A 115,343-nucleotide genomic window follows, 5' to 3' on the forward strand; every position below is an offset into this window, starting at 1 on the left:
ACGAGCCAGTACACCGTCACAGTGCCTGTCTACGCCGCGCCCGGCATGTCCGAGAACACCGTCGCTAGCCTCACGGCCGCGAAGATCAACCACGACCTGGGGAAGATCGCATGATTTTCGACGAAGTCCCCACGACGGTGCGTGCCGGCGCGATGGTGTTCTCAGGCGGCGCGGGGGACGACGGCTTCTTCATCGAGAAGTGGAAGGGCTGGGGTCCGGTAGCGACGAAGCGCTCCATCACGAAGCGCTCCAACGCTGCCGGATCCTTCCCGACCCAGGGTTACCCCGACGACCGCACGCTGATCTTCTCTGGCCGGTGCCACGCGAACGGTGCGGAACGCATGGGCTGGTTCGAGAACCAGTTCTCCGGCCTGTTCATGGACGGCCTTGGGGGAAGAGTTCTCGTCGAGCACGGCGGATACGTCACGTGGGCGTACGGCTTCCGCGCCGACCAGCCCGATTTCGAGTCCGAGATTCCCGGCTCAACGTCGACCTATCAGCTGGGGCTCTGGTTCCCGGATCCTCGGAAGTTCGGTCTCATCACGCCGGACCAGATCTTCTCCGGCCCTCACGGCGTGAACATCATCACGCAGAACGACGGCAACTACGAAGCACGCCCGGTCATGACAGTGTCCGGCAACATGCCCGGCGGGTACCTGGTCAACGGGCCGAACGCGCTCGGCTACGGCGTCACGCACGCTGTAGTGCCTGGCCACCCGCACGTCATCGACATGAACGACGGCTCGCTGACGATCGACGGAGTCCGCATCTACGGTGCGACGCCGATCAACGCCGATACGTGGGGTGTGCCACCGGCCGGGCAGGCCGTGCAGATCCTCCACCCCGCATCGGGAACCGGCAACCTCTCGATCGCCGTACCCCCGACATACATCTGAAGGCGGTTCGCTCGTGGCGTGGACGTACTGGATCTGCGACGCCATCACCGGTCTCAAGCTCGCTCAGGTCAGCCCGTCCGGTTTCCGGGCGCAGCGCCGGCTTGGGGACCAAGGCCAGGGCACGCTCGAGTTCACGCTGACGGCCTTCGGGCCGCAGCTGGACTGGAACGACCTCACGACCCCGTGGGCGCGCATGATCGTGCCCTGCTGGAACAACGTCCCTCAATACGCCGGCATCATGACCGACTCCGACTGGGACGACGACAGCGGGACCTACACGATCGAGCACGGGGACTTCTGGACTCTCCTGGATTACAGGTCGACGCTCGGTGCCGACGGCTACTCAACGGTGAACTACCGCGACGAGATCCAGAACTACACTCTCGCGACCATCCTCCGCATCGTTTTCCGGCTCACCTTCGAGGGGCCAACAGCCGGGTACGGCATGAATGTGTCGTACGGCCGGATCATCCCCGACACCGTGCCACCGACCGGCGTCGGCGCCCCCCACGACGGCACGGACAAGCGTCAGTACAACGACTACAACCTCCCGAAGATGCTCGACACCCTGCACGAGCTCATGACCGCGGCCGGCGGCCCCGAGGTCACGTTCAACCCCCAGTGGGACGCCTTCGGGAACCTGCAGCTGGTGCTCCGCATGGGCACCGCGGCCACCCCGAAGCTGACCGGGCCGAGGATCGAGTGGCACCTCAACGTGCCACAGCCGAAGCTCACGAAGGTCCGGCGCCGCATCAAGGGTTCAGGGACGGCTACGAACGTCGTCGCGACGGGCGCCGGGTCTGAGCTTGACCGTAAGTACGCGAAGGCCTCGACGACACCGGTCGGCCTCGCGCGTGAACGGTTCACCTCATACCCTCAGCTCACCGATCAGGTGGCGCTTCAGGCGCATGCAGACCAGGACCTCGCGGCCTCGAAAGACCCGACTGTCCAGTACTCCGCTTCGATGACGGCTGGCGACTCTCCCGGCATCCTCGACCTCGTCGAGGGGCAGCCGGCCGGGATCTACTCCAGCGGCAGCCCGGTCATCCCGAATGGGTGGAACGAGCTGCGCGTCGTGGGTTGGACGATCGACATGACCGACATCATCCCGTTGGAATTCCAGCCGATCGGCGGTGCCTGATGGTCGATTTCGTCGACGGGAACAGGCTGGCCGAGATGGTCCGCGCGAACAAGCGCCAGGACAACGCAGCACCGGTCGGATATACGTCCGTGTCGGACGGCTCGCTGCGTATCCTTTCGCCGGAGGGCTTCTACGTCGGCGGCGAAGCATCAGCGGTCGTGCACGGGCTGCTCGAGGTGCTCGGCACCCTGAACCTGTCCGGTTCGTTCCTCCTCACCGGCAACACGACCGCATCAGGCGCATGGGCTCAGTCCGGATCGCTGACACTGACAGGGCCGTTCACCGTCGAGGGCAACACCTCGATGACGGGCAACTTCACCTCCACCGGCGAATTCACCCTGACTGGGCCGTTCCACGTGAACGGTCCGACAGACGTCAACGGGACGCTCACGATCAACGGCGTCTCGACGTTCATCGGTGACGAGTCGCACACCGGGAACATCTCGCTCACCGGCAACCTCAGTGTAGACACCGGGGGCAGCATCACCGCCGGCGTCGTGAAAATCGACAACGGCGGCTCGTACGGTGGCCGCATCTACTCCCCAGCGACGCTCGAGCTTGACGCGCTCGAGGTCATCGTCAGCGAGCTCACGTCGAACGATCACATCTACGCCAGCGCCAACATCGAATCAGACACCGACGTCATCGCGTACGGCAGCCTGAAGAGCCCGAACATCGGTACGACAACGACGACCTCGAACGTGGTTGTCGACTCGTCTGGGAAGCTCCTGCGGTCGACGTCGGCGCGCCGGTTCAAGCGCCATGTGCACCTGACTAAGCTCTCGCCCGAGCTGCTCGCGGTGCGGTTCCGGGACTGGCAGGACCGGTTCGACCTCGAGGGCCCGCGCGTGCCCGGCGTGATTGCTGAGGAGGTCGCGGCGGCCGAGGGTGGTGAGTTGTTCATCGGCCGCGACGCGAAGGGGAAGGTCGAGTCCGTCGCGTACGACCGGCTCGCCCTGGCGCGCACCCAGATCCTCGCGGAGCAGCTCGAGCAGGCCCGCGCCGAAATCGCCGAGCTCCGAGAGCTCATCAACTCGAAACTCTAGGAGACGACATGCCCGCATGGGGTGGCTACACGAACGGCGAGATCCCAATCCCCGCCCTGGTCTACGTCGACGGCGTGTACCTCGAGCCCGAGTTCGGCGCGCGCGTCTCGTGCGCGAACGAAGACCTCCGCAACGAGGGGTACTGGATCGTCGAGAACGAAGGTGACCGACCTTACGGAGTCGAGGCGGACGAGGCCATCGGCCGCAACGGCGGCGACCCGTCGACGACATCGACCGGCGGCTCGAACCAGTGGTACCAGTGGGGCCGCTACAAGCTCTGGCTTGCGACCGGAGGCGCTCAGGGAACGCCCTCGGCCGCAGACCCGACCGGCGGTGGCGGGACTAGCGAGCACGGCTGGGCAATGGCCGATGACTCGAACAGCAACTCGATCGCTCGCCGAAAGGCGATCAGTGCCACCTACGGCTGCAACTTCCCGATCTCGTCCGAGACCTGGCACCGCCAGCCCTCCGCACCCCTCAGCGGCGCCACCGCCGCGCGGGTCGAGACGCGTAAGCGTCAGCTTCTCCAGAACCTCCAGCCATCACCAGCACAGGAAGAAGACATCGTGGCATCACTCGCAGACCTCCAGAAGGCAATCCACGACGAGGTCGACCCGATCCTCAAGCAGACGACGCAGCTCGTGCAGCTGCCCGACTCGCAGAAGGGTTTCGCGGATCAGATCGACGGCCAGTACGTCGACGTCCTCGGTCGACACGCTGACCCGGGCGGCCTCGGCATGTTCATCGGGCTGATGACCAACAGCTCGTGGACCATCGCACAGGTGCGCCAGTCGCTGCTCGACTCCGATGAGTATGCGGCTCGCTGGATTGGGGTGCAGTACTCGCAGCTGCTAGGTCGCTCGGCCGGCGCCTCGGAAGTCTCCGGCTGGGTGCAGTTCAAGCACGCGGGCCACACCCTCGACGACGTCGCCACACAGATCAAGGCGAGCGACGAGTTCAAGACCAAGCACCCGCAGTAGCCCTCTTCCACCCTCGGAAGGGGAAGTCATGACAAAACGCCGATTCGACCTGCGCACACCGATCGTCACTTCCCGATGGGTGTACCTCGGCAAGTACCTGTTTTTCGCGATCTTTGGCACGGTCGCAGCAGTGCGCGGCGCTCCAGCCCTGGACCTCGCCACCCCAGATGGCTACCGGCCGGTCTGGGCGGTCTTCATCGTCGCAGCGGCGCTCGCTTGCCTGTGGGGCTGCCTGCGAGACAGAGAACGGCTCGAGTGGTTCGGGTTGCTCGTAATGATCCCGTTCCTCGGCGCATACGTTTTCGCTATCGCCAACGCCGCAGCGTACGGCGCTCGGGAAAAGCAGGCCCTCGCGTTCATCGTCATCCTGATCCTCTTCCTTCCTCTGGGGCGATGGTTCGACATAATGCCCCGGCTGAAGGTGCGCAGATGAACGACGCGATCACTCCCTACCTCCCTGTCATCGGAATCGTCGCCGGCGGAATCGTCGCCGGAATCTTCATGCTGGTCCGTGGTCGCAGCGGCGACAGCTCCACGAAGATGCCGACCGTCGCGGAGATCTGGCACCGCATGGACGAACTCAGCACAAAGGTCGACGACCTCAGCCTCGAGCTGAACAAGGAACGCAGCGCCCGCGTGACGCTCCGCAGCGTGTTCCTGGCATACATCGACCGGGTCCGTGCAGGCGGCACGCACATCCTCACCGAGGCCGAGAAACGCGCTCTCGACCTCACCGAAAACGAAAGAGAAGAGAGCAACTCATGAACACTACTCTCGTGCAGGTTGACCAGAAGCCCGCGGCAGCCGGCACTCCGACGCAGGTCGCGAATCCGTCTCGCGCCGGGTGGCGCACTTTCGTCCAGTCCGCGATCGGCTTCCTCGTTGCCGCGAATGCCGCCCTCGGCGTACTCGCCGGGTTCCTCGCCGCCAACCCCGGCCTGAATGCCTACCTGCCCCCGGAAGTGTTCGCGTTCGTCAACGTGGCGGTGGTCATCGCTGCTGGGGTGTCGAAGTTCGTCGCGCAGCTCATGGCCAACCCCACCGTGAACGAGTGGATCAAGGCGCACCTGTCGTTCTTGTCTGCGATTCCGGTCATCGATGCGGGCACGGCGATGCCCGACGCGCCTGCAGTCATCACATCGGTCACGGATACGACGACGAGCTTCGCCTCGCCCGCCGAAGTCGACCCGACACCGTCAGACGCCGAGCCGAAGCACGTCGCACTGGGGGACTGACCAACAGCCACTCGTCCGATCTGACACCGCCCGGAAGGGGCCCCGCATGTCGCTCGAAACCGTGAACGGCTCCCTCGGAGACTTCGAGGGAGTCGTGCCAGGCCTCGACCCGAGGATCATCTTCACCCCGTCCTCGTCGGCCGTCGACGGATCGAAGCTGCTGTTCAACCGCCGCATCATCGTCAGCACCTTCGACGGTGCCGGGGGATGGTCGCAAGAGTTCAACTCCACCGACGGCACGAACCCGCCGATGTTCTTTAGCGTCTCGCTGCGCTGGCACGAGGCCGGTGTGGGAGACGAAGGGCCATGGGTCGGCGCTGACTTTCCCGACATCAAGTTGTTCATCCCCTCCGACGGCCCGTGGGATTTCGCGCAGATCATCCAGGCGCCGTCGAACCCGGCGCAGATCTGGCTGGGCCCGGAACCCCCCACGATCCCGACGAACTGGACGGGCTGGATCGACACGGACGGCACCCCGCCCGCCTACTACGAATACGAGGGATGACCCATGGGTACGTGGATCAAGAAGGCTGACCTCGCCATCGCAGGCGACAAGTCCACGTCGATGCTGTTCATCGACCCAGAGTCGGACACCTACGCTGCACTCGTCGAGGCAGTCGGCCCGATCATCGCCGCACAATACGCGTCGGACCCGACGATCTCGGCTGCGCTTCTGGCCGGCGCGAACGCGGCCGTCGCCGCGGCCGTCGCGACAGGTGGCATCGCTCACGGCGTCGTGCAGACGGGCGGCCGCGCCATCAGCGGCGGCGTGGACGCGGACGGCCGCATGTTCGACGATGTCATCTTCACCGATGGCCACTTCGGGCAGCACACCTACGACTACATCGCGAAGAAGCTCGGCCGCGTCTCGCTGAACTCGCCCACGATCGTCAGCGGCGGCATGGACGTCGACGGGCGCCTCTTCGACGACGTCATCGGTCTCGACGGTCACTTCCTCCCGCACACCTACGCCGAGATCGCCAAGCGCCTCGGCAGCGGCTCGCAGTTCCCCGAGTACGCGCAGCCCGCGGTCGTCGCCTTCGGGGACTCGCTCACGGAGTCGATCGGCACCGACTGGCCGACTGCCCTCGGCGTCACCCTTGGCACGTCATCGATCAACCAGGGCGTCTCCGGACAGCGCGCCGAGCACATCGCGGCCCGCATGGGCGGGCTCCGACTGTTCTTCACCGTGCAGTCGAACACCATCCCCTCGACACCGGCCGAGCGCACCCTCACCCTCGTAGGCGCGTACAACGGCCGGTCGTTCGGCATCGGGTCGAACGACTACTACTTCTGGGGCTACATGCTCGGCATCCAGGGCGAAATCGTCTACGGCCGGGTCACCCAGCACACCGCAGACGGCTCGTGGACGTTCCTCCGCACCGACACCGGCGCAGCAGTATCGACCTTCCCGCACGGCGCCGCGTTCGTCGTGAACCAGTCAGAGGCGTACCGCGACAGCATCCTCATCATCCACGCAGGCCGCAACAACATGTACGAGCTCCCGACGTCGTTCCAGAACGTCTTCGAAGACGTGCGGCGCTGCGTCGGCCGGATCGGCCACGACCGGTTCCTCGTCCCCACGATCACCTACCGCATCGAGGAGTACAACGGCGGCAGCGGACAGGCGCGGCACGACATCATCAAGTCGCACAACGCCAAGCTGCTCGCCACCTACGGGAACGTCGAGACAGACGCGAAGGGTCACGGCATCGACCTCTGCGGTTGGTTGCAGAACCGGGCCCTCGCCGCGCTGGGATGGACGCCGACCGCCGACGACCTGACCGACATCGCGAACGACACGATCCCGCGGCAGCTGCACTTCGACGAGACCCACTTCAAACCGGCCGTCTACCTGGCGTGGGCCAACTGGTACGCGTCCATCATCACCGCGAAAGGGTGGCTGACCTATGCCTCTTAACTCCTCAGTGCAGCAGTTCGACGGAGTCCGGGTATCCGACGCAGGCAACACCACATCACCGGTGATCGACTTCCCGATCCTCGACAGCCTCACTAGCCTCGCGTGGGCGTTCTCCACGAGGGCGCTGCGCTCGGCGTACACCGGTCACGTGATCCAGCTGCGCCGCAGCTCGGACAACGCCACCCGTGACTTCGACGCGTCGGCTTCGCTGGCGTCGCAGATCGCCGCCTGGGCCGGCTCAGGCGACGCGTTCGTGACCATCTGGTACGACCAGTCGGGGAACGGCCTGCACGCCTCCCAGGCGGACACGACGATGCAGCCGCCGATCTGCACCGCCGGCGTGGTCAACCTCGTCGGGGGAGTGCCCGCGCCGAACTTCATCGGCGGTACCGGCCTTCGCCGGGTGCTGGTCGGCGCGGCCGCGAACCTCTACGCCTCGGGAGCTGGCTCGTCGGTCGCGGTCGTCACCGGCAACCACCAGGGCTCCACGGCCGTCTTCGGCAAGGAAGGCGACTCGGGCACCTCGCAGTACGTCTACGGCCAGCAGATCACCGGCTACACGCTCACCACCGCGATTCGCAACGCGGCCGGCACGTTCGAGCAGGGGGCAGGCACCGTCGCGGAGATCCCTTCAGCGTTCCCGGTCACGCAGGCCTCGAGGTTCACGATCCTCGATAACGGGGCTGTGATGAAGAAGCGCGTCCGCGGCACGGCCCTTGCCGACGTCGCGTACACGCGCAGCGGGAGCCACACTTTCACGCAGAACTTCATCGGCGCCCCGTCGACGACCGGAACCGGCTGGTCCGGGTCCATCGCGGAGCTCATCGCGGTGAAGACGGTCTGGGATGCTCCGACGCTTCTGAAGGTCGAGAACTCGCAGACGAACTACTTCAAGATCCCTGCCTAAGATCCGCGAACCCAAGTACCCCCCTGCCTACCTTCGAGTGGGCAGGGGGGTACTTTCGTGCGTCTGGGTGTTAATCTTCGATCATGAGCCAGAACATAGAGCAGCTGGTCGAGGCGCTCAGGGAGCGCTTCGACAGTGATCAGTCTGGCTATGTCGGAAAATCTGAGTATGGAGACTATTGGACGGTCGAAGGCGATCTGCAGTCCATTATCGACGTCGTGACTGCCGCAACCCGCTAGTGTTCGTGTGTGCTTAGCCCAGGGGAGATAACCGCCGAATTCCGCCGAACTGTTGAACGCGAGAACCTGCTGTTCTCGTCGCTCGTTGCGTCGGTTGCCTACGGGCGAACATTTCGCGAGAGGTTTGTCGGGAATCCAAAGTATCGAGAGCCGTTCACGACTGTGACAACAGTCGGGGATGTGCTTTTCCCGATCTCAACTTGGACAGCGAAGGACATGGACGACCTTTTCGAGCCCTACCCTGCCCCCCTTGATCTGTGGGTGGGGCAGTCATGGGTAATGAGAGTCTTCTCTCAGTGGGAAGAGGTGACGCGTCCCAAGCTGGCGAGAACTCGTGGCGTGCAGTTGCATCAGATCGCCTCTGATGTGATGGGGGATTTGCGGAATATCCGGAACGACATAGTTCACCACAGGGCCGTGGCTTCGAAGGACAACTGCGGGAGGCTCAAAGTGCTCAATGATTGGGTCGCTGTCGGCTACCCAATAGAAGTGGTGCACAGTCACGTTGCGGATTTTCTGATCAAGTTTGAGTGGGAACAAATCGCGCGGACCTGACCTTCCCGATGGTACGCTCCTGGCCATGTCTATCGACCTATACGATTCGCGAGTAGTCCGCATCTCCGAACTCTTCGTTGACAAGCTTGTGCTCTCGAATACCCGTTTCCGGAATTGCACTATCGTTGGGCCAGCCGTACTGGTGACGATGAACGGGACGACCTTGACCAACTGCGATCTCGGAGGCTCGAGAGACGACCTGTTCTGGGAATTGCCCCGGACACGGGGGAACGTAGTTGGAGGCCTTGGCTTTGATAACTGCGCATTCGAGAATTGCGAGTTCGACCGCTGCGGTTTTGCCGGCCCACCGGCCATGTATCAAAGCCTTCCCGCTTGATCATTCACCGTCGCCTGGTGCGCCCGTATCTCCGCATCGACCTCGGCGGGATCGGCTTCTCCGGGTACGTACCATCCCAGCCCTCAGGAATCTTCCCGTGGTTCCCGGGCCAGATCTCGACACCGTCCTCGTAGATGCGTCGCGGCGACGGGATCAGGCCCATCCGCAGCTCGATCGCATCCCAGTCCGTCTCGCCCGGCTGTGACGGCCGCGCCGACGCTGCCTTCTCGCCGCTCATTCCCAGTTCCATGTTCGCTCCCTCGTTCGGAGCGCACCGGCCTGCGCAATGTCGAGTGTAGGCACACCCGACGACATGGCCGCAAGATGGACTCATGAAACTCATCACGACCGTCCGCGCCGGCGACCAGGTCCGGCAGATCATCGTGGAAGGAGCGACCTACGACTCCCTGAAGCAACAGACCGACTCGCAGGTGCGAGACGGCGAGATGCTGCTCAGCTACCGGGCGGAACGTGACGACGCCATTCGTTGAATGCTTGGTCGACCGATGTGAACGCGACCCTGCCGAGCGCATCGTCGTCGACGAAGGCGGCCTTAGTCTCGTGTACGCAGTGTGCGCCGACCATGCTCGCCAGATCTCCCATGGTGACGTCGTGAAGCAGTCGCCCGATCCACAACGCGGGGTCATCGGGTTGGCTGGCTAACGCCGCTGGGTACGCTCCCACTCAAGTGCATTGACCATGAGCCAGGCGATCAAAGCGACGCCTCCGATGATCAGCAGACATGGGCCCAACAGCCCGCCGCCGGACACAAGACTTGTGGCGAGCGTGACAATCAGGCCGATCACGATGCCGAACGTGGCAATGATCAGCAGTACCAGCATGGATGAGTTCGAACTCTTCATTGTTCCCCCAGGTAGCTCCTGGCCAGTGTAACGGTGAGGGAGTAGGCCCCCCAGTTGGGGACTGCCCGCTCGGCGTTCGCTTCAGCAACTATCGAAGCATGGTATCTGGGGATGAACACACCTTGCTCGCTTTTGAGGACGCTCATCCGTCACCATATCCAGCAAAGGAAAGCGACGTGCGCGCGGCGTTCGGAATGAGCCTGCCGCGGTACTACCAGAAGCTCCTCCAGCTGGTTCAACAGCCCGACGTCGTGGCTGAGTTCCCGCAGCTGGCGAAGCGGATGCTCGAGCGTCAGGAACGGGCGCGTAGAGCGCGAGAGGCACGCCTCCTCCGCCGTGGTGCGGACTAGTTTGCCCCAGATCTGCCCCAGATGACCACAAAGACGAAACCCCCGGTTCGGCTGCTTTCCGCAGCTGACCGGGGGTTTTCTGTGTGGGCGATACCGGACTCGAACCGATGACCTCTTCGGTGTGAACGAAGCGCGCTACCAACTGCGCCAATCGCCCGAGGGTTCGTGCCGGCCGGGGGCCGGTGGGAATCTCTGGCTCGTCGATACTAGCCGACGACGGGCGTGCGGCGCACATCGGGGCAGTGTTACGACACGCGATCCGCCCGGTTTGGTTTTGTCGACTGCGTTCGGGTAGAGTCTTCCGAGCACGCAGTAATGAGTGCTGGCAGCAAGAAGTTTCACACAAACAATGCGGATGTGGCGCAGTGGTAGCGCATCACCTTGCCAAGGTGAGGGTCGCGAGTTCGAATCTCGTCATCCGCTCGAGTGTAGATGTACCTTTGGGGCAACCCTCCATATGGTGGCGTGGCCGAGAGGCGAGGCAGCGGCCTGCAAAGCCGTCCACACGGGTTCAAATCCCGTCGCCACCTCCACTCCGCAACCAGATTCAGGCGCCCCGGCGCCGGAATCGAAACAATTGGGCGGTTGGCGCAGCGGTAGCGCGCTTCCCTGACACGGAAGAGGTCGCTGGTTCGATCCCAGTACCGCCCACCCGAGAGAAGGCCCCGACACGCGTCGGGGCCTTCTTGCGTCTCCGGCCGGGTTCCGCCGCCGCGGGGTGGCGCCTCAGCGGCCTGGGGCCCTACGGTGTAGTCCACATCACTCGAAAGGACCACACCATGGCCACTCGCCCGGGAGCCGTCACGTTTGTGGCTGTCTTGGTTTACATCAACGGCATTCTCGATGTCGTGTTCGGGGCCATCGGGCTCATCGCGGTGCTGTCTCCGGGAGCAGGGTCGACCGGATTCTCCGGAATCAATGCCGTCGTACTGATCGTTCTCGGCATCATCACGATTGTGGTGGCCCGCGGGCTGCTGAGGGGCAGCAACACCTCGCGAACGATTGTGCTGGTGATCGAGGTGATCTCGATCATCTCGGGTATCTTCACGCTCTTCGGCGGCCAGCTGGGCTCCGGGCTGGTGACGATCATCTGGGCACTCGTGGTCATCGCGATCCTGTCGACGCGCCGCGCGGTCGAGTTCTTCCGCGCCGCCTGAGGCAGACAGGTGCAGCCGCACATCAGGGCCTAGGTCTATGGTGCCGCAGGGTGTCCGCCCGGCAGGGTGGTGCCAGAGACAGCGCTGCGGTTCTGCCTGAGGCAGTGCACACGGAAAAGGGGTCGCTTCGTGCGGTACAGCACCACCACGTCGGCGACGGCATCGTGAGCACGCCACTGGGGGTCGTCGCCCCGACGGCCCCGCTGCGCCTGCGCACCGGCCGCCCGGGGTCGCTGCGGCTCGCGCTCGGGGTGCTCTGCCTCTGCGCCCTGCTGCTCGGCGTCGTACAACTCACCGTCGCGGCGAGCCTCGATGACGCCGACAGCCTGCCGGCGATCGCTCTGTTCACGGCGGTGTTCTTCATCTGGGTCGGGGCGGGCGTCGTGGCGTGGTGGCGTCGACCGAACAATGCCACGGGGGCGCTGATCGTGTTCGGCGGCCTCGCGGTGTTCGTCGGCGGGCTGGTCAATCTGGGCATCCCGGTTCTCGACGTGATCAGCGTCGTGTTCGCCACGAGTGTGCTCGCCGTGGCGGTGCACCTGCTGCACGCCTTCCCCTCCGGGCGTCTGCACGGTCGCCTGTCGACCGCGACGGTGATCGTCGGCTACGTGGTCTCGATCGTTCTCCAGGCGCCGCTGTACTTCGTTCGAGACGACAACGCCGGGTTGTTCAGGGCGATCGTCATGGGCCAGCAGATTCTCGGTCTGGCCGTGATGGTCGTCACCGCGGGCATCCTCGTCGGCCGGCTGCGGGCCGCCGATCGGGCGCATCGGCGTGTTCTGCTGCCGCTGTTCCTCTACGGCAGCCTGGCTGTGCTGCTCATCCCTCTCGCGCCGATCATCCTGCCGCCCCTCGGCGTGCCGTCGCCGATGGTCGGCGTCGTGCAGCTCACGCTGTCAGCCGGGCTGCCGATCGCTTTTCTGCTGGGTGTGCTGACCGGAGGCTTCGCCCGCACCGGCGAGCTCGACGCGCTCAGCGCCTGGCTGGGACTGGCCGGCGCCACGAGGTCGGCCGTCGCCCGGGCGCTGGCGAGCACGCTCGGCGACGACTCACTGCGCGTCGTGTACTGGGCCGCCGACCGCTCGGTCTTCGTCGACGAACGGGGCGTCGCCGTCGACACCGCGCAGGGCGACCGCAACCGCAGTTGGCTCGACGTCAGAGTCGACTCGCGCCTGGTCGGGGCCATCGTCTACGACCGCCGGATGATCGCCGACGAGCAGCTCGTTCGCCGTGCCGGCGAGGTGCTGGCGATCGCCGTCGACCGTGAGCGGCTCACCGCCGAACTGCTGGCGAGCAACGGCGAGCTGCTGCAGTCGCGGCTGCGTCTCGTCGAGACGGCCGACCGCGAGCGCACCCGCATCGCCCAAGACCTGCACGACGGGCTGCAGGTGCAGCTGGTGCTGCTGGCCCTCGAGGCCCAGCAGATCGGCACGGCACCGGATGCCTCGCCCGGCACCAGCATCGCCTCGACCGAGTTGCGCCAACGCATCGACGAGGCCGCGGCCGACCTGCGCCGGCTCGTGCACAACGTGCTGCCCGCCGCCCTGGTGGAACGGGGGCTGTCGGCCGCGGCCGAAGACCTCGTCGACCGGCTGGCGATTCCGGCGACCCTCGACCTGCAGGTCGACGACGAGTCGCTCGAGCCTGCGACGACGAACACGGCGTACTTCATTCTCGCCGAGGCCCTCACGAACGCCGTGCGGCATTCCGGCGCCTCGGCCGTGGAGGTGCGCCTCAGCCAGTCGCACGACAGGCTGAGCATCCAGGTCGCCGACAACGGGGTCGGCGGTGCGAGCGTGGAGTCGGGAACCGGCCTGAAGGGTCTGATCGACCGCGTCGACGTGCTGGGCGGCAGTTTCTGGATCGAATCGCCCCGCCATCAGGGAACACGAGTGAAAGTGGAGCTGCCATGCGCGTCGTGATCGGCGAAGACGAAGTTCTGTTGCGGGAGGGCCTGCGGCACGTGCTCGAGACCGACGGGTTCGAGGTGCTGGCCGCGGTGGGCACCGCGGTCGAGCTCGAGAACGAGGTCGCCCGGCACAGGCCCGACCTGGTGATCACCGACATCAGGATGCCGCCGACACACACCGACGAGGGGCTGCTGGCGGCCATCCGCATCAGGCAGAACCACGTGGAGATCGCGGTCGTCGTGCTCTCGCAGTACGTGCAGCGCCGCTACGCCACCGAGCTGCTCGACAACAATACGGGCCGGGTGGGCTACCTGCTGAAACAGCGCATCGCCGACGTGACGACGTTCACCGCCGACCTCCGGCGCGTCGCCGCCGGCGGCACCGCACTCGACCCCGATGTCGTCTCGGTGATGGTGGCGCGCGCAAGCATGGTCAGCGGGGCCGTCGGATCGCTCACACCGCGCCAGCGCGAAGTGTTGGGGCTGATGGCCGAAGGGCGAAGCAATGCCCGCATCGCCAGCCAGCTGAATCTCAGCGAGAAGGCCGTCGTGCAGCACACGTCGAACATCTACGACGCATTCGGTCTGCCGGTCGACGCCGACGACCACCGGCGCGTGCTGGCGGTCATCCGTTTTCTCTCTGCGGCGAGCGCCACCGCCCGCCACACCTGACCTCGCCCCCAGGGCTAGACCCAGGGCTAGACCCAGGTCCATGGCCCGTCGGCAGCCCATGCTGAATCGTGGAGGGTGGGTACCCCTGCCCTTCTCGAGAGGTTCATCATGGTCACACTCGCACGCACACTCGCCCGACCGGCGGCCGTCGTCGCCGCGGTCGTGCTGCTCGCCGGCTGCGCCGGGCAGCCCTCGACCCCGTCGGCTTCACCCACCAGCAGCGCCGGGGCGGCACTGTCGACCTGCGTGACCGACCCGGCCGCCGTTGTGGCGCGCAGTCAGGCGCTACCCACCACCCCGATGACCGACTCGCAGGCGGCCGTCATCGATGCCGCCGCCGGAGAGGGGTTCGCTGCCGCGGCGGCTCCGGGCGCCATCGTGGCCGTGCAGTCGAAAGACGGACTCTTTCTGAAGGCGTACGGCGTCGCCGACCCGGCAACCGGCGTGCCGATGACCACCGACATGTTCCAGCGGGTCGGGTCGATCACGAAGCCGTTCACCGCCACTCTGCTGCTGCAGCTGGTGGCCGACGGTGATGTCAGCCTCGACGACCCGATCTCGACCTACGTCGACGGCGTGCCGAACGGCGATCACGTCACCCTGCGCATGCTCGCCGACATGACCAGCGGGCTTGCGAGCTACACGCTCGACCCGGCCTGGCAGGCGACGTTCTTCGCTCAGCCCGAGAAGGTGTGGTCACCCGACGAGCTGCTCGCGATCGGGCTGGCTCTTCCGCCGCTGTTCGAACCCGGCACCAGCTTCAACTACTCGAACACGAACACCGTGCTGCTCGGCAAAGTCATCGAGAAGGTCACGGGCCAGCCCTACCAGGATGTGCTGCAGCAGAAGATCCTGACCCCGCTGAAGCTGACCGACACCACCTTTCCGGCCGGCTCACCCGTGTACCCCGAACCGCATCCGCAGGGCTTCACGCTGCAGGGCACGAACGCGACCGTCGAATCGCCCGCCAACGCGACTGACTGGAACCCGTCGTGGGGCTGGACGGCAGGCGAGCTCATCTCCACTGCGACCGACCTGCTCGCCTTCGCCCGAGCCGAGGGCACCGGCCACGGCCTGCTGCCCGCCGACCTGCAGATGCAGCGCCTGACGTCATCGCCGGGCAGCGCGGGGTACGGTCTCGGCTGGGGTTGCTCGGCCGGCTGGGTGGGCCACGCGGGGGAGCTGCCCGGCTTCAACTCGTCGATGTTCTACGACACCGCGAGCGACACGACGATCATCACGCTGACGAACAGCGACATTCCGTCGGGCGGATGCTCCGATTCGACCACGCTGCTCGACAACCCGGCCGACCTGCCCTGCAGCTCGCCGGCGACACGTCTCTTCGTCTCGGTGTCGACCGCGCTCGGGCACGCGTTCGTGCCGCCCGCCAAGCGCTGACGGGCGAACCGGCGTCAGCGGGCGGGCGGCGGCGTGTACGGGTGTCCGAGGGCGGTCGACAGAGCCGCGAACATCCGTACTGCCGGAGCAGCGCACACCTGCTCGCTGGGGTTGTCGCTCAGGGTCGGCGAGACCGAGCAGTCGCCCGAGGCGATGTCGCTGTTGGTCTGCACGACGACGGTCGTGTCGCTCGTGGTGTCGTAGAACAGCGTGGTGTTGTAACCCGAGAGCTCACCCGAGTGACCCACCCAGCCGTCTCTACAGCCCATGGCGATGCCGTAGCCGGTGTCGGGCGAGAACGAGGTGAGGCGTTCGGTCTGTGCGGCCGGGTCGAGCAGGCCCTGGCCGGTGCCGAGCGCGCGGCCCATCGTGAGCAGGTCGGTGACGTTCGAGATGATCTCGCCCGAGGTGTAGGCCCACGACGGGTTCCAGTTCGTCGAGTCGGTCGGGGCCGACGGCGTCGCGGCGGGGCCGTTCAGCGTGAAGCCGTGTGCGTACGGCTCAGGAATGGCGTTCGAGTCGCCGGGCCAGGTGGTGCTGGTGAGCTTCAGCGGCGTCAGGATGTTCTCCTGCAGCACCTCGCCGAACGGCTTGCCCGTGACCTTCTCGATCACCTGGCCGAGCAGCACGGTGTTCGTGTTCGAGTAGGCGAAGCTCTCGCCGGGTGCGAACAGCGGTGACAGCGAGACGCCGACGGCGACCACCTGGTCGGGCGTGTAGACGGCCTCGGGGTTCGCGAAGTACCCGTCGGTGAAGGGCTCGCTCGCGGTGTAGCTGGCGATGCCGCTGGTCATGTCGGCCAGCTGGCGAAGTGTGATCTGGTCGCCGTTCGGGATGCCCGTGATGTACTTTCCGATGGTGTCGTCGAGTGAGAGCGAGCCCTGCTCGGCCAGCTGCAGCAGAATCGAGCCGGCGTACATCTTGGTGAGCGACGCGATGCGGGTGTTCATGCCCACCGCCATCGGGGTGTTCGTGGCCGGATCGGCCGAGCCATAGGCGGCTGTCCACGTGCCCTGCGGGGTGCGCACGCCCACGATGGCGCCGGGGGCCGCGGCGAGAGCGAACGACGATGCGGCGGCGGCGTCGAGGGTGCTGGCGAGGTCGGCCGGCAGGGCCGCGGTGGTGCTCTCCGGGGTCGCCGGGGCGGCGATCACGGCCGCGGGGTCGGTGACGCACGTCGAAGCGGCGGTCGTTGGGGTCGCGGGGGTCGCGGCCGGTGAGCTGCCAGAGGTCGCGTTCGGCGCGGCCTGGACCGAGCATCCGGCCAGCAGCAGCACCCCGGCGACGATCGCGATCGGCTTGAACAGGGTCGAGGTGGGCATGGTGAACCTTCCTGAGGGTCGTTCGCGCCGGGAGTGGGGTCGCCGGCGTCGCGGGCACTAGGGGTCGTGGGTGCCGGGAGTGAATCGCCGGCGCCGCGCGGCTACTCGGTGTCGTCGGAGCCGGAGCCCGAGCCGGGAGTGGGGGTCGCGGTCGCGGTGCCGTACAGCTCGCCGATGAGGTCGGCGGCCAGGGTCGCCGCCGGGGGTCGGCCGTCTGCAGAGGGGGCGAGGTTGGTCCAGACCACCATGGTCACCTTGTTGACCGGGTCGTACCCCATGTAGGAGTTGTAGCCCGGCAGTTCGCCGGTGTGCCCGTAGAAGATGGGGCCCATCCGGGCGATGCCCCAGCCGTAGCCCGCCCCACCGGCCGAGTTCGGAACGCCGATGACGCTCTGCATGCGCTGCTGCTGCATGTCGGCGTTCAGCAGGTCACCGGTGCCCCCGCCGAGCGCCTCGACCCACGTGGCCAGGTCGCCGATGGTCGAGATTCCCGCCCCGGCCGACCAGGCCCACGACGGGTTCGTCGCGGTGAAGTCGTTCGGCAGCAGTGTTCCCGCCTGCGCCTGGGCCAGCAGGTCTGCCGGCAGCGTCGCCGTCGCGAGAGTCTGCACGTTGTCGGTGTACATGTACCCGTTCGAGTACGGGGCCGGGATGCTCGCGTCATCGCTCGCGGGAAACGACGTGTTGGTCAGCCCCAGGGGCGTGAACAGCCGGTCTTGGAAGATCTGCTGCAGTGGCTTGCCGTCGAGCTGCTGGGCGATCAGGCCGAGCAGCACGGTGTTCGTGTTGGAGTAGTGGAACCCTGTTCCCGGCGCGAAATACGGCGGCAGGGCCAGCCCCATGGCCACAAGCTCCTCGGGGTTCCACACCTTGCCCGGGTCGACGTCGAGATCGTGGTTCAACTGATACGTCTCGGTGTAGTTGAACAGACCACTGCGCATGTTCAGCAGCTCTTCGATGGTGATGTTGTCACCGTTCGGCACGTCGGGGCGGTACTTCGACACCGGGTCGGTGAGCGCGAGCCTGCCCTCCTGCGCGAGCTGCAGAATGACGGTGCCCGTCCAGGTCTTCGTGTTCGAGCCGACGCGAATGTGGTCGTCGAGCGAGACCGGGGTGGTTCCGCCGAGCTCGGTGGTTCCGTAGGTCGCGGTGATGTCGCCGTCGGGGGTTCTGATGAGCATGGCCGCGCCGGGCACCATCAGGCTCTTGGCGGCGTTCTGGAACGTGGCGGTCAGCGCGGCGGCGTCGGCCGGCAGGGCTGGGGTCGCTGCTGCGGTCGACGTCGGGCCGGGCGTGCTGCTCGGTGCGGGCTGGGCCGAGCTCGTGCATCCGGTGGCCACGGCGGCCAACGCCAGAACGGCGCCCGCCGAAGCGATACGCAGGGCTCGGAGCCGCGGGCGGCCGTGCTCGATGAGAGGGTTGGGCATGGTGTGGGCAGCCTTCCGCGCGTGTCGCCGACGTGGTCGAGGTGAACTGTCTTTTCAGTCTCGACGGTCGATGGCGCGGCGACCATAGACGTAGGTCGCGTGTGCGGCGCCCGGTGGGGCGGCGCCCGGAGGTTGGTGCCGATGGGGGGCGGATGCCCGGCGGAGCGGGCCCGGGACGCTACTGGTGGCGCTCAGAGGGGTGGTGCTCAGGCGGGTGGTGCGCAGGCGGGCGGCGCACAGGCGGCGCCGCTCAGCGGGCGCGCTCAGCGGGCGGCGCTCAGCGCCTTCAGGGCGCCGGTCGACCAGAGGGCCCAGAGCACGAGCAGCGGCTGGAAGATGAGACGAAGGGCACGGGCGCGGTCGGAGTTCAGCCGGAACGCGTCGGTGTGCGTCACGAGCTGCGAGATGTTGCCGGGAAAGATCGCGATGAAGAAGGCCGCCGCCACCAGCCCGACAGAGACGCGCTGCTTCGGCAGCGCGAGCAGCGCTGTGCCCAGCCCCACTTCGACGACGCCCGACGCCACGACCACCGTGTCGGCCGGAAGCGGCACCCAGGTGGGCACCTGCGCCTGGAACTCCTGGCGGGCGCGCGTGAGGTGGCTGATTCCGGCGAAGGCGAGCACCCCGCCGAGCAGCAGGCGGGCGACGGTCTGCGAGGTCGAGACGGGCGGGCGGGCGACGAGGGCGGCGAGTTTGCTCATGGCTCATTCTCTCGCACGCCTGGGGTGCCGACGCTCGGTCAGAACCCGAAGTCGCCACCGAAATCGCCGCCGAAGTCGCCGCCCATGTCACCGCCGAAGTCTCCGCCGGTGTCGCCACCGGTGTCGCCACCGAAGTCGCCCGAGCCGTCGCCATGCGAGTAGTCGGCACCGGTGGCGGAGTAGTCTGCGCCGGCGTTCGAGACATCGGCCGTGGTGCCGTCGGCGCTGGTGTCGCTGCTGCCCGCGTCGGCCGTCTGGGCCGTGCCGTCGGCGTCGGAGCCGCCAGCGTCGGCAGGCTGATCAGTGCCGTCTGCGTTCGTACCGTCTCCGTTCGTGCCGTCGGCGTTGGCGTCGCTGCCGACAGAGTCGGGGATGAATGCCTGTGCGATCGCCGAACCGATGACGTAGCCCGCCACCGAGCCGAGCAGCGAGCTCGCGAACATGCCACCGAAGCCCATGCCGCCGCCGGCACCTCCCATCGAGCCACGGCCGCCGAACGACCGCTCGAGCACGCCGGGTTGGCGCAGTTCTGAGCGCGTCGCCGAGCGCGCGAGCGATTCGGTCGACGCGTCTGCCGGGGCATCGCCGGCCGGAGCGTTCGCGGTCAGTTCGGTGAAGATCAGGTCGCGCTGCTTCGGCGTCAGCTTGGCGAACGCCTCACGGTGAACCTCTTCGATCGTCTCCGGGGGAGCGGTACGCAGCAGGTAGCGGTACCGTTCGACTGCGATCTCGTCGTCGGTCTTCTTCGCGGCAGAGCCGGCGGTCGCCCTAGGCCCGGTAGACCCAGTCGGCGCGGTAGACCCTGTCGGCCCAGCAGACCCAGTGGAGCCGGCCGACGGCACCGACCCGGCCGGCGCCTCGTCGCGCCCGAACAGTCGATCGAAGAATCCCATGAGCCGCTCCTCAGGTCAGGTGTGGCCACCAACCTAGTCGCGCGGCCATCGCGTCTGCTGAGAGAACTCTCAGACTCGCCGGCCCGGGGATGCAACCGGCTGCGGCCCGCCGCCTGCCCGCTTTGCCGCCGGCTAGCGCGATGCCGCCGCCCTTACCGCCGCCCCCACCGCCCCCACGCGGCCAGGTTCAGCCCCAGCAGGTCGGAGAGGCCGGCAGCTCGCCGGTCGAGACGACAGGGTCGTGGTGGCGTTCGTCGTTGCTGAGGTCGGCATAACGGGCGCCAGCCTAGCCCCGGCGGCGCCTCGAGTACTTGGTCAGCAGCATGCTGCCCGCGAGAAGCACATGGTCGAGCCCCATCGGGCGCAGAGCGATCGCCTTCCCGCCCGCCGTCACGATGCGAGGCCCGGCCCCACCTTCGAGCGCAGGGCTGACGGTGAGGCAGAGCTCGTCGAGCAGGTCGGCGGCCACCAGCGAGCCGAGCAGCGACGGGCCGCCCTCGCAGTGCACCCGCAGCAGTCCGCGCGCGGTGAGGGCGGCGATGAGTGCTTCGGCGTCGACCCGGGTCTCGCCGCAGTCGACCACATCGGCGACCCGCTCGAGTTCTTTACGTTTTGCGGCGCCGGCCGAGCGGGCGGTCAGCACGACCGGACGAACCGGGGCTTTGGCGAACACGTCACTGGCCGGGTCGAGGTCGAGGCGGCCCGAGACGATGGCGAACGTCGGATGCTCGGGCAGCCCGTTCGCGACGCGCCAGCTCCGGGCATCCGGCCCCAGCAGCATCGCGCCGTACCCCTCTGACCGAACGGTGCCCGCGCCCACCAGCACCACGTCGCAGAGCTGGCGCTGCAGGTCGAAGACGCGCTTGTCGGCCGGCGCACCGAGGCCGCTCGAGAGCCCGCCGCCCGAGAGCCCGCCGGCGGTGGCCGAACCGTCGATCGACGAGATGAAGTTGGCTCGCACCGACGGCACCGAGCGCTCGGCGGGGGCGTACAGCGCGAGCAGGTCGGTGTCGGTGAGGGCGCCCGGGGTTCGTGCGGCACCTACGCCGGCCGCACTCCAGCCGGCAGCACCCCCGCCGGCCGCACCCATGTCGGCCGCACCCACGCCGGCCGCACCCGCACCGGCCGCACCCATGCCGGCCGCACCCATGCTGGCCGCACCCACGCCGGCCGCACCCGCGGGCGTGGCAGTCGGGTACAGCTGCACGATGGGGTCGTCGCTCACGTCATTCCCTATAGGTTGTGGGTCTCGAAGACGGGCTCACGCCAGCCCAGAACAGCCTCCACCATGCGCATGGCATCGACCGCCTCGCGCACGTTGTGCATTCGCACGATGCGGGCGCCGAGCAGGGCGCTCACCGTCGCGGCGGCCAGCGACCCGGCGAGCCGCTCGCCCTTCGGTCGCCCCAGTGCCTCGCCGACGAAGTCTTTGTTCGACACGGCGGCCAGCGTCGGGTAGCCGAGCGCGGTGATCTCACCGAACCGCCTGGTCAGCTCGAGCGTCTGGCGGGTGTTCTTGTTGAGGTCGTGGCCCGGGTCGAGCACGATGCGCTCGTCGGGCACACCGTTCGCCCGGGCGACGTCGATGCGGTCACGCAGAAAGCCGGCCACCTGCGAACCCACGTCGTGGTAATGCGGACGGGGGTACGGCCGGCGCGGTCGGGCCAGGCTGTGCGTGATGACGAGCGTCGCCTCGCTGTCACCGACGACCCGGGCCAGCCGGGGGTCGTGGATGCCCGTGGTGTCGTTGATCACCGAGGCCCCCGCCGCGATGGCCGCCGCCGCGACCTCGGGCCGAAACGTATCGACCGACACGACCACGTCGCTCTCGACGGCGAGCGCCTCGATCACCGGAATCACCCGTGCGAGCTCCTCGTCGACCGGCACCTCCGGGCCCGGGGCGAACGGAACGCCGCCGATGTCGACCCAGTCGGCGCCGTCGTTCGCAGCCTGCACCGCTGCCTCGACGGCCCGATCCAGTTCGTACGTGGCGCAATCGTCGTAGAAGGAGTCGGGGGTTCGGTTCACGATCGCCATCACAGCGATCTGTCGCGAGAAGTCGAAGGTGCGCCGCCCGATGGTGCGAACGGGGATCGCCAGCGGCGGCAGCGCGATACTCGCCGGGTCGTTCTGCAACACACAACTCCATTTCGCGCGGTCGGGGCCGAGTTTACGCGGCGCTAAAGTTGACTGAACGACGAGAACCAATCGCTAGGAGCACACGGTACGTGAGTGACATCATCCAGGTCGAGGCCGAATTCACCGGATTCGAACTGTTCACCGACCGAACGGTCGTGGCCATGAAGGTCAACGGCGAACTCCGCGACCTGGCGACGACGGTCACTCCGGGTGACTTCGTCGAGCCTGTTCCGATCTCGTCGCCCGACGGCCTGAACATCCTGCGCCACTCCGCCACTCATGTGATGGCGCAGGCGGTGCAGTCGATCAACCCGGAGGCGAAGCTCGGCATCGGCCCGCCCGTCACTGACGGCTTCTACTACGACTTCGGGGTGGCCGAGCCGTTCACCCCCGACGACCTGAAGACCCTCGAGAAGGCGATGGAACGCATCATCCGCCAGGGCCAGCGCTTCGTGCGCCGGGTGGTCACCGACGACGAGGCGCGCGCCGAGCTGGCGAACGAGCCGTACAAGCTCGAGCTCATCGGCATCAAGGGCGGTTCGACGGCAGAAGACGAGTCGGTCGAGGTCGGCGGCGCCGAACTCACCATCTACGACAACGTCGACCCGAAGACCGGCGAGACGGTCTGGAAAGACCTCTGCCGCGGCCCGCACCTGCCGAACACACGCATGATCGGCAACGGTTTCGCGCTCACCCGCCTGGCGGCGGCCTACTGGCGGGGATCTGAGAAGAACCCGCAGCTGCAGCGCATCTACGGCACCGCGTGGCCCACCAAAGACGAGTTGCGCGCCTACCAGGCCCGGCAGGAGGAGGCCGCGAAGCGCGACCACCGCCGCCTCGGCGCCGAGCTCGATCTGTTCTCGTTCCCCGACAAGATCGGGTCGGGGCTGGCGGTGTTCCACCCGAAGGGCGGCATCATCCGCCGCGAGATGGAGGACTACTCGCGAAAGCGCCATGAGGTCGAGGGCTACGACTTCGTCTACTCGCCGCACATCACCAAGTCGAACCTGTTCGAGACCTCGGGCCACCTCGGCTTCTACAAAGACTCGATGTTCCCGCCGATGCAGCTCGACGAGGCGCGCAACGAAGAGGGCGAGATCACCCGGCAGGGCGCCGACTACTACCTGAAGCCCATGAACTGCCCGTTCCACTGCCTCATCTTCGAATCCTCCGGGCGGTCGTACCGCGACCTGCCGCTTCGCATGTTCGAGTTCGGCACGGTCTACCGCTACGAGAAGTCGGGCGTCGTGCACGGGCTCACCCGCGTGCGCGGCATGACGCAGGACGACGCGCACATCTTCACCACCCAGGAAGACATGAAGACCGAGCTCACCAGCCTGCTCACCTTCGTGCTCGGGCTGCTGAAGGACTACGGTCTCGACGACTTCTACCTCGAGCTGTCGACCCGCAACGACGAGAAGTACGTGGGCAGCGACGAGGTGTGGAAGGAGGCGACCGACACGCTCGCCGAAGTCGCCGCCGCCTCCGGGCTCGAGCTGGTGCCAGACCCCGCGGGAGCGGCGTTCTACGGCCCGAAGATCTCGGTTCAGGCGCGCGACGCCATCGGCCGCACCTGGCAGATGTCGACCATCCAACTCGACTTCAACATGCCTGAGCGCTTCGAGCTGGAGTACACCGCGAGCGACGGTACGAAGAAGCGCCCGGTGATGATCCATCGCGCACTGTTCGGTTCGGTCGAGCGGTTCTTCGGGCTGCTCACCGAGCACTACGCCGGTGCGTTCCCGGTGTGGCTCTCGCCCGTGCAGGTCGTCGGCATCCCGGTGGCCGAGCAGTACGAGGAGTACCTGGGCGACGTGATCAGGCAGCTGAAGGCGCGGGGTGTGCGGGCCGAGATGGATGCCTCTGCCGACCGCATGCAGAAGAAGATCCGCACGCACACCAAGAACAAGGTGCCGTTCCAGCTCATCGTCGGCGAGGAAGACCGCGCCGCCGGGTCGGTCAGCTTCCGTTTTCGCGACGGCACGCAGCAGAACAACGTGCCGGTGGCCGAGGCGGTCGACAGAATCGTGGCGTCGATCGAGAACAGGCTGCAGGTCACCAGCCAGGGCCAGATCTGACGGTGGATGACATCGAGAAGGTCGAGATCATCGGCTCGGAGCACCTGGCGGGCGTGCCCGACGAGTTCCAGCGGCTCTGGACCCCGCATCGCATGGTGTACATCCAGAACGGCACGCAGCCTCACGAAGACGCCTGCCCGTTCTGCGTGGCGCCGACCATGAGCGACGAAGACGCCCTCATCGTGGCCAGGGGAACCTACGCCTATGTGCTGCTCAACCTGTTTCCATACAACAGCGGCCACCTGCTGGTCTGCCCGTACCGCCATGTGTCGCTCTATGACCAGGCCACGCCGGAGGAGACCGACGAGATCGCTACGCTGACCCAGACGGCCATGCGGGTGGTGCGTGAGGTGTCGAAGAGCGACGGCTTCAACATCGGCATGAACCAGGGCCGCATCGCAGGTGCCGGCATCGCCGACCACCTGCACCAGCACGTCGTTCCGCGCTGGGCCACCGACGCCAACTTCTTCCCGATCATCGCCAAGACCAAGGCGCTGCCGCAGCTACTCGGCGAGGTTCGCGCGTCCATCGCCGCCGCCTGGCCCACGTCGCCGGTTGAGTAGCGCGGGGCGCGTATCGAAACCGGAACGTCTCGACCGGGTTTCGATACGCTCCTGCGGAGCTACTCAACCAGCGGCCCGAATAGAATAGAAAGCACTATGACTGACTCCACCCCCACTTCCTCCGTCGGCTCGAGCCGCGTCAAACGCGGCCTCGCAGAAATGCTGAAGGGCGGTGTCATCATGGACGTCGTGAACGCCGACCAGGCGCGTATCGCCGAAGACGCCGGAGCGGTCGCGGTGATGGCGCTCGAGCGGGTGCCGGCCGACATCCGTTCGCAGGGTGGCGTCGCCCGCATGAGCGACCCCGACCTCATCGACGGCATCGTCTCGGCCGTGTCGATCCCGGTCATGGCGAAGGCCCGCATCGGCCACTTCGTCGAGGCGCAGATCCTGCAGGCACTCGACGTCGACTACATCGACGAGTCGGAGGTGCTGAGCCCGGCCGACTATGTGAACCACATCGACAAGTGGAACTTCACCGTGCCGTTCGTCTGCGGCGCGACCAACCTCGGCGAGGCCCTGCGCCGCATCAACGAGGGCGCCGCGATGATCCGCTCGAAAGGCGAGGCCGGTACCGGCGACGTCTCTGAGGCGACCAAGCACATCCGCAAGATCCTCGGCGAGATCCGCGCGCTCCGCTCCATGGCACCCGACGAGCTCTACGTCGCCTCGAAGGAGCTGCAGGCGCCCTACGAGCTCGTCGTCGAGATCGCCGAGACGGGCAAGCTGCCCGTCGTGCTGTTCACCGCGGGCGGCGTCGCGACGCCGGCCGACGCGGCCATGATGATGCAGCTCGGCGCCGACGGCGTGTTCGTCGGTTCGGGCGTGTTCAAGTCTGGCGATCCCGCCAAGCGCGCCGCCGCCATCGTCAAGGCCACCACCTTCTACGACGACCCGCAGGTCATCGCCGAGGCCTCGCGCGGGCTGGGTGAGGCCATGGTCGGCATCAACGTCGCCGACCTCGCAGCTCCCCACCGCCTCTCCGAGCGTGGCTGGTAGCGCGACGGCGCCTCCGATCGCTGAGCGGCCCCGGCAGCACGCAGCCACCGTCGGCGTGCTGGCCCTGCAGGGCGACTTCCGTGAGCACGCCAACGTCTTGCGCTCCTTCGGCGCCGACGTCATCACTGTTCGCCGACCCGAAGAGCTGGAACGCGTGTCGGGCCTCGTCATACCCGGTGGCGAGTCGAGCGTCATCGACAAGCTCTCGCGCATGTTCGGCCTGGCCGAGCCGCTGAAGAAGGCCATCGCCGACGGGCTGCCGGTCTACGGCACCTGTGCGGGCCTCATCATGCTCGCCGACACCGTGCTCGACGGAATCCAGGGCCAGCAGAGCGTCGGCGGCCTCGACATCGAGGTGCGCCGCAACGCCTTCGGCAGCCAGAAGGAGTCGTTCGAGGTCGACATCGACATCGCCGAGCTCGGTGAGCCGCCGGTGCACGCCGTGTTCATCAGGGCGCCGGTGGTCGAGAAGGTGGGGGAGCGGGCATCCGTTCTCGGCCAGCTCGACGACGGCCGGGTGATCGCCGTGGAGCAGGGCAACCTGCTCGGCACGTCGTTCCACCCCGAGATGACCGACGACCACCGCTTCCACCGCCGGTTCTACGACCGCGTGCTCGAGTTCATTTAGACTGAAGCGCAGGATTTTCAAGGAGAACACCATGTCAGGTCATTCCAAGTGGGCAACCACCAAGCACCAGAAGGCGGTCACCGACGCCCGCCGTGCGAAGTCGTTCGCCAAGCTGATCAAGAACATCGAGGTGGCCGCGAAGCTGGGCGGCGCCGATCTCTCGGGCAACCCCACCCTCGTCGACGCCGTTCAGAAGGCGAAGAAGACCTCGGTTCCGAAAGACCTCATCGACCGGGCCGTCAAGCGCGGCGCGGGTGTCGGTTCCGACGCCGTCGACTACCAGACCATCATCTACGAGGGGTACGCGGCGAACGGTGTCGCGATGCTCATCGAGTGCCTCACCGACAACAAGAACCGGGCGGCAGCCGATGTTCGGGCGATCGTCTCGCGCAACGGCGGCACCATGGGCGACCCGGGCAGCGTGGCCTACAACTTCCATCGCAAGGGTGTCATCAAGGTCGAGCACACCCCGACGCTCAGCGAAGACGACGTGATGCTCGCGGTGCTCGACTCGGGCGCCGAAGAGGTCATCGACCACGGGCCCGAGTTCGAGGTGCTCACCGAGCCGAGCGACCTGGTGGCCAACCGCACCGCGCTGCAAGACGCCGGCATCGACTACGAGTCGGCCGACATCGAGTTCGTGCCGAGCCTCAAGGTCGAGGTCGACGCCGAGACCGCGCGCAAGGTGTTCCGCCTCATCGATGCCCTCGAAGACAACGACGACGTGCAGAACGTCTACTCGAACTTCGACCTCACCCCCGAGGTGCAGGCCGAGCTCGAGAACGACTGACCTGCCCTACCGCGGCTCACTGAGATAGGCGAGCACCGCCCGCACGCGGCGGTTGGTGTCGGTGTCGTCGCTGAGGCCGAGCTTCTCGAACGTCGAGGTCGTGTACTTGCCGATGGCGCCCTCGCTGAGGTGGAGCCGCCTCGCGATCGCCTGGTTCGAGAGCCCCTCGGCCATTAGCGCGAGCACGGCGCGCTCCCGGTCGGTGAGCATCGCGGTCGGTCTCGCCGCGGGCCGGGCGGCGAGCAACTTCTGCACCACGACAGGGTCGAGCGCGGTGCCTCCGCCGGCCACACGTTCGAGCGCCGCCATGAACTGCTCGGCGTTGAACACACTCTCCTTGAGCAGGTAGCCGACGCCGCCGGCCCGGTCGGCCAGCAGTTCGCGAGCGTAGAGCTGCTCGACGTGCTGCGAGAGAATCAGCACGGGCAGCCCGGGCACGGTTCGCCGGGCATCCAGAGCCGCCTGCAGCCCCTCGTCGGTGTTCGTGGGGGGCATGCGCACGTCGACGATGGCCACGTCGGGGCGCCAGGCGACGAGTGCGTGCAGGGTCTCGGGCCCGGTCGCCGCCGTGGCGACCACCTCGTGGCCGTAGGCCTCCACCAGCCGCACGATTCCGTCGCGCAGCAGGTAGAGGTCTTCTGCTACGACGACGCGCACGGCACCTCCAGTGTCACCGTGGTCGGGCCGCCGGCCGGGCTCGCCACCGTCACCGTGCCGTCGAACACCGCGAGGCGCCGGCCGAGACCGTCGAGCCCGCCGCCCGGCGAGACGTTCGCGCCGCCGTGACCGTCGTCACCGACCTCGATGGCGATCGCGGTCGCATCGCGCCGGATGACGACGCTGGCGCGTCGCGCACCCGAGTGCCGAGCGACGTTCGCCAGCAGTTCGGCGACGGCGAAGTACAGCGCCGACTCGATCGGAGCGTCGAGCCGCGCCGTCAGGTCGCTGGCCACGACCACCTCGACCGGGCTGTCGAGCGCGAGCGCCCGAACCGCGTCGACGAGCCCGCGCTCGGTCAGCACGGGCGGGTTGATGCCGCGCACCAGCTCCCGCAGCTCGGCCAGCGACGTGGATGCCCCCGCCCGCGCCTCGCGGATCAGCTCCGCCGCCCCCGCGGGGTCGGTGTCGATCAGTCTCTCGGCGGTGGCCAGCGAGAGCCCGAGGGCGACCAGGCGGGCCTGAGCGCCGTCGTGCAGGTCGCGTTCGATGCGGCGGATCTCTGCCGCCTGAGCCACGGTCGCATCCGCCCGCTGTTCGGTGAGATCACGCACCCGTTCGGCCAGCTCGGCGGTGGGCGAGGGCTGCAGCCAGCGCACGGCCAGCGGCACGAGCGGCCGCCAGGCGAAGGGTGCCGTGACGACGGCGATGGCGAGCAGCAGCACGCCGAACATCCACACGCCGACGGCGGGCTGCAGAACGACCACGATCGCTGCGGCCACCGCCGCTGCCGGCACCGCGGCCACCACGCCGGCTGCGGGTGCGAGCACGACCCAGCGCAGGTCGCGCCAGCTGGCGGGGTCGGCGAACCGGCGCCGAACATCCTGCTCCTGCTGCGACTGGCGGCGGGTCTTGGCGTAGGTGTAGCCGTTCCACCAATAGCCGGTGGCCAGCTGGATGATCGGCTCTGGCCGGCGGTACCCGCCGTCGATCGCGATGCCGGTGTACCGGCGCACGAGGCCGCGGGTGAACCGGGCGACCGTTCGCGCCAGGGTGTACGCCCACACGGCGCCGAGTACGATCAGCGCGAACCACGACCACGGGGCACCCCGGAACAGCACGCCGACCACGACCAGCGCCGCCCACATCGCCGGCACGAGGAGGCAGACGACGGCGACCACCAGCGAACGCACGAAGCCGCGCCCGACCGCGGCCGGCCACGTGGCCACCGCTCGCCGCTGCTTCGGCATTGCCGCCCCCTCCCTGTCGTCGGTGCTCGTGTGCTGGTCGGTGCCCCTGTGCGGGTCGGTGACCGTGTGCGGGTCGGTGACCGTGTGCGGGTCGGTACCCGTATGGCGGTCGGTGCCGGCGTGCGGGTCGGTGCCCGCCTGGTTCACGTCGATTCTCATCGATTCTTCTCCTCATCTTCGCTGGTCGCTCGGTCGAGCGGGCCTCGTTCTGCGGCAACTCTGCCGATCGGGGCGCCTGGTGCGCGACCGTTCCGGGCCAGGTGTGGGGCTGGCCCCACCGCAGGCTCGCTTCAACACGCCCGCCGGCCCCCCCGGCCGCACCGGGGGCCCCACCGCGGGCTCGCTCCAACACGCCCGCCGGCCCCCGGCCGCACCGGCGGGCCTGGGGTAGGTTGGCGGCGTGCGTGTATTAGGCATTGACCCCGGACTCACCCGCTGCGGCGTCGGCATCGTCGACGTGTCGCAGAACCGGCGTGCCACGCTCGTGCACGTCACGGTCATCCGTACCCCCGCCGGCGAGCGGCACGAAGACCGCCTGCTCACCATCAGCGACGGCATCGAACGGATGCTCGACGAGTACCGGCCCGCGCGCGTCGCCCTCGAGCGGGTCTTCGCCGACACGAACGTCAGCACCGTGATGGGCACGGCACAGGTCAGCGGAATCGCCATGCTCGCCGCGGTCAGACGCTCGCTGCCGATCGGCATGCACACGCCCACTGAGGTCAAGGCGGCCGTCACTGGGTACGGCCAGGCCGACAAGAAGCAGGTCGGCACGATGGTCGCGAAGATCCTGCGGCTCGAGGCGATTCCGAAGCCGGCAGACGCGGCCGACGCTCTCGCGCTGGCGATCTGCCACGCGTGGCGATCGCCGCTGGGCGCTCTCGCCGCGACGGCGACGGGCTCGAGCGGCGACCTGCACGGCGGCGCGCTGTCACGCGAACGCCCCGCGGCCGCCCTCACCAGCGCCCAGGCGGTGTGGTTCGCCGCCGAGCAGGCCGCCCGCCAGCCCCAGCCGAACCAGCGCCGCGCCGCGCGCTGACCCGCTGCCCTTTTCGCCCTCCGCGGCGCCCGTCCCACCTCGGTGCGGCCGCCCTCCCTGCGCTTGCCCTCCCTGCGCCTGCCTCCCTGCGCCGCCCTCCCTACCGCAGCCACCCTCACTACCCGTCGAACTCGCGCAAAGGCACGTTCTGGGGCCCTTTTGCGTGCTCGTGCGCAGATCGGATGGCCGAACGGGCGAACCGGAGGGCTGGGCCGAAGACCAGGGAGGGGTGATCTGCGGCACGCCGGGCGAACAGGTGTTCGAAAGTCGGCCCGGAGTCGTAGGGTGGGGGAGTGATCTCAAGTCTGCGTGGAACCGTGCTCGACCTGTACGGCACGGGTGCCGTCATCGAGGTCGGCGGGGTCGGGTTCCAGGTGCAGCTGACGCCCGAGCATTCGCTCTCGCTGCGCATCGGCGAAGAGGCCCGCGTGCTGACCAGCATGATCGTTCGCGAAGACTCGCTCTCGCTGTTCGGCTTCGCCGATGCCGAGTCGCTCGAGATCTTCTCGCTGCTGGTCGGCGTCACTGGTGTGGGGCCGAAGTCGGCCATGGGCGTGCTCGCCGTGCTCTCGCCGGCCGACATCTCCCGCGCGGTCGCGGCCGACGACGACGCCGTCTTCCGCCGGGTCAGCGGAATCGGGCCCAAGACCGCCAAACTCATCGTCGTGTCGCTCACGGGCAAGGTCGCCGGGTACGCCCGGGCACAGCCGGGTCGGCCCTCGTTCGCCCCGGCGGCGACGGTGCGCGACGACGTGCTGGTGGCGCTGGTCGGCCTCGGCTGGAACGATCGCAGTGCATCCGACGCCCTCGACACCGTGCTCGCCGCCGCCAGCGATGAGGAGAAAGACAGTGTGCAGGTGCTGCTGCGCCGCTCGCTCACCGAGCTGGGGCCGCGCCAGAGCACGGCGGGGCCGCGATGAACGGGTCGGCAGAACAGCGATCGCCGGCAGAACAGCGACCGGCCCCAGAACGGCGCCCGGCCGACGATCGGCTGCGGCCCGACGAGCTGCTTCAGCCCGAGATGATGGGCTCTGAGGCAGAGCTGGCCTTCGAGGGAGCCCTGCGCCCGAAGAGCCTCGCCGAGTTCGTGGGCCAGCAGCGCGTGCGCGGGCAGCTGCAGCTGTTGCTCGACGCGGCGACCATCCAGAACCGCACGCCCGACCACATTCTGCTCGCCGGGCCGCCCGGCCTCGGCAAGACGACGCTGGCCATGATCGTGGCGCACGAGAGCGGGCGACCGCTGCGCATGTCGAGCGGGCCGGCCATCCAGCACGCGGGCGACCTCGCCGCTGTGCTGTCGAGCCTGGTGCCCGGCGAGGTGCTGTTCGTCGACGAGATCCACCGCATGGCGCGCTCGGCAGAAGAACTGCTCTACCTCGCGATGGAAGACTTCCGCATCGACATCATGGTCGGCAAGGGCGCCGGTGCGACCTCGATTCCGCTCGACCTCGCCCCGTTCACGCTCGTCGGGGCGACCACCCGCAGTGGTCTGCTGCCCAACCCGCTGCGCGACCGGTTCGGCTTCACCGCCCACCTCGAGTTCTACGACGCCGACGAGCTCGTGCACGTGCTGCGCCGAGCCGCCGCCATGCTCGAGCTCTCGGTAGAGGATGCCGCACTGATCGAGATCGCGAACCGCTCCCGCGGCACCCCCCGCATCGCGAACCGTCTGCTCAGGCGCGTGCGCGACTATGCCCTCGTGCACGGGGGAGAGGCGAACCGTGCCGTCGTGCGCGCCGCCCTCGAGCTCTACGACGTCGACGAGCTCGGCCTCGACCGGCTCGACCGGGCCGTCATGATGATTCTGCTCACCCGGTTCAACGGCGGCCCTGTGGGGCTCAACACCCTGGCCGTCTCGGTGGGCGAGGAGTCGGAGACGATCGAGTCGGTCGTCGAGCCGTTTCTGGTGCGCATCGGCCTCATCATCAGAACGCCCCGAGGGCGCATGGCTACCAGAGAGGGATGGCAGCACTTCGGCATGCAGCCGCGCGACGACATCACCGCGCGAACGGCCCAGAAGAGCGGCTCTCAGCCGCTTTTCGAGGATGAACTATAATTTCATCTGACGCTCAGCCCCGCTCTGTATGCTGAGGGCCGTCTGCACCCGAAAATCTTTGGAAGGCTCGAACTCTTAAATGGACCCATTAACCCTCATCATGCTGGCCGTGCTGGCCGTTCTCATCATCTTCATGGTGCGAAACAGCCGCAAGCGCAAGCGCGAGGCTGAAGAGCTCACCAACAAGATCGCCGAGGGCGCCTACGTCATGACCAACTTCGGCGTGTACGGCACGATTCTGAGCATCGACGTCGAGAACAACCAGATCCTGCTCGAGACCACGCCCGGCACCGTGCTCAAGGTGCACCGCCAGACCGTCACCCGCGTCGTTCCCACCGAAGACGAAGCCGTCGCCGACACCGCTGTCGACACGATCGACGACCAGAGTGAGCCCGAGTTCGGTGAGCGCATCCACGAGCCGCGCTCAGTCGCCGGTTCATCGAGCACCGACTCCTCGACGTCGGGTACTGTACTGAACGGTGTGCCGCTCGACGAGAACGGCAAGCCGACGTCAGAAAAGAAGTCGGGCGAGTAGTTCCGCACCTCCGTTCGCGAACTCGTCGAACGATCCTGCACGACATCCTGGGTGCCAGTATGTGACTGGTACTCAGGTTCTGTCTGTGTGCAGTACTGTTTCTCGGGGTCGTTATAGAAAGCTGAGTTTCACAGGTGGCAAAATCAACCGCCGTCAAGAGAGCCAGACGCACGCTCGTCTGGCTCCTTGTCATCTTCATCGCCCTCGCCGGCGTCAATGCCGCTGGCGCCATCTGGGGCGGTGGCTCGTGGTTGCCGAAACTCGGCCTCGACCTCGAGGGCGGCACCGAGATCATCCTGGCCCCGAAGCTCGAGAACGGCCAGACCGTCTCTGACGACCAGGTCTCGCAGGCCGTGTCGATCATCCGGCAGCGCGTCGACGCCAGCGGTGTCTCCGAGGCTCAGATCTCCACCCAGGGTGGCCAGAACATCGTGGTGTCGATCCCGGGCAAGCCCGACGACGCGACGCTCGCCCGCATCGAGGCGTCGGCGAAACTCGAGTTCCGGCCGGTGCTGGTGACCGACACGGCGACGACGCCGACCACCACGCCCACGCCCGGGCTCGATAGCACCCCGACGGCGTCGCCGACCGACGCCAGCGACCTCTCATGGGTCACGCCGGCGCTCGAAGACCAGTTCTTGAACATCGACTGCAGCTCGACCGAGGCGACGGATGCCGGGCAGGCACCTGCAGATCAACCTCTGGTCGCGTGCGGCAGCGACGGTGCCAAGTACATCCTCGGCCCCGTCGAGGTGTCGGGTGAGACGGTCACGAACGCCACCAGCGGGGTCGCGCAGACCAGCTCGGGCGCCTCCACCGGCCAGTACGTGGTCAACATCTTCTTCAACGACCAGGGCACAAGCGAGTTCGCGGCCGTCACGACCCGCCTCTCGGCCCTCACCGGTGCACAGAACCAGTTCGCCATCGTGCTCGACGGAAACGTGATCTCGGCTCCCCGAACGCTCGCGGTGATCACCAACGGCGAACCGCAAATCTCGGGCAACTTCACGGCCGACACGGCCAAGACCCTGGCCGACCAGCTGAAGTTCGGTGCCCTGCCGATCAGCTTCTCGGTACAGAGCCAGAACACCATCTCGGCGACCCTCGGTACGACGCAACTCATCAGCGGGTTGATCGCGGGGCTCATCGGGCTCATCCTGGTCGTGCTGTACTCGCTGCTGCAGTACCGGGTGCTCGGCGCGGTCACCATCGCCTCGCTCATCGTGGCCGGCACCCTCACCTTCCTGGTGGTCGACCTGCTCTCGTGGCGGGCCGGGTTCCGGCTGTCACTCGCCGGCATCGCGGGTCTGATCGTGGCCATCGGTATCACCGCCGACTCGTTCATCGTCTACTTCGAGCGAATACGCGACGAACTGCGTGATGGCAGAGGTCTCGAATCGTCGGTACAGGCGGGATGGAAGCGCGCGATCCGAACGATCTTCGCCTCCGACTTCATCAACCTGATGGCCGCCGTGGTTCTGTACATCCTCGCCGTCGGCAGCGTGAAGGGCTTCGCCCTCACCCTCGGTATGACGACGGTCATCGACCTGGTGGTCGTGATCATGTTCACGCACCCCATCATGACGCTGCTGGCCGAGCTGCCCTTCTTCAGGGACGGCCACAAGGCCAGCGGGCTCGACCCGAGGCAACTCGGAGCCGTGTACCGCGGCCGGGCCCAGTTCAAGGCGCCGTCGCCATCCGTCGCGCGAGGCAAGCAGGTCTCCTCGAGTCGCGAGGCGGCTCGCCGACAGACCATCGCCGAGCGCCGCGCCGCAGGATCGACGACACTCGTCATCGATCCGCCGGCAGGCACCACCCCGAGCACCTCGAACACCGAAGCGAGCGAGACCGGCGCGACCAGCTCGAGCGCGACCGTGACGACGGCGACCGAGGCACCCACGAGGGCGACATCTGCGGCATCGTCTGCCGCGCCGTCGTCGGCCACCACGCCCGCCACCCCGTCGCCCGACGCCGAGACCGGCACCGACGCGGCTGCGACCGGTACGGCCACCGGTGCGACCACGACCGGCACGTCGGCGACCGCTGGCTCGAACTCGACCCCGGCGCCGAGCACGCCCCGACCACCGGTGCGAAAGCCGACGCCGAAACGAAAGAAGCGCTGATGGGCCGCATGAGCGACCTGGGTAACGATCTCTACTCAGGCAAGAAGTCGTACAACATCGTCGGCCGGTGGAAGCTGTGGTTCACCATTGCTGCCGTGCTGATTCTCGTCTCCGTGTTCGGCCCGTTCCTGCGCGGCGGGTTCGTGTTCGGCATCGAGTTCCGTGGCGGTTCGCAGTTCTCCATCACCCAGGTCTCCGACACCAGCCAGCAGCTCGGCATCGACGCCGTGAAGTCGGTCGACTCGGCCCTCGTGCCGGCGGTCACGACGCTGGGCCAGAACGGCATCCGCATCCAGACCGACCAGCTCGACGACGCCGAGAGCAACCAGGTGCGCGACGCCGTCGCCAGCGCGTACAACGTGACGCCCGACCAGGTGACGATCAACTTCATCGGCCCGACCTGGGGCGCTGACATCACGGGGCAGGCCATCCGCGGCCTGCTCATCTTCCTCGCGCTGGCGGCCATCTTCATGGCCATCTACTTCAGAACGTGGAAGATGGCGGCCTCGGCGATGATCGCCCTGGTGCACGACCTCGTCATCACGGCCGGCATCTACGGCATCACCGGCTTCGAGATCACCCCCGCCGCCGTCATCGGCTTCCTGACCATCCTCGGCTACTCGCTCTACGACACGGTGGTGGTGTTCGACAAGATCCGTGAGAACACCCGGCAGATGGGCGAGAAGCCGACCCGCACGTTCAGCGAGACCGTGAACCTCGCGGTCAACCAGACCCTGGTGCGGTCGCTGAACACCTCGGTCGTGGCCATGCTGCCCGTGGCATCCATTCTGTTCATCGGGGCGTTCGTGCTCGGTGCCGGAACGCTGCGCGACATCTCGCTCGCCCTGCTGATCGGAATCTTCGTCGGAACCTACTCGACGATCTTCATCGCCTCACCGATGTACGCGCTGCTGCGTCGCGGCGAACCGAAGATCAAGAAGGCCGACGCCCGTGTTCTCTCAGCGCGTGCTAACCGCGAGGTTCGAGCCGCGAACGAGAGCGAGAGCGAGAGCATCTCCGCGTAGAATTGTGAGTGGAGGCCGCCCAATGACAGAAACCACCGCTCCGACCAACGCGTCGCTGCGGAGGCTGGTGCCGCGCCTCTTCTCCCGCGCTCAGCCGGCCGGGGCCGTCGACACTCTGATCCGCACCGTTCGGGCCAATCATCCGAAGGCCGACACGAGCATCATCGACCGGGCCTACACGGTCGCCGAGCGGGCACACGACGGCCAGAAGCGCCGGTCGGGCGAGCCGTACATCACCCACCCGGTCGCTGTGGCGCAGATTCTCGCCGAGCTGGGGATGGGCACGAAGGCGGTGGCCGCTGCGCTGCTGCACGACACCGTCGAAGACACCGACTACGCCCTCAACGACCTGCGCGCCGAGTTCGGCGACGAGGTCGCCATGCTGGTCGACGGTGTGACCAAGCTCGACAAGGTCAAATACGGCGAGAGCGCCCAGGCCGAGACCGTGCGCAAGATGATCGTGGCGATGTCGAAAGACATCCGGGTGCTCATCATCAAGCTCGCCGACCGGTTACACAATGCGCGCACCTGGGGGTTCGTGTCGACCGAGTCGGCGACCCGCAAGGCGCAGGAGACGCTCGAGATCTACGCTCCGTTGGCGCACCGGCTGGGCATCCAGGCCATCAAGTGGGAGCTCGAAGACCTCTCGTTCGCCGTGCTCTCGCCGAAGCTGTACGTCGAGATCGAGAACCTCGTGCGGCAGCGCACGCCGCAGCGCGAGGAGTACGTACAGCAGGTCATCGACCTGGTCAGCGAAGACCTGAAGGCGTCGAAGATCCGCGGCAAGGTCGCAGGGCGGCCTAAGCAGTACTACTCGATCTACCAGAAGATGATCGTGCGCGGGCGCGAGTTCGACGAGATCTACGACCTGGTGGGCATCCGGGTGCTGGTGAACTCGGTGCGTGACTGTTACGCCGTGCTGGGGTCGATCCACGCGCGGTGGACCCCGATGCCCGGGCGGTTCAAAGACTACATCGCCACCCCGAAGTTCAACCTCTATCAGTCGCTGCACACCACCGTCGTAGGACCGGGCGGCCGCGCGGTCGAGATTCAGATCCGCACCAACGAGATGCACCAGCGGGCCGAGTTCGGTGTCGCCGCGCACTGGAAGTATAAAGAGCGGGTCAATGCCGGCAAGGCCGGGCAGGTGGATGACCGGGGCGACGCCGACATGGCGTGGCTGGCCCGCATCTCAGACTGGCAGGCCGAGACGGTCGACCCCGGCGAGTTCCTCGACTCGCTGCGGTTCGAGATCGGCGCCAAAGAGGTCTACGTCTTCACCCCGAAGGGCCGAGTGATCGGCCTGCCGGCGGGTGCGACCCCGGTCGACTTCGCCTACGCGGTGCACACCGAGGTGGGGCACCGCACCATGGGCGCGAAGGTCAACGGCCGGCTGGTGCCGCTCGAGAGCACGCTGACGACGGGCGATGTCGTCGAGGTCTTCACCTCGAAGAATCCCGACTCGGGGCCGAGCCAGGACTGGCTGAGCTTTGTGCAGAGCCCGCGGGCCCGCAACAAGATCCGCCAGTGGTTCACGAAGGAGCGGCGCGACGAGGCCGTCGAGCAGGGCCGCGACTCCATCGCCCGGGCGATGCGCAAACAGAACCTGCCCCTGCAGAAGCTGATGAGCCAGGACGCCTTCACCGAGGTCGCGTCCCAGCTGAGCTACAACAACGTCGAGGCGCTCTACGCGGCGATCGGCGAGGGCCACGTCTCCACCCAGTCGGTCATCGAGAAGGTGCTGCAGTCGCTGCAGACCGAGGTCGAGAGCGACGACAGCGACCTCGAAGTGGTGGTCGGCACCCGCCGGCCGCGCTCGACGCACAGCGAATCCGGCGTGCTGGTGCGGGGCGCCCCCGACATCCTCGTGAAGCTGGCCAAGTGTTGCACCCCCGTTCCCGGCGACGACATCGTCGGTTTCGTGACGCGCGGTACCGGCGTCTCGGTGCACCAGTCAGATTGCCACAACGTGCAGTCGCTGCTGCAGGAGCCCGAGCGCATGATCGACGTGGAGTGGGCACCGTCGTCGAAGAGCGTCTTCCTCGTGCAGATCCAGGTCGAGGCGCTCGATCGCTCGGGCCTGCTCTCCGACGTCACCCGGGTGCTCTCAGAGCACCACGTGAACATCCTCTCTGCGACCGTCAGCACCTCCCGCGACCGCCTCGCGATCAGCCGCTTCGTCTTCGAGATGGGTGACACCACCCATCTCGATCGCGTACTCAACGCCGTGCGCCGCATCGACGCCGTCTACGACGTCTACCGCGTCAGCGGCGGCTGATCTGGCCCTCGCCCAGGCGGGGCGGGGGGCTTCGAGCACGCGCTGGAGGCGGGAACGGGCCAGGCGGCGGCGGGGGAGTGCGGTTGAGGCCGCGAGGCGGCGGTCGACGTCGGCGATAGTGATGCCGGCGGGAGTGAGCAGCGCGGTGAGGTCGGCGGCGAGGGCGTCGTCGAGCGCCGAGGCGAGGCGACTGAGGTCGATCGCGGTGCGCAGTCTCGAGGTGACGCGGAGGCCCGCGATGGTGGCGGTGTCGTGGGGGAGCAGGCGCACCTCGCTGAGGTCGAAGGTCGAGAAGCTGGTCGCTCGTGTGCTGCCGTGGGCGTCGACGAAGAGCTGGTGGCGCAGCGGCGGGCGGGCGATGACGCCATACACCCAGAGGGCGCTGCGCAGGGCGGCGATGGCGCGCTCAGGAGCGACCGCGGCGAGGGCGAGGGCGCGCAGCTGCGCCGATTCGGGTTCGGCGATGCTCGCGTAGACGCCGTCGATGGCGAAGAGGTCGCCGTCGAGCCGGGCGGCCGAGAGTTCGGCAACCGAGAAGTCGGCCTCGGTCACGAGGCGCGGCGAGGGGGCCGGTCGCGCAGGATGTCGCGCGCCGGATTCCGGAGAGGCGGCAACGGTCACGAGGCGTGGCGAGGCGGCCGAGATCCTGAGGAGGCCGACTTCACGAGGAGAAGGGCGGCGCGGGTGTCCGGGAGGGTGGCGGTCATGAGACCACTCTGACGCCTTCGGCCCACCGGGAGTCGTTCGAGGAGACAATCTGTGGAGAACCGCGCGCGGGCGCCCCGGGAGGCTAGTTCAGGGCGTCGAGCCAGATCTTGCGGGCATCCAGAGCCTCTTGCAGCTCGGCGACCTTGGCGGCGTCGCCCGCAGTCTGGGCGGCGTCGATCTCGAGCTGGAGCTTGGCGATGGCATCGGTGAGCTGGCCGGCGAGGCCCTCTGCGCGCGCCTTCTTCTCGGGGTTGTTCTTCTGCCAGAAGTCTTCGTCGAGCTTGCGCACGGCGGCCTCGACCTTGCGCAGGCGGTCGTCGACGCTCTTGACCTGGTCGCGGGGCACCTTGCCGATCTCGTCCCAGCGGCGCTGGATCGAGGTGAGCTTGTCGCGGGCGGCGACCCGATCTTTCTCGGTGAGCAGGGGTTCGGCCTCGGCGAGCAGGTCGAGCTTCTTCGCCAGGTTCTCTGAGAACTCTTCGTCGTCTTTGGCGACGACCTCGCTGCGCGCGGCGTACAGCGCGTCGCCCGCCGCTTTGAACTTGTCCCAGAGCTGGTCGTCGACACGCTTGCCGGCGCGGCCCGCGTTCTTCCACTCCGTGAGCAGGTCGCGGTACGCATTGACGCCGTCTGCACCGCGGGGGATGAGCGCCTCAGCCCGCTCGACGAGCTGCTGCTTCTTGGCGCGGGCGTCGCGGTGGGCGTTGTCGAGTTCGGCGAAGAAGGCCTTGCGGTGGCCCTCGATGATGGTGCGGGCGTCTCTGAACCGCTTCCACAGCTCGCCGGCCTCGGTGCGGGGCAGGCGGGGACCGTCTTGCTGGTGCTTCTGCCAGCGCGCGAAAAGGTCGTCGAGGCGGGCCGTCACCTGCTTCCACTGCGCCTTGGCGGGGTCTTCGGCAGCCAGTGCCTCGACCTCTTCGACGATCGCGGTGCGTACGGCGATCGCGTCGGCGAGCTGCGCCTTGGCTTCGACCTGCTGCTTCTCGGTGAGCGACGACACGACGACGGTCAGCGCATCGACGCGCTTCTTCAGCGCGCCGAGGTCGCCGATGGCGTTGGCGGTCTCGATCGCGCTCGAGAGCGACGACACCGCCTTGCTCACATCGGCGGCGGATGCCCCGCGCTTGACCCGCTGCTCGAGCAGGGTGACCTGCCCGGCGAGATCGGTGTACTTGCGCTCGAAATAGGCGAGCGCCTCTTCTGGTGTGCCGTCGGGAAACTGGCCGACGACACGCTCGCCAGAGGCTTCACGAAGATAAACCGTTCCGGTCTCATCTACGCGGCCCCAGGGCTGCTGGTCACTATCGATCACAAGAAAACACCCTACTGCACGGTGAGGTCGGTGATAGTGGTGGCGACCGCCGGCTTCTCCGTTCCCGACTGAACACCGGCCGCGATGACATCCGTCTGCAGCAGATCCATACCGCTGGTCACGTTTCCGATGACGGTGTAGCCGCCTGCGGTGTCGGCGGGAATGGTGCTGTCCTGGTAGACGATGAAGAACTGGCTGCCCTGGCTGTACGCCGAGTCTGACTGACGCGCCATGGCGATAGTTCCGGCCGGGTAGACGTTGTCGGCCGGTGCATTCTCGACCGGGCCGTAGTAGTAGCCCGGGCCGCCGGTGCCGTCGCCGTTCGGGTCGCCGCACTGCAGCACGTAGATGCCCGTGGTGGTGAGGCGGTGGCAGGTGAGGCCGGTGTAGAAGCCCGCCTGCGCGAGCGAGATGAACGACGATACGGCCTGCGGGGCTGCGGCACCGTCGAGGGTGATGGCGAGTGGGATGTTCGTGTTCAGGGTCATCGTGCCCGTCCACGGCCGCCCTTCGGCGATGCTCGACGACGGCACGTCGCCGCTGTTCGCCGACGGGTCGGGGGTGGCCACCGCCGTCGGAGCCACCGAAGCCGAGGCCTCGGGAACGGGCATCCCAGGCCCGGAGGAGAAGTAGAACACCTGCACGACGATTGCCGCGATCACCACGACCAGACCGACGATCACCGAGACGAGGTTGTCGCGCTTGCGCCGCGAGATCTGGTGCGCGTGCACCGTCTGGCGCGCCTGGTAGTTGCGCAGACGCTGTTTCGACTCGCGTGCCTCGCGCTCGGAATTGCTGGGTGCCACGAATCCTCCACTGCCGCGTGCGGCAGAAACTCAAGCTTGCCTGTTCCGCCGCCGAAAAGCACCGGACCCCCGAGAACTTTACGAGACTAGCGTCTCGATGTTCAAAAGTAGGGCGAAAAGCAGTGTCGGTGGCTGCGACTAGCCTTAGAGAATGGTCAGTTCGCAGCCCGGGCTCCACACGGGAGCGGTGCCACTCGCTGTTCGAATGCGCCCGAAGAGCCTCGACGAGGTGGCCGGGCAGAAGCACCTGCTGCGCCCCGGCTCGCCGCTGGTGAACCTGGCGAGCGACACGTCGAGTTCGCAGGGGTCGGTCTCGATCATCCTGTGGGGTCCGCCCGGCACCGGCAAGACCACGCTGGCCCAGGCCATCGCACACAGCTCCAACCGCAAGTTCGTCGAGCTGTCAGCCGTGACGGCCGGCGTGCGCGACGTGCGGCAGGTGATGGAGGAGGCCTTTCGCAACCGTGACCTCTACGGGCTCTCGACCGTGCTCTTCCTCGACGAGATCCACCGCTTCTCGAAGGCGCAGCAAGACGCGCTTCTGCCGGGCGTCGAGAACGGCTGGGTGATCCTGGTGGCGGCGACCACCGAGAACCCCTCCTTCTCGGTCATCGCCCCGCTGCTCTCGCGGTCGCTGCTGCTCACCCTCGAACAGCTGACCGACGACGATCTGGCCGTGCTCGTCGACCGGGCGGTGACGGATGCCCGGGGGCTCGCCGGCCGGGTAACCCTGTCTGACGAGGCCAGAGCCGCGATCATCCGCATGTCGTCGGGTGACGCCCGGCGCGCCCTCACCATGCTCGAGGCCGCGGCGACCTCGGTGTTGGCCGGCACCTCCGCTGACGCGGCCGGCGCATCGGCAGACGACGAGGAGCACAGCAACGAAGATCTGGAGGACGACGACGACGACGACATCGTCGTTCCCGAGATCACCGCAGAGACGGTGGCGCAGGCGGTCGACCGGGCACTGCTGCGCTACGACCGCAACGGCGACGAGCACTACGACGTGATCAGTGCGTTCATCAAGTCGGTGCGTGGGTCTGACGTCGACGCCAGCGTGCACTACCTGGCCCGCATGATCGAGGCGGGCGAAGACCCGCGGTTCATCTGCCGGCGCATGATCGTGCTGGCGGCCGAAGACATCGGCATGGCAGACCCGCAGGCGCTGGTGATGGCGACCGCCGCCGCCGATGCCGTGCAGTACATCGGCATGCCCGAGGGCCGCATTCCGCTGGCCGAGGCCGTGGTGTACTTGGCGACCGCGCCGAAGTCGAACGCCTCCTACCTTGCGATCGATGCGGCGATCGCCGATGTGAAGGCCGGAAAGTTCGGGCGCGTGCCCAAACACCTCCGCGACGCTCACTATCCCGGGGCGAAACGCCTCGGGCACGGTAAGGGCTACAAGTACGCGCACGACAGCGATGTGGGTGTGGTGACGCAGCAGTACCTGCCCGACGAACTGAAGGGCACCGAGTACTACCGGCCCACCGAGCACGGCAATGAGCGGGATGTCTCGGCGCGGCTGGAGAAGATCCGCAGGATTACGCGCGGAGAGGCGTGACGTGGGGGTTTCGATACGCCTGCGGCCTACTCAACCGGCGGGTTGGCCCGCTGGTTGAGTAGTGCGCAGCGCGTATCGAAACCTGCACGTGTGTGATAATCTTCTCGAGGCCTACTTCTGGGTGTCTTTAGCGCGGCTGCGAGAGATCCCAACGAAGGAAACGCGAGTTCTTTAGCCGAACCGCCCGGCACATCCCTCTGAATATATTGTTCGCCCGCCCCCGGCGGTCGAACGCGTATGAAGCTCGCCCATCGCTCAAGCGATGTCGCGGCTCGATACTTTCCTGTTTTCAGTTTCTCTTACTTTTTGAAGGATGTTTGTGTCTACCAAGTCACGTACCCGCAGCAAGACCCGCCTCTCCCGGGCCCTCGGCATTCCGCTGACCCCGAAGGCGGCGAAGTACCTCGAGAAGCGTCCCTACGCTCCGGGCGAGCACGGCCGCACCAAGCGCAAGACCGACTCCGACTACGCGGTGCGTCTGCGTGAGAAGCAGCGTCTGCGCGCCCAGTACGGCATTCGCGAAGCCCAGCTCAAGATCGCCTTCCAGGAGGCCCGTCGCGGCGCCGGCCTGACCGGTGAGAACCTGGTCGAGCTGCTCGAGATGCGTCTCGACGCCCTCGTGCTGCGTGCCGGTTTCGCCCGCACCACCGCACAGGCCCGCCAGATGATCGTGCACCGTCACATCATGGTCGACGGCGCTCGTGTCGACCGCCCCTCGTTCCGCGTCAAGCCGGGCCAGCTCATCCATGTGCACGCCCGCTCCGAGTCGATGGAGCCCTTCCAGGTCGCAGCGGCCGGCGGCCACGTCGACGTTCTGCCCAAGGTTCCGGGGTACCTCTCGGTCGAGATCGACAAGCTGCAGGCCCGCCTCGAGCGTCGTCCGAAGCGCGCCGAGGTTCCCGTGACGTGTGAAGTGCAGCTCGTCGTCGAGTACTACGCGGCCCGCTGACCCGAGTCACGCCGGCGCAAGCTAGCATTGGGGCGAGTCACCTTCGGGTGGCTCGCCCTTTTTCCTGTCACCGCCGGCCGGCAGCACAGCGTCGGCCGACACCACACCAAGGAGTGCCCCAATGTCGGGTGGAGATATCGCTGGGCTGATCGCGGCGGGCGTGTTCGCCGTGCTGGTCGCCATTCTGGCCCTGCCGCTGGTCAAGCTCGGCAAGGTGTTCGACGAGACGACGCTGGCGATCCGCGACGCCAGCAAGGGCCTGGCCCCGATTCTCGAAGAGTCGACCACGACCATCCAGGAGGCCAACAAGCAGCTGGCCCGGGTCGACGTCATCACGACGAACGTGGCGGAGGTCACCGGCAACGTGAACTCGCTGGTCGCGCTCTTCGCCGCCTCGCTCGGCGGCCCGCTGATCAAGCTGGCGAGCTTCAGCGCCGCGGCGCGCGAGATGATCCTCGGCGGCCGAGCGTTCGACGACGACGCCTCTGACAGGGCCGGGCGCCAGATGAAGAACGCGACAGCGAAGGCGGAGCGCGATAAGAAGCGTGCCAACAAGAGCGCCAAGGCCAGTCGGGCCGACTACTGATCACCCCTACACTTAAAGCTGCTTTTCCCCTCACTCGAAGGAGCGCGTCATGAAGAAAGTACTGTGGTTCAGTGCCGGTATCGCGGTGGGCGTCGTCGTCGCGCACCAGCTCAACCAGACCGCCCAGGGCAAGAAGGCCTTCGCGAACCTCGAGGCCAAGGTCAAAGACTTCTCTGACGCGTTCGTCGACGGCTACCACGACCGTGAGTCAGAACTGCGTTCAGCCATCGGCGGTGCAACGAAGTAGTGCTCACCGCAGACATCCGCCAGCGTTGGCTCACCTTCTTCGAAGATCGCGGTCACACGGTCGTTCCCTCGGCATCGCTGGTCAGTGAAGACCCGACGCTGCTTTTCACGGTCGCGGGCATGGTTCCGTTCATCCCGTACATGTCGGGGCTCGTGCCGGCACCGTTCAAGCGTGCGACCAGTGTGCAGAAGTGCATCCGCACCCTCGACATCGAAGAGGTCGGCAAGACCACCCGGCACGGCACGTTCTTCCAGATGAACGGCAACTTCAGTTTCGGCGACTACTTCAAAGAGCAGGCGATCGAATTCGCGTGGGAACTGCTCACGACGAGTGAGGCCGACGGCGGCCTGGGCTTCGACGAGAGAGACCTCTGGGTCACCGTCTACGAAGATGACGACGAGGCCATCGCGTTCTGGAAGAAGACGGCCGGCTTGCCCGACCACAAGATCCAGCGCCTCGGCAAAGACTCCAACTACTGGTCGACCGGCCAGCCCGGCCCGGCAGGTCCCTGCTCGGAGATCTTCTTCGACCGAGGCCCGGCGTACGGCAGAGACGGCGGCCCCGCAGCCGACGAAGACCGGTACATCGAGATCTGGAACCTCGTGTTCATGCAGTACCTCATCGCCAACGTGACGTCGAAGTACGACTTCGACGTGCTGGGCGAGCTGCCGCGCAAGAACATCGACACCGGCATGGGCCTCGAGCGCGTGGCGTTCATCAAGCAGGGCGTCGAGAACCTCTACGAGATCGACCAGGTTCGCCCTGTGCTCGACATGGCAGCGGCGCTGTCGGGCCGCTCCTATGGTGCCGTGCACGATGACGACGTGCGGATGCGCGTGGTCGCCGACCACGTGCGCTCTGCCCTCATGCTGATGTCTGACGGCGTCACCCCGTCGAACGAGGGCCGCGGCTACGTGCTGCGCCGCCTGCTGCGCCGCACCGTGCGCAGCATGCGCCTGCTCGGCGTCGACCGCACCACCTTCCCCGAACTCTTCCCGGCGTCCCGTGACGCGATGAAGGCCGCCTACCCCGAGCTCGAGGCCGACTACGAGCGCATCTCCCGCACGGCCTACGCCGAGGAGGAGGCGTTCCTGCGTACCCTCACGGGCGGCACGACCATCCTCGACCTCGCTGTGTCGAAGACGAAGGCGGAGAAGAGCGTGGCGCTCGCCGGCGACACCGCCTTCCAGCTGCACGACACCTACGGTTTTCCGATCGACCTGACCGTCGAGATCGCCGAGGAGGCCGGCCTCACAGTCGACCGCGAGGCGTTCAACCGCCTGATGACCGAGCAGAAGCAGCGCGCGAAGGCCGACGCGAAGTCGAAGAAGCTGGGCGCGCACGACCTGTCGGCGTTCGCCGAGTTCCGCGCGGCCGGCGAGACCGTCTTCACGGGTTACACAGAACTCGAGACCGACTCGCGCGTTCTCGGCCTCATCATCGACGGCACCTCGGTCAACACCGCCGTCGCCGGCGAGCTGGTCGAGGTCGTGCTGGCCGAGACCAGCCTGTACGCCGAATCGGGCGGCCAGGAGGCCGACTCGGGCACCATCATCAGCCTCGACGGCAGCCAGACCTTCGAGGTCGAGGTGCTCGACGTGCAGAAGCCGGTCAAGGGCCTGATCAGCCACCGCGGCCGCGTCACCAGCGGCCAGATCTCGATCGGCGACGCCGCACGCAGCGTGGTCGACAAGAACTGGCGCAAGGGCGCCACGCAGGCGCACTCCGCGACGCACATCGTGCACGCCGCTTTGCGCGAGATTCTCGGGTCGACCGCTCACCAGTCGGGCTCGTACAACAAGGCCGGTTACATGCGCCTCGACTTCACCTGGTCGAGCCCGCTCAGCACCGAGACGAAGAGTGAGATCGAAGAGATCTCGAACACCGCCGTGCAGGCCGACTTCGACGTCATCACCCGCGAGATGGCCGTCGACGAGGCCAAAGAGCTGGGCGCCATGGCGCTGTTCGGCGAGAAGTACGGCGACGTCGTGCGCATGGTCGAGATCGGCGGCCCCTGGTCGCGCGAACTCTGCGGCGGAACCCACGTGGTGCACACCTCTGAGATCGGCCTGATCAACCTGCTCGGCGAATCGTCGATCGGGTCGACCAACCGCCGGGTCGAGTCGCTGGTGGGCGCCGACGCGTTTCGCGAGTTCGCCACCGAGCGCGCCATCGTGTCGCAGCTCACGTCGTCGCTCAAGGCCCCACGCGACGAGCTCGTCGGCCGCATCTCCAGCCTGTCGGCAGAGCTGAAGGCCGCCGAGAAGAAGATCGCCGCCTACGAGGCCAGCGCACTGTCGTCACGCGTTCCGGCCATCGTGGCCAACGCCGGCCGGGTGGGCGCAGTGACCCTCGTCGCCGAGTCGGTGGGCGAACTGCGGTCGTCAGACGACCTGCGGATGCTCGTCACGAGTGTGCGCGAACGCCTCGGTTCTGACGCTGCCGTCGTCGCCCTCGCGGCCGACGTCGCCGGCAAGCCCGTCGTGATCGTGGCGACCAACGACCAGGCACGCGCCGCCGCGCTCAAGGCGGGCTCCCTCGCGCGCCTCGCCGCCGGCATCCTCGGCGGCGGCGGCGGCGGCAAAGACGACCTGGCCCAGGGCGGCGGAGCGAACGTGGCCGCCATCGATGAAGCGCTGTCGGGCATCCGCTCGGCCGTCGCGGCCGCGTAACAGGTATGCGTTCGGGCGTGCGACTGGGCATCGACGTGGGGAAGGCTCGCGTCGGTGTGGCGCGGTCGGACTACCACGGCGTGCTGGCGACACCGGTGGAGACCGTTGCGCGCGATGCCTCGGGCAACGGCGACATCGCCCGCATCCTCGCCCTCGCCGACGAATTCGAGGCGATCGAGTTCATCGTGGGCCTGCCGCTGTCGATGTCGGGCGCGACGACGGCCTCGACCGACGATGCGGAGGCGTTCGCGTTGCGCCTGGCCCGGGCATCCGATCGGTCGGCGCGTATGATCGACGAACGACTGACGACCGTGTCGGCTCAGTCGGCCCTGCACCGAACGGGACGCACCGCCAAGTCGTCACGCCCAGTGATCGATCAAGTGGCCGCCGTTATACTTCTGCAACAAGCGCTCGACGTCGAGCGCGCCTCGGGTAGACCACCCGGTTCGATCGTCGACCCGACTGAAGGACGTGAACTGTGACCGACTCCAAGCTGCCGGAGAACCATCCGTTCGCCGAGTTCTTTCGCGACCCGGCTGCCACCCCGGCACAGCCGCCGGCCGCCGAGCCGCAGACCCGCCGTGCGGCCCGCGCGGCCCAGGTGATCGACGAGCCGCAGGCAGGGGAGCCGCGGGCGGGCGAGCCGCAATCGGGCCGGCCGCAGGCACCAGCGGTGCGTGCAGACGAGGCGCCGACCACCATCATTCCCGTGGTGCCGGCCGCAGCGCCCGCAGCCCACTACGACGTCGACGATTCCGCGCCGGCCGTCGCCGACCGCTCGTCGTCATCCGCCACGGGCACCGGCCGCAGCGCAGCCGAGATCGCAGCCGACCTGAACGCCGACCGCTCGGCCGAACAGGCCGCCCGCCCCGCAGGCGTCTTCACCGATGCCTTCGATACGCTGCCGCCGCAGACCCCGGCCGAGACGCCGCGCACCGGCGGCACGCCTCCGGCCGGCCCGCCGCCTGGAGGCCGCCCGCCGCGCGACCGGAGCCCGCGCCAGCCGAAGCGCAGGCGCTCGAAGCGCGGACTCTGGGCCCTCATCATCGCGATCGTGCTGGTCGGCGGCCTCGGCGCCGCGGGCAGCGCCATCTACTTCTCGTACGAGCCGCAGATCAACAAGATGTTCGGCGTGAAGACCGTCGAAGACTACAGCGGCACTGGAACGGGCGAGCAGGTCTCGTTCGTCATCAACTCTGGCGACGACGGATCGAGCATCGGCGACAACCTGCAGGCCGCCGACATCATCAAGTCGTCTGACACGTTCTACGCCCTAGCCATCAAGAATCCGAGTCTCGTCTTCCAGCCGGGCACCTACACGATGCAGAAGCAGATGAGCGCCCAGGCGGCACTCGACGCGCTCGACAACCCGGCCAATGCCGTCACGGTCAGCGTCGTCGTGACCGAGGGCATGGTCTCGGCCGACATTCTCTCCGACCTCGCCGACAAGACCGGTGTGCCTCTCGCCGACCTGCAGGCCGAGGCGGCGAACTACACCCAGTTCGGCATCGACGCCAGCGCCCCGAACATCGAGGGCTACCTCTTTCCGGCGACGTACACCTTCCAGCCGAACACCAGCGCGCACGACCTGATCAAGACCATGGTCGACCGCGCCTTCCAGTCGCTCGACGCCGCCGGCGTCGCTCCCGCCGACCGCGAGAAGGTGCTGACGATGGCCTCGATCGTGCAGAAGGAGGGCGGCAGCACCGACGACTTCTACAAGGTCTCGCGGGTGTTCGCCAACCGCATCGCTGACGGCATGCCCCTGCAGTCCGACGCGACGGTGGCCTACGGCACGGGTTCGAAGGAGGTCGACACGACCGACGCCCAGCGCAACGACGAGTCGAACCCCTACAACACCTACGTGCTGCAGGGTCTGCCGGCCGGGCCGATCTCGAACCCGGGTGACGCGGCGATCGATGCGGCACTGCACCCCGCCGACGGCACCTGGCTGTACTTCGTCACCGTGAACCTCGACACCGGTCTCACCTGCTTCTCCGACACCATCGACCAGCACGACGCTGCCGTGCAGCTCTACCAGGCCGGCGACGCGACCTCCTGCCCGTGACCTCGCGTCTCGCGGTGCTGGGGTCGCCCATTGCGCACTCCAAGTCGCCCGACCTGCATCTCGCGGCCTACGGCGTTCTGGGGCTCGACTGGGTGTACACACGCGCCGACGTCGCGCCGGGCCAGCTGAGCGACTTCATGCTGGGCCTCGACGAGTCGTGGCGTGGGCTGTCGCTGACGATGCCGCTGAAAGAAGAGGTGCTGTCGCTGATCGACGACGCCGACGTGCAGAGTGTGCTCACCGGCGCGGCGAACACCGTGATCTTCGGCCGCGAGTCGGGTTCTCTCTCGGTGCAGGGCTTCAACACCGACGTCGGTGGCGTCGTCGAGGCGCTGAAGGAGACGGGCATCACCCGCAGCAGCGAGGTGCTGATTCTGGGCGCCGGGGCCACGGCACGGTCATCCGTCGTCGCCGCCGCAGAGCTGGGCGCCGAGCACGTGACCATCGCGGCCCGATCGCCCGAGAAGGCCGAGCACGTCACCGCCGTGGCGCACAATTCGGGCGTGGCTGTGTCGGTCGTCTGGCTGGCCGACGCCCTCGGTGCGCCCGTCGACGCTCCGATCACCATCAGCACCCTGCCCGGCTTCAGCGTCACGGCCGGCGACATCGCGCTGTTCGAGCCGACACCGGGCGCCGTGCTGCTCGACGTGGCGTACGATCCGTGGCCCAGTCTGCTCGCCAGCACATGGCAGCAGCGCGGGGGAGTCACGGTGTCGGGCCTGTGGATGCTCGCGCACCAGGCCCTGGCTCAGGTTCGCATCTTCGTGAACGGCGATCCGCTGCTGCCGCTGCCCGACGAGACTGCGGTGTTCGCCGCCATGACGCGGGCGATCGGCCTCACCGACTGACCTGTGGGAGGATTGGGGAATGCTTCGTTGGCTCACCGCCGGTGAATCCCACGGCCCCGAACTCATTGCCATCATTGAGGGCCTGCCGTCTGGAATCCCGGTCACCCTGCACGATATCCGCACCGATCTCGCGCGCCGCAAACTCGGCTACGGCCGGGGCGCGCGCATGAAGTTCGAGCAAGACGAGGTGACCGTCTCGGGCGGCGTGGTGCATGGCCTCACCCTCGGCAGCCCCGTCGCCATTCGCATCGGCAACACCGAGTGGCCCAAATGGGTCGACGTGATGAGCTCAGAGCCCATCGAGAACTACGTGCCGAGTGCCGGCCGCGGCGCTCCGTTGACGAGGCCCCGACCCGGCCACGCCGACCTGGTCGGCATGCAGAAGTACGGCTTCGACGAGGCCCGGCCCATCCTCGAGCGGGCGAGTGCGCGCGAGACGGCCGCCCGGGTGGCTCTCGGCGCGGTGGCCCGCAACTTCCTCGCCGAGCTGGGCATCACCCTGGTGAGCCACACCCTGTCGATCGGGCCGGTTCGGGTGCCCGAGGGGGCAGCGCTGCCCACTCCGGCCGACGTCGACACGCTCGACGCCGACCCGTTGCGATGCTTCGACCCCGCCACCTCGGCCCTGATGGTGGCCGAGGTCGACGCGGCCCAGAAGGAGGGTGACACCCTCGGCGGTGTCGTCGAGGTGCTCGCCTACGGGCTGCCGCCCGGCCTCGGGTCGCACGTGCACTGGGATCGCCGCCTCGACTCGCAGCTCGCGGCCGCGCTGATGGGCATCCAGGCCATCAAGGGCGTCGAGGTGGGCGACGGGTTCGAGACCACGCGCCGCCGCGGGTCGCAGGCCCACGACGAGCTGTTCGAGATCGACGGCGAGATCGAGCGGTCGAGCGACAAGGCCGGCGGCACCGAGGGCGGCATGAGCACCGGTACGGTGCTGCGCGTCCGCGCCGGCATGAAGCCCATCGCAACGATTCCGCACGCGCTGCGCACGGTCGACATCGCCACCGGCGAGGCGGCAGCCGCGCACCACCAGCGCTCAGATGTATGCGCGGTGCCGGCGGCCGGCGTCGTGGCCGAAGCCATGGTGGCGCTGGTGCTGGCGAACGCCGCGCAGGAGAAGTTCGGGGGCGACTCGGTCACCGAGACCCGTCGCAACCTCGAGGGCTACCTCGCGGCCATCCCGGCCACCCTGCGCACCGGCTCGGCGAGCGTCGGCGAACCCGTCGAACTGCCGTGACGGGCGTGAGTGCGGCGACGACCGCGAGGAACCCGCTGTCACCGGCCCTAGCGTCAGGCGTCGCCGTATGACCATCGTGATCATCGGGCCGCCGGCGGCAGGCAAGACCCGCATCGGCAGACGCGTGGCCCACCAGCTCGACCTGCCCTTCACCGACACCGACAAGCAGATCGCCGCCGCCCATGGGCCCATCCCCACCATCTTCGAGACCCAGGGCGAACCCGCCTTCCGCGAGATCGAACGGGCCGAGGTGGTCACCGCCCTGGCGGGCGGCGGAGTCGTCTCGGTCGGCGGCGGGGCCGTGCTGAACCGCGCCACCCAGCTCGACCTCGACGGTTGCCTTGTCGTGCTCTTCACCGTCTCACCCGACGTGGTCGCGGCCCGGCTGGGCAACTCCAAACGCCCGCTCGTTCCCGACATCGATGCCTGGCGCCGAGTCGTGGATGCCCGGCGCGACCTCTACGCGAGCCTCGCCGACGAGACGTTCGACACGTCGCACCGCAAGGCCGACGACATCGCTGACGACGTCGCCACCTGGGTGCGCAGCCAGCTCGCCAAGGAGAGAGTATGACCACCGACACCCCCACGATCATCCGCGTCGGCAGCCCGGCCGTCGCCGGCACCGCCCCCGGCGCGGTCGGCAGCATCACCGGCTCGTACGACGTGATCATCGGCCGCGGCGTGCTGTCGAGCCTGCGCGACAGCTTCGGCCCTGGCGTGCGCAAGGTGCTCGTGGTGCACGCGCCGCAGCTGGCCGACTGGGCCGCGTCGCTGCGCGACGAGCTCAAGGGCGACTACGAGGTGCTGCTCGCCGAGATTCCCGACGGCGAGGGGGCGAAGCGCATCGAGGTCGCGTCGTTCCTCTGGCAGATCCTCGGGCAGGCCGACTTCACCCGCTCAGACGCCATCGTCGGCTTCGGCGGGGGAGCGACGACCGACCTCGCCGGTTTCGTCGCCGCCACCTGGCTGCGCGGCGTGCAGCTCATCCAGGCGCCCACCACGCTGCTCGGCATGGTCGACGCCGCGGTCGGCGGCAAGACCGGCATCAACACGGCCGAGGGCAAGAACCTGGTGGGGTCGTTCTACGCCCCCAGCGCGGTCATCGCCGACCTCGACACGCTCGTCAGCCTGCCGCGCAACGACCTGCTGGCCGGGTTCGCCGAGGTGGTCAAGGCGGGGTTCATCGGCGAGCCCGAGATCCTCGACATCGTCGAGGCCGACGTCGACCTGGCGACCGACCCGACCACGCCGCAGTTCCGGCGGCTCGTCGAGCTGTCGATCGGGCTCAAGGCACGGGTGGTGAGCGAAGACTTCACCGAAGCCGGACTCCGCGAGATCCTGAACTACGGGCACACCCTGGGCCACGCGATCGAGCACACCGAGCGGTACCAGTGGCGGCACGGCGCCGCGGTCGCGGTAGGCATGATGTTCGCGGCCGAACTCGGCCGGCTGACGGGCAGCCTCAGCGACGACGCCGTCGACCGGCACCGCCGCATCCTCGAGTCGCTGACGCTGCCGACGTCATACCCGGTGGGCCGCTGGAACACGCTGCTCGCCGCGATGCAGCGCGACAAGAAGGCCCGCGGGTCGATGCTGCGCTTCATCGTGCTCGACGACATCGGCAAGCCCACCGTGCTGGCCGGCCCTGAGACGTCGCTGCTGTTCGCCGCGTACCAGGAGATCGGGTCGTAGGCAGCACCGCCGACTGACCCGCGGCCGCCCGGGCGAGCAGCTGTTCGGCGCGGCGGCTGCCCGGGCCGAGCATCCGTTCGGCGCACCCCCAGCCTCGAGACGATTACTCGACTACACTTGTTGGTCGGGCCGCAACCGGCCCCAGCTCTTTCGTACAACTGTGCTCTCTAATAAAGGAAACACCCATGGCTTCGACAAGCGACATCAGTAACGGCGTAGTGATGAAGATCGACGGGCAGCTCTGGGCCGTCGTGGAGTTCCAGCACGTCAAGCCGGGCAAGGGTGGGGCCTTCGTTCGCACCAAGATCAAGAACGTCGTCTCGGGCAAGGTCGTCGACCGCACGTTCAATGCCGGCGCGAAGATCGAGACGGCCAACGTCGACCGCCGCGACTACACCTACCTCTACAACGACGGCCAGGACTTCGTGTTCATGGACACCGACACCTACGAGCAGCTGCCCGTCAGCGCCACCGTCGTCGGCGACGCCAAGAACTACATGCTCGAGAACCAGACGGCGACCATCGCTCTGCACGAAGACGCCCCGCTGTACGTCGAGCTGCCCGCCTCGGTCATCCTCGAGATCACCTACACCGAGCCCGGCCTGCAGGGCGACCGCTCCACCGGTGGCACCAAGCCCGCCACGGTCGAGACCGGCCACCAGATCCAGGTGCCGCTGTTCCTCGAGCAGGGCACCAAGGTCAAGGTCGACACCCGCACCGGCGACTACCTCGGCCGTATCACCGACAAGGGCTGACCCGCCGTGAGTGCGAGAACCAAGGCGCGCAAACGCGCCCTCGATGTTCTGTACGCGGCCGACGTGCGGCAGATCTCGATCAACGAGTCGCTGGCCGCCGAAGCCGCCCGCGCGCTGACCGAGCCCGAGCGCGAGGCCTCCTGGCTGTACGCGCGCGAGATCGTCGACGGTGTGGTCTCGCACGGCTACGAGATCGACGAGCTGATCGAGACCTACGCCGTCGGCTGGACCCTTGGCCGCATGCCTCACGTCGACCGCGCCCTGCTGCGCATCGGCATCTGGGAGGTGCTGTACAACGACGAGGTTCCGGATGCCGTGGCCATCGCCGAGGCGGTCGAAGCCGCCCAGTCGCTCTCGACCGAGGCCTCCGCCGCCTTCATCAACGGCATCCTGGCCAAGATCGCCTCCTCGAAGGGCGTCGCGCACTAGCCACCAGCACGTCTCGCGTAATGCTGCACACCCTGCGCCATGAGCAGTGGCCCCGGGTGGGTGGCCGACCAGTACGACGTCATTGCTCAGGGCGACACGCAGACCGCGTATGGCAGAACCGACGGGAACTACCCGGCGGAGAATGACGCAGACGACCTGGCATCCAACCTGAACTACTCCGTGTGCGAGACCATCGCCGAAGACGGTGGGTACATCATCTGCTGGTGACGACCCCCGTAGAGCGGTGCGCCGGATCGCTCAACTCAACGCGGTAGGATGTGGGTACCGAAGACCTTTAAGTGCCGTCCTGTGAGGCGGGGAAGGGGAGGCGGAGAAGTATGGCGCGTGTCGTGCTGTCTCAGGCTGATATGAACCGGGCGTTGACCCGAATCTCGCACGAGATTCTGGAGTCCAACCGGGGTGCGGCCGATCTCGTGATTCTGGGCATCCCCACCCGCGGCGTCTTTCTCGCGCAGCGGATTGCCGCGATCATCCAGCGCATCGAGCCCGAGGCTCCCGCGTCGATGGTCGGGGCGCTCGACGTGACGATGTACCGCGACGACCTGTCGCGCAACCGCATCCGCACACCCGCGCCGACGCAGATTCCGGCCGGGGGAGTCGACGGCAAGACCGTGGTGCTCGTCGACGACGTGCTGTACTCGGGCCGCACCATCAGGGCGGCACTGGATGCGCTCGGCGACATCGGGCGGCCGCGGGTCGTGCGGCTGGCGGTGCTGGTCGACCGGGGACACCGCGAACTGCCCATCCGGGCCGACTTCGTGGGCAAGAACCTGCCGACGTCGACGGATGAGCGCATCAACGTGCGGCTCAGCGAACTCGACGACGTCGAAGAGGTCAGCATCGAGAACCGTGCGGCCGAGCACGACCGCGCGAGTGCGGCCGGGCAGGTCAGCGCGAGTGCGGCCGGGCAGGTCGGCGCGAGTGCGGCCGGGCAGCTCGGCGCGAGTGCCGCCGGGCATCCGGAGCCCACCGCCGCGACCGAGGGCGAGGCGACGCGTTGAGGCACCTGCTCAGCACCAGAGACCTGAGCCGCGCGGCCGCGATCGAGATTCTCGACGTGGCCGAAGACATGGCCGCCGTCGCCACCCGCGAGGTGAAGAAGCTGCCCACCCTGCGCGGCAAGACCGTGGTCAACCTGTTCTTCGAAGACTCCACCCGCACCCGCATCTCGTTCGAGGCGGCCGCCAAACGGCTGAGCGCCGACGTGATCAACTTCAGTGCGAAGGGCTCGAGCGTGTCGAAGGGCGAGAGCCTGAAAGACACCGCCCAGACGCTCGCCGCGATGGGCGCCGACGGGGTGGTCATTCGTCACCACGCCAGCGGGGCGCCCCAGGTGCTCGCCGAGAGCGGCTGGATCGACGCGCCCATCGTCAACGCGGGCGACGGCACCCACGAGCATCCGACCCAGGCCCTGCTCGACGCCTTTACGATGCGCCGCCGCCTGTACCCGGGCGCGAGCCGGGGCCGCGACCTCGACGGCGTGAGCGTGGTGATCGCCGGCGACATTCTGCATTCCCGCGTCGCGCGCTCGAATCTCTGGCTGCTCGAGACGCTCGGCGCCCACGTGACGTTCGTCGCTCCCGCCACCCTGGTGCCGTTCGGCGCCGAGACCTGGCCTGTCGCCCTCTCGTACGACCTCGACGCCACACTCGCCGCAGACAGGCCAGACGTGGTCATGATGCTGCGCATCCAGAGCGAGCGCATGAACGCAGCCTTCTTTCCGAACGCCAGGGAGTACGCACGCGAATGGGGTCTCGACGACGAGCGCTTCGCGCGGCTGCGCCCCGATACGATTGTCATGCACCCCGGCCCGATGAACCGCGGCCTCGAGATCTCGGCGGCGGCGGCAGATTCCGCCCAGTCGACCGTGCTCGAACAGGTCACGAACGGGGTGTCAATACGGATGGCCGTGCTCTACCTGCTGCTGTCCGGCGAACGAGAGGCCCTGCAGTGAGCGACCAGACGCCGACCACGCGCATCCCGAATGCGTCCGGCAGCTATCTCATCTCGGGTGCGACCCTGCCGTCGGGGCAGCGCGCAGATCTGCTGGTACAGGATGCCCACATCGTCGCCGTGGGTTCGAATCTCGATGCCGGGGCCGATGTCACGCGCATCGACGCCGATGGTCTCGTGGCCCTGCCCGGGCTCGTCGACCTGCACACCCACCTTCGTGAACCCGGATTCGAGCAGAGCGAGACCGTGCTCACCGGTACCCGCGCGGCGGCAGCCGGTGGCTTCACGAGCGTGTTCGCCATGGCCAATACCCTGCCCGTCTCCGACACAGCCGGTGTGGTCGAACAGGTGCAGGCTCTCGGCGACGCGGCGGGCTTCGCCACCGTGCGCCCGATCGGCGCCGTCACGGTGGGGCTCGCCGGCGAGCGGCTCAGCGAGATCGGCGCGATGGCGCACTCGCGCGCGCGGGTGCGGGTGTTCTCCGACGACGGCAAGTGCGTGCACGACTCGCTGCTGATGCGCCGAGCCCTCGAGTACGTCAAGACGTTCGACGGCGTGGTCGCGCAGCACGCCCAAGATCCGCGCCTCACCGAGAACGCCCAGATGAACGAGGGCGCCCTGTCGAGCGAGCTGGGCCTGAAGGGCTGGCCGGCGGTGGCCGAGGAGTCGATCATCGCACGCGACGTTCTGCTGGCCGAGCACGTGGGTGCCCGGCTGCACGTCTGTCACCTCTCGACGGCCGGCTCGGTCGAGGTCATCCGCTGGGCCAAGGCGCGCGGCATCGCGGTGACGGCCGAGGCCACCCCGCACCACCTGCTGCTCACCGAAGACCTTGTGCGCAGCTATGACGCGCGCTACAAGGTGAACCCACCTCTGCGCCGCGACGAAGACGTGCAGGCCCTGCGCGCCGGTCTCGCCGACGGCACCATCGACATCATTGCGACCGACCACGCGCCGCACCCCACCGAGACCAAGGAGGCCGAGTGGGACGCCGCCAGCTTCGGCATGGTCGGCCTCGAGTCGGCGCTGAGCGTGGCGCAGACGGCCCTCATCGACACCGGGATGCTCGGCTGGGCCGACCTCGCCCGAGTGCTTTCGCAGACCCCCGCCGAGATCGGCCGGCTCGCCGGCCACTCGCATTCGTTCGAACAGGGCGCACCGGCGAACTTCACGCTGGTCGACCCGGTGAACACCAGCACGTTCGATCTCAGCCGGCTCGCCGGCCGGAGCACGAACTCGCCGTACCTCGGGCGAACCCTCTCGGGCCGGGTGGAGTACACCTTCCACCACGGCTACCCGACCGTCAGCGCCGCCCAGGTGCGGCCCGACGACGAGGTTGCGGCCGCGGCCGCAGCATGGAAAGCAGGCAATTAACATGGATCCGAACCAAATCGGCCCGGCACTGATCGTTCTCGCGATTCTGGTGCTCATCTACCTCGGCATGGCGGCCGGCTGGCGCGCGCGCAAACGACGCCAATCCGCGTTCACGGTCGAGAGCACGACGCCGACGGATGCCGGCGAGCTGCTGCTCGAAGTGCCGATGCTCTACGTCGCCACGACTCCCGCAAACAAGCCGCTCGAGCGCCTCGCACTGCCGGGCCTGGCGTTCCGCGGCCGCGGAACGTTCCTGGTCTGGCAGCGCGGCGTCACCATCTCGATCAACGGCGAGCCCGACGTGTACGTGCCCGTCTCGCGCATCCGCTCGATCGGCACGTCGACCTACGCGATCGACCGAGTGGTCGAGAGCGGCGGCCTGACCCGGCTCGACTGGAGCACCGACCTGGTCGGCTCTGACAAGGCGCGGCTCAGCGCTGCGACGACGGGCGCAACCCGCAGAGAGAAGAAGGCCGCCATCGCGCACGCCGTCTCGAGCGCGCACGACGCCACCGAGGCGTTCGCCGCCGCCGCGTCGGCCAGCGCCGAGGTCGAGGCCGCCCACCAGGGCGACGCGAGTCAGGCCGCTACCGGCGCTCCCGCCGCGGGCCAGGCCGGGCCAGCACCCCACAGCACGGCCGACATCGAGTCGTACCTGCGCTTCCCCGACCCGACCGATGCACTGCGTGCGCTCGGCACCGTGCAGTCGATCATCCCGACCACCCCCGACCCGACCCCTGAAGGGCCTCTCGCGTGACCTCGACCGAACCGGCAGTATTCGTTCTCGAAGACGGCACCCGCCACGTGGGGCGCGCCTACGGCGCCCGCGGACGCACCCTCGGCGAGGCGGTGTTCGCGACCGGCATGACCGGCTACCAGGAGACGCTCACCGATCCGTCGTACGCCGGCCAGATCGTCATGATGACGGCCCCGCACATCGGCAACACGGGCACGAACGACGACGACCTCGAGTCGAGCCGCATCTGGGTGGCCGGCTACGTGGTGCGCGACCCCTCGCGCATCGTCTCGAACTTCCGCGCCACCCGCTCGCTCGTCGACGATCTCGTGCGCGACGAGGTCGTGGGCATCAGCGGCATCGACACCAGGGCCGTGACCCGGCACATCCGGTCATCCGGAGCCATGCGGGCCGGCATCTTCTCGGGCCCCGACTTCGAGCTGTCACCGGATGCCCAGCTCGAGTTGGTGCGGGGCGGCGCCGAGATGGCGGGGCTGAACCTGTCTGCCACCGTCTCGACGGCCGAGCGGTACACCGTGCCCGCGGTCGGCGAACGCATCGGATCGGTCGCCGTGCTCGACCTCGGCGTGAAGAAGTCCACCCTGAACTACCTCGCCCAGCGCGGCTTCGACGTCGAGGTGCTGCCGGAGTCGGCCTCGACCGACGAGGTGCTGGCGCTCGAGCCCAGCGCGCTGTTCTACTCGAACGGGCCGGGCGACCCCGAGGCATCCGAAGGCCACGTTCGCGTGCTGCAAGACGTGCTGCGGGCGGGGGTGCCGTACTTCGGCATCTGCTTCGGCAACCAGCTGCTGGGCCGCGCGCTGGGCTTCGGCACTTACAAGCTGCCGTTCGGGCACCGCGGCATCAACCAGCCGGTGCTCGACCGCACCACGGGCAAGGTCGAGATCACGTCGCAGAACCACGGCTTCGCGGTCGACGCGCCGCGCGAAGGAGTGGTCGACTCGCCCGCCGGGTTCGGCCGGGTGGAGGTGAGCCACGTCAGCCTGAACGATGACGTGGTGGAGGGCATCCGCTGCCTCGACATCAACGCCTTCTCGGTGCAGTACCACCCCGAGGCGGCCGCGGGGCCACACGACTCGATGTACCTGTTCGACCGGTTCAGGGAGATGGTCTTGACCGGCAAGCTCGACATCTCGACCGCGGGCGCGATTCGCGACACCACCGACACCGCCGCGCTGCCCGAGCCCGCCCCGACAGTCGCCGCCTCGACAGTCGCCGCCTCGACCGCCGCCGCCTCGACTGACAACGCAGAAAGCAAGTAATGCCAAAGAGAGACGACATCAAGAGCGTTCTGGTCATCGGCTCCGGCCCGATCGTCATCGGTCAGGCCTGCGAGTTCGACTATTCGGGCACCCAGGCCTGCCGCGTGCTGCGGGAGGAGGGCGTGCGCGTCATCCTGGTGAATTCCAACCCCGCGACGATCATGACCGACCCCGACTTCGCCGATGCGACGTACATCGAACCGATCACGTGGAAGGTCATCGAGAGCATCATCGCGAAGGAGAAGCCCGACGCGATTCTGCCCACGCTGGGCGGCCAGACCGCGCTGAACGCCGCGATCGACCTGCACACCCACGGCATTCTCGAGAAGTACGACGTCGAGCTGATCGGCGCCAACTTCGAGGCGATCAACAAGGGCGAAGACCGGCAGATCTTCAAGGAGCTGGTGCTGCAGTGCGGCGCCGACGTGGCCCGCTCGCACATCGCGCACACGGTCGAGGAGGCCGTCACCTTCGCCGAAGACCTGGGGTATCCGCTTGTCGTGAGGCCCTCGTTCACCATGGGCGGCCTCGGCTCCGGATTCGCCTACACCGAGACCGAGCTGCGCCGCATCGTCGGCGACGGTCTGCACCAGAGCCCCACCACCGAGGTGCTGCTCGAAGAGAGCATCCTCGGCTGGAAGGAGTACGAGCTCGAGCTCATGCGCGACACGGCCGACAACACCGTCGTCGTGTGCTCGATCGAGAACGTCGACCCGGTCGGCGTGCACACGGGCGACTCGATCACGGTGGCGCCCGCGCTCACCCTGACCGACCGCGAGTACCAGAACCTGCGAAACATCGGCATCGACATCATCCGCGCGGTGGGCGTCGACACCGGCGGCTGCAACATCCAGTTCGCCATCGACCCGGCGAACGGGCGCGTCATCGTCATCGAGATGAACCCCCGCGTGTCGCGGTCGTCGGCGCTGGCCTCGAAGGCCACCGGCTTTCCGATCGCGAAGATCGCGGCGAAGCTCGCCATCGGCTACCGGCTCGACGAGATTCCCAACGACATCACGAAGGTCACGCCGGCCTCGTTCGAGCCGACGCTCGACTACGTGGTCGTGAAGGTGCCCCGCTTCGCGTTCGAGAAGTTCCCGGCCGCCGACCCGACCCTCACCACCACCATGAAGTCGGTGGGCGAGGCGATGGCCATCGGCCGCAACTACTCGACCGCCCTGCAGAAGGCGCTGCGCTCGCTCGAGAAGCGCGGGTCGTCGTTCCACTGGGAGGGGTCGGCATCCGAGTTGTCGAAAGACGAGCTGCTCGCCGTCGCCGCAGTGCCGACCGACGGCCGCATCGTCACGGTGCAGCAGGCGCTCCGGGCCGGCGCGAGCATCGACGAGGTGTTCGAGGCGACCAAGATCGACCCCTGGTTCATCGACCAGATCGTGCTGATCAACGAGGTGGCGGATGCTGTCGCCGAAGCCCCACTCACCGACGAGGCCGTGCTGCGCCTGGCCAAAGACCACGGCTTCTCCGACGTGCAGATCGCCGCTCTCCGCGGCTCGACCGAAGACGAGATCAGGGCACTGCGCCACGAGCTCGATGTACGGCCGGTGTTCAAGACCGTCGACACCTGCGCGGGGGAGTTCCCGGCGCTGACGCCGTACCACTACTCGTCGTACGACCTCGAGACCGAAGTCACGCCGTCATCCCGCCGGAAGGTCGTCATCCTCGGCTCGGGCCCCAACCGCATCGGCCAGGGCGTCGAGTTCGACTACTCGTGCGTGCACGCCTCGTTCGCCCTGTCTGATGCGGGCTTCGAGACCATCATGATCAACTGCAACCCCGAGACGGTGTCGACCGACTACGACACGAGCGATCGGCTGTACTTCGAGCCGCTGACTCTCGAAGACGTGCTCGAGGTCATCCACGCCGAGCAGCAGAGCGGCGAGTTGGTGGGCGTCGTGGTGCAGCTCGGCGGCCAGACCGCGCTGGGCCTCGCCAAGGGCCTGAAGGCGAACGGGGTGCCGATTCTCGGCACGACCCCCGAGGCCATCGACCTCGCCGAGGAGCGCGGCCTGTTCGCGGGCATCCTCGACGCCGCCGGCCTGCTCGCACCGAAGAACGGCACCGCGCACGACTACCCGTCGGCGGTCACCGTCGCCGAGGAGATCGGCTACCCGGTGCTCGTGCGCCCGTCGTACGTGCTCGGCGGCCGCGGCATGGAGATCGTCTACGACAGCCCGTCGCTCGAGGACTACTTCGTGCGGGTCGCCGGTCAGGGCATCGTCGGGCCGACGCATCCGCTGCTCGTCGACCGCTTTCTCGACGACGCGATCGAGATCGACGTCGACGCGCTGTACGACGGCGATGAGCTCTACATCGGCGGCATCATGGAGCACCTCGAAGAGGCGGGCATCCACTCGGGAGACTCGTCGTGCACCCTGCCGCCGGTGACGCTCGGGCCAGACGTCATCTCGAGGGTCAAGAAGGCCACGCTCGGCATCGCCGAGGGCGTGGGCGTGCGCGGGCTGCTGAACGTGCAGTTCGCGGTCGGTGCGGGCATCCTGTATGTGCTCGAGGCGAACCCCCGGGCATCCAGAACCGTGCCGTTCGTGTCGAAGGCGCTCGGCATTCCGCTGGCCAAGGCGGCGTCGCGCATCATGGTCGGCGACTCGATCGCACAGCTGAAGGCCGAGGGGCTGCTGCCGAAGATCGACGGCTCGATCGTGCCGTTCGACGCTCCGGTGTCGGTGAAGGAGGCCGTGCTGCCGTTCAAGCGATTCCGCACCAAGGAGGGCCTCGTGGTCGACTCGGTGCTCGGGCCGGAGATGCGGTCGACGGGCGAGGTCATGGGCATCGACCGCGACTTCCCGCGGGCGTTCGCGAAGAGCCAGGAGGCCGCGTACGGCGGTCTGCCCACCTCGGGGTCGGTGTTCGTGTCGGTCAGCGACCGCGACAAGCGCGCGATCGTGCTGCCGGTGCTGCGCCTTTCGCAGCTCGGCTTCGAGATTCTGGCGACGGTCGGCACCGCCGAGGTGCTGAGCCGCAACGGCATCAAGACGCGCATCGTTCGCAAATACAGCCAGGGCGTCGACACGTCGACGTCAGAGCCGACCATCGTCGATCTGATCAACCGCAACGAGGTCGACATCGTGATCAACACCCCCTCGGGCCGGTCGGCGCGGGCCGACGGGTACGAGATCCGCGCCGCGGCGGTGGCGGCAGACAAGCCGCTGTTCACCACGATCGCGCAGCTCGGGGCAGCCGTGGCGTCGTTCGACGGCATGGGCGACTTCACGGTGACGAGCCTGCAGGAGTACGCGTGGGAGCGCGCGGAGTCGCTCGAGCGGGCCGAGGTGCTGGGGGCGGCGGCTTCGGCGGCGGCCTCGGCGGCAGCGGCGGTATGACCAGCACCGAAGACGGCGAGGGTGTGGCCGCTGCGGTGGCGACGCCTCGGGTCGGGTCTGGAACGGGCTCGGGTGCAGGCACGGGCGCAGGCACGGGTGCCGGCGTGACCGCGACTGCGCGTGCGACGGTGGCGACTCCGGATGCCCGGGCGGGGTCCGCCGCTCCTGTGGGGTTCGGCGTGCGGCTGGCCGACACGTTCGCGGCGCGCGGGCAGTTGTGCGTAGGGGTCGATCCGCACGACTACCTGCTCGACGCGTGGAACCTGCCGCGCTCCGCCGCGGGGGTGCGCGAGTTCGGGCTGCGGGTGGTCGACGCCGCGGCGGGGTGGGTGGGCATCCTGAAGCCGCAGGTCGCGTTCTACGAGCTGTACGGTGCGGCGGGTTACGCTGCTCTCGAAGAGGTGCTCGCGGCCGGCCGTGCGGCCGGGCTGCTGGTGATCGCCGACGCCAAACGCGGCGACATCGGCACGAGCGCCGAGGCGTACGGCCGGGCCTGGCTGCTGCCGGGGTCGCCGCTCGAGGCCGACGCAGTGACGCTGACGGCGTACGCCGGGGTGGGCTCGCTGACGGCCGTGTTCGACCTGGCGGTCGGCGCCGGCAAGGGGGCGTTCGTGTTGAGCGCCACGTCGAATCCCGAGTCGTTCGCGCTGCAGACGGCGCGGGTGGCGGTCGGCGGCCGTGGCCACGGCCGCACAGCCAGCGCAGACGACGGGGGCACCGCCGGGCATCCTGGTGGGACCGGCAGGCATCCTGGTGGGACCGGCAGGCATCCTGGTGGGATCGGGGGGCATCCCGGTGGGATCGGCGGCCCGCCGGCCGACGACGACCTCTCCCTCGCAGGGCTGGTGGCCAGCGAAGTCTCCACATTCAATGGCTCGCGTCGGGGCGACGTCGCTGCGCTCGGTAACATCGGACTCGTGTTAGGCGCTACGAAGAACCTCCTCGACTACGGAATCGACCGCGATCAGCTCGCGGCCGCTCCCTCCACTCCCGTGCTCGCACCCGGCTTCGGCTTCCAGGGTGCACGCTTCGGCGACGTGCGGCGGGTGTTCGGCGCGCTGACTCCGTCGACAGTGGTCGCGGTGTCGCGGTCGGTGCTGCAATCGGGCCCCGAGGGGCTCGTGCAGAGCATCCGGCAGCAGGCCGACGAGCTCGCCGAGGCGCTGGCGGCCGCCGCGTGAGGCCTCCGGAGGTCGACCGTGTGGCAGCCTCGAAGGCCGCCGTCGCCGCGCGCCGTGCCCGCGCGGCCGTGAAGAACGCCGTCATCGCCGGTGAACGCAGCACCACCGACGTGGTTCGGGCGGGCCTCGCCGACGCCGCCTCACCCGAGGGCACGTTGCGCGTGCGCGAACTGCTGCTGTGCATCCCGGGGCTGGGGCCTGTGCGGGCCGACCGGGCGCTCGAGTCGCTCGGCATCTCGCCGTCGAAGCGGGTGGGCGGGCTGGGCCGCCACCAGCAGCCGAAGCTCATCGACTATCTCGAGTCGCGGGCCGGGCGCTCGACAGCCGACGACGCGCCGACGACGCGTCTGGTCGTGCTTGCCGGGCCAACCGCGGTGGGCAAGGGCACGGTGTCGACGTACATCCGCGAGAACTACCCCGACGTGCGTCTGTCGGTCTCGGCCACCACACGCGCGCCTCGACCCGGCGAGATCGACGGCGTCAGCTACTACTTCGTGACCGACGACGAGTTCGACCGCATGATCGCCGAGGGCGAGTTCCTCGAGTGGGCGACGGTGCACAACCAGTCGCGGTACGGCACACCGCGGTCTCCGGTTCGCGAGGCGATGAACGAGGGTAAGAGCGTTCTGCTGGAGATCGACATCCAGGGCGCACGGCAGGTACGGGCATCCATGCCTGAAGCGGTTCTGGTGTTTCTGCTGCCGCCCACCTGGGAGGAATTGGTGCGCCGGCTGATCGGCCGTGGCACCGAATCGGCCGAGGAGCAGGCGCGCCGGCTGGCGACCGCGAAGGTCGAACTGGCGGCCCAGAACGAGTTCGACCACCGGGTCGTGAACAACAAAGTCGAAGATGCGGCCCGCGAGGTCGTAGACTTGATGAATATTTCGTAGGCCCCTCCTGGCCTGCCGCGCGCACGCTGCCCATTCGAACACTGCGCCTCGCCCCATCAGAAACTTCCGACCAAAGGAGCAACCCCATGCCATCCAAGCCACTCGGCATCATCGACCCGCCCATCGACGAGCTGCTGACCAAGGTCGACTCGAAGTACGCACTGGTCATCTTCGCCTCGAAGCGTGCCCGACAGATCAACGACTACTACGCCGACCTGCACGAGGGCAGCCTGTTCGACAACGTCGGCCCGCTGGTCGACTCGGGCATCGACGACAAGCCGCTGTCGATCGCCCTGCACGAGATCAACGAAGACAAGCTCACCGTCAAGGCCAACGAGCCGATCGCCGAGCTCAACTAGCTCCACTCCGCCGGCTGCCTCACGGCTGCTGCATCATGCCGGCTGCATCTTGCCGGCTGCATCGAGAAGACCCTCCGCGAGTTCTGCGGAGGGTCTTCTCTGTCGGCGGGCCATGCCAGAGTAGAGACATGGCAGCAGGAGGCATCACATGAACATCGTCGTCGGCATCACCGGCGGAATCGCCGCCTACAAGGCCGTCGGCGTGGTTCGCGGCTTCGTTCTCGCCGGCCACACGGTGCAGGTCATCGCCACCGAGCATGCGCTGCGCTTCGTCGGCAAGCCCACCCTCGAGGCCATCTCGCGCAACACCGTGCACACCGACCTCTACGAGGGCGTCGCCGAGGTGCGCCACGTGGCGATCGGGCAGGCGGCAGACCTCATCGTCATCGCTCCCGCCACCGCCAACACCCTCGCCAAACTCGCTGCGGGCATCGCCGACGACCTGCTCGGCAACACGGTGCTGGCCACGAAGGCGCCCATTCTGCTGGCGCCCGCGATGCACACCGAGATGTGGATGAACGCCGCCACGGTGGCGAACGTCGCCGTGCTGCGCGAGCGCGGCTTCCGGTTCATCGGGCCGGCGTCGGGGCAGCTCACGGGCTCCGACTCCGGGCCCGGGCGCATGTCGGAGCCCGACGACATCGTCACGGCGGCGCTGGCGCTCGTCGCAGAGCCGTCGCCAGCCGATGGGGCTTCGACTGCCGTCGGTGAGGTGAGCGAGCTGCATTCCGCTGGCGAGTCGTTGCCGAGTGCCTCGCCGCAGACCGCCCAGGCGGGCGCCGACGGGGCCCCACGTGCCGCCGCCGACGCGTCACTGCGGGGCGAGCCGCTCGCGCAGGTGCGGGCCGAGAACGGGGTCGTGCGCGATCTGGAGGGCGTGAGCATCCTCGTCTCCGCCGGCGGAACGCGCGAACCCCTCGACCCCGTGCGGTTCATCGGCAACCGATCGAGCGGCAAGCAGGGTGTCGCCCTCGCCGACGCCGCCATCAGCCGTGGCGCCCGTGTGACGTTCGTCGGCGCCCACCTCGACGTGCCGCCGCCCCGGGGGGCCGAGGTGCACGCCGTCGAGACGGCCGAAGAGCTGCGCGTCGAGATGCTCGCCCTCGCCCCCGAGGCCGACGTGGTGATCATGGCGGCCGCCGTCGCCGACTATCGCCCCGTGTCCGTCGCCGAGGGCAAGATCAAGAAGGAGAACGTCGGCGACTCGCTCACTCTCGAGCTGGTCAAGAACCCCGACATACTGGCCGAACTCGCCGCTGGCAAGGGGGGCCACCAGACGATCGTCGGCTTCGCGGCCGAGACCGCGCCCACCGCAGAGGAGCTTCTGGCGCTGGGCCGGGCGAAGGTGGCGCGCAAGGGCTGCGACTACCTCGTTCTCAACAGGGTGGGGTGGCGCGAAGGTTTCACCACAGACGGTAACGAGGTCGTGGTCGTTGACAGAGCCGGGCATATAGTGATCGAGGCCGTCGGCACGAAAGTGTCGGTCGCACACAGCATCCTCTCTGCCGTCATTCTTCCTGGAGCACAATGAGCACCCTTCGCCTTTTCACGTCTGAGTCGGTCACCGAGGGCCACCCCGACAAGATCTGCGACCAGATCTCCGACAGCATCCTCGACGCCCTGCTCGAGGTCGATCCCACCAGCCGGGTCGCCGTCGAGACGCTGGTGACCACGGGGCTGGTGCACGTGGCGGGCGAGGTCACGACCCAGGGCTACGTCGACATCCCCACCATCGTTCGCGACCGGGTGCGGTCGATCGGCTACACCTCGTCAGACATCGGATTCGACGGCTCGAGCTGCGGTGTGTCGGTGTCGATCGGGGCGCAGTCGCCCGACATCGCGCAGGGCGTGAACAACGCCTGGGAGACCCGCCAGGGTGTCGCCGACTCCGACCCGTACGACCAGCAGGGCGCCGGCGACCAGGGCATCATGTTCGGCTTCGCCACCACCGAGACCCCGCAGCTCATGCCGCTGCCGATCTGGCTCGCGCACCGGCTCGCCGAGCGCCTCGCCGAGGTGCGCAAGACGGGCGCGCTCGACTACCTGCGCCCCGACGGCAAGACGCAGGTGACCATCGGGTACGAGGGCCTCGTGCCCCGCACGGTCGAGACGGTGGTGCTCTCGACGCAGCACACGCCGACGGTGTCGACCGAGCAGCTGCACCACGACGTCGCCGAGCTGATCATCCGCCCGGTGCTTGAGAACGCGCCGCTCGACACGGCCGACACCCAGTTTCTGATCAACCCCACGGGCCGCTTCGAGATCGGCGGCCCCCAGGGCGACGCCGGTGTCACCGGCCGCAAGATCATCGTCGACACCTACGGCGGCGCCAGCCGGCACGGTGGGGGAGCCTTCAGCGGAAAAGACCCGTCGAAGGTCGACCGCTCGGCCGCGTACGCCATGCGGTGGGTCGCGAAGAACGCCGTCGCGGCGGGTTTCGCCGAGAAGCTCGAGCTGCAGGTCGCCTATGCCATCGGCAAGGCGGCCCCCGTCGGCCTCTACGTCGAGACGTTCGGCACCGGGCACGTTCCCGACGAGACCATCATCGCGGCCATCCGCGAGGTGTTCGACCTGCGCCCGGCCGCCATCATCGCCGACCTCGACCTGCTGCGCCCCATCTACGCGCAGACCTCGACCTACGGCCACTTCGGCCGCGACCTGCCCGACTTCACCTGGGAGCGCCTCGACCGGGTCGAGGCCCTGCAGGGTGCTGCGCGGTTGTGACACCGAGCGGCGCCCTCGGCGCCCCGCCTGCGGGTGCCTCGCCTGCGGGTGCCTCGCCGGCGGGGCGGGCCGGTGGCACCGCACGTACCGCGCCTGCCGGTACCTCGCCGGCGGGGCCGGCGGCTGACGATCCGCGCACCGCGGCTGCAGCGACGGTCGGTAGTCACCCGGGCGTCACCCGCGTGGCGCGGGTCATGCTCGAGTCGCCGCTGCCGCAGCTCGACCGGCTGTTCGACTACCGCATCCCTGAGACGTTGGTGGCGGATGCCCGGCCGGGTGTCCGGGTCAAAGTACCCCTGCGCACGGCCGGCCGCGTCTCCCGCGGCTACATCATCGAAGTCACCGACCACCAGGACTTCGTCGGCACCCTGAGCGACGTCGAAGAGGTCGTGTCGCCGTTGGCGGTGCTGACCCCTGAGGTGTGGGCACTCGCTCGCCGCGTCGCCGACCGGGCCGCCGGCAACGTGAGCGACGTCGTGCGCCTGGCGGTGCCGCCACGCCAGGTTCGCGTCGAGAAGGCCTGGCTCGCCCGCCAGCGGTCTGCCGTAGACGCCGTTCCCGCCCCCGAGGACGGCCCCGCTGACGCCGCCGCCACCGCCGAGGACGGCCCCGCTGACGCCGCCACCGCCGCCGAGGACAGCCCCGCTTACGCCGCCACCGCCGCCGAGGAGGCCCCCGCTTACGCCGCCACCGCGGAGGTCGCCACCGGCACCACCCCCGCCCTGCTCGACCCGGCCACCACCCCTGCAGTACGCCACCCCGACGCCCGCACCACCCCCGCCATGCTCGACCCGGACACCGGCGCCACCCCCGCCGCAGCAGCCGTCGCGACCGACGGCAACTCGGCCGAGGCCGAGGCCGGGCGCCGCCGCGTGGTGGTGCGCGGCTACGGGCACGGGGTGGTCGAGCTGGCCATCAAGCAGCGGGGGCGTTTCGCCCTCGACGCGGTTCCGACGGTGACGCCCACCGGGGGGGCGGGCGACTGGGTCGGCTCGTGGGCGGCCACGATGGCCGCGATGGCGGTGCACACGCTGGGGCTCGGCCGGTCATCCATTCTGGTGGTGCCCGACTACCGCGACCAGGAGCAGCTCGAGACCGCCCTGCGCGCCCTGCTCGCCGAGCTCGGCGCTCCGGCCCCCGCAGCTGCGCCTGCCGACGGGCCTGCACCCGCACCCACCGGCAGCACACCCAGCCCGGCCGTCACCGACGCGCCCAGCGGCACGGCCAACCCGGCCGTCACCGACGCGCCCAGCGGCACGGCCAACCCGCCCGCCACCGACGCGACCGGCAGCACGGCCAACCCGCCCGCCACCGGCAGCACACCGAGCCGGGCCGCCGCCACCGACAGCGTACCCAACCCGGCCACCACCGCCACCCGCGGCGCAACCAGCACCGCAGACGTGATCGCGCGGCTCGACGCCCGGCAGACCAACCCCGAACGGTACGCCAACTTTCTGGCGTGCCTCGAACCGACGCCGCGCATCATCGTCGGCACCCGCTCGGCCATCTACGCCCCCGCCCATGACCTCGGCCTCATCGCCCTGTGGGACGAGGCCGACCCCCTGCACGACGAACCCCTCAGCCCCTACGTCTCGTCTCGTGACGCGGCCCTGATCAGGCAGGAGCAGTCGGGTGCGGCCCTGGCGTTCGTCGCCCACAGCCGCAGCACCGAGGTGCAGCGGCTCGTCGAGCTGGGGTTCCTGGCCGAGATCGCCCAGAGTCCGCGCATTCTGCCGAAGGTCATCCCGACCTCTGCCCAGGCGTCGACCGATCGGCACGCCCAGTCGGCACGAATACCCTCCTCCGCCTGGAACGCGGTACGCAAAGCCCTCGAGACGGGCCCGGTGCTCGTGCAGGTCGCCCGCCCCGGGTACTCGCCGGTGCTGGCCTGCGCCGACTGCACCAACCCCGCGCACTGCCTCGTCTGCGACGGCCCCCTGCGCTCCACGTCGCGCCAGGCCCCGCCCTCCTGCGCCTGGTGCGGCGCCATCGCCGCAGCCTGGCAGTGCCGCACCTGCGAGGGCACCCGCTTCACCCACATCGGCCAGGGCAGCACCCGCACCGCCGAAGAACTCGGCCGCGCCTTCCCCGCGACACGCGTCATCGTCTCCGACGGCTCCCGTTCGCTGGGCGTCGTGGGCGGCGAGCCCGCCCTCGTCGTCGCCACCCGAGGTGCCGAACCCGTGGCGCACGGCGGGTACCACGCCGTGCTGCTGCTCGACGGCGAACGGATGCTCGCCCGCGAGTCGCTCACGGTCGCCGAAGACTGCCTGCGGTGGTGGGCGAACGCCATCGCCCTCGCGGCACCGCGCAAACCTACCATCATCGTCGGCGTCGGCGGCGAGCTCGCCCGCACCCTCGTCACCTGGCAGCACGCCCGGTTCGCCAGCGGTGAGCTCGTCGACCGTCGCCGCCTGCGGTTTCCGCCCGCGGTGCGCGTCGCGACCGTTCGCGGCACGCCCGAATCGGTGGCGGGCGCGGTGAACGAGCTCCACGATTCGGTTCACGGTGAAGATAGCGCGAAGATAGATGTGCTCGGGCCGGTGCCCGACGAGAACGACTTCGTCAGGTCCATCGTTCGTTTCGACTACTCGGTGGGGGCGCTCGTCGCCGCCACCCTGCGAGCAGCCGTCATCAAGAACGCGGCCAACCGCCGTAAGACCCCGGGCCGACCGACGAACTACCGCACCCCGCCGACCCTTCGGGTTCGCTTCGACGACAGAGAGATCCTCGAGTGAAGATTGTCTTCGCCGGCACCCCAGCCGTGGCCGAGCCGACGCTGCGGGCCCTCGCCGAGGCGCACGAGATCGTGGCGGTGGTCACGAGAACGGATGCTCCACAGGGCCGCAAGCGTGTGCTGACCCCGTCTGCCGTGGCCGTCGTCGCGGCCGACCTCGGCCTGACCGTCATCAAGACGAATCGGCTCGACGACGAGGCGACGCAGCAGATCGCCGACCTGCGGCCCGACCTGGGCGTGATCGTCGCCTACGGCGGGTTCGTGCGCGAGCCGCTGCTGAGCATCCCGCGTCTCGGCTGGATCAACCTGCACTTCTCGCTGCTGCCCCGCTGGCGCGGCGCGGCCCCCGTGCAGCGTGCCGTCATCGCGGGCGACACGGTCACCGGGGCCTCGGTGTTCCAGCTCGTCGCCGCGATGGACGCGGGGCCGGTGTTCGCCACCAGCCAGGTCTCTGTGGGGGCGCACCAGACCGCCGGCAGCCTGCTCGAGGCGCTGGCGGTCGACGGGGCCGCCCTGACCGCCCGCGTCGTCAGCGCCCTCGACGACGGCAGCGCGACGAGCACCGAGCAGGTGGGCGAACCGACTCTCGCGCCGAAGCTCACCCTCGACGACGCTCGCCTCGACTTCACCCGGCCGCGCGCAGAGGTGTACCAGCGCCTGCGTGGGGTGACACCCGAACCCGGCGCCTTCACCACCATCGACGGCGAGCGGTTCAAGGTGCTCGAGGCCGAACCGGCCCACGACACGGCGCCTCTCGCGGCCGGGCGCATCGAGGCCCGAGCCGGTGACGTGCTGGTCGGCACGGCCGACCTGCCGCTGCGCCTGGTCGAGGTGCAGCCCGCGGGCAAGAAGCCGATGGCGGCCGCCGACTGGTGGCGCGGCCGCCCCGACCAGAACGAGGTGACCGCCGTATGAGCGCCCAGCAACGCCCGAAGCACGGCCGGCCGGGGTCGAACCAGGGCCGCGGCCCCGTTCCGACGCGACAGGGCGCCACGATCGTGCAGCCCGCCCGGCGCATCGCGTTCGAGGTGATCCGTGCGGTGCGCGAAGACGACGCCTACGCCAACCTGCTGCTGCCGACGAAGATCCAGCGTGCCCGGCTGAACCCCGCCGACGCGGGGCTCGCAACCGAGCTCACCTACGGCACCCTGCGCATGCGCGGCTACTACGACCGCGTCATCGAGCTCGCCGCGGGGCGCCCGCTCGACCAGATCGACGGCGTAGTGCTCGACGTGCTCGAGCTGGCCGCGCACCAGCTGCTCTCACTGCGCGTCGCGAGCCACGCCGCCGTGAACGAGGCTGTCGAACTCGCCCGCGTCGTCGCCTCCCGGTCGTCGACCGGCTTCGTGAACGGCGTGCTGCGCACGATCACGCGCTCGACGCCCGACGAGTGGCAGCAGCGCGTGCTCGACACCGTGAACGGCGAGGATGCCCGGCTCGAGGTGCTCTATTCGCATCCGGCCTGGATCATCCGCGCCTTTCGCCGTGCCCTGCTGACCGACGGCACTCCGTCGACGGCGGGGGTCAGCGCCGAGACCGCCGAGGTCGACCTGGTGTCGCTGCTCGAGGCCGACAACGAGGCCGCGCGGCTCGGGCTCGTGGCCCTGCCCGGTGTGGCCGTTCGTGACGAGATCGAGGTCGACGGGCATCCGGCCCCCTACTCGCCGTTCGGCTTCATCACCGACGCAGGCGACCCGCGCGGTATTCCGCAGGTTCGCCGGGGAACGGTGCGCGTGCAAGACGAGGGGTCGCAGCTGGCGGCCCTCGCCCTGGTGAACGCGGCGCCCGTCGAGGCGGGCGAACGGTGGCTCGACATGTGCGCCGGCCCCGGTGGCAAGTCGGCCCTGCTCGGTGCCGCCGCCGAACTCGGCGACGCGACGCTCATCGCGAACGAACCGGTGGCCGCGCGCGCCGAGCTCGTGCGCAGCGCTGTCGCGGCGCTGCCCTCGCCGCCCGTCGTCTGGCAGCTCGACGGTACGCGCATCGGCGACAGCAACCCCGGCGAGTTCGACCGCATCCTGGTCGACGCCCCCTGCACCGGTCTCGGTGCCCTTCGCCGCCGGCCCGAGGCCCGCTGGCGCAAGTCGCCCACTGACGTGTCGTCTCTCGTGGTGCTGCAGGCCCGCCTCATCGATTCGGCGATCGCCGCCCTGAAGCCCGGCGGCATTCTCGCCTATGTCACCTGCTCACCGCACGTCGCCGAGACCCGGGGGCAGGTGGCGGATGCCCTGAAGCGCCACGGCGACACCATCACCCCGCTCGCCACCCAGCAGGTGCTGCAGTCGTTCGCCGACACCCCCCTGCTGCTCGGGTCGGCCGACCCGACCCAGGCGCAGCTCTGGCCGCACGCGCACGGCACCGACGCCATGTTCATCGCCCTCTTTCGCAAGCGCTGACGCCGCCGGTAACCGAATCCGCACCCTTTCGGCAGATGCGCACCCGTTCGAAGAGGGGCGCTCTTGCCGAAAGGGCGCGCAGAGCTATGACGCTCGGCCACGACGCGCTCGGCGAGCGGGGCACAGATCGATAGGCTGGAACGTATGCCCGTGCGAATTGACCCCAGCATCCTGGCCGCCGATTTTGCGAACCTCGAGTCGGAGCTCGGGCGCATCGCCAGCGCCGACCTCGTGCACGTCGACGTGATGGACAACCACTTCGTACCGAACCTCACCCTCGGCCTGCCCGTGGTCGAGAGCCTGCAGAAGGTGTCGCGCCTGCCCCTCGACCTGCATCTGATGATCAGCGACGCCGACCGCTGGGCGCCCGTGTACGCCGAGACCGGCGCGTTCTCGGTGACCTTCCACGCCGAGGCCGCGACCGATGCGGTGGCGACCGCCCGGCGGTTGCGTGAGATCGGTGCGCGGGCCGGGCTCGCTGTGAAGCCGGGCACCGACATCGCCCCCTACCTCGAGCTGCTGCCCGAGTTCGACATGCTGCTCATCATGACGGTCGAGCCGGGTTTCGGCGGCCAGTCGTTCATGGCCGACATGATGCCGAAGCTCAGCAGGGCATCCGAGGCCGTGCAGAAGAGCGGTCTCGACGTGTGGCTGCAGGTCGACGGCGGCATCAGTGCACAGACCATCGGGATCGCGGCCGAGGCCGGGGCCGACACCTTCGTGGCCGGCTCTGCGGTGTTCGGCGCCGAGAGCGCCGCCGAGCAGATCACCCTGCTGCGCGAGCTGGCGGCCCGGCACACGCACTGACCACCGCGGCCGTACCGATACCCTAGAAGGGTGAAGACCTTCGACGACCTGTTCTCCGAGCTGAGCGACAAGCAGTCGCTGCGGCCCGAGGGCTCCGGCACCGTGCGCGAACTCGACGCCGGTGTGCACGCCATCGGCAAGAAGATCGTCGAAGAGGCCGCAGAGGTATGGATGGCCGCCGAATACCAGAGCGACACCGAGACCGCCGAAGAGATCTCGCAGTTGATCTACCACGTGCAGGTGATGATGCTGGCCAAGGGCCTGACCCTCGCCGACGTGTACCGACACCTGTAGCCCCGGGTTCGATGCGTGCCTGCCGCATCGAACGATCGGCGCAACTCAGGCCAGCAGGCAGTGCACGACCACAACTCCAACACGACTCCTCCTCGAAAGTCCACAATGCTGAAGATCGCGGTGCCCAACAAGGGCTCCCTGTCAGAGACCGCCGCCCAGATGCTGGCCGAGGCCGGCTACCACGGCCGCCGCGACCCGCGCGAGCTCGTCATCCAAGACCCGAAGAACGACGTCGAGTTCTTCTACCTGCGCCCCCGCGACATCGCCACCTACGTCGGCTCGGGCGCGCTCGACGTGGGCATCACCGGCCGCGACCTGCTGCTCGACTCCGAGTCGCCGGCGGTCGAGGTCGCCGAACTGAACTTCGGCGAGTCGACCTTTCGGTTCGCCGGCCCCGGCGGCGCCTTCCACTCGCTCGACGAGCTGCAGGGTCGTCGCGTGGCGACCAGCTACCCGGGGCTCGTCGGGGCCTTCCTCGCCGAGCACGACGTCACCAGCACCCTCGTCAAGCTCGACGGCGCCGTGGAGTCGGCCGTGCGGCTGGGTGTGGCCGATGCGGTGGCCGACGTGGTCTCCACGGGCAGCACCCTGCGTAAGGCCGGGCTGGAGATCTTCGGCCCCGTGATTCTGCAGTCGACCGCGGTGCTGATCAGTTCGGGCATCCAGAACCCGGGAGCCGACACGCTGCTGCGCAGGCTGCAGGGCGTGCTGGTGGCCCGCCAGTACGTGCTGATGGACTACGACGTGCCGCGCATCCACCTCGACGCCGCTTCGGCGCTGACGCCCGGCATCGAGTCGCCGACCATCTCGCCGCTCGCCGACCCCGACTGGGTCGCCGTGCGGGCCATGGTTCCGCGCCTCGACACGAACCAGATCATGGACGCCCTCTGGGAGGTCGGTGCACGCGCGATCCTGGTGAGCCCCATTCACGCCGTGAGAATGTAGAACCATGCCGGGAACGAAGTCATGACCCTCGCCGTTCGAGTCATTCCCTGCCTCGACGTGGCCGCCGGGCGCGTGGTGAAGGGCGTCAATTTCGAGAACCTGCGCGACGCGGGCGACCCCGTCGAGCTGGCACGCCTGTACGCCGGCCAGGGTGCAGACGAGATCACCTTTCTCGACGTCACCGCGACGGTCGACGAGCGCGCCACCACCTACGACATCGTGCGCCAGACGGCCGAGCAGGTCTTCATTCCGCTGACCGTGGGCGGGGGAGTGCGCAGCACCGACGACGTGTCACGGCTGCTCGCGAGCGGGGCCGACAAGGTGGGCGTGAACAGCGCCGCCCTCGCCCGCCCCGAGCTCATCGCCGAGATCGCCGACCGGTTCGGCGCCCAGGTGCTCGTGCTCTCGCTCGACATCAAACGCGGCACGACGGCGTCGGGGGCCGAGACAGAGTCGGGCTTCGTCGTCACCACCCACGGCGGCCGCCGGGCGACCGAACTGGATGCCCTGGCCTGGGCCGCCCGCGCCATCGAGCTCGGGGCGGGCGAACTGCTCGTCAACTCGATCGACGCCGACGGCACGAAAGACGGCTACGACCTCGAACTGATCCGGCGCATGCGCGAGATCAGCCGCGTGCCCGTGATCGCCTCCGGCGGCGCGGGAAAGGTCGAAGACTTTCCCGAGGCCGTCGCGGCCGGCGCCGACGCGGTGCTCGCCGCCTCGGTGTTCCACAACCGCGAACTCACCATCTCCGACATCAAGTCGGCTCTCTCAGAAAGCGGGGTGGTGGTGCGATGAACGACGTCGATGCCGTCATCGAACGGGCAACCTTCAACGACAAGGGGCTGCTGCCCGCGGTCATCCAGCAGTTCGACACCCACGAGGTGCTGATGCTGGGCTGGATGGATGCCGAGGCCCTGCGCCGCACCTACACGACCGGCCGTGTCACGTTCTGGTCGCGGTCGCGCCAGGAGTACTGGCGCAAGGGCGACACGTCGGGCCACGCCCAGTTCGTGCGTGAAGCCGCGCTCGACTGCGATGGAGATACGCTTCTGGTACAGGTCGAACAGATCGGCGCCGCCTGCCACACCGGCACGCGCACCTGCTTCGACGGCGATGTCTTGCAGCCCGTGCAGGGCTTCAGTGAGGGCGAATACAGTCATGACAGACAGTAGGGCGGGCTCCACCACGCGGGCGGAGTTCGATGCACTGCTGCCCACGCATCGGGTCATTCCGGTCATCCGCACGCTCTTCGCCGACGGCGAGACCCCCATCGGCATCTACCGCAAGCTGAGCGACAACCGGCCGGGCACCTTTTTGCTCGAGTCGGCCGGGCAGGGCGGCGTGTGGTCGCGATTCTCGTTCATCGGCGTCTCGAGCTATGGGGTGCTGAGCGCCGACGGCGACCGCGCAGTGTGGATGAGCTCGGGCCTCAGCGCCGCACGCGCCTTTCCGCACGGCATGCCCTCTGGGCCCCTCGAGGCCCTCGCCGCGCTCTACGAAGAGTGGAAGACGCCGGTCATCGACGGGCATCCGCCCCTCACCGGCGGCCTCGTCGGTTTCATCGGCTGGGAGACCGTGCGCCAGATCGAACGGCTGCCGGATGCCCCACCCGCCGATGTCGCGATGCCGAGCCAGGCCCTCTCCTTCGTCTCCGACCTCATCGCGGTCGACCACCTGCTCGGCACGGTCACCCTCGTGTCGACGGTGCTCGCCGACGGCCGCAGGCGTGACGACGGAGGTGAGCTGTGGGCTGACGCCGTCGCCCGGCTCGACTCGATGCAGCACCGCCTCTCGCGGCCGGCCGAGGCGTGGCTCGCCACCGCCGACTTCGGCACCGTCGCGACGCCCACCGCGCTGACCGAACGCAGTGCGTTCCTCGCGTCGGTCGACGTGGCGAAGGAGCACATCCGCCAGGGCGACATCTTCCAGGTGGTCATCGCCCAGCGCTTCGACCTCGAATGCACGGCAGAGCCGATCGAGGTGTATCGCGTGCTGCGCACCCTCAACCCGAGCCCCTACCTCTACCTGCTGAACCTCGAGTCGCCCAGCCGGCAGCCCTACGCCATCGTCGGCTCGAGCCCCGAGGCCCTCGTCAAGGTCGAGGGCGGGCGCGCGTTCACCCACCCGATCGCCGGGTCACGCCCGCGCGGCCGCACCATCGACGAAGACAACCGGTTCGAGAGCGACCTGCTCGCCGACCCGAAGGAGAAGGCCGAGCACCTCATGCTCGTCGACCTGGCCCGCAACGACCTGCTGAAGGTGTGCGAGTCGGGTTCTGTCGAGGTCACCGAGTTCATGCGCATCGAACGGTTCAGCCACATCATGCACATCGTGTCGTCGGTCGAGGGCCGGCTGGCGCCGGGTGTCACGGCCATCGACACGTTCCGCGCCACCTTCCCTGCCGGCACTCTCTCGGGTGCGCCGAAGCCACGGGCGATGCAGATCATCGACGAGCTCGAGCCGCTGCAGCGCGGCCTCTACGGGGGAGTGGTGGGCTACTTCGACTTCGCGGGCGACGCCGACCTCGCCATCGCCATCCGCACCGCCGTCATCGCCGACGGCGTGGCGCGCGTGCAGGCGGGCGGCGGGCTGGTCGCCGACTCCGACCCGAACTCCGAGTTCATCGAGTCGCAGAACAAGGCCGCGGCTCCGCTGCGTGCGGTGGCCATCGCGAACGCCATGACGAGGGTCGGATGACCGCCCAGAACCCCGCTCCCGCCGCCACCGCCGCGAGCCAGGCGCGCCGCCTCAAGTCGATGACGATCTTCGCCGTCGTCATCTGGAGCGCCCTCGTCTTCCTCGCCTGGTCGCAGCCGTGGTTCACGCTCACCGCGCAGGGCCGCGCCGGCGACAGCATCAGCGTCACCGTGCAGGGCGCCGTGGCAGCCCCCGCCCTCTCGGCCCTCGCCCTGGCCGGGCTCGCGCTCGCGGCGGCCCTGGCCATCGCCGGCATCGTCGTTCGCCTGGTGCTCGGCATTCTCGAGTTCGTGCTGGGCGCCTCCATTCTCGCCTCCGCCGTCGGCGCCCTCGCGAACCCTGTGCTCGCCGGACAGTCCGCGGTGACCACGGCGACGGGCGTGGCGGGGTCGTCGTCGATCCAGTCGATCGCCACGAGCGCCGGGTCGAGCCTCTGGCCCTTCCTCGCGATCGTCGCGGGCGCCCTGATGGCGCTCACGGGCATCCTGATCGTCGTGACGCTGAAACGCTGGCCGGTGTCGGGCCGCAAGTACCAGCCCGTTCAGTTCGCCGCCGAAGACGGTCGTGTGGCGGGCAACCCCGTCGACCTGATCGACTCGGGCGACGAACCGCCCGCCGACGAGGTCGCCGGTGCCCGTTCGGCCGATGCCGCACCCGAGGCCGTGTCCAACGTCGACGACGAGACCGAGAACACGGCGGCCGTCGACAGCTGGGACAGCCTCAGCAGGGGCCAGGACCCCACGACCTGAGCCCACCACCCGAGCCTCGCGCCGCCCACGCCTCACCGAGCGCCGCGCGAGCTGTGCCGATAGACTCTGTATTCGACCCGCGCACCCATTTCTTCTCAGTTCAGGAGTACCGCATGACCAGTGAATCAGCAGAGCCGGGCCACGGCAGTTCGACCGCCTCGTGGACGGCGGTGATCATCATGCTGGTCGCCTTCGCCATCGGCACGGCCGCCTTCTTCTTCAGCATCGTCTGGCTCGTCTGGGCGTCGGCGGGCCTGTTGATCGTCGGTCTGCTGGTGGGCTACGTGCTCGCCAAGCTGGGCTTCGGCGTCGACGGCGCGAAGACCGCTGCCAGGGGGCACTAACTCCAGTGCTCTCCTCTCTCACGGCCGGCGCCGCAGAAGACGCGGCGGCGAGGCTCGAACTCGTCAGTTACGACGAGGTCGAACGCCTGGCGCTCGAGCAGCCGCCGGCGCTGGATGCCCTCGCCTTCCTCGCCCCGGCCGAACGGGTCAAGATCATCGCCGAGGTGAAGCGTTCGAGCCCCTCGCGAGGCGCACTGGCGACCATCACCGACCCCGCCGCACTCGCCTCGACCTACCAGTCGGCAGGCGCCAGCGCGGTCAGCGTGCTCACCGAGGGCCGCAAGTTCTCCGGGTCGCTCGAAGACCTCGAGCTGGTTCGCGACGCCGTGTCGATCCCGGTGCTGCGTAAAGACTTCATCTCGCTCGACTACCAGGTGCTCGAGGCACGCGCCGCCGGGGCCGACCTCGCCCTGCTGATCGTCGCCGCGCTCGACCAGAAGACGCTGCAGCACCTGCACGACCTCATCGCATCGCTCGGCATGACGCCGCTCGTCGAGACCCACTCGGCCGACGAGGTCGAGCGGGCGCTCGATATCGGGGCATCGCTCATCGGCGTGAACGCCCGCAACCTCAGCACGTTCGAGCTCGACCCCGACCTGTTCGGCACGCTCGCCGACCGCATCCCGGCGGGCATCGTGCGCGTCGCCGAGTCGGCCGTGAAGACGGCCGCCGACGTCGCCCACTACCGTTCGAGCGGCGCCGACGTGGTTCTCGTCGGCGAAGCGCTGGTCACCGGCGACCCGGCCCGAACCCTCGAAGAGTTTCTAGGAGTGTCATGACCAGCGATCTGAGCGGCGCTGCCGCACCCACCCACCTGCGCGACGAGGCGGGGCCGTTCTTCGGCGAATTCGGCGGCCGATTCATGCCCGAGTCGCTGATCGCCGCCCTCGACGAGATCGCCGCCGAGTACGAGGCGGCAAAGGCCGACCCTACGTTCGCCGCCGAGCTGGCCGAGCTGCACCGCAGCTACACGGGCCGCCCGTCGATCATCACCGAGGCTCCGCGCTTCGGCGAGTACGCCGGCGGAGCCCGCATCATTCTGAAGCGCGAAGACCTCAACCACACCGGGTCGCACAAGATCAACAACGTTCTCGGCCAGGCCCTGCTCGCGCGGCGGCTCGGCAAGACCCGGCTGATCGCCGAGACCGGCGCGGGCCAGCACGGCGTCGCCACGGCGACCGCGGCCGCGCTGTTCGGCATGAGCTGCGTCGTGTACATGGGCGAGGTCGACACCGAACGCCAGGCTCTCAATGTGGCCCGCATGCGCCTGCTCGGCGCTGAGGTCGTCTCGGTCACGAACGGCACACGCACGCTGAAGGATGCCCTGAACGAGGCCTTCCGCGACTGGGTCGCCAACGTGTCCGACACACACTACGTGCTCGGCACCGTCGCCGGCCCGCACCCCTTCCCGGTGATGGTGCGCGACTTCCACAAGATCATCGGTGAAGAGGCCCGCGCCCAGGTTCTCGAGCTCACGGGCGCGCTGCCCGACGCGGTCGTCGCCTGCGTGGGCGGCGGCTCGAACGCCATCGGCATCTTCCACGCCTTCCTCGACGACCCCGACGTCGCACTCTACGGCTACGAGGCCGCGGGCGACGGCGTCGAGACACTGCGTCACGCCGCCACCATCACCAAGGGCCGCCCCGGCGTACTCCACGGCTCACGCAGCTTCATGCTGCAAGACGACGACGGCCAGACGCTCGACTCGCACTCCATCTCGGCCGGGCTCGACTACCCGGGCGTCGGCCCCGAGCACGCCTGGCTCTCGTCGATCGGCCGCGCCACCTACCTGCCCGTGACAGACGCCGAGGCGATGAACGCCTTCCGCCTGCTCTGCCAGACCGAGGGGATGATTCCCGCCATCGAGTCGGCGCACGCCCTGGCCGGAGCGATCGAGCTCGGCCGCGAGCTCGGCCCCGACGCGACCATCCTCATCAACCTCTCGGGCCGCGGCGACAAAGACGTCGAGACCGCCGGCCGCTACTTCGGGGTGCTCGACGAGCAGGCCCTGGCCGCCAGCACTCTCGAGCAGAACGCCCTCGAGGCGAACGAGCTCGAGGCGAACGAGCTCGGTGAGGGCGAAGCCGAGGCCGACGAGCTCGACCACGACGCCGCACTCGCCGAAGCGGCCCGTGAGGCTCTCGATGAGGCGCAGTCTCGTGAGGTCGACGCGCGAGAAGCCACCGGATACGGAATCGAACGATGAACACCGAACAGGCTACCGCCCCGACCACGTCGCCGGTCGGCACGATCATCCAGCGCGCCAACGCCGAGCACGCCGGCGCCCTCATCGGGTACCTGCCCGTCGGATTTCCCACCCTCGAGGCGAGCATCGACGCTGCAGTGGCCCTCGTCGAGAACGGCGTCGACATTCTCGAGCTCGGGCTGCCGTACTCCGACCCGGTGATGGATGGCCCGGTCATCCAGCAGGCCACCCAGACCGCCCTCGACAACGGCTTCCGGCTGAGCGACGCGTTCACCGCCGTCGAGGCCATCCGGGCTCGAGTGGATGCCCCCATCCTGCTCATGACCTACTACAACCCGGTCGTGCAGTACGGCATCGAGCGGTTCGCCACCGACCTGGTCTCGGCTGGCGGCGCCGGGCTCATCACGCCCGACCTCACCGTCGACTCGGGTGCCGAGTGGATCGAGGCGAGCGACCGGCACGGCCTCGACCGCGTCTTCCTCGCCGCCCCGACCTCCACCGACGAACGTCTGCACCTCGCGGTCGACAACAGCCGCGGTTTCGTCTACGTGGTGTCGACCATGGGGGTGACGGGTGCCCGCGGCGACGTCGACGCGGCGGCCCGCACGCTCGTCGACCGGCTGCGCGCCAACGGGCTCGACGCTGGGGGAGCGACCGGCGCCTGCGTCGGCATCGGCATCTCGACGGCCGACCAGGTCGCCGAGGTTCTCGAGTACGCCGACGGCGCCATCGTGGGCTCCGCCCTGGTGCGCGCACTGTCAGACGACGGGGTCGCCGGTGTGGCCCGCGTCGCCTCGGCCCTCTCGGTCGGCACGAACCGGCGCTGACCTGCCGCGACGGGCGACGGTCGCGGGGGCCACCCGTCGCGCTGAGAGACTTCGAAGACTGGCCCGTCGCCTCGCCCGCGAACAGCGCTGTCATCCGCTGCCGCATAGAATTACCCTTGCCGTGTGCCCGCAGACGGCAAAACCTACGTATGGAAGGTCTACTACCAGGTGTTTCTGCCGCAAAGCATTCCCAGCCCGTCGATCAACTCGCTCGACATCACCGGCTGGCTCCAGACCCTGGGCATCAACCTGCCCTTCGAGATCAACATCCGTATCTACGCGCTGTGCATCCTGTTCGGCATCGTCGTCGCCACCATCATGACCTCGCGCCGGCTGACCAAGCGCGGGGCCGAACCGGGCATCGTTCTCGACATCATCCTGTGGGCCGTTCCGCTGGGCATCGTGGGTGCACGTCTGTTCCACGTCTTCACGCACCCGGGTGACTACTTCTACGCCGGCGCGAACTTCTGGGAGATCTTCGCCGTGTGGGACGGCGGCATCGCGATCTTCGGCGGCCTGATCGGCGGCGCCATCGGCGCCTGGATCGGCTGCCGGCTGACGGGCATCCGGTACTGGACCTTCGCCGACGCTCTCGCCCCCGGGCTGCTGCTCGCCCAGGCCTGCGGCCGGTTCGGCAACTACTTCAACCAGGAGCTCTTCGGCACGCCGACCGACGGCTGGTGGGGGCTCGAGATCGCCTCGCCCAACAGCGCCATCCCGGTCGGCCTGCTGCCGGGCACGCTCTTCCAGCCGACCTTCGCCTACGAGGTCATCTGGAACGGCATCGGCGTGCTCTTCCTGCTCTGGATCGGCAGGCGCCTGAACCTGCAGTGGGGCAAGCTGTTCGGCGTCTACCTTATCTGGTACGGCGCGGGCCGCACGGTGTGGGAGAGCATCCGCATCGACCCGAGCGAGATCTTCTTCGGCGTGCGCACCAACGTCTGGGCGGCCTGGCTCGCCATTCTCATCGGCATCGTGATCATCGTCGTGCAGTCGAAGCGCCACCCCGGCCTCGAGCGCACGGCCTACGTCTCAGGCGTTGCGTGGTCACCTGCAACGGCTGAGGTAGACTCGAATGAACGGTACACAGACGAAGAACTCCGTGGCGACGCTGCCCCGGCTGACGAGTCTGAACCCACAGATCTCGAGCCGAGCGCCACAAGCACAGCCGGCGCGAAGCCCTAGGTTCCACCCACCAGACGGCAGACATCACACCTTCCACCACATTCGGGCCACCGGCGTCCCAATCAGAACAACCCGGTCGCACGTGGGCCGGGGGGATGGATTCTTATGGTTGAGAACATGAGTGCGTTCTCGGCGTCGCCACTGGCGCAGGGGAGCAGTGCATTCTCCACATCGCCCGCTGCGCAAGGCATGTACGACCCCGCCGCCGAGAAAGATGCCTGCGGCCTGGCCATGGTCGCCACCCTGCGCGGCACCGCCGGCCACGACATCATCGACACCGCGCTCGAAGCCCTGCGCAACCTCGAGCACCGTGGAGCCGTCGGCTCCGATGCCGGCACCGGCGACGGCGCGGGCATCCTGACCCAGATTCCCGACGAGTTCCTGCGCGCCGTCGCGGGCTTCGACCTGCCCGAGGTCGGCCACTACGCCGTCGGCAACGCCTTTCTGCCGCTCGAACACGACGAGCGCGAGAAGGTCGTCGCCCGCATCGCCGAGGTGGCCGACGAAGAGGGGCTGCGCGTGCTCGGCTGGCGCGAGGTTCCGGTGCGCCCCGACGAGCTGGGGCGGCTGGCCCGTGAGGCGATGCCCGCCATCCGCCAGCTGTACGTCGAGGCCAAGCACCACGACGTCACGGGCGAGAAGGCCACGGGCATCCACCTCGACCGTCTGACCTACCGCCTGCGCAAGCGCATCGAGCACGAGCATGAGGTCTACTTCATGTCGCTCTCGGCCCGTACGCTCACCTACAAGGGCATGGTCACGACGCTGCAGCTCGAGCCGTTCTACCCCGACCTGAGCGACGAGCGGTTCGCCTCGAAGCTCGCTCTGGTGCACTCGCGCTACTCGACCAACACCTTCCCGTCGTGGCCGCTCGCGCAGCCGCTGCGCATGATGGCGCACAACGGCGAGATCAACACCGTGCAGGGCAACCGAAACTGGATGCGCGCCCGGCAGTCGCAGCTGAAGAGCGCCGTGCTGGGCGAGATGGCCCCGCTGCTGCCGATCGTCACGCCCGGTGCCAGCGACTCCGCCTCGTTCGACGAGGTCGTCGAGCTGCTCACCCTGGCCGGCCGGCCGCTGCCGCACGCCATCATGATGATGGTGCCCGAGGCGTGGGAGAACAACGCCGCCTTCGACGAGAAGCGCCGCTCGTTCTACGAGTTCCACGCCACGCTGATGGAGCCGTGGGACGGCCCGGCCGCGCTGGTCTTCACCGACGGCACGCTCGTCGGCGCCACCCTCGACCGCAACGGGCTGCGCCCCGGCCGCTACCTCGTCACCGACGACGGCCTCGTCGTTCTGGCGAGCGAGATCGGCGTGCTCGACGTCGACCCGGCGAAGGTCGTGCGCAAGGGGCGTCTGCGCCCCGGCAAGATGTTCCTCGTCGACACCGAGGCCGGCCGCATCGTCGAAGACGACGAGATCAAGGCCGAGCTCGCCGAGAGCGAACCCTGGGCCGAGTGGCTCGACCAGGGGCGCATCAACCTGCGCGACCTGCCCGAGCGCGAGCACATCGTGCACACGCCGGCCTCGGTCACCCGCCGGCAGCGCACGTTCGGCTACACCGAAGAAGAGATTCGCATCCTGCTGACGCCGATGGCGAAGAACGGCGCAGAGCCGCTCGGCGCCATGGGCTCCGACACGCCCATCGCGGTGCTGTCGAACCGACCCCGGCTGCTCTTCGACTACTTCACGCAGCAGTTCGCGCAGGTCACCAACCCGCCGCTCGACTCGATTCGCGAAGAGGTCGTCACCTCGCTGCGCCTCGGCCTCGGGCCCGAGCGCAACCTGCTCGACGCCACACCCGGCCACACCGGCCAGGTCGTGCTCGACTTCCCGGTGATCGACAACGACGAGCTCGCGAAGATCCAGCACATCGACCCGAGCCCGGGCAGCTCCACCACGACCACCATCAAGGGCCTGTACCGGGTCGAGAACGGGCCGTCGGCCATGCAGGAGCGCATCGCCGAGATGTGCGCCGAGGCCGACGAGGCCATCGCCAACGGCGCGAAGTTCATCGTGCTCAGCGACCGCGACTCGAACAAGGAGTACGCGCCGGTTCCGTCGCTGCTCATGCTCTCGGGCGTGCACCACCACCTGATCCGCACCGAGAACCGCATGAAGGTCGGCATGATCGTCGAGGCCGGCGATGTGCGCGAGGTGCATCACGTGGCGCTGCTGATCGGCTACGGGGCATCCGCCATCAACCCGTACCTGGCCATGGAGACCTGCGAGAACCTCGTGCGCTCCGGCATGATCACCGGCGTCAGCCCCGAGAAGGCCGTGAAGAACGTCATCAAGGCGCTCGGCAAGGGCGTGCTGAAGATCATGTCGAAGATGGGCATCTCCACGGTGTCGTCGTACGCGGGCGCCCAGGCGTTCGAGGCGGTCGGGCTCGACAAGCAGTTCGTCGCCCAGTACTTCACCGGCACGTCGTCGAAGCTCGGCGGCGTCGGAATCGACGTCATCGCGGCCGAGAGCGCGAACCGGCACGCCGCCGCCTTCCCCGAAGACGGCAGCGTCACCGTGCACGAACCGCTCGCCACGGGCGGCGAGTACCAGTGGCGCCGCGAGGGCCCGCCGCATCTGTTCAACCCCGAGACGGTGTTCAAGCTGCAGCATTCGACCCGCGCCCGGCGGTACGACATCTTCCGTGAGTACACGAAGCTCGTCGACGACCAGTCCGAGTCGCTGATGACGGTTCGCGGGCTGTTCAAGCTGCGAACGGATGCCCGCAAGCCCGTTCCGCTCGATGAAGTGGAGTCGATCGAATCCATCGTCAAGCGGTTCTCGACCGGCGCCATGAGCTACGGATCGATCTCCGAAGAGGCGCACACCACCCTCGCCATCGCAATGAACAGGCTCGGAGCCAAGTCGAACACCGGTGAGGGCGGCGAAGACACCGCGCGTCTGCTCGACCCCGAGCGCCGCAGCGCGATCAAGCAGGTCGCCTCGGGCCGCTTCGGTGTCACGAGCATGTACCTCACCCACGCCACCGACATCCAGATCAAGATGGCGCAGGGCGCGAAGCCCGGTGAGGGCGGCCAGCTGCCCCCGACGAAGGTCTACCCGTGGGTCGCCCGTACGCGGCACGCCACCGCGGGCGTCGGCCTCATCTCGCCGCCGCCGCACCACGACATCTATTCGATCGAAGACCTGAAGCAGCTGATCTTCGACCTCAAGCGGTCGAACCCCGAAGCACGCGTGCACGTCAAACTGGTGAGCCAGAACGGCATCGGCGCGGTCGCGGCGGGTGTCACCAAGGCCCTGGCCGACGTGGTGCTCGTCTCCGGCCACGACGGCGGAACGGGCGCCAGCCCGCTCAACTCGCTCAAGCACGCCGGCACCCCGTGGGAGCTCGGCCTGGCCGAGACCCAGCAGACGCTCATGCTGAACGGCATGCGCGACCGCGTCGTGGTGCAGGTCGACGGCCAGATGAAGACCGGGCGCGACGTGATCGTCGGCGCCCTGCTGGGCGCCGAGGAGTTCGGTTTCGCCACGGCGCCGCTCGTCGTCTCGGGGTGCGTCATGATGCGCGTCTGCCACCTCGACACCTGCCCGGTCGGCGTCGCGACGCAGAACCCCGAGCTGCGCGCCCGGTTCACCGGCAAGCCCGAGTTCGTCGTGAACTTCTTCGAATTCCTGGCTCAGGAGGTGCGCGAGTACCTCGCCGAGCTCGGCTTCCGCACTCTCGAGGAGGCCATCGGCCATCACGAGCTGCTGAACGTCGACCACGCCCTCGAGCACTGGAAGGCCGACGGGCTCGACCTGTCGCCCATCCTGGTCGGCCCCGAGTTCGCCGACGACGAGCCCCGGGTGAACCGTCGGCCGCAGCATCATGAGCTCGAGAAGCACTTCGACAAGCGACTCATCCGCGATGCATCCGAAGCCCTCGAATTCGGCGAGCCGGTCGTGATCTCGCTGCCGATCCGCAACACCGAGCGTGCCGTCGGCACGATGCTCGGCCACGAGGTGACCGTTCGGCACGGCGAGAACGGGCTGCCCGACGACACGATCCAGATCACCCTGCAGGGCTCGGCCGGGCAGTCGCTCGGCGCCTTCATGCCCGCGGGTATCACTCTGCGGCTCGAGGGCGACTCGAACGACTACGTCGGCAAGGGGCTCTCGGGCGGCCGCATCGTGGTGCGGCCGAGCCGTACGGCGACCTTCGACGCGTCGCAGAACGTGATCGCCGGCAACGTCATCGGCTACGGTGCCACGCGGGGCAGCATGTTCATCCGCGGCATCGTGGGCGAGCGGTTCCTGGTGCGCAACTCGGGCGCGACCGCGGTCACCGAGGGCGTAGGCGACCACGCGCTCGAGTACATGACCGGCGGCATCGCGCTCATCCTGGGCAGCACGGGCCGTAACCTCGGCGCCGGCATGTCGGGCGGCACCGCGTACGTCTACAAACTGAGCTCCGACCTGGTCAACGCCGACTCGCTGGCCTCGGGCGAGCTGCAGCTGTCTGCGCTCGACGCCAACGACACCGAGCTGGTGCGGTCGCTGCTCGTCGAGCACGAGGCCGAGACCGGGTCGACACTCGCGGCGAGCATGCTCGCCGACTTCGACACCGTCGCGGCCGACTTCGTGAAGGTGCTGCCGCGCGACTACGCAGCGGTGCTCGCAACTCGCCAGACGGCGGTCGACGAGGGGCTCGACCCCGACGGCGACGTGGTCTGGGAAAGAATTCTGGAGGTTACCGGTGGCTGATCCCAAGGGATTCCTGAAGGTCACCGAGCGTGAGCTGCCCAAGCGACGCCCGGTGCCGATCAGGCTCATGGACTGGAAAGAGGTCTACGAGCCCGCCAACCCGAGCGAAACCAGGCGCCAGGCCGGCCGCTGCATGGACTGCGGCATTCCGTTCTGCCACCAGGGCTGCCCGCTCGGCAACCTGATTCCCGAGTGGAACGATCTCACCTGGCGCGGCGAGGGCCGGCAGGCCATCGAACGGCTGCACGCCACGAACAACTTCCCCGAGTTCACCGGGCGGCTCTGCCCGGCACCCTGTGAGAGCTCGTGCGTGCTCGGCATCAACCAGCCCGCCGTGACCATCAAGCAGGTCGAGGTGTCGATCATCGACCAGGCCTTCGCGAACGGCTGGGTGCAGCCGCATCCGCCCGAGCGCCTCACGGGCAAGACGGTCGCGGTCGTCGGCTCCGGCCCCGCGGGTCTCGCCGCCGCACAGCAGCTCACCCGCGCGGGCCACACGGTCGCCGTGTACGAGCGCGACGACCGCATCGGCGGGCTGCTGCGGTACGGCATCCCCGATTTCAAGATGGAGAAGAAGCACCTCGAGTCGCGTCTGAACCAGATGATGGCCGAGGGCACCCGCTTCCGCGCCGGCATCAACATCGGCGTCGACATCACCTGGGCAGACCTGCGGTCACGCTATGACGCCGTGATCGTCTGCACAGGTGCGACCGTTCCGCGCGACCTGCCCATTCCGGGCCGCGACCTCGACGGCGTGCACTTCGCCATGGACTACCTCGTGCAGGGCAACAAGGTCGGCGCCGGCGACACCGTCGTCGACCAGATCACGGCCGAGGGCAAGCACGTCGTCGTTCTCGGCGGCGGCGACACGGGGGCCGACTGCATCGGCACCGCGCACCGCCAGCAGGCCGTGTCGGTGACCAACCTCGCCATCGGCACGCAACCGCCCACCGAGCGACCCGAGAACCAGCCGTGGCCGATGGTGCCGAACCTCTTCGAGGTCTCGAGTGCACACGAAGAGGGCGGCGAACGCATGTACCTCGCCTCCACCGTCGAGTTCCTGGCGAACGAGGCGGGCGAGGTGCGCGCCATCCGTGTCGCCGAGACCGAATACCTGGATGGCCGCCGGGTGCCCAAGGCGGGCACCGAGCGCGAGATCCCCGCCGATCTCGTTCTGCTGGCGCTGGGCTTCACGGGTGCCGAGTCGGCCGAGCTCACCCACCAGGTCGGGGCGCAGTTCGACGGGCGCGGAAACGTCGAGCGCAACGCCGACTACGAGACGAGCATCCCGGGCGTCTTCGTCGCCGGCGACGCCGGTCGCGGCCAGTCGCTCATCGTGTGGGCGATCGCCGAGGGCCGCGCCGCAGCAGCCTCGGTCGACCGCTACCTCGAGGGCGACACCGAACTGCCCTTCCCGGTGGCCCCGAACGACCGCGCCATTGCGATCTGACCGGCGGCCACGTTCAAACCCTATTCACCCACCACGTCACCTTCGAAGGCCATAATGGGCCTGTGAATGCAGTGGACAATGTCACCAATGCGCACACGCGCAGAAGCATGGAGAAACCGTCAGAATGAGACGCGCAAAAATCGTCGCAACCCTGGGGCCGGCAACCTCGTCATACGAGAGCATCCGGGCCATCATCGACGCGGGGGTCGACGTCTGCCGCATGAACCTCAGCCACGGCACCTACGACGTTCACGAAGGCATCTACTCGACCGTGCGCAAGGCGGCAGAAGACTCCGGCCGCGCGGTCGCGGTGCTCGTCGACCTGCAGGGCCCCAAGATCAGGCTGGGCAAGTTCGAGGCCGGCCCCTACTACCTCGAACAGGGTGACATCTTCAAGATCACCATCGAAGACATCATCGGCAACCGCGAGATCTCGGGCACCACGTTCAAGGGCCTGCCGCAAGACGTCGCGCCCGGCGACTTCCTGCTCATCGACGACGGCAAGGTCAAGGTCAAGGTTCTCGAGACCGACGGCACCGTCGTCACCACCGAGGTCGTCGTGGCGGGCAATGTGTCGAACAACAAGGGCATCAACCTGCCCGGCGTCGCCGTCAACGTTCCCGCGCTGTCAGACAAAGACGAGGCCGACCTGCGCTGGGGCCTGCGCCTCGGTGCCGACCTGATCGCCCTCTCCTTTGTACGCGACGCGAAAGACATCGAGCGCGTGCACGAGATCATGGCCGAAGAGGGTCGCAAGATTCCCGTCTGCGCCAAGATCGAGAAGCCGCAGGCCGTCGACAACCTCGAAGAGATCATCGACGCGTTCGACAGCATCATGGTCGCGCGCGGCGACCTCGGCGTCGAGCTGCCGCTCGAGGCCGTACCGATCGTGCAGAAGCGCGCCATCGAGCTCTCCCGCCGCATGGCCAAGCCGGTCATCGTCGCAACGCAGATGCTCGAATCGATGATCTCCTCGCCGATTCCGACCCGGGCCGAGACCTCCGACGTCGCCAACGCGGTTCTCGACGGCGCCGACGCGGTCATGCTCTCGGGCGAGACCAGCGTGGGGGAGTACCCCGTCATCACCGTGCAGACCATGGCCCGCATCGTCGAGTCGACCGAGGTGCACGGCCTCGAACGCATCCCCGCGCTCGGCACCAAGCCGCGCACCCAGGCCGGTGCTGTCACCCTGGCCGCGGCCGAGGTCGCCGACTTCGTCGAGGCGAAGTACCTGGTCGTGTTCACCGAGTCGGGCGACTCCGTGCGGCGCATGACGCGGCTGCGGTCGTCGATACCGATCATCGGGCTCACGCCCGAGCCGGGCATCCGTCGCCGCATGGCGCTGTCGTGGGGCGTCGAGCCCTACCTCGTCGAGCGGGTGAAGCACACCGACCAACTGATGGTGCAGGCCGACGACGTGCTGCTGGGCGAGGGAAAGGCGCAGATCGGCGACAAGGTCGTGGTGATCTCGGGCTCCCCTCCCGGAAAGGCCGGAACCACCAACGACATGCGCGTGCACATCGTCGGTGAGGGCCACAACCCGCAGAAGCCCGCGCCGGATGAACTCGACCACTAGAGTTCGTCGGCGCCCGCACCCGCTGGTCGAGTAGCGTCGCCTGCGGCGCCCGCACCCGCTGGTCGAGTAGCGCCGCGTGCGGCGCCCGCACCCGCTGGTCGAGTAGTGCCGCGTGCGGCGCCCGCACCCGCTGGTCGAGTAGCGCCGCCTGCGGCGCGTATCGAGACCCCACACGAACAAAGGCCCGACATCATTCTGTCGGGCCTTTCTTCGTGCGCTGCATCAGCCTGCACACATATTCGTACCGGTGGCGGGACTCGAACCCGCACGTCTTGCGACAACGCATTTTGAGTGCGCCGCGTCTACCATTCCGCCACACCGGCTCGCATCAATACGATTCAGAATACCGTAGGGTTGACATGTGACTGACCAAGATACCCCCACCACAGCACCTCGCCGTGTTGTGGTCGCAGAAGACGAATCCCTCATCCGCCTCGACATCGTCGAGATCCTGCGCGACGCGGGGTTCGAAGTGGTCGGTGAGGCCGGCGACGGCGAGACCGCGGTCGCTCTCGCGACCGAACTGCGCCCCGATCTGGTCATCATGGATGTCAAGATGCCCCTCCTCGACGGCATCTCGGCCGCCGAGCGCCTCAGCAAGGGCCACATCGCTCCCGTCGTTCTGCTCACCGCGTTCAGCCAGAAAGAGCTCGTCGAGCGCGCCACCGAAGCCGGTGCCCTCGCCTACGTCGTGAAGCCGTTCACGCCCAACGACCTGCTGCCCGCCATCGAGATCGCCCTCTCGCGCTACGCCCAGATCATCACCCTCGAGGCCGAGGTCGCCGACCTGGTCGAGCGCTTCGAGACCCGCAAGCTCGTCGACCGGGCCAAGGGCCTGTTGAACGAGAAGATGGGGCTGACCGAGCCCGAGGCCTTCCGCTGGATTCAGAAGGCGTCGATGGATCGCCGCCTCACCATGCACGACGTGGCCCAGGCCATCATCGAGCAGCTGAGCGTCAAGAAGAACTAGTCGCCCCTACTTTTCCCCAGCCGCCGGTTGAGTAGCAGCCGCAGGCGGCGTATCGAAACCGAAACGTCTCGATGCGAGCATCCGGATGCCCGCGGTCACGCTTCGCGAATGAAGTTCGTGATGCGCACCGTCGACAGCCGCCGGCCCTTCTCGTCAGAGATGGCGATCTCGTGCACCGTCAGCGTGCGCCCCAGCTTGATGGCCGTGCAGACGCCCGTCACGATGCCGCTGCTGGCCGAACCGGTGTGGCTTGCGTTCACCTCGATGCCCATCGCGATGCGGCCGGGGCCCGCGAAGAGGTTGGCCGCGAAAGACCCCAAGCTCTCGGCCAGCACCACATAGGCGCCGCCGTGCACCACGCCGAACGGCTGCGTATTGCCCGTGACGGGCATGGTCGCGACGGAGCGTTCGGGGGTGAGTTCGAGAAACTCGATTCCCATGGTGGCGGCGAGGTCGCCTGAGGCGCGGTTGGCCTCGAGGGCCTGGCGAACGGCGGTCTCGTCGGGCTGTTCCGCGCCCGAAGCGGAGGGGGAGAGGGCCGTGGTCATCGTCGTCGCCTTTACTGTGCGGCGGGCATCCGCACCGTCGGTTCGGCTGTCGGAAGCCCTGTGTAGGCTTGCCCTGTGTCCGACATCGAACAGCCTACCCTTCTCATAATCGACGGGCATTCGCTCGCTTTCCGGGCGTTCTATGCTCTGCCGGTCGACAGTTTTCAGACCCGCGACGGGCAGCACACCAACGCGATCCACGGCTTTCTGTCGATGCTGCTCCTGCTGCTGAAGAACGAGAAGCCGTCGCACATCGCCGTGGCCTTCGACATGTCACGGCACTCCTTCCGCACGCGCGAGTACCCCGAGTACAAGGGCACCCGCAATGAGACCCCGCCCGAGTTCTCGGGTCAGGTTCCGCTGCTGAAAGACGCGCTCAAGGCGATGAACATCGAGACGGTCGAGAAAGAAGACTTCGAGGCCGACGACATCCTCGCCACGCTCGCCCGGCAGGGCACCGAGCAGGGGTTTCGTGTGCTGGTCGTCTCGGGCGACCGAGACACCATCCAGCTCGTCAACGACAGCGTCACGCTGCTCTACCCGTCGCGCCAGGGCGTGACCGACCTCACCCGTTACGACCGAGACAAGGTGTTCGAGCGCTATGGCATCGAGCCGCACCAGTACCCCGAGGTCGCCGCGCTCGTCGGCGAGACGAGCGACAACCTGCCGGGCATCCCGAAGGTCGGCGAGAAGACCGCGGTGAAGTGGCTGAACCAGTTCGGCAGCCTCGACGAGATCCTGAAGCGCTCCGACGAGATCGGCGGCAAGGTCGGCGAGAGCCTGCGCGAGTTCCAAGAGAACGCGGTGCGCAACCGCAAGCTCAACCGGTTGCTCACCGACGTCGAGCTGCCTATGGGTCCCGGTAACTTCACCCGGCGCTCCATCGACGAAGACGCCGTGCGCGACCTGTTCGCGCGGCTCGAGTTCCGCACCCTGCTCGAGCGGGTGTTCAAGCTCGACGGGCTGGCTCCGGATGCCGGCGGCACCGGGGCGCTCGCCTCGGGCGGCGGGGCTGCGGGCAGCGGCGGTGCGGCATCCGGTACGCGTCTCGTCGACGAGAAGGCCGCCGTCGCCCCGGCCCCGGTCACCCTGCTCGACGAGGAGCTGCAGCACTGGCTCACCCGCTCGATCGCGGCCGAACCGTTCGGGCTGGCGCTCGAGGTCGAACTGCTCGACGGCAAGCCCATCGGGTTCGGGCTGGCCTCAGCCGACTCCACCGTGTTCCTGCCGTGGGCTGCCGGCAGCCCCGACTACCTGCCGTTCGAGAACTGGCTGGCGAGCCCGGCGCCCAAGCTGCTGCACGGGGCGAAACACCAGCTCAAGGCCATGACCACGGCCGGCCTCACGGTGTCGGGCATCACCTTCGACACGGCGGTCGCCGCCTGGCTGCTGAAGTCAGATGGCACCCCGCCCACGCTCTCCGACCTCGTCGACAAGTTTCTCAACGAGACGCTGCCGACCCCAGACCCCAACCAGCTCGTACCCGACGACGACTCGGTCGTCGGGCCGGCCGGCCAGGCCTGGTACGTAGGCCGGGTCGCCCGTGCCCTCAACGAGAAGCTCGACGAGGGGTCGCGCTCGGTGCTCGTAGACATCGAGATGCCGGTGCTCGCCGTGCTGGCGCAGATGGAGCTCGACGGGGTCGCGGTGAGCCACCCCCAGCTCTCTGAACTGTCGGCCGAACTGACCGCACGGTCGGCGCAGATCGCCTCCGACGCGTTCGCGATCATCGAGCGCGAGATCAACCTCGGGTCGCCGAAGCAGATCCAGGAGGTGCTGTTCGACCAGCTGGGCATGCCGAAGACCCGTGCCACGAAGACCGGCTACTCCACCGACGCGGTCTCGCTGGCCGACCTGCAGGCGAGCTCGCCGCATCCGTTTCTCGACCTTCTGCTGCTGCACCGCGATGCCACCAAGCTCAACCAGATCGTCGAGACGCTCGACAAGTCGATCGGGCCCGACCGCCGCATCCACACCACCTACGTGCAGACCGGCTCGTCGACCGGCCGCATCTCGTCGACCGACCCGAACCTGCAGAACATCCCGGTGCGCACCGAAGAGGGCCGGCGCATCCGTAAGGCGTTCATGGTGGGGGAGTCGTACGAGACGCTGCTCACCACCGACTACTCGCAGATCGAGATGCGCATCATGGCGCACCTCTCAGAAGACGAGGGGCTGATCGCCGCGTTCCAGTCGGGCGAAGACCTGCACCGCTTCGTCGGTGCGCGCATCTTCGGCGTCGAGCCGGCCGACGTGACCCCGGCCATGCGATCGAAGGTGAAAGCCATGTCGTACGGACTCGCCTACGGCCTGTCGGCGTTCGGCCTGTCGAAACAGCTGCGCATTCCCACCGCCGAGGCCAAACAGCTGATGAGCGACTACTTCGAGCGGTTCGGCGCGGTGCGCGACTACCTGCGCAACGTGGTCGTGCAGGCGCGCGAAGACGGCTACACCGAGACCATCTTCGGCCGCCGTCGGCTCTTCCCCGACCTCTCGAGCCCCAACCGCGTGCTGCGCGACAATGCCGAGCGCCAGGCCCTGAACGCGCCCATCCAGGGCACGGCGGCCGACATCCTCAAGATCGCCATGGTCAACATCTCGGCCGACCTGGCGTCGCACGGTCTGCAGTCGAAGATGCTGCTGCAGGTGCACGACGAGCTCGTCTTCGACGTCTACCCCGGCGAGTGGGATTCGCTCGCCGCCATCGTCGAGGGCCGCATGTCGACCGCGGCTTCGTTGAAGGTGCCGCTCGACGTGCAGCTCGGCCGGGGCCAGAACTGGAACGAGGCCGCGCACTAGCACCGCCATCGCGTGCGAGCATAGTGCCCACGTTTATCGCTGGTCATGGTCGCTCGACGAGTATGTCTGTGAGTGCCGGTGCGGGCGTCCAACCGCTCGGCCGGGCCGTCGACCATTTCCATTGCGTGTAACCGGTGCCGATCACATCAATGGGTTCGCTGGCCGCAGATACATCTGACATCGAAACGTCGAACACGAGGATGTCGGCGGTGCCGGGGTCGATGCTTTGCAGGTGGCACTGCTCAACGCCGTTCTGCACTCCGCAGAGCATGTCGGACGGATCGGATAACTGCCTAACGCTGCTCCAGTTCCGGTTACTGAAAACTACGATCGCATCGGCGGCGGCGGCACTGCTGTTCGTGACATCGATTCTCAGCAGGTACTCGTTCGTTTTCCCGGGTAGGGGCGCTATGACGATTGACGCATTGATGAGGGCCTTCTCTGTGACACGTGGGGCTTTCGGAAGTGTCACATCTTCGTGCGAGTCGTTTGTCACCGCCCAACTCCAACCGTTTGCCGACTTCATACAGTCCATGCCGGCAACTTGCCTGACACCTGGTATCGAGGTGTTCCACGCCCACATGGTGTACGTGCGGCTGGCGTAGTCCTCGTCGATGTTCACGAGCCCTGTACGTTCACCTGCGGGGTCGGTGTAGACGCGTGTGACGGAACGGCCGTGCGGTCGTTCGAATGTCCAGTCGGTGTATTGATCGCCAGTGAAGCTCCAAAAGCTGTCGGGAAGGTCACCCGGGTCGGCGCTGTAGGAGCAGCCGCCAGGTATAGATGCGGTGGGAGTGCCGTTACCCGGCGTTCCGATGCTTCCTGCTCCGCTGGGGTCACCGCATGCGATGCCCGACTGCGAATCAGTAGTCAAGGTGCATTGAGCGGCCGATGCCGAATCCGTCGCAAGCGTGAGAGGCGACGTCAGAGCAGCGACGAGTGCGAAGCCTGTAATGAACGTCGCGGTTGCCTTGAAATGGTTCCTGGTCATGAGATGGTGTCTCCTTGTTCGGAGGCCTCTGTTCATTGGGCCTCGGTGCTAAAGCGCCATAAAGAGAGAGTCCAAAATTCTCATTTGCTTACGAGAAGTACGGTGAAATGTTTATCGGATGCCGCGAGCGGGCCAGCGGAAGTTACACGAGTGGGTGGGCGGGACTTTTTACGCGCAGTGTCAGCGGAAGTCGCGCGAGCGGGTGGGAGCGCCGAGCGGCAGCAGCTCGAAGCGGTCAGCGATCAGGTTGAGAATGCCCTCGGGAGAACGCTCGATGATGCCGCGCACGATCATCGCGGGTGCCTCGCGGGCCACACGGCGGTAGCGGCCCCACACACCCACGCTGCAGATCACGTTGAGAATGCCGGTCTCGTCTTCGAGGTTGACGAACGTCATTCCGCTGGCGGTCGCCGGGCGCTGCCGGTGCGTCACGACACCGCCGACCTCGATGCGGCGCCCGTTCTCGGTGGTCGAGCACTCGGCGATCGAGAGGGCACCCCGGGCATCCAGCAGCCCCCTCGAGTGGGCGACCGGATGATCGTCGGGTGAGATGCCCGTGCTCCAGAGGTCGTAGATCACCTGCTCGGTGGGGCTGAGCATCGGCAGCAGGGGCGGCTGAACGCTCACGAACGTGCCCGGCAGGTATTCCGACTTGTCTTGTGCGGCGTTGCCGGCCTCCCACAGGGCCTCGCGGCGGGTGAGCTTGAGGCTGGTGAACGCCCCCGACGAGGCCAGCGCCTCCATCTGCACCGTGTTGAGGTCGTTGCGCCGGGCGACGTCGGCCATGCTGAGGTACTCGCCGCCGCGATCACGCTCGGCCACGATGCGCTCGGCCACCTTCTTGCCGATCGACTTGATCTCGGCCAGCCCGAGCCGCACAACGAGGTTGCCGTCGCGCCGGTGCTGCGCGAAGTCGGGCGGCACCTCCCGGTCGAACACCGTGCTCACCGGCGGCTGCTCGAACTCGACGCACCCCGGCATCCCGGTCGCCGCCACCGGGCTCTCGGCCTTCTCCTGCAAACGATTCACGGTTTCGGGTGGGTGTTCAGCGCCAACACTGTTCGCAACCCGTGCATCGATGTGCGCCGTGGCGGGGGAGGCAGGGGCGGGGGAGGCGGGCTCTAAGCCCGCGAGCACACCCGAGCGCTGGATGTCGGGGCGGTTCACCACGACGCCGTGCCGCCGGGCATCCGCCACCAAGGTCTGCGGCGAGTAGAACCCCATGGGCTGGGCGCGCAGCAGCGACGCCACGAACGCCGCGGGGTAGTGCAGCTTGAACCACGAGCTCGCGTAGACGAGCAGCGCGAAGCTGTTCGAGTGGCTCTCGGCGAACCCGAAGTTCGCGAACGCCTCGATCTTCTGGTAGATCTGCTCGGCCACGTCGGGCTCGATGCCGTTCGAGGCCATGCCCGCGAACAGCTTGTCGCGCAGCGACGAGATCTTCTCGACCCCGCGCTTCGACCCCATCGCCCGTCGCAGCAGGTCGGCGTCTTCGGCGCTGCAGTTGCCCACGGCCTGGGCGACCTGCATCAGCTGTTCTTGGAAGAGCGGCACGCCGAGCGTTCGTTTGAGAGGTTCTTCGAGAAAGGGGTGCAGGTAGGTGACCGGTTCGAGCCCCAGCTTGCGCCGGATGTACGGATGCACGGCCCCACCCTGAATCGGCCCCGGCCGGATGAGCGCGATCTCGACCACGAGGTCGTAGAACCGCCGCGGCTGAAGTCGCGGCAGCGTGCCCATCTGCGCCCGGCTCTCGACCTGGAACACTCCGATCGAGTCGGCCCGGCAGAGCATGTCGTAGACCCCCTGCTCCTCTTTGGGGATGTTCTTCAGCGACCAGTCTTCGCCCAGGTGCTCGCGAACGAGGTCGAGGGTGTGCTGCAGCGCCGAGAGCATGCCGAGGCCGAGCAGGTCGAACTTCACCAGGCCCATCCAGGCGCAGTCGTCTTTGTCCCACTGCAGAACGGTGCGGCCGTCCATTCGCCCGTTCTCAATGGGGCAGACCTCGCCGACGGGCCGGTCGGTGAGCACCATTCCTCCCGAATGGATGCCCAGGTGCCGCGGAAACTTCAGCACCTCCTCGGCCAGGGCCACCACGTCGGGCGGAATGTCGTGGTCTTGGGTTGCGATCTCGGGCCCCCAGCGTTCGATCTGCTTCGACCAGGCGTCTTGCTGGCCGGGGCTGTGCCCGAGCGCCTTCGCCATGTCGCGCACCGCGAACTTCGGGCGATAGCTGATCACGTTCGCCACCTGGGCGGCGTTGCGGCGGCCGTACTTCGTGTAGACGTACTGAATGACCTCCTCCCGCCGGTCGGAGTCGAAGTCCACATCGATGTCGGGTTCTTCGTTTCGCATGCTCGACAAGAAGCGCTCGAACGGCAGCTGGAAGAAGATCGAGTCGACCGCCGTGATGTCGAGAATGAAACAGACCGCAGAGTTGGCGGCCGAACCGCGCCCCTGGCAGAGGATGCCCCGGCTGCGCGCCTCGCGTACGATGTCCCAGACGATCAGGAAGTAGCCGGGAAAGTCCTTCTGCTCGATCACCGCCAGCTCTTTCTCGATGCGCGCCCGATCGTCGGCGCTGGCATTCGGGTAGTGGCTGGCCATGCCATCCTCGACCAGCTGCCGCAGAAACGACATGGGCGTGTGGCCCTCGGGCACCTCCTGCCGGGGCAGCCGCGGCTTGGCGGTTCGCAACTGGAACGACAGGTCGTCGGCCACTTCCACCGTTCGTTCGACAGCCCCCGGATACCGCGCGAACCTCGCCGCCATCTCGTCGCCCGACCGCAGGTGCGAACCAGCGGATGCCGGCAACCACCCCTCGAGGTCGTCGAGGCTGCGCCGTGCCCGAACAGCCGAGAGGGCCTGGGCGAGCCCGAACTGTCTCGGGGTGGCGTAGTGTACGTTGCCCGTTGCGACGGTGTTCACCCTGTGCTTCGCGGCCAGCTCGGCGAGGGCGTCGTTCGCCGCGCTGTCGAGCGGATTGCCGTGGTCGAACAGCTCCACGAGCACATTGTCGCGGCCGAACAGCGCCACCAGCCGGTCGAGCTCGCGGGCTGCGCCGGGCATCCCCTCGGCCGCGAGGGCCTGGCGCACCGGCCCCTTGCGGCAGCCCGTCAGGATCATCCAGGCGACGCTCCCCGTGCCGTCGCCCGTGCCGCCGCCCGGGCCGCCGCTCCTGCCGCCCGCGCCCGCACCACGGCCACCCGAGCCGCTGAGACCCCCGCCCGCACCGACACCCGCTCTGGCGCCGAACAGGCCGCCGCTGCCCAGCCACCCCGCACCCGGGTCGCTGCCGTCGGCTCCGCTGCCGCCGCGTGCCTGGTCGGCGAGCAGTTCGAGGTCGAAGATGGGGCGCCCCTTCTCGGCGTCGGTGGCCAGCTGCGCCGCCGTGATCGCCCCGGCCAGCCGGTGATAGCCCTCCTGTTTGCGCGCCAACACCACCAGGTGCGAGCCCTCGGGGTCGGCCGACCCGTTCTGCGGCTTGCTCAGACCGAACGACAACTCGGCGCCGAAGATGGTCTTGACCTGCGAAAACGACTCGGCAGCCTCGGCCAGGTGCACCACCCCGTAGAACCCGTCGTGGTCGGTGAGGGCGAGCCCGTGCATCCGCAGCCGGGCCGCCTCTTCGAGCAGGTCTTCTGGCGACGAGGCGCCGTCGAGAAAGCTGAAGTTCGAGTGCGCGTGCAGTTCGGCGTACGGCACCACCGAGCCATCGTCGGTCGCGGGCACGACGGGCGGCTGCTCGGGCGGCCGATAGGGCATGCGCTTGCGTGAGAACGCCGGCCCGTCGCCGCCGTCTTTCGATGGGTCGGTGCCGGGCCTGCGGTCAGAGAGCCGTCGTTCGAGCTCGCCCCACGGAATCGGCGGGTTGTTGAACCCCATCAGCGCTCACCCGCCCCGGGGTCTCGGCCGCGCGACGAGACCCCCGGCCGCACAGCGCACCGCGCCGCCGCACAGGAGGTCAGCTGCTCAGTCATAGCGCGCCTCCGCCCACCACTCGCGGCCGTGCAGCGCCAGCAGCCAGGCCGTTCCCGACTCGTCGACCACCTGAAAACGGTGGAACGACCGGGCCTTCTCCGAATCCCACCACCGCTCCTGCACGGCCCACGGCCCAGCCCACGCCTGCACCGCGCCCAGCTCCAGCCTGCCGCCCGCAATCATCCCGATCGCGGCGCTCCTCGCACCACGCGCGTCTGTATCGCCGGCAGCTTCCATCGTCGGCGCGAACAGGCTCGGGATGCCCGACAGCACCCCGCGCTCGCTCACCTCGACCGCCCCGCCGTCGGCACCGCGCACGACCACCGCCTGGGGGCGTTCGAACACCGTCGAGGGCGCCGGCAGCGGAATCGCACCCGGCCACGGCGGAGCCACCTTCGGTGCGGCCGCAACGGGGTCGCCCCACGGCACCAGAACCTGCCGCTCGGCGACACCGCGCCCGCCGCCGATACTCGCCGTCACCACCCCCTCGTGCCCGAGCAGGCTCTGCACGCGCGACAGCCCGTGGTGTACCCGGTCGTCGGGCGTGCTGCCCCAGAGCCCGGCCTCGTAGTTGCCGATGGAGTCGAGTTCTTCGGGCAGCACCCGCACCCGTGCGATGGCCGATCCGAGCGCACCGTTGCCCGCACCGGTTCGCCCCTGCACCTGCCAGCGGATGCGGTCGAGCACATCAGCCGCACTGAACCAGCGCGGATGCCCCCAGCTGCGTTCGTGCACCTTGCCGCGATCGGTGTGCAACTCGACCCGGATGCCCGTGCAGACCAGCAGTGCCTGGGCGAGTTCGTCGACCAACCTCTCGGCGGTCGTTCGAAAGGCGAACGTGATCTGGTCGACCACCTCGAGCGGCGGCTCGAACGACAGCTCCACGTCACGCAGCCGGGGCGGCAGGCGCGGGGTCACCCGCCGCACGTCCGCACCGCTCGCGAGGGTGTGGGCGTGCACGCCCGTCTCGCCGAATCGCGCCCGCACGTCGCGAAAGTCGAGGCCGGCGAAGTCGCCGAGCGTGGTCAGCCCGAGCCGGCGCAGCAGTGTGGCCAGCGGCGGATCGCCGATCGTCTCGATGGGGTGCGGGGCGAGAAAGCCGGGTGAGCCGCCCGGCGGGATGATACGGATGATCGGGCCGCCGGGCATCCGCGAGGCCTGTTCGGCGGCGAACCGCCCGTCGGCTATGGCGATGTGGGCGTCGAGCACGTCGGCGCTGATGGCGGCCCAGGCAGCACCACCGCCGCGGCCGCCCGACGCACTACCGCCGCCGCCGCCCGACGTTGCACGGCCTCCAGCGGAAGCACCACCGCCCGACGCATCGCCGACGCCGACCGAAGCACCACCACCGCCCGTCAGGGCCAGCTCTGGCAGCGAGGCCAGGGTGTTCAGCAGCACCTGGGCCGTCTGCTGCTCACCGCCGTAGTACCGCGCGGGTCCGCGTGAGCGCAGCGCGCACGTGCCGGGGCGCAGCACCTGCACCCCGGGCATGATCTCTTCGATCGCCGAGATCACCGGCTCGAAGCTGCGGTGGTCGAGCGCGGGGTCGTAGTCGATCGCCAGCAGTTCAGGACACTTCGCCTGCGCCTCGCGGATGCGCAGCCCCCGGCGCACCCCCTCGGCCCGGGCGGCCGCGGAGCAGGCGAACACCACCCCCCGGTCGACCAGCGCGATGGGGGAGTCGGCCGCGATCTCTTCGACCAGGGCGTGGGCGCGCACGGGCCAGTCTGGAATCCAGACCACCAGCGTGCGATCACCTGCCCCCATCACCCTGCCAGCCTCTCGTCGTCGAACGCCGCGGCCCACTCATCCGGGGTGCGAGTACCGCCGCCGCCCGCGCCCGCGCCACGGCCGCCTGCGCCACCGGCACCTGCGCCGCCGCCAGCACCGCCGAAGCCACCCGCACCCACGCCCGCATCCGCCCCGAACCCCACGGCCCGCACCTGCTCCGACGCGTCGGGCAGCCACAGCCGGGCCTGGCGCTTCTGGCCCATGAATCCCTTACCCGCCGAGCTCACCAGCACCTGCCGGCTGGCCAGGTGTCCGTGCCCCTGCCCGATGCCGCCCCATGTGCTTTCGACGATTCGCAGCGTCGCGTCGCTCGTGGCCCACCGGCCGAGCACGATCAGCGTGGCCTCGCGCTGCCGGATGCGTGCCATGAACCGCGCCGCCACGGAGTCGCTCAGCCGCGGGGGAGTCGCCGTGACCACCACCGTCGCCACGTCGGCGATCGCCGACGCCACGGCGAGCCACTGGTCGCCTGGATGCGGCACCAGCACTAGCCGGTCGAGCGAGATGCCCGACCGCGCCGCCGCCTCGGCCCCGAAGTCGGGCAACCCGACGACCCCGCACCACGCCCCAGCAGCCGAGGGGCCGGCCATCATCGCCATCACCAGCGCCTGCGAGCCCTCGACCGAGTACGCCGCCCCTGCCTTCAGCGCGCCTCCCGGCAGCAGCGGGGCCAGCGCGGGCGAGGTCTGCAGGCTGCGCGTCGACAGCGTGGTGCTCTGCATCTGCCGGATGCGCTCCTGCAGTTCGCGCACTGAAGAGGCCACCGGTGCAGGGTGCACGGGGGCGTCTTCGGCGAGAAGAAGAGCGGGCTCTGGCATGCCCCAATATTCGAACATATGTTCGAATATGTCAATCGCAGATCGGGCCTGAAACGAGGCATCCGGCGTGTCGTTACCGGGCCCCAAGTACGACCACTCCCACACTACGCGCCGCCACTGTCACCGAGCCTCTCTGCCCCCGCAACCACCACCAACAACCACGCCTCCCCACCGCCGCTACACCCGCCCGGCCCCCGAGTAAACCCCGCAGCACCGACCCGCACCCCGCTGGCCCCCGCACCCCCCATCGCGTAGCGTCAGAGAATGACGTTCGAATCCGAAGCCCGCCGCACCCGCAAAGCCGAGCACGACTCCGCGAACCATCATTCGAAGAAGGGCCTCTCCGACCGCGACCTCACCGCCCTCGACCGCTCATACGATCCCGCGAGCGAAGACGAGACCGAGGTACTGCAAGACGACAGCGTCTCCCAGAGCGACGCGATCGACGGCGACATCGACCAGTCCGACGTTCTGGTTCTGCCGGGCACCGGCGGCCCCGACGATGACGGCGACGTGGAGGTCGACCCCGCCGAACTGAACCTCAGCGGAGACTCGATCCCCGGGCATCCGAAACCCCCGTCGCACCCGCACTGAGAGTTATCCACAGCTTCACCCCTCGCCCCCGACAGCGTCTGGGGGCGGGCATAAGCTGAACGGATGATCGACTCGAACACCCCCGAAACAGCCACCTCAGGCATCCCCGCCGGTGCCGCCCCGCGCACACCCACGCCCATCGACGACATCGCCGAACGCTGGGTCGACACCCTGGTGCGCCTCGAACCGGCCGTGGGCACCTACATCGGGCACAACGAGGCGAACGACCGCTACAGCGACTATTCGCCGGCCGGCCACGACGAACTCCTGTCTGAGGTGCGCAGCACCCTGCGCGCGCTCGAGAGCGAGACCCCTGTCGACGATGTCGACGCCGTCACCCTCGCCGACCTGGGCAGCTCACTGCGACTCACCATCGAGAGCTCGGAGGCGCGGCTGCAGTTGCGCGACCTGAACGTCATCGAGTCGCCGTCGCAGGAGATCCGCGAGGTGTACGACCTGATGCCCACCGAGACGGCCGACGACTGGGAGGTCGTCGGCACCCGCCTCTCGAACGTGGGCATGGCGATCGACGGTTACATCGACACCCTGCGCGAAGGAATCCGCGTCGGCATCACGCCCGCCAGGCGGCAGGTGCGCGAGGTGCTCCTGCAGGCGCGAAAGAACGTGGGCGACGACGGGTTCTTCGCTACCCTGGTGCGCCGGGCCGGCACACCAGGCGCCCGCCCCGAGTCGGCCCTCGGTCACGCCGGGCCGACGGCCGCTCCGGATGCTCTGCCCTCCTCGCTCGTACGCAGGCTCGACCACGGGGCCGCCGTCGCCTCCGCGGCCTACGATCGCCTGGCGGAGTTCTTGACCACCGAGCTGATGCCCGCCGCCACCGAGCACGACGGCGTCGGCCGCGAGATCTATGCCCTCGAATCCCGCAAGTTCCTGGGCGCCACCGTCGACCTCGACGAGACCTACGAGTGGGGCGTCGACGAACTCGCCCGCATGGTCGCCGAGCAGGAGGCGATCGCCCGCGAGATCCTCCCCGGCGCCACGGTGCTCGAGGCCATCGCCCACCTCGACGCCGACACCTCCCGCAAACTGCACGGCACCGCCGCCCTGCAGGAGTGGATGCAGGCCACCAGCGACCACGCCGTGGCCGAGCTGTCGGTGAGCCAGTTCGACATCCCCGACGAGATCAAGACGCTCGAATGCCTGATCGCGCCGACGAACGAGGGCGGCATCTACTACACCGGCCCCACCGACGACTTCTCCCGGCCGGGCCGCATGTGGTGGTCGGTGCCCGAGGGCGTGACCGAGTTCGACACCTGGCGCGAGCTCACCACCGTCTTCCACGAAGGCGTGCCCGGGCACCACCTGCAGATCGGCCAGGCCGTCTACAACCGGTCGAAGCTGAACACCTGGCGCCGCCAGCTCGCCGGCACCTCCGGCCACGCCGAGGGCTGGGCACTCTACGCCGAGCGGCTCATGCAAGAACTCGGCTACCTCGACGACCCCGCCGACCGCCTCGGCATGCTCGACGGCCAGCGCCTGCGCGCCGCCCGCGTCGTGCTCGACATCGGCGTGCACCTCGGCAAGCCCCGCCTCGACGGCACCGGCACGTGGGATGCCGGCTACGCCCTCGACTTCCTGCGCAGCAACGTCAACATGAACGACGGCTTCGTGCGTTTCGAGGTCAACCGCTACCTCGGCTGGCCCGGCCAGGCCCCCTCCTACAAGATCGGCCAGCGCATCTGGGAGCAGCTGCGCGACGACTATCGCGCCAAGCAGGGTTCCGCTTTCACTATGCGCGACTTCCACCGCCGCGCCCTCGACCTCGGCGGTGTCGGCCTCGACACCCTCGTGCACGCCCTCGACTCCTGAAACGAAAGCTGATGACGCTCACCTCCAGCCCCGACGGCCCCGTCGTTCCCGACGGCCCGACTGTTCCCGACGGCCCCATCGGTTCTGCCGTTCCCGCCACCGGTGACATCGTTCTGCGTGAGCAGACCATCGGCGAATCCTGGCTCGCCGTCGCCCGCGAGATCCTCGAGAACGGCCGGGCCGAGCACTACGACGGCCTGCCCATCCTCGAGATCGAGCATGCGACGCTCGTCGTCGCCGCACCCGACCCCGACGACGCCCTCATCGCGCGTTTCGGTGACCCGGCCCGCCTGGCCTGGATGCGCGCCAACTTCGTCGACCACCAGCGCGTCGAGGCGCTCGGTGGCGCCCGCAGTTATGCGAGCCGCTTCTTCGACTACGCCGCGACCGGCCGCGACCAGGTCGCCTGGGTCATCGACCGCCTGCGCCACGACCCCGCCAGCAGGTCGGCCACGATCACCACGTTCGAGCCGCTCAGCGACACCACGTACATCCCGTGCGTGAGCATGCTCGACTTCTGGCTGCGCGGCCACTCCGGCGCGAGCGAACCGGGAGCTGCGCAGCCGACGGCCGCCGTCGAGCTCGTGGTCTACGCACACAGCATCGACTTCGGCGCGAAGGGCTACGGCAACCTGACCGAGCTGGCGATCATCCAGCACCAGGTGGCGGATGCCCTGCAGCGCCCCGTCGGCCCGTTGCGGTTCATCGTCAAGTCTGCCCACGTCTACGACACCGAGCAGGCCGAGATGCGCGACATTCTCGACCGAGCCGGTGACCCTCCGGTCGCACGGCCGGCCGCGGTTGCCGCGGGCTGATCGCAGGGGCTAAGATTGATTGGCGCGAATTGCGTCAACTCAATCATCCACCGCCGTGCGGTGAAGAATCTCCCACCTGTCAAAAAGTGAGTGTGTTCTGCTGCGCGGCCCGATACATGTCCATACTGGAGCAACTACTACATGACAATCGTAACGACCGACAGGGCACCCAAGCAGGTCGCCGTCAACGACATCGGGTCTGCTGAAGACTTTCTTGCCGCGGTCGAGAAGACACTGAAGTTCTTCAACGACGGAGACCTCATCGAAGGCACCGTTGTAAAGATTGACCGCGACGAGGTTCTCCTCGACGTCGGTTACAAGACCGAGGGTGTCATCCCCTCCCGTGAACTTTCCATCAAGCACGACGTCGACCCCACCGAGGTCGTACAGGTCGGTGACCTGGTCGAGGCCCTCGTTCTTCAGAAGGAAGACAAAGAAGGCCGCCTCATCCTGTCGAAGAAGCGCGCGCAGTACGAGCGTGCGTGGGGCGATGTCGAGAAGATCAAAGACGCCGACGGTATTGTCACCGGTTCGGTCATCGAGGTCGTCAAGGGCGGGCTCATCGTCGACATCGGCCTCCGTGGCTTCCTACCGGCGTCGCTCATCGAGCTGCGCCGCGTTCGTGATCTCACGCCGTACCTCGGCCAGGAGATCGAAGCGAAGATCCTCGAGCTCGACAAGAACCGCAACAACGTCGTTCTGAGCCGCCGCGCGCTGCTCGAGCAGACGCAGAGCGAGAGCCGCACCACGTTCCTGAACAACCTCCAGAAGGGTCAGGTGCGCAAGGGCGTCGTCTCGTCGATCGTCAACTTCGGCGCGTTCGTCGACCTCGGCGGCGTCGACGGTCTCGTTCACGTCTCCGAGCTCAGCTGGAAGCACATCGAGCACGCTTCAGAGGTCGTCGAGGTCGGCCAGGAGGTCACCGTCGAGATTCTCGAAGTCGACCTCGAGCGCGAGCGCGTCTCCCTGTCGCTCAAGGCGACGCAGGAAGACCCGTGGCAGGTCTTCGCCCGCACCCACGCCATCGGCCAGGTCGCACCGGGCAAGGTCACCAAGCTTGTTCCCTTCGGTGCGTTCGTTCGCGTCGCAGAGGGCATCGAGGGCCTCGTGCACATCTCCGAGCTGTCGGGCAAGCACGTCGAACTCGCCGAGCAGGTTGTCTCGGTCGGTGACGACGTGTTCGTCAAGGTCATCGACATCGACCTTGAGCGTCGCCGCATCTCGCTGAGCCTCAAGCAGGCCAACGAGGGTGTCGACCCCGAGGGCACCGAGTTCGACCCGGCTCTCTACGGCATGCTCACCGAGTACGACGAGCAGGGCAACTACAAGTACCCTGAGGGCTTCGACCCCGAGACCAACGAGTGGCGCGAGGGCTTCGAGAGCCAGCGCGAGAAGTGGGAGCAGGACTACGCTGCAGCCCAGGCCCGTTGGGAAGCCCACAAGAAGCAGGTCGCCGCTTCGAACGAAGAGTCCCCGCTCGACGCCTCCGGCGTCTCGGCCGGCTCGTCGTTCTCGAGCGAGTCGACCGGCTCGGGCACCCTCGCCGACGACGAGACCCTCGCCGCCCTGCGCGAAAAGCTCAGCTCCAACAGCTAGTCAGCACCACCCGCAAGACCAGCACGTCAGCACCGCCGCGAACGGCCGTCTCTCCTCGGGAGGGCGGCCGTTCCGCCGTGTGACGGCCGGTTGCGGCATGCGCGGCGCCGGGCATCCGACTCGATACGATGTTCAGATGTACCTGATCGGTCTCACGGGCGGAATCGCCTCGGGCAAGTCCACCGTCGCCAAGCGCCTGGCCGAGCACGGTGCCGTGCACATCGATGCCGATCAGCTGGCCCGCGAAGCCGTCGAGCCGGGTACGGATGCCCTGCAGCAGATCTCCGACGAGTTCGGTGCACAGCTGATCCAGCCCGACGGTTCGCTCGACCGACCGGCCCTCGGCGCCATCGTGTTCGGACACCCCGAGCGCCTGCAGAAACTGAACGCCATCGTGCATCCGGCCGTCGCTCAGCTGACCCGCGATTACCTCGCCCAGGCCGAGGCCCACGATCCGAACGCCATCGTGGTCTACGACGTGCCGCTGCTGGTCGAGGCCAAACTGCCGCACCGCTTCAACCTGATCGTGGTCGTGCACGCGGCCGACGAGACCCGCATCGAGCGGCTCATCCGGTTTCGCAACCTCACCCGCAGCGAGGCGCAGAAGCGCGTCGGCTCACAGGTCAGCGAGGCTGAGCGTCTCGCCATCGCCGACGTCGTCATCGACTCGGATGGCACGCTCGCCGAGACCCTCGGCCAGACCGACGCCCTCTGGGCACGCCTGGTCGACCTCGCCACAGTCGCCGGTTGAGTAGCCGCGCAAAGCACGGCGTATCGAAACCACCAGGCACGCGTACCGGTTTCGATACGCGTGCCTCCGGCGCGCTACTCAACCGGCGGGCTAGCCGAAGAGCAGCGCGGCCTCGTCGTAGCGGGCCTGGGGCACGGTCTTGAGCTTGCCGAGCGCCTCCTCGAAACCGACGTGCACGATGTCGGTGCCGCGCAGGGCGACCATCTGGCCCCAACGCTCTTCGAGCACGGAGTCGCTGGCGGCCATGCCGAGACGAGTGGCGAGCACGCGGTCGTAGGCGCTGGGCACCCCGCCGCGCTGGATGTGGCCGAGCGTGGTCGCCCGGGTCTCGATGCCCGTCATCTCTTCGATCATGGGCGCGAGACGCTCGCCGATGCCGCCGAGGCGCGGCCGGCCGAAGGCGTCGAGGCCGCGTTCGGAGTGGGCGTCGTCGGCCTCGCCGGGCACGAAGCCCTCGGCGACCACGACGAGCGGTGAGCGGCCGCGCGCGTTGGCCGCCTCGACCCACTCGGCGACCTGTTCCATCGTGGTCTTCTGCTCGGGGATGAGGATGGCGTGGGCGCCGGCGGCCATGCCCGAGTGCAGGGCGATCCAGCCCACGTGCCGGCCCATCACCTCGGCGACCATGCAGCGGCTGTGGGCGTCGCCGGTGGTGCGCAGGCGGTCCATCGCGTCGGTCGCGATCTGCACGGCCGTGTCGAAACCGAAGGTGTAGTCGGTCGCGTCGAGGTCGTTGTCGATGGTCTTCGGCACACCGGTGATCTTCAGCCCGGCATCCGTCAGCCGGTTGGCGGCCGCGAGAGTGCCCTCGCCGCCGATTGCGATGATGGCATCGATACCCTCGCGTTCGAGGTTCTCGGCGATGCGTTCGGGGCCACCCTCGCCCTCGAACGGGTTGGTGCGCGAGGTGCCCAGAATCGTGCCACCCTCTTTCGAGATGCCGCGCACGTTCGCGCGGCCGAGCTCGATGAGATCAGACTTCACGACCCCGCGCCAGCCGCCCTTGAAACCGACGAACTCCTGGCCGTTGATCTCGGTTCCTTTGAGCACGATGCCACGGATGACTGCGTTGAGGCCGGGGCAGTCGCCGCCGCTTGTCAGAATGCCAATTCTCATCGCTCTACCGGTGTCACTCTCTGCGTCGGGTGGGGTGGGGATCAGGTGGGGGAGGCGGCCGGGTCGGGTTCGGCCGCAGGGGGAGCAGTGTCAGTGCCCCTACGTAAACTTATTGCATGGAACCTACCCGCTCTGTTCGCCCGTTCGAAGTCGTCAGCGACTACGTGCCCAGCGGCGACCAGCCGGCGGCCATCGCCGAGCTCACCGCGCGCATCAACGCCGGCGAGACCGACGTGGTGCTGCTCGGCGCGACCGGCACGGGCAAGTCGGCCACGACCGCCTGGCTCATCGAGGCCGTGCAGCGGCCGACCCTGGTTCTGGCGCACAACAAGACCCTGGCCGCACAGCTGGCCAACGAGTTCCGCGAGCTGATGCCGAACAACGCGGTCGAGTACTTCGTGTCGTACTACGACTACTACCAGCCCGAGGCCTACGTGCCACAGACCGACACCTTCATCGAGAAAGACAGCTCGATCAACTCGGAGGTCGAGCGATTGCGGCACTCGACGACGAACTCGCTGCTCAGCCGGCGAGACGTGGTGGTCGTCTCGACCGTGTCGTGCATCTACGGCCTCGGCACGCCCGAGCAGTACATGAACGCCATGATGGCGCTGCAGGTGGGCATGAAGGTCGACCGCGACTGGCTCATCCGCAAGTTCATCTCCATGCAGTACCAGCGTAACGACATCGACTTCTCACGCGGCAACTTCCGCGTGCGCGGCGACACCATCGAGATCATCCCGATGTACGAAGAACTCGCGATCCGCATCGAGATGTTCGGCGACGAGATCGAAGCGCTCTACACGCTGCACCCGCTCACGGGAGACATCGTCACGAAGCGCGACGCCATCTCGGTGTTCCCCGGCTCGCACTACGTGGCCGACACGAACGTGATGCACCGGGCCATCGGCACCATCCAGGAGGAGCTGGCCCAGCGACTCACCCAGCTCGAACGCGAGGGCAAACTGCTCGAAGCCCAACGGCTGCGCATGCGCACCACCTTCGACCTCGAGATGATGCAGCAGATCGGTTTCACCTCGGGCATCGAGAACTACTCGCGGCACATCGACGGCCGCAACCCGGGCGAGGCGCCGCACTGCCTCATCGACTACTTTCCCGACGACTTCCTCGTCGTCATTGACGAGTCGCACGTCACCGTGCCGCAGATCGGCGCCATGTACGAGGGCGACTCGTCGCGCAAGCGCACGCTGGTCGAGCACGGCTTCCGCCTGCCGAGCGCGCTCGACAACCGTCCGCTGCGCTGGAACGAGTTCAACAACAAGGTCGGCCAGAAGGTGTATCTGTCTGCCACCCCCGGCAAGTACGAGATGGGGCTCGCCGACGGGGTGGTCGAGCAGATCATCCGGCCCACCGGGCTGATCGACCCCGAGATCGTGGTGAAGCCCTCGAAGGGCCAGATCGACGACCTGCTCGAAGAGATCAGGGTGCGCGCGGCGAAAGACGAGCGTGTTCTCGTCACCACGCTCACGAAGAAGATGGCCGAAGAGCTGACCGACTTCCTGGGCGAGCACGGCGTGCGCGTGCGCTACCTGCACTCCGACGTCGACACACTGCGGCGCGTCGAGCTGCTCACCGAGCTGCGCGCGGGCGTGTACGACGTGCTGGTGGGCATCAACCTGCTGCGCGAGGGCCTCGATCTGCCCGAGGTGTCGCTGGTGTCGATTCTGGATGCCGACAAGGAAGGGTTCCTGCGCTCGTCGACGTCGCTCATCCAGACCATCGGCCGTGCCGCCCGAAACGTCTCGGGCCAGGTGCACATGTACGCCGACGTGATGACCGATTCGATGGCCCGTGCCATCGAGGAGACCACGCGGCGCCGCGAGAAGCAGGTGGCGTACAACCTCGAACGCGGCGTCGACCCGCAGCCGCTGCGCAAGAAGATCAACGACATCACCGAGATGCTGGCCCGCGAGGGCGCCGACACCGAGCAGCTGCTCGCCTCGCGCGGCGGCAACGGGCGCAAGCGCAGCCCCACGCCCAACCTGCGCCGCGAGGGCATCGCGGCGGCCGGGGCGAACGAGCTCGAGACGCTGATCGCCGACCTCAACGACCAGATGATGACGGCCGCCGCCGAGCTCAAGTTCGAGCTGGCCGCACGCCTGCGCGACGAGCTGGGCGACCTCAAGCACGAGCTGCGCCAGATGGAGAAGGCCGGCCACATCTGACGCCGCCGGTTGAGTAGCAGCGCAGCTGCGTGTCGAAACTCGCACCTGCAACCACGTGGTTTCGATACGGCCGGTGGCCTACTCAACCAGCGGGCAGGGTGTAGCGATACGCTCTGAGCGCAGGCGGGGGGCGGTGCCGTGGGCGTGAGTGTCGGTGGCTCCGCTTAGAGTTGAAGGGTGTCGATTACTAAGGTGGATTCTGCCGGAAAACTAAGTGTACGGGGGGCCCGCGTACACAATCTGCGCGACGTCGATCTCGACATTCCGCGCGATTCGCTGGTGGTGTTCACCGGGCTGAGCGGCTCGGGAAAGTCGAGCCTGGCGTTCGACACCATCTTCGCCGAGGGCCAGCGCCGTTACGTCGAGAGCCTCAGCGCGTACGCCCGCCAGTTTCTCGGGCAGGTCGACCGGCCCGACGTCGACTTCATCGAGGGCCTGAGCCCGGCGGTCAGCATCGACCAGAAGTCGACCAACCGCAACCCACGGTCGACGGTCGGCACCATCACCGAGATCTACGACTACATGCGCCTGCTCTGGGCGCGCATCGGTGTTCCGCACTGCCCCGTCTGCGGCGAACAGATCTCGGCACAGACCGTGCAGCAGATCGCCGATCAGCTGATGGAGCTCGAGACGGGCATCCGGTACCAGGTGGTGAGCCCAGTGATCTCCCAGAAGAAGGGCGAGTTCGTCGATCTGTTCAAAGAGCTCGCGGCGAGCGGCTACTCGCGTGCCGTGGTCGACGGCGACATCATCCAGCTCAGCGAACCGCCGAAGCTCAAGAAGCAGTTCAAGCACGACATCTCGGTGGTCGTCGACCGCCTCGTGGCCGGCCCCGACATTCTGAGCCGCCTCACCGATTCGCTCGAGACCGCGCTGCGCCTGACCGACGGCATCGTTCAGGTCAACTACGTCGACGCCGACGGTCCGGATGCCTGGCAGACCTTCAGCGAGAAACTGAGCTGCCCCAACCAGCACCCCCTGCAACTCACCGAGATCGAGCCGCGCACGTTCTCGTTCAATGCCCCGTTCGGCGCCTGCCCCGAGTGCTCAGGGCTCGGCACGCGCATGTCGGTCGACGCCGACCTGCTGCTCGGCGACTCGGAGCTGAGTATCAAAGAGGGCGTCATCATTCCGTGGACGACCCAGGGCAAGGGCCTCTACAACTACTACGAGAAGCTGCTCGAAGGACTCGCCCGCGACCTCAAGTTCAGCCTCAGCACGCCGTGGAACGAGCTCAGCTCCACCGTTCAGGAGGCCGTGCTGCGCGGCGACAACTTCGAAGTGCGGGTGAAGTGGAAGAACCGGTTCGGCCGCGAGATGAGCTACACCTCGGGCTTCGAGGGCGTGGTTCCCTACATCGAGCGCCAGTACCTGCAGGCCGAGAGCGACAACCAGCGGGCGCGCTGGGCCGAGTACCTGCGCGAGGTGCCGTGCCCGGTGTGCAACGGTAAGCGACTGAAGCCCGAGGTGCTCGCGGTGCTCGTCAACGGCCACAGCATCGCCGACGTCACCGACATCAGCCTCACCGACGCGCAAGACTTCATGGCCGAACTGACGCTCACCGACCGCGAGGCGCACATCGCCGCGCAGGTGCTGCGTGAGATCCGGCTGCGGCTCGACTTCCTCATCCAGGTCGGCCTCAACTACCTCAACCTGGCGCGCGCGGCGGCGTCGCTCAGCGGCGGTGAGGCGCAGCGCATCCGGCTCGCCACCCAGATCGGCTCGGGCCTCACGGGCGTGCTGTACGTGCTCGACGAACCGAGCATCGGCCTGCACCAGCGTGACAACCGGCGTCTCATCGAGACCCTGGTGAAGCTGAAGAACCTCGGCAACACGCTGATCGTCGTCGAGCACGACGAAGACACCATCCGCACCGCCGACTGGGTCGTCGACATCGGGCCGGGCGCCGGCGTCAACGGCGGCAAGGTCGTGCACTCGGGGTCGTACGAGGGCCTGCTGAACAACCGTGAGAGTCTCACCGGCGACTACCTGTCGGGCCGCAAGTCGATCGACATCCCCTCGTCGCGGCGCCCGCTCGACCCGAACCGCGAGATCACGGTCGTCGGGGCCGAGGCGAACAACCTGAAGAACGTCACCGTGAAGTTCCCGCTCGGCACCTTCACGGCCGTCACCGGAGTCAGCGGCTCGGGCAAGTCGTCGCTCGTGAACGACATCCTGTACCGCGTGCTGGCGAACAGGCTCAACGGGGCCCGCAAGATTCCAGGCAAGCACAAGCGGGTCACCGGGCTCGAGAACCTCGACAAGGTCGTGCACGTCGACCAGAACCCCATCGGCCGCACCCCCCGGTCGAATCCGGCGACCTACACCGGGGTGTTCGACCGCATTCGCACGCTCTTCTCCGAGACGCTCGAGGCCAAGGCCCGGGGCTACATGCCTGGCCGGTTCAGCTTCAACGTCAAGGGCGGCCGCTGTGAGGCGTGCTCGGGCGACGGCACCATCAAGATCGAGATGAACTTCCTGCCCGACGTGTATGTCGCGTGCGAGGTCTGCGGGGGAGCCCGCTACAACCGCGACACCCTGTCGGTGCACTACAAGGGCAAGAACATCGCCGAGGTGCTCGACATGCCGATCGCCGAGGCGGCCGAGTTCTTCGAGCCGATCCAGGCCATCCACCGCTTCCTGAAGACACTGGTCGAGGTGGGCCTCGGCTACGTGCGGCTCGGCCAGAGCGCCACCACGCTGAGCGGCGGCGAGGCGCAGCGCGTCAAACTCGCCACCGAACTGCAGCGGCGCACCAACGGCCGCAGCGTGTACGTGCTCGACGAGCCGACCACGGGTCTGCACTTCGAGGATGTTCGCAAGCTCCTGCTCGTTCTGAACGGCCTGGTCGACAAGGGCAACACCGTCATCGTCATCGAGCACAACCTCGACGTGATCAAGTCGGCCGACTGGATCATCGACCTGGGGCCGGAGGGCGGCTCGGGCGGCGGTAAAATCCTTGCAACGGGAACACCGGAACAGCTGGCGAAGGTCAAGAAGAGCCACACCGGCTTCTTCCTGAACGAGATCCTCGAGGCAGAAGAGGGCACGAGACGCAAGGCGTCATGACGAATCCCGGCCACGACAGGCCGACGAACATCCCGAGACCGAAGAAATGACCGACACCGTCAGCTATCGCCCCAAGGCGGGCGAGATACCAACCCAACCGGGCGTCTACCGCTTTCGCGACGCCAGCGGGCGCGTGCTCTACGTGGGCAAGGCACAGAACCTGCGTGCGCGCCTGAGCAACTACTTCGCGCCTCTGCGCAGCCTGCACGAGCGCACCCGCCGCATGGTCACCACTGCCGCCAGCGTTGAATGGACGGTCGTCGGCACCGACATCGAGGCCCTGCAGCTCGAGTACACCTGGATCAAGGAGTTCGAGCCGCCGTTCAACGTCAAGTTCCGTGACGACAAGACGTACCCGTTCATGGCCATCACCCTCGCCGACGAGGCCCCACGCGTGATGGTCACCCGCAACCAGAAGATCAAGGGCGCCAAGTATTTCGGGCCCTACCCGAAGATCTGGGCGGTGCACGACACCATCGACCTGATGATCAAGGCGTTTCCGATTCGCACCTGCTCCGACTCGAGCTACAAGAAGGCCATGCAGAGCGGCCGGCCCTGCTTTCCCGGCCAGATCGGTCGCTGCGGTGGGCCGTGCTCGGGCAAGGTGACCATCGAAGAGCACCGCGAGATCGTGAACGACTTCATCGCCTTCATGAACGGGCATGACAAGAGGTTCGTCACCGAGGCGACGAAGAAGATGCGT

General features: G+C 68.2%; 99 protein-coding genes, 5 tRNA genes and 3 pseudogenes (2 of these 107 running past the window's edge). 87 read left to right on the forward strand and 20 right to left on the reverse strand.

What is annotated here, in order from left to right:
- From V3W46_RS18005 to V3W46_RS18065, 13 genes are all read left to right on the forward strand, one after another.
- Positions 1–114 carry the end of a phage tail tape measure protein gene (locus V3W46_RS18005; RefSeq protein WP_331784525.1) on the forward strand. Its footprint begins 2,736 nt before the window's first position, so only the last 114 of its 2,850 coding nucleotides appear in the window; its start codon lies off the left edge, out of view; its stop codon occupies positions 112–114.
- The gene (locus V3W46_RS18010) at positions 111–896 is read left to right on the forward strand and encodes a hypothetical protein (protein WP_331784526.1); all 786 of its coding nucleotides are present in this window, start codon (positions 111–113) and stop codon (positions 894–896) included. The genes V3W46_RS18005 and V3W46_RS18010 overlap by 4 nt, the downstream gene beginning before the upstream one ends.
- A gap of 13 nt (positions 897–909) precedes the next feature.
- Positions 910–2,037 (forward strand): hypothetical protein, encoded by a 1,128-nt coding sequence (locus V3W46_RS18015; RefSeq protein WP_331784527.1) that lies wholly within the window; start codon positions 910–912, stop codon positions 2,035–2,037.
- Positions 1,953–3,083 (forward strand): hypothetical protein, encoded by a 1,131-nt coding sequence (locus V3W46_RS18020; RefSeq protein ID WP_331784528.1) that lies wholly within the window; start codon positions 1,953–1,955, stop codon positions 3,081–3,083. Before V3W46_RS18015 ends, V3W46_RS18020 begins: the two co-directional genes overlap by 85 nt.
- A gap of 8 nt (positions 3,084–3,091) precedes the next feature.
- Entirely contained in the window at positions 3,092–4,063 is a 972-nt protein-coding gene (locus V3W46_RS18025; RefSeq protein WP_331784529.1) for a hypothetical protein, read from the forward strand.
- Between the two features lie 28 nt (positions 4,064–4,091).
- Positions 4,092–4,496 (forward strand): hypothetical protein, encoded by a 405-nt coding sequence (locus tag V3W46_RS18030; RefSeq protein ID WP_331784530.1) that lies wholly within the window; start codon positions 4,092–4,094, stop codon positions 4,494–4,496.
- The gene (locus tag V3W46_RS18035) at positions 4,493–4,828 is read left to right on the forward strand and encodes a hypothetical protein (RefSeq protein ID WP_331784531.1); all 336 of its coding nucleotides are present in this window, start codon (positions 4,493–4,495) and stop codon (positions 4,826–4,828) included. Before V3W46_RS18030 ends, V3W46_RS18035 begins: the two co-directional genes overlap by 4 nt.
- Complete coding sequence (locus V3W46_RS18040; protein WP_331784532.1) at positions 4,825–5,298, forward strand: DUF7940 domain-containing protein; 474 nt, start codon at positions 4,825–4,827, stop codon at positions 5,296–5,298. The genes V3W46_RS18035 and V3W46_RS18040 overlap by 4 nt, the downstream gene beginning before the upstream one ends.
- A gap of 46 nt (positions 5,299–5,344) precedes the next feature.
- Positions 5,345–5,803, forward strand: a complete 459-nt coding sequence (locus V3W46_RS18045; protein WP_331784533.1) for a hypothetical protein — start codon at positions 5,345–5,347, stop codon at positions 5,801–5,803.
- A gap of 3 nt (positions 5,804–5,806) precedes the next feature.
- Positions 5,807–7,219: a hypothetical protein gene (locus V3W46_RS18050; protein ID WP_331784534.1), complete on the forward strand. Its 1,413-nt coding sequence runs from the start codon at positions 5,807–5,809 to the stop codon at positions 7,217–7,219.
- Positions 7,209–8,126 carry an arabinofuranosidase catalytic domain-containing protein gene (locus V3W46_RS18055; RefSeq protein WP_331784535.1) on the forward strand — a complete coding sequence of 306 codons (918 nt, stop codon included), beginning with the start codon at positions 7,209–7,211 and terminating at the stop codon, positions 8,124–8,126. Before V3W46_RS18050 ends, V3W46_RS18055 begins: the two co-directional genes overlap by 11 nt.
- A gap of 83 nt (positions 8,127–8,209) precedes the next feature.
- Entirely contained in the window at positions 8,210–8,365 is a 156-nt protein-coding gene (locus tag V3W46_RS18060) for a hypothetical protein (RefSeq protein WP_331784536.1), read from the forward strand.
- A 9-nt stretch (positions 8,366–8,374) separates the two neighbouring features.
- Positions 8,375–8,920, forward strand: coding sequence for a hypothetical protein (locus tag V3W46_RS18065; RefSeq protein ID WP_331784537.1), 546 nt, complete (start codon positions 8,375–8,377; stop codon positions 8,918–8,920).
- A gap of 341 nt (positions 8,921–9,261) precedes the next feature.
- On the opposite strand, the gene V3W46_RS18070 is transcribed toward V3W46_RS18065, so the two are convergent.
- The gene (locus tag V3W46_RS18070) at positions 9,262–9,495 is read right to left on the reverse strand and encodes a hypothetical protein (RefSeq protein WP_331784538.1); all 234 of its coding nucleotides are present in this window, start codon (positions 9,493–9,495) and stop codon (positions 9,262–9,264) included.
- Between the two features lie 94 nt (positions 9,496–9,589).
- On the opposite strand from V3W46_RS18070, the gene V3W46_RS18075 reads away from it, so the two are divergent.
- The gene (locus tag V3W46_RS18075; protein ID WP_331784539.1) at positions 9,590–9,748 is read left to right on the forward strand and encodes a hypothetical protein; all 159 of its coding nucleotides are present in this window, start codon (positions 9,590–9,592) and stop codon (positions 9,746–9,748) included.
- A gap of 168 nt (positions 9,749–9,916) precedes the next feature.
- Here the strand turns inward: V3W46_RS18075 and V3W46_RS18080 are convergent, their stop codons facing one another.
- Entirely contained in the window at positions 9,917–10,099 is a 183-nt protein-coding gene (locus V3W46_RS18080) for a hypothetical protein (protein ID WP_331784540.1), read from the reverse strand.
- 119 nt (positions 10,100–10,218) lie between these two features.
- Here V3W46_RS18080 and V3W46_RS19680 point away from each other — a divergent pair, with 119 nt between their 5' ends.
- On the forward strand, positions 10,219–10,470 hold the full coding sequence (locus tag V3W46_RS19680) for a DUF3263 domain-containing protein (protein WP_443070006.1): 252 nt from the start codon (positions 10,219–10,221) through the stop codon (positions 10,468–10,470).
- An 84-nt stretch (positions 10,471–10,554) separates the two neighbouring features.
- On the opposite strand, the gene V3W46_RS18085 is transcribed toward V3W46_RS19680, so the two are convergent.
- Positions 10,555–10,627: transfer RNA gene (locus V3W46_RS18085), tRNA-Val, on the reverse strand.
- Positions 10,628–10,821: 194 nt separating this feature from the next.
- Here V3W46_RS18085 and V3W46_RS18090 point away from each other — a divergent pair.
- From V3W46_RS18090 to V3W46_RS18120, 7 genes are all read left to right on the forward strand, one after another.
- A tRNA-Gly gene (locus V3W46_RS18090) sits at positions 10,822–10,893 on the forward strand.
- Positions 10,894–10,929: 36 nt separating this feature from the next.
- Positions 10,930–11,003: transfer RNA gene (locus V3W46_RS18095), tRNA-Cys, on the forward strand.
- 46 nt (positions 11,004–11,049) lie between these two features.
- A tRNA-Val gene (locus tag V3W46_RS18100) sits at positions 11,050–11,121 on the forward strand.
- A 128-nt stretch (positions 11,122–11,249) separates the two neighbouring features.
- Positions 11,250–11,627 carry a hypothetical protein gene (locus tag V3W46_RS18105; protein ID WP_331784541.1) on the forward strand — a complete coding sequence of 126 codons (378 nt, stop codon included), beginning with the start codon at positions 11,250–11,252 and terminating at the stop codon, positions 11,625–11,627.
- 164 nt (positions 11,628–11,791) lie between these two features.
- On the forward strand, positions 11,792–13,549 hold the full coding sequence (locus tag V3W46_RS18110) for a sensor histidine kinase (protein ID WP_331784542.1): 1,758 nt from the start codon (positions 11,792–11,794) through the stop codon (positions 13,547–13,549).
- On the forward strand, positions 13,537–14,208 hold the full coding sequence (locus V3W46_RS18115) for a response regulator transcription factor (protein WP_331784543.1): 672 nt from the start codon (positions 13,537–13,539) through the stop codon (positions 14,206–14,208). The genes V3W46_RS18110 and V3W46_RS18115 overlap by 13 nt, the downstream gene beginning before the upstream one ends.
- A gap of 108 nt (positions 14,209–14,316) precedes the next feature.
- The gene (locus V3W46_RS18120; protein ID WP_331784544.1) at positions 14,317–15,606 is read left to right on the forward strand and encodes a serine hydrolase domain-containing protein; all 1,290 of its coding nucleotides are present in this window, start codon (positions 14,317–14,319) and stop codon (positions 15,604–15,606) included.
- 14 nt (positions 15,607–15,620) lie between these two features.
- On the opposite strand, the gene V3W46_RS18125 is transcribed toward V3W46_RS18120, so the two are convergent.
- The 6 genes from V3W46_RS18125 to folP form a co-directional block, all read right to left on the reverse strand.
- Positions 15,621–16,928 (reverse strand): serine hydrolase domain-containing protein, encoded by a 1,308-nt coding sequence (locus tag V3W46_RS18125; RefSeq protein WP_331784545.1) that lies wholly within the window; start codon positions 16,926–16,928, stop codon positions 15,621–15,623.
- 101 nt (positions 16,929–17,029) lie between these two features.
- Positions 17,030–18,355: a serine hydrolase domain-containing protein gene (locus tag V3W46_RS18130; RefSeq protein ID WP_331784546.1), complete on the reverse strand. Its 1,326-nt coding sequence runs from the start codon at positions 18,353–18,355 to the stop codon at positions 17,030–17,032.
- A gap of 263 nt (positions 18,356–18,618) precedes the next feature.
- A complete protein-coding gene (locus tag V3W46_RS18135) occupies positions 18,619–19,056 on the reverse strand; it encodes a DoxX family protein (protein ID WP_331784547.1) in 438 nt (145 codons plus the stop codon).
- Between the two features lie 38 nt (positions 19,057–19,094).
- On the reverse strand, positions 19,095–19,949 hold the full coding sequence (locus V3W46_RS18140) for a hypothetical protein (RefSeq protein ID WP_331784548.1): 855 nt from the start codon (positions 19,947–19,949) through the stop codon (positions 19,095–19,097).
- A gap of 286 nt (positions 19,950–20,235) precedes the next feature.
- The gene (locus V3W46_RS18145) at positions 20,236–21,174 is read right to left on the reverse strand and encodes a pyrimidine reductase family protein (RefSeq protein WP_331784549.1); all 939 of its coding nucleotides are present in this window, start codon (positions 21,172–21,174) and stop codon (positions 20,236–20,238) included.
- An 8-nt stretch (positions 21,175–21,182) separates the two neighbouring features.
- Positions 21,183–22,088 (reverse strand): dihydropteroate synthase, encoded by a 906-nt coding sequence (gene folP / locus V3W46_RS18150; RefSeq protein WP_331784550.1) that lies wholly within the window; start codon positions 22,086–22,088, stop codon positions 21,183–21,185.
- A 161-nt stretch (positions 22,089–22,249) separates the two neighbouring features.
- Between folP and thrS the strand changes: the two genes are divergently transcribed.
- From thrS to V3W46_RS18175, 5 genes are all read left to right on the forward strand, one after another.
- Entirely contained in the window at positions 22,250–24,166 is a 1,917-nt protein-coding gene (gene thrS / locus V3W46_RS18155) for a threonine--tRNA ligase (RefSeq protein ID WP_331784743.1), read from the forward strand.
- A gap of 2 nt (positions 24,167–24,168) precedes the next feature.
- Complete coding sequence (locus V3W46_RS18160; protein ID WP_331784551.1) at positions 24,169–24,729, forward strand: HIT family protein; 561 nt, start codon at positions 24,169–24,171, stop codon at positions 24,727–24,729.
- 96 nt (positions 24,730–24,825) lie between these two features.
- The gene (gene pdxS / locus V3W46_RS18165; protein WP_331784552.1) at positions 24,826–25,728 is read left to right on the forward strand and encodes a pyridoxal 5'-phosphate synthase lyase subunit PdxS; all 903 of its coding nucleotides are present in this window, start codon (positions 24,826–24,828) and stop codon (positions 25,726–25,728) included.
- Positions 25,718–26,356 (forward strand): pyridoxal 5'-phosphate synthase glutaminase subunit PdxT, encoded by a 639-nt coding sequence (pdxT, locus tag V3W46_RS18170; RefSeq protein ID WP_331784553.1) that lies wholly within the window; start codon positions 25,718–25,720, stop codon positions 26,354–26,356. The genes pdxS and pdxT overlap by 11 nt, the downstream gene beginning before the upstream one ends.
- 31 nt (positions 26,357–26,387) lie before the next feature.
- Positions 26,388–27,146: a YebC/PmpR family DNA-binding transcriptional regulator gene (locus V3W46_RS18175; RefSeq protein WP_331784554.1), complete on the forward strand. Its 759-nt coding sequence runs from the start codon at positions 26,388–26,390 to the stop codon at positions 27,144–27,146.
- A gap of 6 nt (positions 27,147–27,152) precedes the next feature.
- Here the strand turns inward: V3W46_RS18175 and V3W46_RS18180 are convergent, their stop codons facing one another.
- A complete protein-coding gene (locus V3W46_RS18180; protein WP_331784555.1) occupies positions 27,153–27,803 on the reverse strand; it encodes a response regulator transcription factor in 651 nt (216 codons plus the stop codon).
- The gene (locus V3W46_RS18185) at positions 27,788–29,212 is read right to left on the reverse strand and encodes a sensor histidine kinase (RefSeq protein ID WP_331784556.1); all 1,425 of its coding nucleotides are present in this window, start codon (positions 29,210–29,212) and stop codon (positions 27,788–27,790) included. The genes V3W46_RS18180 and V3W46_RS18185 overlap by 16 nt, the downstream gene beginning before the upstream one ends.
- Before the next feature lie 241 nt (positions 29,213–29,453).
- On the opposite strand from V3W46_RS18185, the gene ruvC reads away from it, so the two are divergent.
- From ruvC to V3W46_RS18220, 7 genes and pseudogenes are all read left to right on the forward strand, one after another.
- The gene (gene ruvC, locus V3W46_RS18190) at positions 29,454–30,092 is read left to right on the forward strand and encodes a crossover junction endodeoxyribonuclease RuvC (RefSeq protein ID WP_331784557.1); all 639 of its coding nucleotides are present in this window, start codon (positions 29,454–29,456) and stop codon (positions 30,090–30,092) included.
- A 293-nt stretch (positions 30,093–30,385) separates the two neighbouring features.
- Positions 30,386–31,012, forward strand: a complete 627-nt coding sequence (gene ruvA / locus V3W46_RS18195; protein WP_331784558.1) for a Holliday junction branch migration protein RuvA — start codon at positions 30,386–30,388, stop codon at positions 31,010–31,012.
- A gap of 101 nt (positions 31,013–31,113) precedes the next feature.
- Positions 31,114–32,148, forward strand: a complete 1,035-nt coding sequence (ruvB, locus tag V3W46_RS18200; protein WP_331784744.1) for a Holliday junction branch migration DNA helicase RuvB — start codon at positions 31,114–31,116, stop codon at positions 32,146–32,148.
- A 79-nt stretch (positions 32,149–32,227) separates the two neighbouring features.
- Positions 32,228–32,683, forward strand: a complete 456-nt coding sequence (gene yajC / locus V3W46_RS18205) for a preprotein translocase subunit YajC (RefSeq protein WP_331784559.1) — start codon at positions 32,228–32,230, stop codon at positions 32,681–32,683.
- A gap of 134 nt (positions 32,684–32,817) precedes the next feature.
- Positions 32,818–34,500, forward strand: a pseudogene (gene secD, locus V3W46_RS18210) (protein translocase subunit SecD); the annotation flags it as partial.
- Positions 34,501–34,805: 305 nt separating this feature from the next.
- On the forward strand, positions 34,806–35,831 hold the full coding sequence (gene secF, locus V3W46_RS18215) for a protein translocase subunit SecF (protein ID WP_331784560.1): 1,026 nt from the start codon (positions 34,806–34,808) through the stop codon (positions 35,829–35,831).
- A 22-nt stretch (positions 35,832–35,853) separates the two neighbouring features.
- Positions 35,854–38,109: a RelA/SpoT family protein gene (locus V3W46_RS18220; RefSeq protein ID WP_331784561.1), complete on the forward strand. Its 2,256-nt coding sequence runs from the start codon at positions 35,854–35,856 to the stop codon at positions 38,107–38,109.
- A 790-nt stretch (positions 38,110–38,899) separates the two neighbouring features.
- Here the strand turns inward: V3W46_RS18220 and V3W46_RS18225 are convergent.
- Positions 38,900–40,129 (reverse strand): DUF349 domain-containing protein, encoded by a 1,230-nt coding sequence (locus V3W46_RS18225; protein ID WP_331784562.1) that lies wholly within the window; start codon positions 40,127–40,129, stop codon positions 38,900–38,902.
- Between the two features lie 11 nt (positions 40,130–40,140).
- The gene (locus V3W46_RS18230) at positions 40,141–40,935 is read right to left on the reverse strand and encodes a peptidylprolyl isomerase (protein WP_331784563.1); all 795 of its coding nucleotides are present in this window, start codon (positions 40,933–40,935) and stop codon (positions 40,141–40,143) included.
- A gap of 151 nt (positions 40,936–41,086) precedes the next feature.
- On the opposite strand from V3W46_RS18230, the gene V3W46_RS18235 reads away from it, so the two are divergent.
- The 43 genes and pseudogenes from V3W46_RS18235 (at position 41,087) to pyk (ending at position 90,788) form a co-directional block, all read left to right on the forward strand.
- Positions 41,087–42,496 (forward strand): replication-associated recombination protein A, encoded by a 1,410-nt coding sequence (locus V3W46_RS18235; protein ID WP_331784564.1) that lies wholly within the window; start codon positions 41,087–41,089, stop codon positions 42,494–42,496.
- Between the two features lie 313 nt (positions 42,497–42,809).
- Positions 42,810–43,445 (forward strand): 30S ribosomal protein S4, encoded by a 636-nt coding sequence (gene rpsD / locus V3W46_RS18240; protein ID WP_331784565.1) that lies wholly within the window; start codon positions 42,810–42,812, stop codon positions 43,443–43,445.
- A gap of 121 nt (positions 43,446–43,566) precedes the next feature.
- Positions 43,567–43,899: pseudogene (locus tag V3W46_RS18245) on the forward strand (DUF948 domain-containing protein); the annotation flags it as partial.
- A 181-nt stretch (positions 43,900–44,080) separates the two neighbouring features.
- The gene (locus V3W46_RS18250) at positions 44,081–44,278 is read left to right on the forward strand and encodes a hypothetical protein (RefSeq protein WP_331784567.1); all 198 of its coding nucleotides are present in this window, start codon (positions 44,081–44,083) and stop codon (positions 44,276–44,278) included.
- Positions 44,278–46,950, forward strand: a complete 2,673-nt coding sequence (gene alaS / locus V3W46_RS18255; protein ID WP_331784568.1) for an alanine--tRNA ligase — start codon at positions 44,278–44,280, stop codon at positions 46,948–46,950. Before V3W46_RS18250 ends, alaS begins: the two co-directional genes overlap by 1 nt.
- Before the next feature lie 5 nt (positions 46,951–46,955).
- On the forward strand, positions 46,956–47,432 hold the full coding sequence (gene ruvX / locus V3W46_RS18260; protein ID WP_331784569.1) for a Holliday junction resolvase RuvX: 477 nt from the start codon (positions 46,956–46,958) through the stop codon (positions 47,430–47,432).
- Complete coding sequence (gene mltG / locus V3W46_RS18265; RefSeq protein WP_331784570.1) at positions 47,429–49,018, forward strand: endolytic transglycosylase MltG; 1,590 nt, start codon at positions 47,429–47,431, stop codon at positions 49,016–49,018. The genes ruvX and mltG overlap by 4 nt, the downstream gene beginning before the upstream one ends.
- The gene (locus V3W46_RS18270; RefSeq protein WP_331784571.1) at positions 49,015–49,866 is read left to right on the forward strand and encodes a shikimate dehydrogenase; all 852 of its coding nucleotides are present in this window, start codon (positions 49,015–49,017) and stop codon (positions 49,864–49,866) included. The genes mltG and V3W46_RS18270 overlap by 4 nt, the downstream gene beginning before the upstream one ends.
- Before the next feature lie 19 nt (positions 49,867–49,885).
- A complete protein-coding gene (gene aroC / locus V3W46_RS18275; protein WP_331784572.1) occupies positions 49,886–51,106 on the forward strand; it encodes a chorismate synthase in 1,221 nt (406 codons plus the stop codon).
- A gap of 67 nt (positions 51,107–51,173) precedes the next feature.
- Positions 51,174–51,677, forward strand: a complete 504-nt coding sequence (locus tag V3W46_RS18280; RefSeq protein ID WP_331784573.1) for a shikimate kinase — start codon at positions 51,174–51,176, stop codon at positions 51,675–51,677.
- Positions 51,674–52,798 (forward strand): 3-dehydroquinate synthase, encoded by a 1,125-nt coding sequence (gene aroB, locus V3W46_RS18285; RefSeq protein WP_331784574.1) that lies wholly within the window; start codon positions 51,674–51,676, stop codon positions 52,796–52,798. The genes V3W46_RS18280 and aroB overlap by 4 nt, the downstream gene beginning before the upstream one ends.
- Positions 52,799–52,983: 185 nt before the next feature.
- A complete protein-coding gene (gene efp / locus V3W46_RS18290) occupies positions 52,984–53,553 on the forward strand; it encodes an elongation factor P (RefSeq protein WP_231027261.1) in 570 nt (189 codons plus the stop codon).
- 6 nt (positions 53,554–53,559) lie between these two features.
- Positions 53,560–53,982, forward strand: coding sequence for a transcription antitermination factor NusB (gene nusB / locus V3W46_RS18295; RefSeq protein ID WP_331784575.1), 423 nt, complete (start codon positions 53,560–53,562; stop codon positions 53,980–53,982).
- A gap of 39 nt (positions 53,983–54,021) precedes the next feature.
- Positions 54,022–54,210 carry a hypothetical protein gene (locus V3W46_RS18300; RefSeq protein ID WP_331784576.1) on the forward strand — a complete coding sequence of 63 codons (189 nt, stop codon included), beginning with the start codon at positions 54,022–54,024 and terminating at the stop codon, positions 54,208–54,210.
- Positions 54,211–54,320: 110 nt separating this feature from the next.
- Positions 54,321–54,845 (forward strand): annotated as a pseudogene (gene pyrR, locus V3W46_RS18305) (bifunctional pyr operon transcriptional regulator/uracil phosphoribosyltransferase PyrR); the annotation flags it as partial.
- Positions 54,846–55,000: 155 nt separating this feature from the next.
- Positions 55,001–55,957: an aspartate carbamoyltransferase catalytic subunit gene (locus V3W46_RS18310; RefSeq protein ID WP_331784578.1), complete on the forward strand. Its 957-nt coding sequence runs from the start codon at positions 55,001–55,003 to the stop codon at positions 55,955–55,957.
- Positions 55,954–57,330, forward strand: coding sequence for a dihydroorotase (locus tag V3W46_RS18315; RefSeq protein ID WP_331784579.1), 1,377 nt, complete (start codon positions 55,954–55,956; stop codon positions 57,328–57,330). The genes V3W46_RS18310 and V3W46_RS18315 overlap by 4 nt, the downstream gene beginning before the upstream one ends.
- Position 57,331: 1 nt before the next feature.
- Positions 57,332–58,087 (forward strand): PH-like domain-containing protein, encoded by a 756-nt coding sequence (locus tag V3W46_RS18320; protein WP_331784580.1) that lies wholly within the window; start codon positions 57,332–57,334, stop codon positions 58,085–58,087.
- On the forward strand, positions 58,084–59,349 hold the full coding sequence (carA, locus tag V3W46_RS18325; RefSeq protein WP_331784581.1) for a glutamine-hydrolyzing carbamoyl-phosphate synthase small subunit: 1,266 nt from the start codon (positions 58,084–58,086) through the stop codon (positions 59,347–59,349). The genes V3W46_RS18320 and carA overlap by 4 nt, the downstream gene beginning before the upstream one ends.
- Positions 59,349–62,705 (forward strand): carbamoyl-phosphate synthase large subunit, encoded by a 3,357-nt coding sequence (carB, locus tag V3W46_RS18330; RefSeq protein ID WP_331784582.1) that lies wholly within the window; start codon positions 59,349–59,351, stop codon positions 62,703–62,705. Before carA ends, carB begins: the two co-directional genes overlap by 1 nt.
- 167 nt (positions 62,706–62,872) lie before the next feature.
- Positions 62,873–63,886 carry an orotidine-5'-phosphate decarboxylase gene (pyrF, locus tag V3W46_RS18335; protein ID WP_443070015.1) on the forward strand — a complete coding sequence of 338 codons (1,014 nt, stop codon included), beginning with the start codon at positions 62,873–62,875 and terminating at the stop codon, positions 63,884–63,886.
- 20 nt (positions 63,887–63,906) lie between these two features.
- Complete coding sequence (gmk, locus tag V3W46_RS18340; protein ID WP_331784584.1) at positions 63,907–64,776, forward strand: guanylate kinase; 870 nt, start codon at positions 63,907–63,909, stop codon at positions 64,774–64,776.
- A gap of 86 nt (positions 64,777–64,862) precedes the next feature.
- Entirely contained in the window at positions 64,863–65,135 is a 273-nt protein-coding gene (gene rpoZ, locus V3W46_RS18345) for a DNA-directed RNA polymerase subunit omega (protein ID WP_331784585.1), read from the forward strand.
- A 148-nt stretch (positions 65,136–65,283) separates the two neighbouring features.
- Positions 65,284–66,666 (forward strand): bifunctional phosphopantothenoylcysteine decarboxylase/phosphopantothenate synthase, encoded by a 1,383-nt coding sequence (locus tag V3W46_RS18350; RefSeq protein WP_331784586.1) that lies wholly within the window; start codon positions 65,284–65,286, stop codon positions 66,664–66,666.
- Entirely contained in the window at positions 66,663–67,859 is a 1,197-nt protein-coding gene (gene metK / locus V3W46_RS18355; RefSeq protein WP_331784587.1) for a methionine adenosyltransferase, read from the forward strand. The genes V3W46_RS18350 and metK overlap by 4 nt, the downstream gene beginning before the upstream one ends.
- Before the next feature lie 194 nt (positions 67,860–68,053).
- Positions 68,054–70,597 carry a primosomal protein N' gene (locus V3W46_RS18360; RefSeq protein ID WP_331784588.1) on the forward strand — a complete coding sequence of 848 codons (2,544 nt, stop codon included), beginning with the start codon at positions 68,054–68,056 and terminating at the stop codon, positions 70,595–70,597.
- Positions 70,594–71,511, forward strand: coding sequence for a methionyl-tRNA formyltransferase (fmt, locus tag V3W46_RS18365; protein WP_331784589.1), 918 nt, complete (start codon positions 70,594–70,596; stop codon positions 71,509–71,511). The genes V3W46_RS18360 and fmt overlap by 4 nt, the downstream gene beginning before the upstream one ends.
- Positions 71,508–72,992 carry an RsmB/NOP family class I SAM-dependent RNA methyltransferase gene (locus V3W46_RS18370; RefSeq protein WP_331784590.1) on the forward strand — a complete coding sequence of 495 codons (1,485 nt, stop codon included), beginning with the start codon at positions 71,508–71,510 and terminating at the stop codon, positions 72,990–72,992. Before fmt ends, V3W46_RS18370 begins: the two co-directional genes overlap by 4 nt.
- Before the next feature lie 144 nt (positions 72,993–73,136).
- A complete protein-coding gene (gene rpe / locus V3W46_RS18375; protein WP_331784591.1) occupies positions 73,137–73,799 on the forward strand; it encodes a ribulose-phosphate 3-epimerase in 663 nt (220 codons plus the stop codon).
- Positions 73,800–73,829: 30 nt separating this feature from the next.
- Positions 73,830–74,093, forward strand: coding sequence for a phosphoribosyl-ATP diphosphatase (locus V3W46_RS18380; RefSeq protein WP_331784592.1), 264 nt, complete (start codon positions 73,830–73,832; stop codon positions 74,091–74,093).
- Positions 74,094–74,198: 105 nt separating this feature from the next.
- Positions 74,199–75,038, forward strand: a complete 840-nt coding sequence (gene hisG / locus V3W46_RS18385; protein WP_331784593.1) for an ATP phosphoribosyltransferase — start codon at positions 74,199–74,201, stop codon at positions 75,036–75,038.
- A gap of 21 nt (positions 75,039–75,059) precedes the next feature.
- Positions 75,060–75,836: an imidazole glycerol phosphate synthase subunit HisF gene (hisF, locus tag V3W46_RS18390; protein ID WP_331784594.1), complete on the forward strand. Its 777-nt coding sequence runs from the start codon at positions 75,060–75,062 to the stop codon at positions 75,834–75,836.
- A complete protein-coding gene (hisI, locus tag V3W46_RS18395; RefSeq protein ID WP_331784595.1) occupies positions 75,833–76,213 on the forward strand; it encodes a phosphoribosyl-AMP cyclohydrolase in 381 nt (126 codons plus the stop codon). The genes hisF and hisI overlap by 4 nt, the downstream gene beginning before the upstream one ends.
- A complete protein-coding gene (locus V3W46_RS18400; protein ID WP_331784596.1) occupies positions 76,200–77,738 on the forward strand; it encodes an anthranilate synthase component I in 1,539 nt (512 codons plus the stop codon). The genes hisI and V3W46_RS18400 overlap by 14 nt, the downstream gene beginning before the upstream one ends.
- Positions 77,735–78,487: a Trp biosynthesis-associated membrane protein gene (locus tag V3W46_RS18405; RefSeq protein WP_331784597.1), complete on the forward strand. Its 753-nt coding sequence runs from the start codon at positions 77,735–77,737 to the stop codon at positions 78,485–78,487. Before V3W46_RS18400 ends, V3W46_RS18405 begins: the two co-directional genes overlap by 4 nt.
- A gap of 113 nt (positions 78,488–78,600) precedes the next feature.
- Entirely contained in the window at positions 78,601–78,831 is a 231-nt protein-coding gene (locus V3W46_RS18410; RefSeq protein WP_331784598.1) for a DUF6704 family protein, read from the forward strand.
- Positions 78,832–78,836: 5 nt separating this feature from the next.
- Positions 78,837–79,610, forward strand: a complete 774-nt coding sequence (trpC, locus tag V3W46_RS18415; RefSeq protein ID WP_331784599.1) for an indole-3-glycerol phosphate synthase TrpC — start codon at positions 78,837–78,839, stop codon at positions 79,608–79,610.
- Positions 79,607–81,037: a tryptophan synthase subunit beta gene (gene trpB / locus V3W46_RS18420; RefSeq protein WP_331784600.1), complete on the forward strand. Its 1,431-nt coding sequence runs from the start codon at positions 79,607–79,609 to the stop codon at positions 81,035–81,037. Before trpC ends, trpB begins: the two co-directional genes overlap by 4 nt.
- Positions 81,034–81,864: a tryptophan synthase subunit alpha gene (trpA, locus tag V3W46_RS18425; protein WP_331784601.1), complete on the forward strand. Its 831-nt coding sequence runs from the start codon at positions 81,034–81,036 to the stop codon at positions 81,862–81,864. Before trpB ends, trpA begins: the two co-directional genes overlap by 4 nt.
- Positions 81,865–81,987: 123 nt before the next feature.
- Entirely contained in the window at positions 81,988–83,049 is a 1,062-nt protein-coding gene (gene lgt, locus V3W46_RS18430) for a prolipoprotein diacylglyceryl transferase (protein WP_443070007.1), read from the forward strand.
- 117 nt (positions 83,050–83,166) lie between these two features.
- Positions 83,167–87,762 (forward strand): glutamate synthase large subunit, encoded by a 4,596-nt coding sequence (gene gltB, locus V3W46_RS18435; protein ID WP_443070009.1) that lies wholly within the window; start codon positions 83,167–83,169, stop codon positions 87,760–87,762.
- On the forward strand, positions 87,755–89,212 hold the full coding sequence (locus V3W46_RS18440) for a glutamate synthase subunit beta (protein ID WP_331784602.1): 1,458 nt from the start codon (positions 87,755–87,757) through the stop codon (positions 89,210–89,212). Before gltB ends, V3W46_RS18440 begins: the two co-directional genes overlap by 8 nt.
- A gap of 124 nt (positions 89,213–89,336) precedes the next feature.
- The gene (gene pyk, locus V3W46_RS18445) at positions 89,337–90,788 is read left to right on the forward strand and encodes a pyruvate kinase (protein WP_331784603.1); all 1,452 of its coding nucleotides are present in this window, start codon (positions 89,337–89,339) and stop codon (positions 90,786–90,788) included.
- A gap of 242 nt (positions 90,789–91,030) precedes the next feature.
- Here the strand turns inward: pyk and V3W46_RS18450 are convergent.
- A tRNA-Leu gene (locus V3W46_RS18450) sits at positions 91,031–91,111 on the reverse strand.
- Positions 91,112–91,149: 38 nt separating this feature from the next.
- Between V3W46_RS18450 and V3W46_RS18455 the strand changes: the two genes are divergently transcribed.
- Positions 91,150–91,758 carry an ANTAR domain-containing response regulator gene (locus V3W46_RS18455; RefSeq protein WP_331784604.1) on the forward strand — a complete coding sequence of 203 codons (609 nt, stop codon included), beginning with the start codon at positions 91,150–91,152 and terminating at the stop codon, positions 91,756–91,758.
- A gap of 95 nt (positions 91,759–91,853) precedes the next feature.
- On the opposite strand, the gene V3W46_RS18460 is transcribed toward V3W46_RS18455, so the two are convergent.
- Positions 91,854–92,198: a PaaI family thioesterase gene (locus tag V3W46_RS18460; RefSeq protein WP_331784747.1), complete on the reverse strand. Its 345-nt coding sequence runs from the start codon at positions 92,196–92,198 to the stop codon at positions 91,854–91,856.
- 183 nt (positions 92,199–92,381) lie between these two features.
- Between V3W46_RS18460 and polA the strand changes: the two genes are divergently transcribed.
- Positions 92,382–95,105 (forward strand): DNA polymerase I, encoded by a 2,724-nt coding sequence (gene polA, locus V3W46_RS18465; protein ID WP_331784605.1) that lies wholly within the window; start codon positions 92,382–92,384, stop codon positions 95,103–95,105.
- 43 nt (positions 95,106–95,148) lie between these two features.
- Here polA and V3W46_RS18470 read toward each other — a convergent pair whose 3' ends face one another.
- The 4 genes from V3W46_RS18470 to V3W46_RS18485 form a co-directional block, all read right to left on the reverse strand.
- Entirely contained in the window at positions 95,149–96,096 is a 948-nt protein-coding gene (locus tag V3W46_RS18470) for a hypothetical protein (protein ID WP_331784606.1), read from the reverse strand.
- 180 nt (positions 96,097–96,276) lie between these two features.
- Positions 96,277–99,978 carry an error-prone DNA polymerase gene (locus tag V3W46_RS18475; protein WP_331784607.1) on the reverse strand — a complete coding sequence of 1,234 codons (3,702 nt, stop codon included), beginning with the start codon at positions 99,976–99,978 and terminating at the stop codon, positions 96,277–96,279.
- An 87-nt stretch (positions 99,979–100,065) separates the two neighbouring features.
- Positions 100,066–101,841, reverse strand: a complete 1,776-nt coding sequence (locus tag V3W46_RS18480) for a DNA polymerase Y family protein (protein ID WP_331784608.1) — start codon at positions 101,839–101,841, stop codon at positions 100,066–100,068.
- Complete coding sequence (locus V3W46_RS18485; protein WP_331784609.1) at positions 101,841–102,683, reverse strand: hypothetical protein; 843 nt, start codon at positions 102,681–102,683, stop codon at positions 101,841–101,843. The genes V3W46_RS18480 and V3W46_RS18485 overlap by 1 nt, the downstream gene beginning before the upstream one ends.
- 264 nt (positions 102,684–102,947) lie before the next feature.
- Here V3W46_RS18485 and V3W46_RS18490 point away from each other — a divergent pair, with 264 nt between their 5' ends.
- From V3W46_RS18490 to coaE, 5 genes are all read left to right on the forward strand, one after another.
- On the forward strand, positions 102,948–103,277 hold the full coding sequence (locus tag V3W46_RS18490) for a hypothetical protein (RefSeq protein ID WP_331784610.1): 330 nt from the start codon (positions 102,948–102,950) through the stop codon (positions 103,275–103,277).
- A 63-nt stretch (positions 103,278–103,340) separates the two neighbouring features.
- A complete protein-coding gene (locus V3W46_RS18495) occupies positions 103,341–105,107 on the forward strand; it encodes a DUF885 domain-containing protein (protein ID WP_331784611.1) in 1,767 nt (588 codons plus the stop codon).
- Positions 105,108–105,118: 11 nt separating this feature from the next.
- Positions 105,119–105,922: a thymidylate synthase gene (locus V3W46_RS18500; protein ID WP_331784612.1), complete on the forward strand. Its 804-nt coding sequence runs from the start codon at positions 105,119–105,121 to the stop codon at positions 105,920–105,922.
- Between the two features lie 141 nt (positions 105,923–106,063).
- The gene (gene rpsA, locus V3W46_RS18505) at positions 106,064–107,518 is read left to right on the forward strand and encodes a 30S ribosomal protein S1 (RefSeq protein WP_331784613.1); all 1,455 of its coding nucleotides are present in this window, start codon (positions 106,064–106,066) and stop codon (positions 107,516–107,518) included.
- Positions 107,519–107,654: 136 nt separating this feature from the next.
- Positions 107,655–108,269: a dephospho-CoA kinase gene (coaE, locus tag V3W46_RS18510; RefSeq protein ID WP_331784614.1), complete on the forward strand. Its 615-nt coding sequence runs from the start codon at positions 107,655–107,657 to the stop codon at positions 108,267–108,269.
- A gap of 90 nt (positions 108,270–108,359) precedes the next feature.
- On the opposite strand, the gene V3W46_RS18515 is transcribed toward coaE, so the two are convergent.
- Positions 108,360–109,385: an ATP-dependent 6-phosphofructokinase gene (locus tag V3W46_RS18515; RefSeq protein ID WP_331784615.1), complete on the reverse strand. Its 1,026-nt coding sequence runs from the start codon at positions 109,383–109,385 to the stop codon at positions 108,360–108,362.
- Positions 109,386–109,501: 116 nt separating this feature from the next.
- On the opposite strand from V3W46_RS18515, the gene uvrB reads away from it, so the two are divergent.
- The 3 genes from uvrB to uvrC form a co-directional block, all read left to right on the forward strand.
- Positions 109,502–111,571, forward strand: coding sequence for an excinuclease ABC subunit UvrB (gene uvrB / locus V3W46_RS18520; protein WP_331784616.1), 2,070 nt, complete (start codon positions 109,502–109,504; stop codon positions 111,569–111,571).
- A gap of 177 nt (positions 111,572–111,748) precedes the next feature.
- A complete protein-coding gene (gene uvrA, locus V3W46_RS18525; protein ID WP_331784617.1) occupies positions 111,749–114,640 on the forward strand; it encodes an excinuclease ABC subunit UvrA in 2,892 nt (963 codons plus the stop codon).
- A 46-nt stretch (positions 114,641–114,686) separates the two neighbouring features.
- Positions 114,687–115,343 carry the 5' portion of an excinuclease ABC subunit UvrC gene (uvrC, locus tag V3W46_RS18530; RefSeq protein ID WP_331784618.1) on the forward strand. The gene runs 1,197 nt beyond the window's last position, so only the first 657 of its 1,854 coding nucleotides appear in the window; it begins with the start codon at positions 114,687–114,689; the stop codon falls past the right edge of the window.

Source organism: Subtercola sp. YIM 133946, from assembly GCF_036553535.1.
GTDB lineage: Bacteria > Actinomycetota > Actinomycetes > Actinomycetales > Microbacteriaceae > Subtercola.

Coding starts and splice junctions, on each gene's coding strand:
- V3W46_RS18400 (WP_331784596.1), top strand. CDS start 76,200: ATGACAGACAGTAGGGCGGGCTCCACCACGCGGGCGGAGTTCGATGCA.
- V3W46_RS18130 (WP_331784546.1), bottom strand. CDS start 18,355: ATGCCCAACCCTCTCATCGAGCACGGCCGCCCGCGGCTCCGAGCCCTG.
- rpsD (WP_331784565.1), top strand. CDS start 42,810: ATGTTTGTGTCTACCAAGTCACGTACCCGCAGCAAGACCCGCCTCTCC.
- V3W46_RS18280 (WP_331784573.1), top strand. CDS start 51,174: ATGACCATCGTGATCATCGGGCCGCCGGCGGCAGGCAAGACCCGCATC.
- V3W46_RS18140 (WP_331784548.1), bottom strand. CDS start 19,949: ATGGGATTCTTCGATCGACTGTTCGGGCGCGACGAGGCGCCGGCCGGG.
- V3W46_RS18460 (WP_331784747.1), bottom strand. CDS start 92,198: ATGGGAATCGAGTTTCTCGAACTCACCCCCGAACGCTCCGTCGCGACC.
- V3W46_RS18115 (WP_331784543.1), top strand. CDS start 13,537: ATGCGCGTCGTGATCGGCGAAGACGAAGTTCTGTTGCGGGAGGGCCTG.
- aroC (WP_331784572.1), top strand. CDS start 49,886: ATGCTTCGTTGGCTCACCGCCGGTGAATCCCACGGCCCCGAACTCATT.
- V3W46_RS18075 (WP_331784539.1), top strand. CDS start 9,590: ATGAAACTCATCACGACCGTCCGCGCCGGCGACCAGGTCCGGCAGATC.
- V3W46_RS18045 (WP_331784533.1), top strand. CDS start 5,345: ATGTCGCTCGAAACCGTGAACGGCTCCCTCGGAGACTTCGAGGGAGTC.
- V3W46_RS18070 (WP_331784538.1), bottom strand. CDS start 9,495: ATGAGCGGCGAGAAGGCAGCGTCGGCGCGGCCGTCACAGCCGGGCGAG.
- V3W46_RS18220 (WP_331784561.1), top strand. CDS start 35,854: ATGACAGAAACCACCGCTCCGACCAACGCGTCGCTGCGGAGGCTGGTG.
- V3W46_RS18235 (WP_331784564.1), top strand. CDS start 41,087: ATGGTCAGTTCGCAGCCCGGGCTCCACACGGGAGCGGTGCCACTCGCT.
- aroB (WP_331784574.1), top strand. CDS start 51,674: ATGACCACCGACACCCCCACGATCATCCGCGTCGGCAGCCCGGCCGTC.
- V3W46_RS18010 (WP_331784526.1), top strand. CDS start 111: ATGATTTTCGACGAAGTCCCCACGACGGTGCGTGCCGGCGCGATGGTG.
- V3W46_RS18060 (WP_331784536.1), top strand. CDS start 8,210: ATGAGCCAGAACATAGAGCAGCTGGTCGAGGCGCTCAGGGAGCGCTTC.
- efp (WP_231027261.1), top strand. CDS start 52,984: ATGGCTTCGACAAGCGACATCAGTAACGGCGTAGTGATGAAGATCGAC.
- V3W46_RS18185 (WP_331784556.1), bottom strand. CDS start 29,212: ATGAGAATCGACGTGAACCAGGCGGGCACCGACCCGCACGCCGGCACC.
- V3W46_RS18470 (WP_331784606.1), bottom strand. CDS start 96,096: ATGACCAGGAACCATTTCAAGGCAACCGCGACGTTCATTACAGGCTTC.
- V3W46_RS18320 (WP_331784580.1), top strand. CDS start 57,332: ATGGATCCGAACCAAATCGGCCCGGCACTGATCGTTCTCGCGATTCTG.
- V3W46_RS18485 (WP_331784609.1), bottom strand. CDS start 102,683: ATGCCAGAGCCCGCTCTTCTTCTCGCCGAAGACGCCCCCGTGCACCCT.
- thrS (WP_331784743.1), top strand. CDS start 22,250: ATGAAGGTCAACGGCGAACTCCGCGACCTGGCGACGACGGTCACTCCG.
- hisI (WP_331784595.1), top strand. CDS start 75,833: ATGAACGACGTCGATGCCGTCATCGAACGGGCAACCTTCAACGACAAG.
- V3W46_RS19680 (WP_443070006.1), top strand. CDS start 10,219: ATGGTATCTGGGGATGAACACACCTTGCTCGCTTTTGAGGACGCTCAT.
- yajC (WP_331784559.1), top strand. CDS start 32,228: ATGGACCCATTAACCCTCATCATGCTGGCCGTGCTGGCCGTTCTCATC.
- hisF (WP_331784594.1), top strand. CDS start 75,060: ATGACCCTCGCCGTTCGAGTCATTCCCTGCCTCGACGTGGCCGCCGGG.
- V3W46_RS18300 (WP_331784576.1), top strand. CDS start 54,022: ATGAGCAGTGGCCCCGGGTGGGTGGCCGACCAGTACGACGTCATTGCT.
- V3W46_RS18500 (WP_331784612.1), top strand. CDS start 105,119: ATGACGCTCACCTCCAGCCCCGACGGCCCCGTCGTTCCCGACGGCCCG.
- V3W46_RS18405 (WP_331784597.1), top strand. CDS start 77,735: ATGACCGCCCAGAACCCCGCTCCCGCCGCCACCGCCGCGAGCCAGGCG.
- pyk (WP_331784603.1), top strand. CDS start 89,337: ATGAGACGCGCAAAAATCGTCGCAACCCTGGGGCCGGCAACCTCGTCA.
- trpB (WP_331784600.1), top strand. CDS start 79,607: ATGACCAGCGATCTGAGCGGCGCTGCCGCACCCACCCACCTGCGCGAC.
- V3W46_RS18480 (WP_331784608.1), bottom strand. CDS start 101,841: ATGGGGGCAGGTGATCGCACGCTGGTGGTCTGGATTCCAGACTGGCCC.
- V3W46_RS18080 (WP_331784540.1), bottom strand. CDS start 10,099: ATGCTGGTACTGCTGATCATTGCCACGTTCGGCATCGTGATCGGCCTG.
- V3W46_RS18135 (WP_331784547.1), bottom strand. CDS start 19,056: ATGAGCAAACTCGCCGCCCTCGTCGCCCGCCCGCCCGTCTCGACCTCG.
- V3W46_RS18495 (WP_331784611.1), top strand. CDS start 103,341: ATGATCGACTCGAACACCCCCGAAACAGCCACCTCAGGCATCCCCGCC.
- secF (WP_331784560.1), top strand. CDS start 34,806: ATGGGCCGCATGAGCGACCTGGGTAACGATCTCTACTCAGGCAAGAAG.
- uvrB (WP_331784616.1), top strand. CDS start 109,502: ATGGAACCTACCCGCTCTGTTCGCCCGTTCGAAGTCGTCAGCGACTAC.
- V3W46_RS18120 (WP_331784544.1), top strand. CDS start 14,317: ATGGTCACACTCGCACGCACACTCGCCCGACCGGCGGCCGTCGTCGCC.
- metK (WP_331784587.1), top strand. CDS start 66,663: ATGAGCACCCTTCGCCTTTTCACGTCTGAGTCGGTCACCGAGGGCCAC.
- V3W46_RS18055 (WP_331784535.1), top strand. CDS start 7,209: ATGCCTCTTAACTCCTCAGTGCAGCAGTTCGACGGAGTCCGGGTATCC.
- V3W46_RS18475 (WP_331784607.1), bottom strand. CDS start 99,978: ATGGGGTTCAACAACCCGCCGATTCCGTGGGGCGAGCTCGAACGACGG.
- ruvB (WP_331784744.1), top strand. CDS start 31,114: ATGATGGGCTCTGAGGCAGAGCTGGCCTTCGAGGGAGCCCTGCGCCCG.
- V3W46_RS18410 (WP_331784598.1), top strand. CDS start 78,601: ATGACCAGTGAATCAGCAGAGCCGGGCCACGGCAGTTCGACCGCCTCG.
- V3W46_RS18515 (WP_331784615.1), bottom strand. CDS start 109,385: ATGAGAATTGGCATTCTGACAAGCGGCGGCGACTGCCCCGGCCTCAAC.
- coaE (WP_331784614.1), top strand. CDS start 107,655: ATGTACCTGATCGGTCTCACGGGCGGAATCGCCTCGGGCAAGTCCACC.
- rpoZ (WP_331784585.1), top strand. CDS start 64,863: ATGCCATCCAAGCCACTCGGCATCATCGACCCGCCCATCGACGAGCTG.
- rpsA (WP_331784613.1), top strand. CDS start 106,064: ATGACAATCGTAACGACCGACAGGGCACCCAAGCAGGTCGCCGTCAAC.
- V3W46_RS18040 (WP_331784532.1), top strand. CDS start 4,825: ATGAACACTACTCTCGTGCAGGTTGACCAGAAGCCCGCGGCAGCCGGC.
- V3W46_RS18030 (WP_331784530.1), top strand. CDS start 4,092: ATGACAAAACGCCGATTCGACCTGCGCACACCGATCGTCACTTCCCGA.
- trpA (WP_331784601.1), top strand. CDS start 81,034: ATGAACACCGAACAGGCTACCGCCCCGACCACGTCGCCGGTCGGCACG.
- V3W46_RS18490 (WP_331784610.1), top strand. CDS start 102,948: ATGACGTTCGAATCCGAAGCCCGCCGCACCCGCAAAGCCGAGCACGAC.
- gltB (WP_443070009.1), top strand. CDS start 83,167: ATGAGTGCGTTCTCGGCGTCGCCACTGGCGCAGGGGAGCAGTGCATTC.
- V3W46_RS18125 (WP_331784545.1), bottom strand. CDS start 16,928: ATGCCCACCTCGACCCTGTTCAAGCCGATCGCGATCGTCGCCGGGGTG.
- V3W46_RS18370 (WP_331784590.1), top strand. CDS start 71,508: ATGAGCGCCCAGCAACGCCCGAAGCACGGCCGGCCGGGGTCGAACCAG.
- V3W46_RS18250 (WP_331784567.1), top strand. CDS start 44,081: ATGAAGAAAGTACTGTGGTTCAGTGCCGGTATCGCGGTGGGCGTCGTC.
- rpe (WP_331784591.1), top strand. CDS start 73,137: ATGCCCGTGCGAATTGACCCCAGCATCCTGGCCGCCGATTTTGCGAAC.
- V3W46_RS18025 (WP_331784529.1), top strand. CDS start 3,092: ATGCCCGCATGGGGTGGCTACACGAACGGCGAGATCCCAATCCCCGCC.
- ruvX (WP_331784569.1), top strand. CDS start 46,956: ATGCGTTCGGGCGTGCGACTGGGCATCGACGTGGGGAAGGCTCGCGTC.
- V3W46_RS18035 (WP_331784531.1), top strand. CDS start 4,493: ATGAACGACGCGATCACTCCCTACCTCCCTGTCATCGGAATCGTCGCC.
- pdxS (WP_331784552.1), top strand. CDS start 24,826: ATGACTGACTCCACCCCCACTTCCTCCGTCGGCTCGAGCCGCGTCAAA.
- V3W46_RS18350 (WP_331784586.1), top strand. CDS start 65,284: ATGAACATCGTCGTCGGCATCACCGGCGGAATCGCCGCCTACAAGGCC.
- hisG (WP_331784593.1), top strand. CDS start 74,199: ATGCTGAAGATCGCGGTGCCCAACAAGGGCTCCCTGTCAGAGACCGCC.
- V3W46_RS18105 (WP_331784541.1), top strand. CDS start 11,250: ATGGCCACTCGCCCGGGAGCCGTCACGTTTGTGGCTGTCTTGGTTTAC.
- V3W46_RS18050 (WP_331784534.1), top strand. CDS start 5,807: ATGGGTACGTGGATCAAGAAGGCTGACCTCGCCATCGCAGGCGACAAG.
- V3W46_RS18360 (WP_331784588.1), top strand. CDS start 68,054: ATGCTCGAGTCGCCGCTGCCGCAGCTCGACCGGCTGTTCGACTACCGC.
- V3W46_RS18175 (WP_331784554.1), top strand. CDS start 26,388: ATGTCAGGTCATTCCAAGTGGGCAACCACCAAGCACCAGAAGGCGGTC.
- carB (WP_331784582.1), top strand. CDS start 59,349: ATGCCAAAGAGAGACGACATCAAGAGCGTTCTGGTCATCGGCTCCGGC.